This is a genomic window from Clavibacter sp. CT19, from assembly GCF_027858075.1.
Classification (GTDB): Bacteria; Actinomycetota; Actinomycetes; order Actinomycetales; family Microbacteriaceae; genus Clavibacter; species Clavibacter tessellarius_A.
The window spans coordinates 114420-226219 of sequence record NZ_JAQHYR010000004.1; the positions used below are offsets into that span (position 1 = coordinate 114420).

The 111800-nt window shown below is 71.8% G+C and carries 114 protein-coding genes and 1 pseudogene (2 of these 115 cut by a window edge); 48 read left to right on the plus strand and 67 right to left on the minus strand.

Annotated elements, in window-relative coordinates:
* Nucleotides 1-1478, plus strand: the 3' portion of a protein-coding gene (locus PED38_RS06385) for a hypothetical protein (protein ID WP_063072685.1). 292 nt of this gene lie to the left of the window's left edge; 1478 of the gene's 1770 nt are visible here — the last part of the coding sequence; its start codon lies off the left edge, out of view; its stop codon occupies nucleotides 1476-1478.
* Between the two features lie 26 nt (nucleotides 1479-1504).
* Nucleotides 1505-2563 (plus strand): AI-2E family transporter, encoded by a 1059-nt coding sequence (locus tag PED38_RS06390; RefSeq protein ID WP_063072684.1) that lies wholly within the window; start codon nucleotides 1505-1507, stop codon nucleotides 2561-2563.
* A gap of 12 nt (nucleotides 2564-2575) precedes the next feature.
* Here PED38_RS06390 and PED38_RS06395 read toward each other — a convergent pair whose 3' ends face one another.
* From PED38_RS06395 to PED38_RS06445, 11 genes are all read right to left on the minus strand, one after another.
* The gene (locus PED38_RS06395; RefSeq protein WP_063072683.1) at nucleotides 2576-3307 is read right to left on the minus strand and encodes an alpha/beta hydrolase; all 732 of its coding nucleotides are present in this window, start codon (nucleotides 3305-3307) and stop codon (nucleotides 2576-2578) included.
* Complete coding sequence (locus PED38_RS06400) at nucleotides 3304-3600, minus strand: hypothetical protein (RefSeq protein ID WP_063072682.1); 297 nt, start codon at nucleotides 3598-3600, stop codon at nucleotides 3304-3306. The genes PED38_RS06395 and PED38_RS06400 overlap by 4 nt, the downstream gene beginning before the upstream one ends.
* Before the next feature lie 34 nt (nucleotides 3601-3634).
* Nucleotides 3635-5365, minus strand: coding sequence for a cation:proton antiporter (locus PED38_RS06405; RefSeq protein ID WP_270980378.1), 1731 nt, complete (start codon nucleotides 5363-5365; stop codon nucleotides 3635-3637).
* 68 nt (nucleotides 5366-5433) lie between these two features.
* Nucleotides 5434-6153, minus strand: a complete 720-nt coding sequence (locus PED38_RS06410) for a hypothetical protein (protein ID WP_063072680.1) — start codon at nucleotides 6151-6153, stop codon at nucleotides 5434-5436.
* A gap of 103 nt (nucleotides 6154-6256) precedes the next feature.
* Complete coding sequence (locus PED38_RS06415; protein ID WP_270980380.1) at nucleotides 6257-6802, minus strand: DivIVA domain-containing protein; 546 nt, start codon at nucleotides 6800-6802, stop codon at nucleotides 6257-6259.
* A 10-nt stretch (nucleotides 6803-6812) separates the two neighbouring features.
* On the minus strand, nucleotides 6813-7853 hold the full coding sequence (locus PED38_RS06420) for a phosphatidate cytidylyltransferase (protein ID WP_270980381.1): 1041 nt from the start codon (nucleotides 7851-7853) through the stop codon (nucleotides 6813-6815).
* Nucleotides 7854-8372, minus strand: coding sequence for a ribosome recycling factor (gene frr / locus PED38_RS06425; RefSeq protein ID WP_270980534.1), 519 nt, complete (start codon nucleotides 8370-8372; stop codon nucleotides 7854-7856). It abuts the gene before it with no gap.
* A gap of 148 nt (nucleotides 8373-8520) precedes the next feature.
* A complete protein-coding gene (gene pyrH, locus PED38_RS06430) occupies nucleotides 8521-9237 on the minus strand; it encodes a UMP kinase (RefSeq protein WP_270980382.1) in 717 nt (238 codons plus the stop codon).
* Between the two features lie 155 nt (nucleotides 9238-9392).
* Nucleotides 9393-10220, minus strand: a complete 828-nt coding sequence (tsf, locus tag PED38_RS06435; RefSeq protein WP_063072780.1) for a translation elongation factor Ts — start codon at nucleotides 10218-10220, stop codon at nucleotides 9393-9395.
* Between the two features lie 110 nt (nucleotides 10221-10330).
* Entirely contained in the window at nucleotides 10331-11293 is a 963-nt protein-coding gene (gene rpsB / locus PED38_RS06440) for a 30S ribosomal protein S2 (protein ID WP_063072676.1), read from the minus strand.
* Nucleotides 11294-11519: 226 nt separating this feature from the next.
* On the minus strand, nucleotides 11520-12977 hold the full coding sequence (locus PED38_RS06445; protein WP_063072675.1) for a sugar porter family MFS transporter: 1458 nt from the start codon (nucleotides 12975-12977) through the stop codon (nucleotides 11520-11522).
* A 705-nt stretch (nucleotides 12978-13682) separates the two neighbouring features.
* On the opposite strand from PED38_RS06445, the gene PED38_RS06450 reads away from it, so the two are divergent.
* The gene (locus tag PED38_RS06450; RefSeq protein ID WP_270980386.1) at nucleotides 13683-14078 is read left to right on the plus strand and encodes a murein hydrolase activator EnvC family protein; all 396 of its coding nucleotides are present in this window, start codon (nucleotides 13683-13685) and stop codon (nucleotides 14076-14078) included.
* 170 nt (nucleotides 14079-14248) lie between these two features.
* Here PED38_RS06450 and PED38_RS06455 read toward each other — a convergent pair whose 3' ends face one another.
* The 9 genes from PED38_RS06455 to PED38_RS06495 all read right to left on the minus strand — a co-directional run bounded on the left by PED38_RS06455 (nucleotide 14249) and on the right by PED38_RS06495 (nucleotide 21715).
* A complete protein-coding gene (locus PED38_RS06455; RefSeq protein WP_063072673.1) occupies nucleotides 14249-15178 on the minus strand; it encodes a tyrosine recombinase XerC in 930 nt (309 codons plus the stop codon).
* A gap of 88 nt (nucleotides 15179-15266) precedes the next feature.
* Nucleotides 15267-16658: a DNA-processing protein DprA gene (gene dprA / locus PED38_RS06460; RefSeq protein ID WP_442870655.1), complete on the minus strand. Its 1392-nt coding sequence runs from the start codon at nucleotides 16656-16658 to the stop codon at nucleotides 15267-15269.
* Between the two features lie 119 nt (nucleotides 16659-16777).
* Nucleotides 16778-18325 carry a YifB family Mg chelatase-like AAA ATPase gene (locus tag PED38_RS06465; protein WP_270980388.1) on the minus strand — a complete coding sequence of 516 codons (1548 nt, stop codon included), beginning with the start codon at nucleotides 18323-18325 and terminating at the stop codon, nucleotides 16778-16780.
* Nucleotides 18325-18681 (minus strand): YraN family protein, encoded by a 357-nt coding sequence (locus PED38_RS06470; protein WP_063072671.1) that lies wholly within the window; start codon nucleotides 18679-18681, stop codon nucleotides 18325-18327. Before PED38_RS06470 ends, PED38_RS06465 begins: the two co-directional genes overlap by 1 nt.
* A 107-nt stretch (nucleotides 18682-18788) precedes the next feature.
* Entirely contained in the window at nucleotides 18789-19112 is a 324-nt protein-coding gene (locus PED38_RS06475) for a DUF2469 domain-containing protein (RefSeq protein WP_063072670.1), read from the minus strand.
* A gap of 115 nt (nucleotides 19113-19227) precedes the next feature.
* Nucleotides 19228-19887: a ribonuclease HII gene (locus PED38_RS06480; protein ID WP_063072669.1), complete on the minus strand. Its 660-nt coding sequence runs from the start codon at nucleotides 19885-19887 to the stop codon at nucleotides 19228-19230.
* The gene (gene lepB / locus PED38_RS06485) at nucleotides 19887-20639 is read right to left on the minus strand and encodes a signal peptidase I (RefSeq protein ID WP_063072668.1); all 753 of its coding nucleotides are present in this window, start codon (nucleotides 20637-20639) and stop codon (nucleotides 19887-19889) included. The genes PED38_RS06480 and lepB overlap by 1 nt, the downstream gene beginning before the upstream one ends.
* A gap of 66 nt (nucleotides 20640-20705) precedes the next feature.
* Nucleotides 20706-21050: a 50S ribosomal protein L19 gene (rplS, locus tag PED38_RS06490; protein ID WP_063072667.1), complete on the minus strand. Its 345-nt coding sequence runs from the start codon at nucleotides 21048-21050 to the stop codon at nucleotides 20706-20708.
* Between the two features lie 173 nt (nucleotides 21051-21223).
* Nucleotides 21224-21715, minus strand: coding sequence for a hypothetical protein (locus PED38_RS06495; protein ID WP_270980389.1), 492 nt, complete (start codon nucleotides 21713-21715; stop codon nucleotides 21224-21226).
* A gap of 70 nt (nucleotides 21716-21785) precedes the next feature.
* Here PED38_RS06495 and map point away from each other — a divergent pair, with 70 nt between their 5' ends.
* Nucleotides 21786-22553 (plus strand): type I methionyl aminopeptidase, encoded by a 768-nt coding sequence (gene map / locus PED38_RS06500; RefSeq protein WP_270980390.1) that lies wholly within the window; start codon nucleotides 21786-21788, stop codon nucleotides 22551-22553.
* Between the two features lie 15 nt (nucleotides 22554-22568).
* Here map and trmD read toward each other — a convergent pair whose 3' ends face one another.
* Genes trmD through rpsP form a run of 4 tightly spaced genes read right to left on the minus strand, consistent with a single transcriptional unit; the run spans nucleotide 22569 to nucleotide 24574 of the window.
* Nucleotides 22569-23255 carry a tRNA (guanosine(37)-N1)-methyltransferase TrmD gene (trmD, locus tag PED38_RS06505; protein ID WP_063072664.1) on the minus strand — a complete coding sequence of 229 codons (687 nt, stop codon included), beginning with the start codon at nucleotides 23253-23255 and terminating at the stop codon, nucleotides 22569-22571.
* 1 nt (nucleotide 23256) lies between these two features.
* Nucleotides 23257-23943 (minus strand): ribosome maturation factor RimM, encoded by a 687-nt coding sequence (gene rimM / locus PED38_RS06510; protein WP_107490213.1) that lies wholly within the window; start codon nucleotides 23941-23943, stop codon nucleotides 23257-23259.
* Nucleotides 23921-24157, minus strand: coding sequence for an RNA-binding protein (locus PED38_RS06515; RefSeq protein ID WP_012038054.1), 237 nt, complete (start codon nucleotides 24155-24157; stop codon nucleotides 23921-23923). The genes rimM and PED38_RS06515 overlap by 23 nt, the downstream gene beginning before the upstream one ends.
* 3 nt (nucleotides 24158-24160) lie before the next feature.
* Nucleotides 24161-24574, minus strand: coding sequence for a 30S ribosomal protein S16 (gene rpsP / locus PED38_RS06520; protein ID WP_063072662.1), 414 nt, complete (start codon nucleotides 24572-24574; stop codon nucleotides 24161-24163).
* A gap of 271 nt (nucleotides 24575-24845) precedes the next feature.
* On the opposite strand from rpsP, the gene PED38_RS06525 reads away from it, so the two are divergent.
* Nucleotides 24846-25979, plus strand: coding sequence for a glutamate--cysteine ligase (locus PED38_RS06525; protein WP_063072661.1), 1134 nt, complete (start codon nucleotides 24846-24848; stop codon nucleotides 25977-25979).
* A 19-nt stretch (nucleotides 25980-25998) separates the two neighbouring features.
* On the plus strand, nucleotides 25999-27192 hold the full coding sequence (locus PED38_RS06530; RefSeq protein ID WP_063072660.1) for a MarP family serine protease: 1194 nt from the start codon (nucleotides 25999-26001) through the stop codon (nucleotides 27190-27192).
* A gap of 28 nt (nucleotides 27193-27220) precedes the next feature.
* Here PED38_RS06530 and PED38_RS06535 read toward each other — a convergent pair whose 3' ends face one another.
* From PED38_RS06535 to PED38_RS06550, 4 genes are all read right to left on the minus strand, one after another.
* Nucleotides 27221-27598, minus strand: coding sequence for a VOC family protein (locus tag PED38_RS06535; RefSeq protein WP_270980394.1), 378 nt, complete (start codon nucleotides 27596-27598; stop codon nucleotides 27221-27223).
* Nucleotides 27599-27743: 145 nt separating this feature from the next.
* On the minus strand, nucleotides 27744-29315 hold the full coding sequence (gene ffh / locus PED38_RS06540; protein WP_270980396.1) for a signal recognition particle protein: 1572 nt from the start codon (nucleotides 29313-29315) through the stop codon (nucleotides 27744-27746).
* Between the two features lie 38 nt (nucleotides 29316-29353).
* Nucleotides 29354-30229, minus strand: a complete 876-nt coding sequence (ftsY, locus tag PED38_RS06545) for a signal recognition particle-docking protein FtsY (RefSeq protein ID WP_063072657.1) — start codon at nucleotides 30227-30229, stop codon at nucleotides 29354-29356.
* Nucleotides 30230-30249: 20 nt separating this feature from the next.
* The gene (locus PED38_RS06550) at nucleotides 30250-34020 is read right to left on the minus strand and encodes an AAA family ATPase (RefSeq protein WP_270980397.1); all 3771 of its coding nucleotides are present in this window, start codon (nucleotides 34018-34020) and stop codon (nucleotides 30250-30252) included.
* 172 nt (nucleotides 34021-34192) lie between these two features.
* Here PED38_RS06550 and PED38_RS06555 point away from each other — a divergent pair, with 172 nt between their 5' ends.
* From PED38_RS06555 to PED38_RS06575, 5 genes are all read left to right on the plus strand, one after another.
* Nucleotides 34193-35311, plus strand: a complete 1119-nt coding sequence (locus tag PED38_RS06555) for a GNAT family N-acetyltransferase (RefSeq protein ID WP_270980398.1) — start codon at nucleotides 34193-34195, stop codon at nucleotides 35309-35311.
* Between the two features lie 231 nt (nucleotides 35312-35542).
* Entirely contained in the window at nucleotides 35543-35923 is a 381-nt protein-coding gene (locus tag PED38_RS06560) for an immunity 22 family protein (RefSeq protein ID WP_270980401.1), read from the plus strand.
* 361 nt (nucleotides 35924-36284) lie between these two features.
* Entirely contained in the window at nucleotides 36285-37196 is a 912-nt protein-coding gene (locus tag PED38_RS06565; RefSeq protein ID WP_270980405.1) for a hypothetical protein, read from the plus strand.
* A gap of 19 nt (nucleotides 37197-37215) precedes the next feature.
* Nucleotides 37216-37971 carry a hypothetical protein gene (locus tag PED38_RS06570; protein ID WP_270980406.1) on the plus strand — a complete coding sequence of 252 codons (756 nt, stop codon included), beginning with the start codon at nucleotides 37216-37218 and terminating at the stop codon, nucleotides 37969-37971.
* Nucleotides 37968-38540 (plus strand): hypothetical protein, encoded by a 573-nt coding sequence (locus PED38_RS06575; protein WP_270980408.1) that lies wholly within the window; start codon nucleotides 37968-37970, stop codon nucleotides 38538-38540. Before PED38_RS06570 ends, PED38_RS06575 begins: the two co-directional genes overlap by 4 nt.
* A 156-nt stretch (nucleotides 38541-38696) precedes the next feature.
* Here PED38_RS06575 and PED38_RS06580 read toward each other — a convergent pair whose 3' ends face one another.
* Nucleotides 38697-39167 carry an SUKH-4 family immunity protein gene (locus PED38_RS06580; RefSeq protein ID WP_270980409.1) on the minus strand — a complete coding sequence of 157 codons (471 nt, stop codon included), beginning with the start codon at nucleotides 39165-39167 and terminating at the stop codon, nucleotides 38697-38699.
* Between the two features lie 277 nt (nucleotides 39168-39444).
* Between PED38_RS06580 and PED38_RS06585 the strand changes: the two genes are divergently transcribed.
* Nucleotides 39445-39834 carry a hypothetical protein gene (locus tag PED38_RS06585; RefSeq protein WP_270980410.1) on the plus strand — a complete coding sequence of 130 codons (390 nt, stop codon included), beginning with the start codon at nucleotides 39445-39447 and terminating at the stop codon, nucleotides 39832-39834.
* Between the two features lie 215 nt (nucleotides 39835-40049).
* On the opposite strand, the gene PED38_RS06590 is transcribed toward PED38_RS06585, so the two are convergent.
* Entirely contained in the window at nucleotides 40050-40331 is a 282-nt protein-coding gene (locus tag PED38_RS06590; protein WP_270980411.1) for a hypothetical protein, read from the minus strand.
* Nucleotides 40332-40744: 413 nt separating this feature from the next.
* On the opposite strand from PED38_RS06590, the gene PED38_RS06595 reads away from it, so the two are divergent.
* Entirely contained in the window at nucleotides 40745-41245 is a 501-nt protein-coding gene (locus tag PED38_RS06595; RefSeq protein ID WP_270980412.1) for an SMI1/KNR4 family protein, read from the plus strand.
* A 243-nt stretch (nucleotides 41246-41488) separates the two neighbouring features.
* On the opposite strand, the gene PED38_RS06600 is transcribed toward PED38_RS06595, so the two are convergent.
* From PED38_RS06600 to PED38_RS06610, 3 genes are all read right to left on the minus strand, one after another.
* The gene (locus tag PED38_RS06600; protein ID WP_270980413.1) at nucleotides 41489-42322 is read right to left on the minus strand and encodes a hypothetical protein; all 834 of its coding nucleotides are present in this window, start codon (nucleotides 42320-42322) and stop codon (nucleotides 41489-41491) included.
* Nucleotides 42319-42756 carry a hypothetical protein gene (locus PED38_RS06605; RefSeq protein WP_270980414.1) on the minus strand — a complete coding sequence of 146 codons (438 nt, stop codon included), beginning with the start codon at nucleotides 42754-42756 and terminating at the stop codon, nucleotides 42319-42321. The genes PED38_RS06600 and PED38_RS06605 overlap by 4 nt, the downstream gene beginning before the upstream one ends.
* A gap of 73 nt (nucleotides 42757-42829) precedes the next feature.
* Nucleotides 42830-43183, minus strand: a complete 354-nt coding sequence (locus tag PED38_RS06610; RefSeq protein WP_270980416.1) for a hypothetical protein — start codon at nucleotides 43181-43183, stop codon at nucleotides 42830-42832.
* Nucleotides 43184-43781: 598 nt separating this feature from the next.
* Between PED38_RS06610 and PED38_RS06615 the strand changes: the two genes are divergently transcribed.
* Complete coding sequence (locus PED38_RS06615; RefSeq protein WP_270980418.1) at nucleotides 43782-44813, plus strand: PhzF family phenazine biosynthesis protein; 1032 nt, start codon at nucleotides 43782-43784, stop codon at nucleotides 44811-44813.
* 93 nt (nucleotides 44814-44906) lie between these two features.
* Here PED38_RS06615 and PED38_RS06620 read toward each other — a convergent pair whose 3' ends face one another.
* Both PED38_RS06620 and PED38_RS06625 read right to left on the minus strand, forming a co-directional pair.
* On the minus strand, nucleotides 44907-45494 hold the full coding sequence (locus PED38_RS06620) for a hypothetical protein (protein ID WP_270980420.1): 588 nt from the start codon (nucleotides 45492-45494) through the stop codon (nucleotides 44907-44909).
* Nucleotides 45495-45708: 214 nt separating this feature from the next.
* Nucleotides 45709-46470, minus strand: coding sequence for a DUF1266 domain-containing protein (locus PED38_RS06625; protein ID WP_270980421.1), 762 nt, complete (start codon nucleotides 46468-46470; stop codon nucleotides 45709-45711).
* A gap of 508 nt (nucleotides 46471-46978) precedes the next feature.
* On the opposite strand from PED38_RS06625, the gene PED38_RS06630 reads away from it, so the two are divergent.
* Nucleotides 46979-47596 carry a pentapeptide repeat-containing protein gene (locus PED38_RS06630; RefSeq protein WP_270980422.1) on the plus strand — a complete coding sequence of 206 codons (618 nt, stop codon included), beginning with the start codon at nucleotides 46979-46981 and terminating at the stop codon, nucleotides 47594-47596.
* Nucleotides 47597-47700: 104 nt separating this feature from the next.
* On the opposite strand, the gene PED38_RS06635 is transcribed toward PED38_RS06630, so the two are convergent.
* The gene (locus PED38_RS06635) at nucleotides 47701-48549 is read right to left on the minus strand and encodes a hypothetical protein (RefSeq protein WP_270980424.1); all 849 of its coding nucleotides are present in this window, start codon (nucleotides 48547-48549) and stop codon (nucleotides 47701-47703) included.
* Nucleotides 48550-48836: 287 nt separating this feature from the next.
* Complete coding sequence (locus PED38_RS06640; protein ID WP_270980426.1) at nucleotides 48837-50213, minus strand: hypothetical protein; 1377 nt, start codon at nucleotides 50211-50213, stop codon at nucleotides 48837-48839.
* Between the two features lie 441 nt (nucleotides 50214-50654).
* Between PED38_RS06640 and PED38_RS06645 the strand changes: the two genes are divergently transcribed.
* From PED38_RS06645 to PED38_RS06695, 11 genes are all read left to right on the plus strand, one after another.
* Nucleotides 50655-51050 (plus strand): hypothetical protein, encoded by a 396-nt coding sequence (locus PED38_RS06645; protein WP_270980427.1) that lies wholly within the window; start codon nucleotides 50655-50657, stop codon nucleotides 51048-51050.
* Between the two features lie 112 nt (nucleotides 51051-51162).
* Nucleotides 51163-51663: a hypothetical protein gene (locus PED38_RS06650; protein WP_270980430.1), complete on the plus strand. Its 501-nt coding sequence runs from the start codon at nucleotides 51163-51165 to the stop codon at nucleotides 51661-51663.
* Nucleotides 51664-51837: 174 nt separating this feature from the next.
* On the plus strand, nucleotides 51838-52197 hold the full coding sequence (locus tag PED38_RS06655) for a DUF7716 domain-containing protein (RefSeq protein ID WP_270980431.1): 360 nt from the start codon (nucleotides 51838-51840) through the stop codon (nucleotides 52195-52197).
* Between the two features lie 181 nt (nucleotides 52198-52378).
* The gene (locus PED38_RS06660) at nucleotides 52379-52921 is read left to right on the plus strand and encodes a hypothetical protein (RefSeq protein ID WP_270980433.1); all 543 of its coding nucleotides are present in this window, start codon (nucleotides 52379-52381) and stop codon (nucleotides 52919-52921) included.
* An 89-nt stretch (nucleotides 52922-53010) separates the two neighbouring features.
* Nucleotides 53011-53559: a hypothetical protein gene (locus PED38_RS06665; protein WP_270980435.1), complete on the plus strand. Its 549-nt coding sequence runs from the start codon at nucleotides 53011-53013 to the stop codon at nucleotides 53557-53559.
* Between the two features lie 107 nt (nucleotides 53560-53666).
* Entirely contained in the window at nucleotides 53667-54293 is a 627-nt protein-coding gene (locus tag PED38_RS06670) for a hypothetical protein (protein ID WP_270980437.1), read from the plus strand.
* A 249-nt stretch (nucleotides 54294-54542) separates the two neighbouring features.
* Nucleotides 54543-55118, plus strand: coding sequence for an SUKH-4 family immunity protein (locus tag PED38_RS06675; protein ID WP_270980439.1), 576 nt, complete (start codon nucleotides 54543-54545; stop codon nucleotides 55116-55118).
* A 74-nt stretch (nucleotides 55119-55192) separates the two neighbouring features.
* Nucleotides 55193-55609 (plus strand): SMI1/KNR4 family protein, encoded by a 417-nt coding sequence (locus tag PED38_RS06680; RefSeq protein WP_270980441.1) that lies wholly within the window; start codon nucleotides 55193-55195, stop codon nucleotides 55607-55609.
* On the plus strand, nucleotides 55606-55974 hold the full coding sequence (locus tag PED38_RS06685; protein WP_270980442.1) for an immunity 22 family protein: 369 nt from the start codon (nucleotides 55606-55608) through the stop codon (nucleotides 55972-55974). Before PED38_RS06680 ends, PED38_RS06685 begins: the two co-directional genes overlap by 4 nt.
* A 163-nt stretch (nucleotides 55975-56137) precedes the next feature.
* Complete coding sequence (locus PED38_RS06690) at nucleotides 56138-56716, plus strand: hypothetical protein (protein ID WP_270980443.1); 579 nt, start codon at nucleotides 56138-56140, stop codon at nucleotides 56714-56716.
* 108 nt (nucleotides 56717-56824) lie between these two features.
* Nucleotides 56825-57403: a hypothetical protein gene (locus PED38_RS06695; RefSeq protein ID WP_270980444.1), complete on the plus strand. Its 579-nt coding sequence runs from the start codon at nucleotides 56825-56827 to the stop codon at nucleotides 57401-57403.
* Between the two features lie 196 nt (nucleotides 57404-57599).
* On the opposite strand, the gene PED38_RS06700 is transcribed toward PED38_RS06695, so the two are convergent.
* Nucleotides 57600-58745, minus strand: a complete 1146-nt coding sequence (locus tag PED38_RS06700; protein ID WP_270980445.1) for a DUF4303 domain-containing protein — start codon at nucleotides 58743-58745, stop codon at nucleotides 57600-57602.
* 392 nt (nucleotides 58746-59137) lie between these two features.
* On the opposite strand from PED38_RS06700, the gene PED38_RS06705 reads away from it, so the two are divergent.
* The 8 genes from PED38_RS06705 to PED38_RS06740 all read left to right on the plus strand — a co-directional run bounded on the left by PED38_RS06705 (nucleotide 59138) and on the right by PED38_RS06740 (nucleotide 65073).
* Entirely contained in the window at nucleotides 59138-59662 is a 525-nt protein-coding gene (locus tag PED38_RS06705) for a biotin transporter BioY (RefSeq protein ID WP_270980447.1), read from the plus strand.
* Complete coding sequence (gene bioB, locus PED38_RS06710) at nucleotides 59659-60720, plus strand: biotin synthase BioB (RefSeq protein ID WP_270980449.1); 1062 nt, start codon at nucleotides 59659-59661, stop codon at nucleotides 60718-60720. Before PED38_RS06705 ends, bioB begins: the two co-directional genes overlap by 4 nt.
* 105 nt (nucleotides 60721-60825) lie before the next feature.
* Complete coding sequence (locus PED38_RS06715; RefSeq protein WP_270980451.1) at nucleotides 60826-61416, plus strand: TetR/AcrR family transcriptional regulator; 591 nt, start codon at nucleotides 60826-60828, stop codon at nucleotides 61414-61416.
* Nucleotide 61417: 1 nt separating this feature from the next.
* The gene (locus PED38_RS06720) at nucleotides 61418-62059 is read left to right on the plus strand and encodes a zinc ribbon domain-containing protein (RefSeq protein WP_270980452.1); all 642 of its coding nucleotides are present in this window, start codon (nucleotides 61418-61420) and stop codon (nucleotides 62057-62059) included.
* Between the two features lie 250 nt (nucleotides 62060-62309).
* Nucleotides 62310-62786 (plus strand): DUF4870 domain-containing protein, encoded by a 477-nt coding sequence (locus PED38_RS06725; RefSeq protein ID WP_333720439.1) that lies wholly within the window; start codon nucleotides 62310-62312, stop codon nucleotides 62784-62786.
* A gap of 222 nt (nucleotides 62787-63008) precedes the next feature.
* Complete coding sequence (locus PED38_RS06730; RefSeq protein ID WP_270980454.1) at nucleotides 63009-63728, plus strand: pentapeptide repeat-containing protein; 720 nt, start codon at nucleotides 63009-63011, stop codon at nucleotides 63726-63728.
* 229 nt (nucleotides 63729-63957) lie between these two features.
* Nucleotides 63958-64602 carry a hypothetical protein gene (locus PED38_RS06735; RefSeq protein ID WP_270980456.1) on the plus strand — a complete coding sequence of 215 codons (645 nt, stop codon included), beginning with the start codon at nucleotides 63958-63960 and terminating at the stop codon, nucleotides 64600-64602.
* A 21-nt stretch (nucleotides 64603-64623) separates the two neighbouring features.
* Complete coding sequence (locus PED38_RS06740; RefSeq protein WP_270980458.1) at nucleotides 64624-65073, plus strand: SMI1/KNR4 family protein; 450 nt, start codon at nucleotides 64624-64626, stop codon at nucleotides 65071-65073.
* Between the two features lie 68 nt (nucleotides 65074-65141).
* Here the strand turns inward: PED38_RS06740 and mutM are convergent, their stop codons facing one another.
* The 9 genes and pseudogenes from mutM to PED38_RS06785 form a co-directional block, all read right to left on the minus strand.
* Nucleotides 65142-66077: a bifunctional DNA-formamidopyrimidine glycosylase/DNA-(apurinic or apyrimidinic site) lyase gene (gene mutM / locus PED38_RS06745; protein WP_270980459.1), complete on the minus strand. Its 936-nt coding sequence runs from the start codon at nucleotides 66075-66077 to the stop codon at nucleotides 65142-65144.
* A 6-nt stretch (nucleotides 66078-66083) separates the two neighbouring features.
* Nucleotides 66084-66801 (minus strand): annotated as a pseudogene (gene rnc, locus PED38_RS06750) (ribonuclease III).
* Nucleotides 66802-66826: 25 nt separating this feature from the next.
* Entirely contained in the window at nucleotides 66827-67030 is a 204-nt protein-coding gene (gene rpmF / locus PED38_RS06755) for a 50S ribosomal protein L32 (RefSeq protein ID WP_012038043.1), read from the minus strand.
* Nucleotides 67031-67032: 2 nt separating this feature from the next.
* On the minus strand, nucleotides 67033-67605 hold the full coding sequence (locus tag PED38_RS06760; RefSeq protein ID WP_270980461.1) for a YceD family protein: 573 nt from the start codon (nucleotides 67603-67605) through the stop codon (nucleotides 67033-67035).
* Nucleotides 67606-67624: 19 nt separating this feature from the next.
* Nucleotides 67625-68116 (minus strand): pantetheine-phosphate adenylyltransferase, encoded by a 492-nt coding sequence (coaD, locus tag PED38_RS06765; RefSeq protein ID WP_063072651.1) that lies wholly within the window; start codon nucleotides 68114-68116, stop codon nucleotides 67625-67627.
* A gap of 26 nt (nucleotides 68117-68142) precedes the next feature.
* A complete protein-coding gene (locus PED38_RS06770; protein WP_270980463.1) occupies nucleotides 68143-70326 on the minus strand; it encodes an ATP-dependent DNA helicase RecG in 2184 nt (727 codons plus the stop codon).
* A complete protein-coding gene (locus PED38_RS06775) occupies nucleotides 70323-72803 on the minus strand; it encodes a transglutaminase TgpA family protein (protein WP_270980464.1) in 2481 nt (826 codons plus the stop codon). Before PED38_RS06775 ends, PED38_RS06770 begins: the two co-directional genes overlap by 4 nt.
* Entirely contained in the window at nucleotides 72800-74122 is a 1323-nt protein-coding gene (locus tag PED38_RS06780) for a DUF58 domain-containing protein (protein WP_254654462.1), read from the minus strand. The genes PED38_RS06775 and PED38_RS06780 overlap by 4 nt, the downstream gene beginning before the upstream one ends.
* A gap of 4 nt (nucleotides 74123-74126) precedes the next feature.
* Complete coding sequence (locus tag PED38_RS06785) at nucleotides 74127-75101, minus strand: AAA family ATPase (protein ID WP_270980537.1); 975 nt, start codon at nucleotides 75099-75101, stop codon at nucleotides 74127-74129.
* Nucleotides 75102-75384: 283 nt separating this feature from the next.
* Here PED38_RS06785 and rsmD point away from each other — a divergent pair, with 283 nt between their 5' ends.
* Nucleotides 75385-75957: a 16S rRNA (guanine(966)-N(2))-methyltransferase RsmD gene (gene rsmD, locus PED38_RS06790; protein WP_063070746.1), complete on the plus strand. Its 573-nt coding sequence runs from the start codon at nucleotides 75385-75387 to the stop codon at nucleotides 75955-75957.
* Here the strand turns inward: rsmD and PED38_RS06795 are convergent.
* Nucleotides 75954-77036, minus strand: coding sequence for a thiamine-phosphate kinase (locus PED38_RS06795; protein WP_270980468.1), 1083 nt, complete (start codon nucleotides 77034-77036; stop codon nucleotides 75954-75956). The two genes, rsmD and PED38_RS06795, sit on opposite strands and share 4 nt — an antisense overlap.
* A gap of 24 nt (nucleotides 77037-77060) precedes the next feature.
* Here PED38_RS06795 and PED38_RS06800 point away from each other — a divergent pair, with 24 nt between their 5' ends.
* Complete coding sequence (locus tag PED38_RS06800) at nucleotides 77061-77570, plus strand: DUF3515 domain-containing protein (RefSeq protein WP_063070744.1); 510 nt, start codon at nucleotides 77061-77063, stop codon at nucleotides 77568-77570.
* On the opposite strand, the gene PED38_RS06805 is transcribed toward PED38_RS06800, so the two are convergent.
* The 9 genes from PED38_RS06805 to PED38_RS06845 all read right to left on the minus strand — a co-directional run bounded on the left by PED38_RS06805 (nucleotide 77527) and on the right by PED38_RS06845 (nucleotide 87039).
* Nucleotides 77527-78471: a glycosyltransferase family 2 protein gene (locus tag PED38_RS06805; RefSeq protein WP_081234838.1), complete on the minus strand. Its 945-nt coding sequence runs from the start codon at nucleotides 78469-78471 to the stop codon at nucleotides 77527-77529. The genes PED38_RS06800 and PED38_RS06805 overlap by 44 nt on opposite strands.
* Before the next feature lie 105 nt (nucleotides 78472-78576).
* A complete protein-coding gene (locus PED38_RS06810; RefSeq protein WP_063070743.1) occupies nucleotides 78577-79686 on the minus strand; it encodes a D-alanine--D-alanine ligase family protein in 1110 nt (369 codons plus the stop codon).
* Nucleotides 79687-79688: 2 nt separating this feature from the next.
* Nucleotides 79689-80786, minus strand: coding sequence for an NAD(P)H-dependent glycerol-3-phosphate dehydrogenase (locus tag PED38_RS06815; protein ID WP_270980470.1), 1098 nt, complete (start codon nucleotides 80784-80786; stop codon nucleotides 79689-79691).
* Entirely contained in the window at nucleotides 80779-81516 is a 738-nt protein-coding gene (locus PED38_RS06820) for a lysophospholipid acyltransferase family protein (RefSeq protein ID WP_270980472.1), read from the minus strand. Before PED38_RS06820 ends, PED38_RS06815 begins: the two co-directional genes overlap by 8 nt.
* A gap of 126 nt (nucleotides 81517-81642) precedes the next feature.
* The gene (gene murA / locus PED38_RS06825; protein WP_063070740.1) at nucleotides 81643-83013 is read right to left on the minus strand and encodes a UDP-N-acetylglucosamine 1-carboxyvinyltransferase; all 1371 of its coding nucleotides are present in this window, start codon (nucleotides 83011-83013) and stop codon (nucleotides 81643-81645) included.
* Nucleotides 83014-83628: a 3-isopropylmalate dehydratase small subunit gene (leuD, locus tag PED38_RS06830; protein ID WP_063070739.1), complete on the minus strand. Its 615-nt coding sequence runs from the start codon at nucleotides 83626-83628 to the stop codon at nucleotides 83014-83016.
* Between the two features lie 3 nt (nucleotides 83629-83631).
* Nucleotides 83632-85101, minus strand: coding sequence for a 3-isopropylmalate dehydratase large subunit (leuC, locus tag PED38_RS06835; RefSeq protein WP_270980475.1), 1470 nt, complete (start codon nucleotides 85099-85101; stop codon nucleotides 83632-83634).
* A 79-nt stretch (nucleotides 85102-85180) separates the two neighbouring features.
* Nucleotides 85181-86002 carry a PP2C family protein-serine/threonine phosphatase gene (locus PED38_RS06840; protein WP_063070737.1) on the minus strand — a complete coding sequence of 274 codons (822 nt, stop codon included), beginning with the start codon at nucleotides 86000-86002 and terminating at the stop codon, nucleotides 85181-85183.
* Nucleotides 85999-87039 carry a TerC family protein gene (locus PED38_RS06845; RefSeq protein ID WP_081234836.1) on the minus strand — a complete coding sequence of 347 codons (1041 nt, stop codon included), beginning with the start codon at nucleotides 87037-87039 and terminating at the stop codon, nucleotides 85999-86001. The genes PED38_RS06840 and PED38_RS06845 overlap by 4 nt, the downstream gene beginning before the upstream one ends.
* Nucleotides 87040-87177: 138 nt before the next feature.
* On the opposite strand from PED38_RS06845, the gene PED38_RS06850 reads away from it, so the two are divergent.
* Nucleotides 87178-87876 (plus strand): TetR/AcrR family transcriptional regulator, encoded by a 699-nt coding sequence (locus tag PED38_RS06850; RefSeq protein ID WP_254654461.1) that lies wholly within the window; start codon nucleotides 87178-87180, stop codon nucleotides 87874-87876.
* Between the two features lie 38 nt (nucleotides 87877-87914).
* Here PED38_RS06850 and PED38_RS06855 read toward each other — a convergent pair whose 3' ends face one another.
* Nucleotides 87915-88712, minus strand: coding sequence for an SDR family NAD(P)-dependent oxidoreductase (locus tag PED38_RS06855; RefSeq protein ID WP_063070735.1), 798 nt, complete (start codon nucleotides 88710-88712; stop codon nucleotides 87915-87917).
* A gap of 137 nt (nucleotides 88713-88849) precedes the next feature.
* Between PED38_RS06855 and PED38_RS06860 the strand changes: the two genes are divergently transcribed.
* The 6 genes from PED38_RS06860 to PED38_RS06885 all read left to right on the plus strand — a co-directional run bounded on the left by PED38_RS06860 (nucleotide 88850) and on the right by PED38_RS06885 (nucleotide 95510).
* Nucleotides 88850-90220, plus strand: coding sequence for a bifunctional o-acetylhomoserine/o-acetylserine sulfhydrylase (locus PED38_RS06860; protein ID WP_270980481.1), 1371 nt, complete (start codon nucleotides 88850-88852; stop codon nucleotides 90218-90220).
* Between the two features lie 41 nt (nucleotides 90221-90261).
* Entirely contained in the window at nucleotides 90262-91473 is a 1212-nt protein-coding gene (gene metX, locus PED38_RS06865; RefSeq protein WP_063070733.1) for a homoserine O-acetyltransferase MetX, read from the plus strand.
* Nucleotides 91474-91596: 123 nt separating this feature from the next.
* Entirely contained in the window at nucleotides 91597-92277 is a 681-nt protein-coding gene (locus tag PED38_RS06870) for a response regulator transcription factor (protein WP_063070732.1), read from the plus strand.
* A 165-nt stretch (nucleotides 92278-92442) separates the two neighbouring features.
* Nucleotides 92443-93597, plus strand: a complete 1155-nt coding sequence (locus PED38_RS06875) for a sensor histidine kinase (RefSeq protein WP_270980484.1) — start codon at nucleotides 92443-92445, stop codon at nucleotides 93595-93597.
* A complete protein-coding gene (locus PED38_RS06880; protein ID WP_063070730.1) occupies nucleotides 93594-94826 on the plus strand; it encodes a hypothetical protein in 1233 nt (410 codons plus the stop codon). The genes PED38_RS06875 and PED38_RS06880 overlap by 4 nt, the downstream gene beginning before the upstream one ends.
* Nucleotides 94827-94853: 27 nt before the next feature.
* Nucleotides 94854-95510: a response regulator transcription factor gene (locus PED38_RS06885; RefSeq protein ID WP_081234834.1), complete on the plus strand. Its 657-nt coding sequence runs from the start codon at nucleotides 94854-94856 to the stop codon at nucleotides 95508-95510.
* Nucleotides 95511-95537: 27 nt separating this feature from the next.
* Here PED38_RS06885 and PED38_RS06890 read toward each other — a convergent pair whose 3' ends face one another.
* On the minus strand, nucleotides 95538-96818 hold the full coding sequence (locus tag PED38_RS06890) for an MFS transporter (RefSeq protein ID WP_063070729.1): 1281 nt from the start codon (nucleotides 96816-96818) through the stop codon (nucleotides 95538-95540).
* A 49-nt stretch (nucleotides 96819-96867) separates the two neighbouring features.
* On the minus strand, nucleotides 96868-97185 hold the full coding sequence (locus PED38_RS06895; RefSeq protein WP_270980486.1) for a thiamine-binding protein: 318 nt from the start codon (nucleotides 97183-97185) through the stop codon (nucleotides 96868-96870).
* Nucleotides 97186-97392: 207 nt separating this feature from the next.
* Between PED38_RS06895 and PED38_RS06900 the strand changes: the two genes are divergently transcribed.
* Nucleotides 97393-98076 (plus strand): YceI family protein, encoded by a 684-nt coding sequence (locus tag PED38_RS06900; protein WP_063070727.1) that lies wholly within the window; start codon nucleotides 97393-97395, stop codon nucleotides 98074-98076.
* On the opposite strand, the gene PED38_RS06905 is transcribed toward PED38_RS06900, so the two are convergent.
* Entirely contained in the window at nucleotides 98073-98954 is an 882-nt protein-coding gene (locus PED38_RS06905; RefSeq protein ID WP_414146343.1) for an ADP-dependent NAD(P)H-hydrate dehydratase, read from the minus strand. The two genes, PED38_RS06900 and PED38_RS06905, sit on opposite strands and share 4 nt — an antisense overlap.
* A 137-nt stretch (nucleotides 98955-99091) precedes the next feature.
* Here PED38_RS06905 and PED38_RS06910 point away from each other — a divergent pair, with 137 nt between their 5' ends.
* The gene (locus PED38_RS06910) at nucleotides 99092-100171 is read left to right on the plus strand and encodes an NADH:flavin oxidoreductase/NADH oxidase (RefSeq protein ID WP_270980489.1); all 1080 of its coding nucleotides are present in this window, start codon (nucleotides 99092-99094) and stop codon (nucleotides 100169-100171) included.
* A gap of 66 nt (nucleotides 100172-100237) precedes the next feature.
* Here PED38_RS06910 and PED38_RS06915 read toward each other — a convergent pair whose 3' ends face one another.
* The 3 genes from PED38_RS06915 to PED38_RS06925 all read right to left on the minus strand — a co-directional run bounded on the left by PED38_RS06915 (nucleotide 100238) and on the right by PED38_RS06925 (nucleotide 104257).
* Nucleotides 100238-101281, minus strand: coding sequence for a hemolysin family protein (locus tag PED38_RS06915; protein WP_063070724.1), 1044 nt, complete (start codon nucleotides 101279-101281; stop codon nucleotides 100238-100240).
* Nucleotides 101274-102704 carry a hemolysin family protein gene (locus tag PED38_RS06920; protein ID WP_270980490.1) on the minus strand — a complete coding sequence of 477 codons (1431 nt, stop codon included), beginning with the start codon at nucleotides 102702-102704 and terminating at the stop codon, nucleotides 101274-101276. The genes PED38_RS06915 and PED38_RS06920 overlap by 8 nt, the downstream gene beginning before the upstream one ends.
* Nucleotides 102705-102817: 113 nt before the next feature.
* Nucleotides 102818-104257 (minus strand): GuaB1 family IMP dehydrogenase-related protein, encoded by a 1440-nt coding sequence (locus tag PED38_RS06925; RefSeq protein WP_270980492.1) that lies wholly within the window; start codon nucleotides 104255-104257, stop codon nucleotides 102818-102820.
* A 196-nt stretch (nucleotides 104258-104453) separates the two neighbouring features.
* Between PED38_RS06925 and PED38_RS06930 the strand changes: the two genes are divergently transcribed.
* Nucleotides 104454-108272, plus strand: coding sequence for a multifunctional oxoglutarate decarboxylase/oxoglutarate dehydrogenase thiamine pyrophosphate-binding subunit/dihydrolipoyllysine-residue succinyltransferase subunit (locus PED38_RS06930; protein WP_270980494.1), 3819 nt, complete (start codon nucleotides 104454-104456; stop codon nucleotides 108270-108272).
* Nucleotides 108273-108375: 103 nt separating this feature from the next.
* Here PED38_RS06930 and PED38_RS06935 read toward each other — a convergent pair whose 3' ends face one another.
* From PED38_RS06935 to PED38_RS06945, 3 genes are read right to left on the minus strand one after another with little or no spacing between them, the layout of a single operon-like run.
* Complete coding sequence (locus tag PED38_RS06935; RefSeq protein WP_270980496.1) at nucleotides 108376-108816, minus strand: GNAT family N-acetyltransferase; 441 nt, start codon at nucleotides 108814-108816, stop codon at nucleotides 108376-108378.
* Nucleotides 108817-108851: 35 nt separating this feature from the next.
* Entirely contained in the window at nucleotides 108852-109094 is a 243-nt protein-coding gene (rsrA, locus tag PED38_RS06940) for a mycothiol system anti-sigma-R factor (RefSeq protein ID WP_012299392.1), read from the minus strand.
* Nucleotides 109091-109849 carry a sigma-70 family RNA polymerase sigma factor gene (locus tag PED38_RS06945; RefSeq protein ID WP_270980499.1) on the minus strand — a complete coding sequence of 253 codons (759 nt, stop codon included), beginning with the start codon at nucleotides 109847-109849 and terminating at the stop codon, nucleotides 109091-109093. Before PED38_RS06945 ends, rsrA begins: the two co-directional genes overlap by 4 nt.
* A 130-nt stretch (nucleotides 109850-109979) precedes the next feature.
* On the opposite strand from PED38_RS06945, the gene aroA reads away from it, so the two are divergent.
* Nucleotides 109980-111434, plus strand: a complete 1455-nt coding sequence (aroA, locus tag PED38_RS06950) for a 3-phosphoshikimate 1-carboxyvinyltransferase (RefSeq protein ID WP_270980501.1) — start codon at nucleotides 109980-109982, stop codon at nucleotides 111432-111434.
* Nucleotides 111431-111800: the 5' portion of a ribosome small subunit-dependent GTPase A gene (gene rsgA / locus PED38_RS06955; protein WP_270980503.1), read on the plus strand. 695 nt of this gene lie beyond the right edge of the window; only the first 370 of its 1065 coding nucleotides appear in the window; it begins with the start codon at nucleotides 111431-111433; its stop codon lies beyond the right edge, outside the window. Before aroA ends, rsgA begins: the two co-directional genes overlap by 4 nt.

Consider the following 111800-nt stretch of genomic DNA (forward strand, 5'->3'; position numbering starts at 1 on the left):
GCCTCCGCCGCGCCACCCAGGAGGAGACCGACGCGCAGCGCGCCGAGGCCGAGGCCACCGCGCGCCACCTCGTGGACTCCGCCCGGGCGCAGGCCGAGCAGATCGTCGACGCCGCCCGGCGCGAGGCCGACGACCTCCGGGAGCGCGCGGACGACCGCGCCGAGGGCCTCCGCAGCGACGCGGAGCGCGAGGCCGCCGCCCTCCTCCTCCGCACGCGCACCGAGGTCGCGGACCTCCGCGGCACGGCCGAGCGCGAGACGGATTCCCTGCGCGCCGAGGTCGCGCGCGAGGTCGCCGAGCTCCGGGCCCGGGTCGACCGCGAGACCGACGAGGCCCGCCGGGATGCCGCCGACCTCGCCCGCGACAACGCCCTGGCCCGCGGCGCCCTCGAGCGCGAGCTCGCCGATGCCCGCGCCCGCCACGACGAGTCCGTCGCCGAGGAGCGCGCCGACCTCGACCGCGAGATCCGCGAGGTCGAGGAGCGCCTCGGGCTCGATGCCGAGACGCAGCGCATCGCCCTCGCCCAGCTCGACGAGCAGACCCGCGCCGACCTCGACCGCGAGGTCGAGCAGGTGCGCACCGACCGGGATCGGGAGCTGCAGGCGTCCCGCGAGGACTTCGACCGCCGGATGCAGGCGGAGCGCACCGCGTTCGACCGAGACGTCGAGGAGACCCGCGCCTCGCTCGAGCGCGAGATCGCCGAGACACGCGAGGCGCTCGACCTCGAGGTCGCCACCGCCCGCGCCGAGCTCGCCCGCGATGTCGACGAGGCCCGCACCGACCTGGCCCGCGACATCGCGGCGGGCACCGAGGCGCTCGCCCGGGAGACCCGGGCCACGCGGGAGCAGCTGGAGCTCGAGGCGGTCACCGCGCGCACGGCCCTCGAGCGGGAGATCGCCGAGGCCGAGGCGCTGGAGGCCGACCGTCGCGAGGCCGAGCGGCTCCGGCTGGAGCGCGAGGCCGCTGAGACGCGCCGGATCCTCGCCGCCGAGGCCGACGAGGCGCGACTGGCCCTCAGCCGCGAGATCGAGCAGGGGCACCTCGACCTCGACGCCGAGATCACCGCCCGGCGCGACCACGACGCGCGCGACGCCGCCGAGCGCCAACGGGATGCCGCCGAACGCACCGCCGCGTACCTGGGCGAGGCCGAGGCGCGCCTGCAGGAGGTGACGGCGCTGCTCGCCTCCACCCGTCAGGAGGCGGAGGAGCTCGCGGTCGAGAGCCGCGAGTCCGCCCGCACGGTGCGCGAGGAGGCCGACCACGACGCCCGTGCGGCCATCGCCGACGCGGAGCGCCGCGCCCGCGAGACCCTGGCCGACGCCGAGCGCCGCGCCCGCGAGACGGTGGCCGACGCGGAGGAGCGCCTCGACCGCATTAGGATCGAGCGCGAGGCGGTGGCCGCGTACCTCGAGAACGTCCGCGGCGTGCTGACCCAGGCGGATGACGCGTCCTCCGACGATTCCCGCACCGTGCGCTGAGCGCCCGCCGACTCGGAGGTCCCGACGTGAAGATCCACAACCCCTACCGGCTCGGCCTCCTGGCCGGCCTCGGCGTCCTCACCGCCCTCGTCATCGGCGGCGCGCTCGTCTCGCTCGGCAGCGTCCTCACGTACGTCGGCACCGCCATCTTCCTGGCGCTCGGCATCGACCCGCTCGTGACCTTCCTCGAGCGCAAGGGGGTGCCGCGCCCCGTCGCCATCCTCGTGATCTTCCTCGTGCTCCTCGGCTCCCTGGCCGGGGTCCTCCTCGCCGTGATCCCCGTGGTCGTGAACCAGGCGAGCGCGCTCGTCACGCAGATCGTCGAGTACGCCCAGAGCGTGAGCGGCGACCAGTTCATCGCGAACCTGCAGTCGTTCGTGCCCCGCGAGGTCTTCGACGTGCAGAGCGGCGCCGACCAGCTCATCACCTACCTGTCGAACGCGTCCAACGTCGCGACCATCACGGGCAACGTCATCAACGTCGCCTTCACCATCGGCAACTTCCTCTTCGGCACGGTCATCATCCTGATCCTCACGATGTACTTCACGGCCTCGCTCAACTCCTTCAAGAGCGGCCTCTACAAGCTGGTGCCGGCGACGCGGCGCGCGCGCTTCGCCGACATCGCCGAGCAGATCACCCAGTCGGTCGGCCGCTACGTCACGGGCCAGGTGGGGCTCGCGCTCTGCAACGGCGTGCTGAGCTTCATCTACCTGAGCATCGTGGGCGCGGCGCTCCCCGCCGTGTGGGCGTTCATCGCGTTCCTCTTCTCGCTGCTGCCGCTCGTGGGCACCATCACCGGCTCCACGCTCATCGTGCTCGGCCAGGTCGTGCTGCTGCCGGAGTCGACGAACACCTGGATCGCGGTGGCGGTCTACTACCTCGTCTACATGCAGATCGAGGCGTACGTCCTCAGCCCGAACATCATGAACCGCGCGGTCAAGGTGCCCGGTGTGGTGGTGGTGATCGCCGCGATCACGGGCGGCACGCTGCTCGGCGTGCTGGGGGCCCTCATCGCGGTGCCGGTCGCCGCCGCGGTGCTGCTCATCATCCGGCAGGTCGCCGTGCCGCTCCAGAACGAGCGCTGACGCCCGTCCGGCTCAGGCCGGAGGCCACTCCGTCGGGAGCGGCAGCGCGGCCGGGTTCACGGTCCGCACGATCTCGGTGAGCACGCGGGACACCTGCGACTCCCCCACCCACAGGTGCTTGGCGCCGTCGACCGCGATGAGCTCCGCCTCGGGCACGGACGCGAACCTCCGGCGTGCCTCGTCCGGCTGCAGGAAGTCGTCGTGCTCGGGCACCAGGATCACGAGCCGGCGGGGGTCGCCGTGCCAGGCGGCGACCTCCTCGGCGCTCGCCCGGTGCAGCGGGGGCGAGAGCAGCGCCGCGCCCTCGACGGGGTGCGCGCGTCCGTGCCGCAGCGCGATCTCGGTGCCGAACGACCAGCCGACGATCCACGGCGCCGGGAGCCCGCGCTCGGCGACGAGGTCCATGGCGGCGGCCAGGTCGTGGCGCTCCCCCTCGCCGCCGTCGAAGGCGCCCTCGCTGGTCCCGCGGGCGGACGTCGTGCCCCGCGTGTTGAAGCGCAGCACGGCGAGGTCGGCGAGGGCGGGGAGGCGCAGCGCCGCCTTGCGCAGCACGTGCGAGTCCATGAACCCGCCCGCGGTCGGCAGCGGATGCAGCGTCACGAGGGTGGCCACGGGATCCCGGTCGGCCGGCAGCGCCAGCTCCCCCACGAGGCGCAGGCCGTCGGCGGTGACGAGCTCCACGTCCTCGCGCCGGGCGGGCAGCTCGGTGGAGCTCGTGATGGGGCGGGGGGCGGTGTCCGTCATGAGACCTTCCAGCAGTGGGAGTGCCAGTGCCGGCGGGCGGCGAGGTCGCTCTCCTCGCCCATCATCCCGTCGGCGCGCCACGCGACGACGTGCGCGTGGCCCGGCTCGATGTCGAGCAGGCATCCGGGGCAGCGGTACACCTTGAGCGCGCGGGCGGCGGAGACGGGCTGCACGTTCCAGACGCGTCCGCGCCGGGTCTCCGTGTGCTGCGAGCCGCTGAGGAGGCGCGTCAGCACGTCCTCGTCCTCGTCCCCCGGGCGGCGTCTCCCCCGGGGTCGATTGCTGCGCGGCATGATCCGATCCTAGGCCGCGCGCCGCGCCGTCCCGTCAGCCGGTGTCGCCCTGCCGGCCGAGGCGCGCCTCCTCGTGGTCCAGCATCCGCTGGGCGCGCGCGAGGACCCGCGAGGGGTGCCGTCCCGTGCCGCGCGCCTCCAGCAGCGCCTGGCGCTCGGCGTCGAGGACGTGGCGGCGGAGCAGGAGGTAGGTCGCGCGAGGGGTGAGCGGCGCGTCGTCGTCGGCCGCCATCGCCTCGGCGCGCTCGCTCGCCCACTCCGCGCGCAGAGCCGTGTCGCGGCGCACGCGCTCCACCACCTGGGGGTCGACCTCCTGGCCGTGCGGCAGGGTCCGCGCGCCCTCGTCGAGCGCGCGGATGCCCGCGTCGGCGAGCTCCGACACCAACTCCGCGAGGTCGCGCTCGTCCTCCACCTGGTCGCTCCCCCGGATCCCGCTCAGGCGGATGACCGCGGGGAGCGTCCCGCCGTTCACGAGCAGGGACACGATCGCGACCGTGAAGGCGATCAGCACCAGCTGCGCCCGGTACGGGGTCCCGTTCGGCAGCGACTGCGCCGCCGCCAGCGTCACCACGCCCCGCATGCCGGCCCAGCCGAGCACGAGGCCGCCGCGCCAGCCGAGACCCTGCGAGCGGAGCGCCTCGATGTCCGCCCGGCGGCGTCGGAGGATCCGCGCGGCCCGGCGCTCCCGACGGCTGGGCCGGTCGTCGCCGCGCGCGCGGCGGAGGCGATCGAGCCAGCGCCCGACGCGTCGCGCCCGTTCCGCGGCGCGCTGCTCGTGACGACGCAGGCCCAGCAGCAGCGGCACGAGGAAGGCGAAGCGGATGAGGGTCAGCACCGCGAGGGTGAGGAGCCCGTAGAGGATCGCCGTGTCGACTCCGAGGTCGGCCTCGTGCACCTCGTCGAGGATGTCCCGGAGCTCCAGCCCCATCACGAGGAACACCCCGTTCTCGAGCAGGAACAACGCGGTCCGCCAGTTGAGCCGCTCGTTGATCCGCGACTGCGCCGACAGCGTGGAGGCGCTCCGGTGCCCCGACCAGATGCCCGCGGCGACGACCGCGAGCACCCCGGACGCCCCGATCTCCTCGGCGGGGATGAACGCCACGAACGGCACCGCGAAGGAGATGGCCGTGTCGAGCACGGGGTCGTCGAGGCGACGTCGGATCTCGGTCGTGAGGGCGCCGACGGCGATGCCGATGGCCAGGGCGCCCACCGCGGAGAGGAGGAAGCCGCCGGCGGCCTGCCACAGGTCGACCGAGGCGCCCACGGCGGCGATCGACGTCCGCAGCAGCACCAGGGCGGTCGCGTCGTTGACGAGGCCCTCGCCCTCCAGCACCGTCACGAGGCGCGGCGGCAGTCCGAGACGCCGGGCGATGCTCGTCGCGGCCACGGCGTCCGGCGGGCTCACCACCGCCCCGAGGGCCAGCGCGCCCGCGAACGACAGGTCCGGGAACAGCGCGTAGAGCAGGAGGCCGATGCCCGCGGCCGACACCAGCACGAGGACGACGGAGAGGCTGACGATCGTGCGGAGGTTGCGTCGCAGGTCCACGAGCGGCACCGTCACCGCGGCGCCGTACAGCAGCGGCGGGAGGACGCCCGCGAGGATCAGCTCGGGCGGCACCTCCACGGGAGGAACCCCCGGGAGGAAGGAGACGCCGACGCCCACCAGCACGAGCACGAGCGGCGTCGCCACGCGGATCCGTCGGGCGAGGAGGGTGACGGCGACCAGGGTCGCGATCCCGGCGACGCCGAGAGCCGCGTAGTCCATGCTCCGAGGCTAGTCCGACGGGCGGACGACGGACGCCCGTCCGGATCGGGATCCGGACGGGCGTCGGGTCAGTACCAGTTCTTCAGGACGCTGTGCGCCTTGGCGCCGCACGGGGTGCCGTAGCGCGAGTCGATGTAGCCGAGGCCCCAGGTGATCTGCGTTGCGGGGTTGGTCTGCCAGTCGGCGCCGGCGGACGCCATCTTGCTGCCGGGCAGCGCCTGCGGGATGCCGTACGCGCCGCTCGGGTTGTACGCGTTGGTGCGCCAGCCGGACTCCTTGTTCCACAGGTAGTCGAGGCACGCGAACTGGTCGTCGCCCATGCCCTGCGACGCGAGGATGCTGCGGGCGATGCCGCGCGCGCTGCCGGGATCCGGGACGGCCACCGGTCCGCCGGAGGACGGGGACCCGCCGGACGCCTTGGCACCGGTACCCGATCCCGAGCCGGTCGACGGAGCGGGAGCGACGACGGGCGGGGGCGGTGGCGGCGGCGGGGCGACGGACTGGAAGCCCGGCTCGATCTCGACCGTCGTCTCCGCGGACGCCACGGTGAGCGTCTGGGCGTCGGCCCGGGCGAGCTGGGCGACCGTGGCCTGGTACTCCTGGTACTGCGGGTTCGCGACCGCGCCCGACGTGGGATCCACGACGTTGACCAGCATGAACGCGGCGGCCGCGCCGAAGGCGATGGTGGGGGCCGCCACACGGGAGAACGCCGATCGGCGTCGGCGGACGGGCCTCGGAGCGGCGGTGAGCGGCTGGCGAGGGGCGAGGTCGTGCGCGTGTCTACCCATAACTCCGCTCGACTTTACCCATCCGTTACCTCGATGGCGAGTCGAGAGCCGGATCGGGGGCGTCCTGCCAGGCGCGGATGCGGTGGAGGAACCGTGGGTCGCCTCAGCGGACGGCGTTCATCACGTCGACCACCGCGTCGAGGAGCAGGTCCACCTGCGCCTCGCGATAGCCGCCGCGACACGGGTGGAAGGCCACCGTGCGCACGTCGTCGACGCTCATGGGCTTCGTGCCGCGGAAGTACTTGGCGACGCGGTCCGCGAAGCGGTCGACCTCGCGGCGGTCGTACCCGGTCGTGAGGAGCCCCGCCCGGTCGAAGCGCTCCCCCGCCGGACGGCTGACCCGGTCGAGGATTTCCTGCGCCGCCCGTCGCGCCTCCGCGTTCCAGGCGTCCGCGCCGACGCGGGCCACCGTGCGGTCGCGCTCGCGCACCGCGAAGGCGTCCTCCAGGCGCTCGAGCACGCGGTCGACCGCGGCGGCCGAGTAGCCGCCACGGCGCATGTCGAAGGACACGCGGCGGATGGTCTCCGAGGTGAGGGAGCGGTCGGCCTCGTCGTCGTAGCAGCGGCGCGCGTCCTGCAGGAAGGCGTCGACCTGCGCGGGGTCGTAGCCGCGCTCGCGGCGCCCGGCGGTCGGGAAGGTGGTGGTCATCCGGGACATCCTACGAGGGAACGCCCTGGACGATGAGGAACAGCGCGTAGGCCACGGCGGCGGACGGGAGGATCGAGTCGAGCCGGTCGAGGAACCCGCCGTGGCCCGGCAGCCAGGAGCTGATGTCCTTCACGCCGAGGTCCCGCTTCATCAGCGACTCGGCGAGGTCGCCCATCGTCGCGGTCACGACGATGACGAGGCCCATGACCACGCCGAACCACCACGGCTGGTGGATCATGAACTCGGCGACGAGGACGCCGGCCAGGACCGCCGCGACCGCCGCACCCGCGAACCCCTCCCACGTCTTCTTCGGGCTGATCGTCGGGGCCATGGGGTGCTTGCCGAAGTTGAGGCCCGCCGCGTATGCGCCCGTGTCGCAGCAGACCACGAGGATGAGGAACGCCAGCGTCCACCACTCGCCGCCGTCCTCGGCCGTGAGCAGGACGGCGAACGACCCGAGGAGGCCGACGTAGGCGAGCAGGAAGAGGCTCGAGCCGATGTCGCCCGCGAGCGCCCGGGAGGACGTGCGTCGGGCCGGTACCGCCTGCTCGACGACGCGCCACAGGGCGAGGCCGGCCATGGTGCCGAGCAAGCCGAGCCACTGCCCGTCGGGCCGCCAGAGGTAGGTGAGCGGCAGGTAGGCGACCACCGCCACCACGGACCCGACGCGCGGCACGCGCCGACCGGCCTGACGGAGGGCCGTCGCCAGCTCGTACGCCGTGAACGCGATGAGCGCCATGGCGATCAGGACGAACAGCTCCTTCACCACGACGAGGCTGACGAGCACGACCCCGCCGAGCAGCAGGCCCACGGACACGGCGAACAGCAGGTTGCGTCCGGTGCGCGCGTTGATGCGGTCGTTCGTCGCCTCCAGCGAGGCGCGGGTCGCCCGCACCTGGGCGGTGAGGTCGGCACGCGTCGCCTGCACCTGCGCCTCGAAGTCCGCGCGGGTCACGCGGCCGCGGTGCCGCCGGATCCGCGGAGCGCCGCCGGGCCCCGTCGCGGGCGGGACGACGGGCGCCCGCTCGGCGGGATCGTCGGGGCTGTCCACCTAGACCTCGAGGAGTTCGGTCTCTTTGCGCTTCAGCGCGTCGTCGACCTGGTCGGTGTGCGTCTTGGTGAGGGCCTCGAGCTCCTTCTCACCACGGGACACCTCGTCGTCGCCGACCTCGCCCTTGAGCGCGTCCAGCTCGTCCTTGGAGCGGCGGCGGATGTTGCGGACGCTCACGCGCCCCTCCTCGGCCTTGCCGCGGACGATCTTGACGAACTCCTTGCGGCGGTCCTCCGTGAGCTCAGGGAGCGTGAGGCGGACCATCTCGCCGTCGTTGCCGACGGTGGCGCTGAGGTTGGGGACGTTCACGAGCGCCTTCTCGATCTCCCTGAGCGCCGTCTTGTCGTAGGGCGTGACGATGAGCGTCCGCGCCTCCGGGTTGTTCATGCTGGCGAGCTGGCCGAGCGGCGTGGGGCTGCCGTAGTACTCGACGAGGACCTTCTGGAAGAGGGCGGGGTTGGCGCGGCCCGTGCGGACGGATCCGAAGTCCTCCTTCACCGACTCGACGGCCTTGCCCATCCGGTCTCGGGCATCTGCGAGGACTTCGGCGACGGTCACGGGATCTCCTTCGGTAGCGCGGACGCGGCAGGCGCCCGATCGATCTTAACGCGGATGGGGAGGCCATCCCGCCCGGCGCGGCCGCGGGGCCGGCGGGCGGACGACCTCGTCAGTTGGAGACGATGGTGCCGATGCGCTCGCCCCGGATGGCGCGCGTGACGTTGCCGCCGGGCTCCATGCCGAAGACCACCATCTTCATGTCGTTGTCCATGCAGAGGGAGAACGCGGTCGAGTCGACGACCTTGAGCCCCTGCTGGAGCGCGTCCTGGTAGGTGAGCGTGTCGAGGAGCGTGGCGGACGGATCCGTGCGCGGGTCCCCCGTGTAGACGCCGTCGACGCCGTTCTTGGCGACGAGCACCTCGACGGCCTGGATCTCCAGCGCGCGCTGGGCGGCGACCGTGTCGGTGGAGAAGTACGGCAGACCCGCTCCGGCGCCGAAGATGACGATGCGGCCCTTCTCGAGGTGGCGCTCCGCGCGACGCGGGATGTAGGGCTCGGCGACCTGGGTCATCGAGATGGCGGACTGCACGCGCGTCGCCGCACCGGCCTGCTCGAGGAAGTCCTGGAGGGCGAGGGCGTTCATCACGGTGCCGAGCATGCCCATGTAGTCGGCGCGGCCTCGGTCCATGCCCCGCTGCGAGAGCTGCGCGCCGCGGAAGAAGTTGCCGCCGCCGACGACGATGGCGACCTCGACGGCCTCTGCCGCCTCCGCGATCTCGCGCGCCAGGGCGCTCACGACGTCCGGGTCGACGCCCATCTGGCCGCCGCCGAAGGACTCCCCCGAGAGCTTGAGGAGGACGCGGCGCCTGGTGGTCTGATCGGTCATGGTGCTGTTCCCGTCCCTCGGTCGGAGCCGCATCAGGCCCCGGTCCAATCTACTGTGGCGCCAGGGTGGGGACGACGGCGGATCACGCCGCCGTCCGGGCCCGGGCATGGCGAAGGGAGCCCGGGTCGCGATGACCCGGGCTCCCCGTGGTGGTGCTACGCGCCGACCTTGAAGCGGGCGAAGCCCGTGATCGTGAGGCCCGCGGCCTCGACGACCTTCTTGACCGACTGCTTGTTGTCCTTCGCGTAGTCCTGCTCGAGGAGCGCGACCTGCTTGAAGAAGCCGGTGAGGCGACCCTCGATGATCTTCGGCAGGGCGGCCTCGGGCTTGCCCTCGTTGCGGGAGATCTCGGTGACGATCGCGCGCTCGGCCTCGACCTTGTCCGCCGGGACGTCCTCGCGGGCGAGGTACTCCGGGTCGGCGAACGCGATGTGCTGCGCGATGCTGCGGGCCGTCTCGGCGTCGGTGCCCGAGTAGTCGACGACGACGCCGACCTGGGGCGGGAGGTCCTTCGACGTGCGGTGGAGGTAGACCTCCTGGTGCTCGCCGGCGAGGCGGACCACGCGGCGGAGCGCGATCTTCTCGCCGAGGATGGCGGCCTGGTCGCTGATGAGCTGGTCGACGGTCTGCTCGCCGGCGGGGGCCTGCAGGGCCTCCTCGACGGTGGACGCGCCGGCCGCGACGACCGCGGCGAGGACGGACTCGGACAGCGCGATGAACTTGTCGTTCTTCGCGACGAAGTCGGTCTCGCACGCGAGCTCGATGAGGGTGGCGGCGCCGCCCTCCTCGGATGCGGCGACGAGGCCCTCGGCGGTGGAGCGGTCGCCGCGCTTCGCGTTGCCCTTCTGGCCCTTGAGGCGCAGGATCTCGATGGCCTTCTCGATGTCGCCGTCGGCCTCGACCAGCGCGTTCTTGCTGTCCATCATGCCGGCGCCGAGGCGGTCGCGCAGCTCCTTGACGTCAGCGGCAGTGAAGTTCGCCATGCTCATGGACTCCTTCTGTAGGTGATGATCCGGGGGTGTCCCGGTGGTGAGTGCCCGACGGGCGGGCGCGGTTCCCCGCGCCCGCCCGTCGGGATGGTGCGTGTGGCGGACTACTCGGAGACAGGGACCGTCGTGGAGGGCGCTGCCTCGGCCTCGGTCGCCTCGGCCTCGATCTTCGCCTCGGTGGCGTCGTCGGACTCGGGGGCGTGCACGGGGGCGGGGACCTCGTCCTCGGACTTCGCCTCGTTCTTGGCGGAGACCTCGGCGTCGACGTCGTTCTCCTCGACGGGCAGCTCGGCCTTGGCGGCGTCGCCCTGCTCGAGCAGCTCGCGCTCCCAATCGGCCAGCGGCTCGGCGGGCGCGGAGCCCTCGGCGTCGGGCTTCTGGTGGCGCTGGATGAGGCCCTCGGCGGCGGCGTCGGCGATGATGCGCGTCAGCAGCGCGACGGAGCGGATCGCGTCGTCGTTGCCCGGGATCGGGTACTGGACCTCGTCCGGGTCGCAGTTGGTGTCGAGGATGCCGATGACGGGGATGCCGAGCTTGCGCGCCTCGTCGATCGCGAGGTGCTCCTTCTTGGTGTCCACGACCCACATCGCCGACGGCGTCTTGGTCAGGTTGCGGATTCCGCCGAGGCTCTTCTCCAGCTTGTCGCGCTCGCGACGCTGGATGAGGAGCTCCTTCTTGGTGAAGCCGCGCGTCGTGTCGTCGAAGTCGACGAGGTCGAGCTCCTTGAGGCGGTTGAGGCGCTTGTGCACGGTCTGGAAGTTGGTCAGCAGACCACCCAGCCAGCGCTGGTTGACGTAGGGCTGGCCGACGCGCTGCGCCTGCTCGGCGATGGACTCCTGCGCCTGCTTCTTGGTGCCGACGAAGAGGATGGTGCCGCCGTGGGCGACGGTCTCCTTGACGAAGTCGTAGGCCTTGTCGATGAGGGCCAGCGACTGCTGGAGGTCGATGATGTAGATGCCGGAGCGCTCGGTGAAGATGAAGCGCTTCATCTTCGGGTTCCAGCGCGTCTTCGGGTGACCGAAGTGGACGCCGCAGTCGAGCAGCTGGCGGATGGTGACGACGGCCATGGCCGTACTCCTGTTCCGGCGCGCGCTCGCGCGGCGCGCCTCGTCGGTTCGCTCGGCGGTCGGGACGACCGCTGATCCTGGTGCCCGGCGCGCATCCGCTCCTCGAGCGACAGGGATCATCGCCGGGAGGAGACCGAGTGGATGCGGAGGCCTGATGGGCACGCGTAGTCACCCGACCTGGATCGGGTGCTGGTCGATGGTACCACCCGCGGAGCGGTCCGCCGGGTCAGCGGCGCGCGGCGTCCTTGCGCTTCTTGGGCTTGTCGACGAAGAGCGTCTCGGCCTCCTCGAGCGACATGCCGTTGGTCTCCGGGATCTTCATGAGCACGAAGACGAACGAGAGGGCGGCGAACGCCGCGTACATGCCGTAGGTGAAGGGCAGCGAGAACGCGGAGAGCGCCGGGAACGAGACGGTGATGACGAAGTTGGCGATCCACTGGGCCATCGCGGCGACGCCGAGCGCCTTCGCGCGGATGCGGTTCGGGAAGATCTCGCCGAGCAGCACCCAGACGAGCGGGCCCCACGAGGCGCCGAAGCCGATGACGAAGACGTTGGCCGCGATGATCGCGATGACGCCGAAGGGCTGCGGCAGCGCCACCTCGCCGTCGACGGTCGCGGACTGGCTGAAGCAGACGGCCATGACGGCGAGGGACACGGCCATGGCGAGCGAGCCGGTCAGGAGGATCGGTCGGCGGCCGATGCGGTCGACCAGGGCGATGGCGATGAAGGTGACGGCGACGTTGGTGACGGCCGTGATGACCGAGGTGGTGAGCGACTGGGACTCGTCGAAGCCGACGGCCTGCCAGAGCGTCGTGGAGTAGTAGAAGATCACGTTGATGCCGACGAACTGCTGGAACACGGACAGGATGATGCCGATCCAGACGATGCCCTGCAGGCCGAACTTCCGTCCGCGGAGCGTGCCGGTGCGCTTGGCGACGCGGTCCTCCTCGATCTGGCGCTCGAGGTCGCGGCTGGCGCGGTCGATGTCCTCCTGCTTCCAGACGCTCGCGAGGATCGCCTGGGCCTCGTCCTTGCGGCCCTTCTCCACGAGGAAGCGGGGCGACTCGGGGAGGCGGAAGGCGAGGAAGCCGTAGACGATGGCGGGGATGGCGCAGACGAGGAGCATCCAGCGCCAGGCCTCCAGGCCGAGCCAGAAGCCCTCGGACGCGCCTCCCGCGGCCCCGGCGAAGACGGCGTCGGAGAGCAGGGCGGTGAAGATGCCGAGCGTGATCGCGAGCTGCTGGAGCGACGCGAGCCGGCCGCGGAGGAGCTTCGGAGAGATCTCCGCGATGTACGCGGGGGCGACGACCGACGCGATGCCGATGCCCAGTCCGCCGATGACGCGCCAGATGGTGAGGTCCCAGACGCTGAACGCGAGACCGGAGCCGAACGCGCTGATGAAGAAGAAGAACGCGCCCGCGATCATGGTCCAGCGCCGTCCGAAGCGGTCCGCGATGCGACCCGCGAGGTAGGCGCCGAGCGCGCAGCCGAGCAGGGCGCTCGCGACGGCGAGTCCGATGAGCGTCTCGCTCAGCGCGAACCGGCCCTGGATCGCGGAGACCGCGCCGTTGATGACCGAGGAGTCGAACCCGAAGAGGAAGCCCCCCACCGCGGCGGAGACCGCCAACCCGATCGCGCGTCGCTGGAGCTTCTTCTCATCCCGGGGGGTCGTCGTCTCGTTCACAACGGACCACTCTGCCACTTCTCCGCGGTGCGGGTCGCCCGGCGACGCCCGTGCTAGCGGGCCCGCATCCTGGACCGCGTGACGTCGGCGCGCGCGGCGTCGACGAGCGGGAGGCGGGAGCGGATGCGGGCACAGGCGGGACGGGCGAGGGCGCGAGGGGCGGACCGGGCGGGACGGGTGAGAGTGCGAGGGGCGGACCGGGCGGGACGGGCGGGATCGGCGGGGGCGGAAGCGTCGGGGCATCGGGTGGCGCTGGCAGAGGGTGCCGGCGGCGCGTGGCGGGGACGGAGGGGGACGGTCCGAGCGGCCCGCGTCGTGGTCGCCGCCCTCACGACGGCATGCGCCCTCGCCGTGGGGCCTACCTGCCCGAGCGAGACGGCGGTGGCGCTCGGGGCCGTCCCGCGATCGCACGCGATGCGCGCGATCGGCGCGGAGCGGTGGACGACGCCGACCGCAGGCGCGGCCTCAAGTGCGGCCGTAGCCGTTGGTGCGGCCTCATGCGCGGCCGTAGCCGTTGGTGCGGCCTCATGCGCGGCCGTAGCCGTTGGTGCGGCCTCATGCGCGGCCGTAGCCGTAGCCGCGGATGACGGCAGCGCGGGTCGCGGGTCCGGTGCCGAGGGTGCCGACGGCGCATCCGCGTCGTCCGCGTCGTCCGCGTCGTCCGCGTCGTCCGCGTCGTCCGTGGCGCCCCGGTGGCGGTGGCCGGTGCGCCCTCCGCACACGGTCACGCGCCCCTTCTCGCCGCCGGCCACCGCGTACGGCCCCGGTCATCGCGGCGTCGACATCGCCGCGGATCCGGGCGCCGAGGTCCTGGCGCCCGCCGACGGCACGGTGTCGTTCGCGGGCGTCGTCGTCGATCGACCCGTCGTCAGCATCCGTCACGCGGACGGGCTCGTGTCCTCGGTGGAGCCCGTCGTCCCGACCGTCTCCGCCGGGGAGCGCGTGTCGGTCGGGCAGGTCATCGGGACCGTGGCCGCCGCGCCCCGGCACGAGCCCGACGGCGGCGTGCACCTCGGGGCCCGGCTCCACGGCGAGTACGTGGATCCGGCTCTGCTCCTCGCGTCGCTCCGCCACGCGGTGCTGCTGCCGCTGGACCCCTGAAGCGTCCGGCCCGTGCATCGGCGCGCACGGACCAGGCGACCGCGACGGCCCGGTGGCCCGCGGCGACGGACGCCGCCGGACGGGCGCGTCGCGCGCGAGCGCTCCCCGCTCCGGCATCCGACGCGGGCACGCGTGCGTCCACGCGCTGCCGCAGACGCGCCCGCCGCGTCTCAGGCGCGCGGGTGCGCACCCGCGTAGCTGCGGCGCAGCCGGTCGACGGAGACATGCGTGTAGATCTGCGTGGTCCCGAGGCTGGCGTGCCCGAGCATCTCCTGCACGGTGCGCAGGTCCGCCCCGCCGTCCAGGAGGTGGGTGGCCGCCGTGTGCCGGAGCGCGTGCGGCCCCTGCGGCCCCGAGCCGGGGATGCCCTCGAGCAGCGACGCGACGAGCCCGTAGACGGCGCGCGGACCGAGACGCCCTCCGCGGGCGCCGAGCATGAGGGCGCTGCCGGTCCGCGGGGTGACGAGATGGGGTCGGCCGCGCGTGACGTAGGCGTCCAGCGCCTCGGCAGCGGGCACGCCGAACGGCACGACGCGCTCGCGGTCGCCCTTCCCGACGACGCGAGCGGTCAAGCGCGACGGATCGATGTCGCCGAGGTCGAGGCCGATGAGCTCGGACACGCGGAGCGCCGAGGCGTACAGCAGCTCGACGACGGCCAGGTCACGCAGGGCAGCCGGCTCGTCCTCCGCGGCGCGCGCGGCGAGTCCGTCGAGGAGGGCGGACATCTGCTCGCGGGCGAGGACGCGCGGGAGATGCGTCCCGGCGCGGGGGGCCTTCAGCCGCGCCGCGGGATCGGCGTCGATCCGCCCCTCCCGCAGGAGCCATGCGCAGAATCCCCGGACGGCCGCGGAGCGTCGTGCGAGGGTGGCGGGGGCGAGCCGCGCCTGGGATCCGCGCCACATCCAGTCCCTCAGCAGCTCGAGATCGAGATCGGCGGCGGCGGTGACGCCCTGGCTGGCCGCATGCGCGGCCAGGTCCTGGAGGTCAGACGCGTAGGACCGCACGGTGTTCGCCGAGCTGCCCCGCTCCAGCCGGAGCGCGACGCCGAAGCCGTCGATGTCCCGCTCGAGGGGGGTGCGACCGGTCCGAGGCGTCTCCATGCCCGAAGGCTACGGTCTCCTCCCCCGCACGCCGACGCTCCGCGCCGGACGAGGGGCGTCGCCCGTCCGCATCCGGCGCGGTCCCGAGTCATCGCGAGGACGGACGACGGACCCAACCCCCGTCCGGACGCGCGACGTGGCCCTCGAGCTCGAGCCGTCCGAGGACGGACGACGTCTCCGCGATGCCCAGACCCGCCTGGGAGGCGACCTCGGAGGTCTCCCGCGCTCGCCGGGTGCTCAACGCGTCGAGGACGCGTGTCACCCGCGGGTCGGCCACGGCGTCCGCGCTCGACGTCCGAGCGCGCCCCGCCTCGTCCGGAGACGGCCCGGACGGACGCGGGGCCGGCGCGTGCGACGGGAACGTCCGGGGCCCGGCAGCGGCTCCCGCAGGATGCCGCGTGACGTCATCGGGTCTCGACGCGCGGACGACGCCCGCGTCCTCCCACGCGCCTCCCCTGTCGGCCGGGACGAGCTCCATCGCATCCTCCGCCGAGGTGATGCACACGGCTCCGGACTCGCGGATCAGCCGGTGGCAGCCGGACGAGGAGACGCTCGTGACGGGTCCGGGCACGGCTCCCAGCGGTCGCTCCAGCGCCAGCGCGTGGTTGGCCGTGTTGAGCGATCCGCTGCGGGCCCCCGCCTCCACGACCACCGTGGCGGCACTGACGGCGGCGATCAGCCGATTGCGCAACAGGAACCTCCAGCGAGTGGGCGAGGCGCCGCAGGGCAGCTCGGACACGAGCGCCCCGTCCCGGCGCATCCGGCCGAAGAGCTCCGTGTGCCCCGCCGGGTACAGGCGATCGACGCCCCCCGCGAGGAAGGCGACGGTCCTGCCTCCGGATGCGACGGCCGCTCGGTGAGCGACGCCGTCGATGCCGTAGGCCCCGCCCGACACGATCTCCATGCCGCGGTCGACGAGCCCGCTGGCGAGCTCGGCGGTGACGTGCTCGCCGTACCCGGTGGCGGCACGGGCGCCGACGACCGCGACGGATCTCGGGAGGGCGGCCAGAGCCCGCTCCTCGCCGGTCCACCAGAGGACGAGCGGGGCATGCGGCCCGAGGTCGTCCGCGCCGTCGGGCCACGCCGGGTCCCCGGGCACGAGCACCCGAGCGCCGACGGCGCGGGCCGCGTGCAGCCTGGCCATCGCCTCGGTGCGCACGACACGCGGCCTCCACCGCTCGAGCGCGGCGCGCACCTCGTCGACGAGCGCATCGCGGCCGTCGGCCTCGAGGACGAGTCCGGCGTCGACCATGCGACCCACGACCCCGTCCGCGGACCGCACGTCGACCACGGCAGCGAGGGCGCCCGCCGCCCCGAGGACCCCGACGACCGCACCGGCGACGCGGTCACCCGGCTCCGCGATCCCGGACCAGGTGCAGCGCGCCACGATCTCGGGCGCATCGTCTCCGTCGCCGACGCCGTCGGTGGGGGCGGTCGGCCGGAGGGCCGCCACGAGCTCCCGCGCCTCCGCCGCGGACATCCCGAGCCGCGCGACCGTCCGAGCCCGTGCATCGCCGGGTGCGGGCGCGCGCTCGAGGCCCGCGAGGGGTTCGGTGCGCTCGCCGTCCGGCGCGGCGCCCACGTCCACGCCGCCGTCGGTCACGATGCGCCCCGCAGGAGGAGGGCGCGCCCGAGGTGGTCGGCATCGGGGCGCGGGGCGCCGTCGAGGTCGGCCAGCGTCCACCCGATGCGGAGCACGCGGTCGTAGCCGCGCATGGTGATGAGCCCGCGGTCGAGGGCGCGGTCGAGCGAGGCGGTGGCCCCGCGGCCGAGGCCCGCCTCCCGCCGGAGCCAGGGCCCGGACGCGTGGGCGTTGAGCCGCCACGGCGTCCCGGACCAGCGCTCGGCGGCGGCAGCGCGGGCGACGGCGACGCGGGCACGGCCGGACTCCGTGGTCGTGCGAGGAGCCCCGTCGGCGGCTCGGTGGACGGCGCTCGTGACCCGGCGCACGGTGAGCCGGATGTCCATGCGGTCCATGAGCGGTCCCGACAGGCGGGCGAGGTACCGGCGGCGGGCCTGCGGCGGGCACGTGCAGTCGGCGCCGGGCACGCCGAACGACCCGCACGGGCACGGGTTCGCGGCCATGACCAGCTGGAAGCGGCCGGGGAAGTGGGCGACGCCGTTGGCCCGGTGGATGCTCACGACCCCCGACTCCAGCGGCTGCCGCAGGCAGTCCAGCACCGCCCCCGAGAACTCCGGCGCCTCGTCGAGGAACAGCACTCCCCCGCTGGCCCGGACGGCGGCTCCGGGTCGGATGCGGCCGCTGCCGCCGCCGACCAGGCCGGAGGCGCTCGCCGTGTGGTGCGGTGCCTCCAGCGGCGGACGCACGGGCAGCTCCGGGCCGAGCTGGTCGCCGCACAGGGAGCGGACGCAGCCGACCTCGAGCGCCGCCTCCTCGTCGAGGTCGGGCAGGAGACCGGGCAGCCGCTGGGCGAGCATCGTCTTGCCCGCGCCAGGTGGCCCGAGCAGGAACATGTGGTGGCCACCGGCCGCCGCGACGACGAGCGCGTCCACGGCCTCCTCGTTGCCCACCACGTCCCCGAGGCACGGCCTCGGATCGGCCGTCCCCGGCTGGACGGCGGCCGATGCCGGCGGGCCGTGGACGACATCGCCGGCGTCCGGCTCCGGTTCCAGCTCCGCGCCATGGTGGATGGCCGCCTCGCGCAGGCCGGACACGGCGACCACCCGCATGTCCGGCACGAGCGAGGCCTCGTCGGCGTGGCACCGCGGCACCATGACCCGCCGGCATCCCGCCCGACGGGCCGCGAGCACCGCGGGGAGCACGCCGTGCGTGGGACGCAGCCGCCCGTCGAGCCCCAGCTCGCCCAGGTGCACCGTGCCAGCGACGGACTCGGCCGACACGGATCCGCCGGCGGCCAGGACCGCCAGGGCGATGGCGAGGTCGAAGCCCGAGCCGTGCTTGGGCAGGACGGCCGGCGAGAGGTTGACGGTGACGCGTCGGACCGGGAACTCGCATCCGGCGTTCCCCGTGGCCGCCCGGACGCGCTCCCGCGCCTGGCTGAGCGCGGCGTCCGGCAGCCCGATGAGGACGAAGCCGGGCAGCTGGCTCGTGATGTCCGCCTCGACGTCGACGAGCGACCCGTCGAGGCCGGAGAGGGCGACGGCCAGCGTGCGTCCGACGGCCATCAGCAGGCGCTCCGCACGACATCGACGGTCGGCTCCGCGCCGGGAGGCCACATCACCCCCACCACGTCGATGCGGACCGGGCCGCGATGATCGGGATGCTCCTGGCACCACAGCCCGGCGAGCACGCGGAGCCGCGCGGCCTTGACGCGCGTCACGGCCTCCAGAGGATGCCCGTATCCGAGGCCCGCGCGGGTCTTCACCTCCACGAGCACCGTGGTGCCCGCGTGGCGCATGACGAGGTCGATCTCCCCCTCGCGGCACCGCCAGTTGCGCTCGACGAGGGTGTACCCCCGTTCGATCAGATGCCGTGCGGCGAGCTCCTCGCCGCGTCGTCCCAGGTCCTGCGTGCGTGTCATGGGCACCTCCGCGAAGAGGATGCGCGATGCGCGCGGAGACGGACGTGGTCCGGGACGGGATGGTGCCGGATGGGCGGAGCCCCCGCCTGGGGAGGGAGCGACGCGCCCTACTCGTCGATGGCGAGCTCCTTGGGGAGCTCGAACTCCTTCGCCGACAGCTCCTCGACGTTGACGTCCTTGAAGGTGAGCACGCGGACGGACTTCACGAACCGGTCGGAGCGGTACACGTCCCACACCCACACGTCGGTCATGGTGAGCTCGAAGTAGAAGTCGTGCTCCGTGTCGCGTCGCACGAGATCGACCTCGTTGGCGAGGTAGAAGCGCCGCTCGGTCTCGACCACGTACGTGAACTGGGACACGATGTCCCGGTACTCCCGGTAGAGCGCGAGCTCCACCTCGCGGTCGTAGTCCTCGAACTCGTCGTCATCCATGGTCCGTCGATCCTAACCGCCCCCGCGGCCACCGTCGTCCGGCCGGGGCCGACGCCGGGCCCGCGCCGCATGACACGCGACCCGTGCGCCGCATCCGCTCCTGAGGGGACGGGGCTCAGACGCCCGGGGCCGCCAGCACGCCCGTGAGCCAGGTGCGCCGGTGGATCGGCGACGCCCCGCTCGCCCGGATCGCGTCCAGGTGCGCCGGGCTGCCGTAGCCCTTGTTGCCGGCCCAGCCGTACTCGGGCGACTCATCGTGCCATGCGGCCATCAGGCGATCGCGGTGGACCTTCGCGAGCACGGACGCCGCCGAGACGGAGGCGCAGTCGCGGTCCGCCTTGACGCGCAGCCGCACCGGCACCGGATGCGCGAGGGCGGGCGTCAGCCAGTCGTGCGACCCGTCGAGGAGGACGACGCTGTCGAGGAGGGGCACGCCGAGGTGGTGCAGCTCGACGAGCGCGCGGCGCCCGGCGAGGCCCAGGCACGCCGTGATGCCGAGCGAATCGACCTCCTCCGCCGATGCCATGCCGACGGCGGAGTGCCGCACCCAGGCGGAGACGAGGGGGTGCAGGGCCTCGCGGCGCTTCTCGCTGAGCATCTTCGAGTCGCGCAGGCCCACCGGGAACGCGCCGGCGTCGTAGCCGACGGCCGCCATGCCCACCGCGACGGGGCCGGCCAGGGCCCCGCGCCCGACCTCGTCGCAGCCGATCACGAGCGCCGATCCCGCGCGGAGCAGCTCGCGCTCGAGGTCGAGGGTCGGATCCGCGACCGGCATCAGCCGGCGGGGACCGCGTCCGGCACGTCGCCGAACGTCTCGGGGTGGTCGCCCAGGATCGTCCAGCGGTCGATGGGCCACGTGATCACGAACGCGCGGCCGACGACGTGGTCGATGGGCACGAACCCCCTCGTCGGCCCCTCCTGGTTGTAGCGGGAGTCCGAGGAGTTGCCGCGGTTGTCCCCCATGACCCAGAGCGAGTCCGCCGGGACGGTGACGTCGAAGTCCACGTCGGATGCCCGTGTGACGCCCGGGACGAGCTTGATGTAGGGCTCGTCCAGCGGGACGTCGTTCACGCTCATCTGACCGAGGGAGTTGCAGCAGAAGACGTGGTCTCCCGGCAGGCCGATGAGGCGCTTGATGAGGTGGTCGTTGCTGTCGGACGCGGACAGCCCCACCGTCGTGAGTGCCCAGTCGACCGCGGCGGCGATCGGCGGCTTGTCGACCTGGGGTGAGGGCGTGAGCCACCCGCCCGGATCACGGAACACGACGACGTCGCCCCGTTGCAGCGGCATGAGGCGCGGGGTGAGCTGGTTGACGACGATGCGGTCGTTGATCTGCAGCGTGTCCTCCATCGATGCGGAGGGGATGTAGAACGACCGGATCAGGAACGCCTTGATCAGGACCGATACGAGGAGGGCCACCACGAAGATGACGAGGACGTCCCGGAGGAACGTCTTCCATCCTCGGGACCCGCTGCCGCTGTGCCTGCCCGAGGACCTGGTGTCCGCGGGCGTCGTGCTATCTGTCATTTAACCGCCTGAGCTCCCGGCAAGTGTAGATGCCGGGAGCTCGGTCGGAGGACAGGTGGGGATGCGCTAGGAGCGCTTCTCCTTGATCTTCGCCTTCTTGCCGCGCAGGTCGCGCAGGAAGTAGAGCTTGGCGCGACGCACGTCGCCGCGCGTCACGACCTCGATGTGGTCGATGACCGGGGAGTGCACCGGGAAGGTGCGCTCGACGCCGACCTGGAAGCTGACCTTGCGGACGCAGAACGTCTCGCGGACGCCCTCGCCCTGACGGCCGATGACGATGCCCTGGAACACCTGGATGCGCGAGCGGCTGCCCTCGACGATGTTGACGTGGACCTTGACGGTGTCGCCGGCGCGGAAGTCGGGGATGTCCGACCGCAGCGACGCCTGGTCGACGGAATCGAGGATGTGCATGGTGTACCGCTCTCTGCAACCGCCACGGGTCGACTGCGCATCAATGTCTGGAAGGGGAACGGCCCGCACGAGTGGCCGACTCCCCCGTGGCAGGGTCGGCGGCAGGCACGATCGCTCATTCTGCCACCTCGGGCGCGTCGAAAGCAAAGCGCCGGGCCGAAGGGGGGCGCGGATCAGTCGAGGCGGATGGTGCGGCCCGCGTCCGGCCCCTCGGCGGCCTTCCACTCCGGCGGACGCGGCTGGGCGTCGCGCTCGATCGTGGAGAGGACGTCCTGCATGCGCTGCCGGGTCTCCACGAGCAGCTGGCGGACGGCCAGGACGAGGAGCGCGACGACCGAGAGCACCGCCAGGACGGCGCACCAGGTGCTCACGAGGGAGTAGGTGCCCGTGCCGATGACCGCGACGGTGGTCACGCCCAGCGCGACCGCGTCGAGGGCGGACAGGGCCCGCGACTCGCGCACCGACCGGCGGGCGCGCACCAGCCCGAGGCCCGCGACGAGCGCGACGCCGAGGGCCCCGGCCGCGATGATCACGAGGAGCAGCTCCCAGCCGCCGGAGCCGAAGGCGGCCCAGCCCACCAGGAGCCACGCCGGGAGCACGACGACGGCGAGGGGCTGCCAACGGTGCAGCGCGCGACGGAGGGCGAGGGCCGGGGACTGCTGCATGACCCCATGGTAGGAGCGGAACCTGGGCGGTGCGGAGGCTCCGCGGAGCCCCTCGCGTAGGATCGACCGGGTGATCGAACTGCGAACGCCCGCCGAGATGGACCAGATGCGACCCGCCGGGGAGTTCGTGGCGAAGGTGCTCACGACCCTCGCCGCCCAGGCGGACGTGGGGGTCAACCTGCTCGACCTCGACCGCGCGGCGCACCGCATGATCCGCGAGCGCGGCGCCGAGTCCTGCTACATCGACTACCACCCGTCCTTCGGCGCGAGCCCCTTCGGGAAGGTGCTCTGCACCTCCGTGAACGACGGCGTGCTGCACGGCCTCCCCCACGACTACCGGCTGCAGGACGGCGACCTCCTGAGCCTCGACTTCGCCGCGTCGGTGGACGGCTGGGTCAGCGACTCGGCGGTCAGCATCATCGTCGGCACCCCGCGACCGGAGGACGTGCGTCTCATCGAGGTCACGACGGCCGCGCTCGACGCGGGCATACGCGCCGCGCAGCCCGGGGGCCGCACCGGCGACATCTCCGCGGCCATCGGCGCCGTCGCGACCGAGGCGGGCTACTCCGTCAACACCGACTTCGGCGGCCACGGCGTCGGCCGCACCATGCACGGCGACCCGCACATCGCGAACCAGGGCCGTCCGAACCGCGGCGTGCCGCTGCGCCCCGGCCTCGTCATCGCCATCGAGCCGTGGTTCCTGCAGAGCACCGACAAGATCCGCACGGACGAGGACGGGTGGACGCTCCGGAGCGTCGACGGCTCCCGTGGCGCGCACATGGAGCACACGGTCGCCATCACGGAGGACGGCCCGCTCATCCTCACCGCGCGCTCCTAGCGAGCGACGCGGCCGTCAGTCGGGCAGCAGGTCCGGACGGACCCGGCGCGTGCGCTCGAGCTGCTGCTCGCGCCGCCAGGAGGCGATGGCGCCGTGGTTGCCGCTGCGCAGGACCTCGGGCACGGCGAGGCCGCGCCACTCGGGCGGCTTCGTGTAGCTGGGGTGCTCGAGCAGACCGTCGGAGTGGCTCTCCTCGACGAGGCTCGCGGGGTTGCCGACGACGCCCGGCACCAGTCGCCCGATGGCCTCGATCATCGCCATCACCGCGACCTCGCCGCCGTTCAGCACGTAGTCGCCGAGGCTCACGAGCCGCACGCGGGCGCGGGTCGCGGTGTGGTCCACCACGCGCTGGTCGATGCCCTCGTACCGGCCGCAGCCGAAGGCGAGGTGCGGCTCGGCGGAGAGCTCCTGCGCCATCGCCTGCGTGAAGACGTCGCCCGCGGGCGACGGGAAGATGACGACGGGATCCGTGTCGTCGGCGAGGACCTCGTCGATCGCCTCGCCCCACGGCTCGGGGCGCATGACCATGCCGGCGCCGCCGCCGTACGGGGTGTCGTCGACGGTGCGGTGCCGGTCGTGCGTGAAGGAGCGGAGGTCGTGCAGGCGCAGGTCGATGAGGCCGGACTGCCGAGCACGGCCGAGGAGGGAGATGTCGAGCACCCCGAAGAACTCCGGGAAGATCGAGACGATGTCGATCCGCATGTCAGCGGGCGTCGTCGGCCTCGGACGCGGGATCCGCGCCGGGTTCGGATCCGCCCTGCCCGGCCGCGGGAGCGTCGCTCGCGGAGGCATTGGACGCGGGCGCGTCGGACGCAGGCTCCGGAGCCTCGGCGACGTCCTCGAAGAGCCCGAGCGGCGGCGTGACCACCAGGGTGCCGGCCTCGACGTCGACCGAGGGCACGATGGCCTGGACGAAGGGGACGAGGACCGTGCCGGAGGGCGTGTCGACGTGCAGCAGGTCCTGCGCCGGGAAGTGGTCGACGAGCGAGACGGTGCCGACCTCGACGCCGTCGCGGAGGACCTTCAGCCCCACCAGCTGGTGGTCGTACCAGGCGTCGGGCTCGGCGGGCTCGTCGGCGGGGGGCGTCATCCAGAGGATGGCCTTCGCGAGCGACTCGGCGGCCGTGCGGTCGGCGACGCCCTCGAAGAAGCCGACGGGGTGGCTGTTGTACCAGCGCAGCTCGGTGAGCGTGAGGGTGCGGCCGTGCCAGGGCGAGGACTCCGGGACCTGCAGGCTGAACTCGGCGCCGGGGACGAAGCGCTTGGCGGGATCGTCGGTGAACAGCTCGAGCTTCACGGCGCCCTTGAGCCCGTGCGCCTTGGTGAGCCGACCCACGCGGAACGCCGCGGGGTCCCGGCCCTCGACCTCAGGAATCGGTGTCCACCACATCGACGCGGACGCGCTGGCCGTCGGCGAGAGCCGACACCAGGGTCCGAAGGGCCTTCGCGGTGCGACCCGCGCGGCCGATGACCCGGCCGAGGTCCTCGGGGTGCACGCGCACCTCGAGGACCTCGCCGCGGGGGGATCCCTTGCTCGTCACGGAGACGTCGTCCGGGTGCTCGACGATGCCCTTGACCAGATGAGCGAGCGCGGGAGCGAGCATGGGCTAGGCCTGCTCCTCGGTCGCCTCGGCAGGGGCCTCGACGGCCTCCGGCGCGGGGGCGGCCTTCTCGGTCTTGGGCTTGAGGACCGGCTTCTTCTTCTCGTCGGCGACGTAGGCGGGCTTCGCCTCGCGGGTGCGGACGGTGGAGACCGCGTCCTTGTCGCCCTTGAAGCGACCCCAGTCGCCCGTGAGCTTGAGGAGGGCCTCGACCTGCTCGGTGGGCTGGGCGCCCACGGAGAGCCAGTACTGCGCCCGCTCCGACTGGACCTCGATGAACGAGGGCTCCTCGGTGGGGTGGTACTTGCCGATCTCCTCGATGACGCGGCCGTCGCGCTTGGTGCGCGAGTCGGCGACGACGATGCGGTAATACGGCGCGCGGATCTTGCCCAGGCGCTTCAGACGGATCTTGACAGCCACAATTCTCCTGAATTTCTTTGTGTGGGGTGAACTGACGGCCGTGAGCGTGGGGGCACACTCGGCATAGGTTCGATGGGGTCTCGCGGCGCCTGATTAGAGGGTCGGACGATCGCGGACTCGACAGATCATTATGGCAGACGCCGGCCGTCGCCAATACCCCGTCCCCGGCGCGCCGCACGGCGCCACCGCCCGGCTGCCCCGGAGGGTGCGTGGCATGATCGGACGACACCCGGCGCATGCGCCCCGAGACCCCGTGGACGGCAGGACCCGCATGCAGATCGACTTCGCCCGGCAGCCGCCCTCCCGCGTCGGGATCGAGTGGGAGCTCGCGTGCGTCGACCGCGGCTCCGGGGAGCTCGCGGGGGCCGCGCCCGAGATCCTCCGCTCGTTCCCGCATGACGACGCGCATCCGCACGTGACCGGGGAGTTCCTCACCAACACGGTCGAGGTCGTGAGCGCGCCGCACGCCCGGGTCGGCGACGCGGTGGACGACCTCGCCCGCCTCATCGAGCGCGTGGTGGACGTCGCCGACCCGCTCGGCATCGACCTGATGTGCGCCGGCACCCATCCCTTCAGCGCCTGGCCGGACCAGGACGTGACGCCCGACAACGAGCGGTACGCCACCCTCCTCGACCGCACCAGGTGGTGGGGTCGGCAGATGATGATCTGGGGCGTGCACGTGCACGTCGGCATCGACGACGCGTCCAAGGCGCTCCCCATCCTCAACGCGCTGCTCGTGCACCTCCCCCGGTTCCAGGCGCTCAGCGCGTCGAGCCCCTACTGGTCGGGGCAGGAGACGGGGTACGCGTCCAACCGCGCGCTCATGTTCCAGCAGCTGCCGACCGCGGGGCTGCCGCCGGACCTGACGACCTGGGCCGATTACGAGCGGCTCGTGGGCGACATGACGCACGTGGGCGTCATCGACCACCACAGCGAGCTGCGGTGGGACATCCGGCCGGCGCCGAAGTGGGGCACCCTCGAGACGCGCGTGTTCGACGGCGTGTCCACGCTGCGGGAGATCGCGTCGCTGGCCGCCCTCGTGCAGTGCCTCGTGCACGACATGTCCGCCGCGCTCGACCGCGGCGAGGAGCTGCCGCGGATGCAGCCGTGGTTCGTGCGCGAGAACAAGTGGCGCGCGGCGCGGTACGGGATGGACGCCATCGTGATCCAGGACGCGGCGGGCGACGAGGCCCTCGTCGGCGACGACACGCGGGCCCTCGTGGAGCGCCTCTCCCCCGTGGCCGAGGAGCTCGGCTGCGCGGCCGAGCTCGGCGGGATCCTCGACATCGTCGACGGCGGCGCGAGCTACCAGCGGCAGCTGCGCGTCGCGGAGGAGAACGACGGGGCGCTCGCCCCGGTGGTGACGCACCTCGTGGAGGAGCTGCGCTCAGGACTCGGTCGGTGACCCGGGGCAGACTGTCGAGGTGAGCCCCGCCGTCGACATCGTCATCCTCGTCGTCGCGGTCGTGGCCGCCCTCGCCGGCTGGCGTCGCGGGGCCATCGTCACCGTCGCCGGGTTGGCCGGGATCGTGCTGGGCGTGCTGCTGGCGCTCGCCATCACGCCCGCGTTCCTCGCGCTGCTCGACCGGTTCGGCGTGGCCACGGGGATCATGCGGACCGTCGCCGCCGCGCTGCTGATGCTCGTGACGACCTCGCTCGTGAGCGGGATCCTCGCCCAGGTCGCCAGCGTCCTCACGCGCCTGCTGCGTCCCCGCGGCGCGGCGCAGGGCCTCGACCGCGGGGTCGGCGCGGTCGCCGGCCTCGCCGCGTGGGCGGTGTCGGTGTGGTTCATCGGCGGCTTCCTCGGATCCAGCGGCGTGATCCCGGCCGTGCAGCTCGCGTCCTCCTCGCGCATCCTCGCGACCCTCGACCGCGTCAGCCCGATCTCCAGCGGCTCCGCGCTCTCCGCGCTCGACGACGCGCTGCACGACGTGGGCTACCCGCGCGTCTTCGCGAACGGCCAGGAGTCGATCGCCGACACGGCGGCGCCCGACGCCGACGTGCCCGACGCGGTGCGGCGGTCCGCTGGCAGCGTCGTGAAGATCCTCTCCTCGGCGCCCGCGTGCGGCACGTCGTCGTCCGGCAGCGGCTGGGTCGTGCAGGACGGGCGCGTGGTCACCAACGCGCACGTCGTGACCGGGTCCGACGAGGTCTACGTGCAGCCGGGCGGCACGGGAGAGCTGCTGCGGGCCCGGCTGGTCGTGTTCGACCCGGCCCGCGACGTCGCCGTCCTCGCGGTGCCGGGGCTCACCGCCGCACCCCTCGCGCTCGGCGACGAGCTCGGCCCGTCCGACGAGGCCGTGGTCGCGGGGTATCCCGGCGGCGGGCCGTACCAGGCCACCGGTGCGCGCGTCCGCGAAGTGGTGCAGGCGCTCGGCACGGACATCCAGCACGAGCAGCCGGTGACGCGCGAGATCTACTCCGTGCGCGGCACCGTCCGCCCGGGCGACTCGGGCGGCGCCCTGTTCGACGTGCAGGGCCGTGTGGTCGGCCTGGTGTTCGCGACCTCGACCGTCGACTCCCAGACGGGCTACGCGATGACGCTCGACGAGATCGCGCCCGTGCTGCAGCAGGCCGGCGCCACGGCGCCCGTCGACTCGGGCCGCTGCTCCGTCTGATCCGGCTGCGCGGCCCGACCGCGACGCCTCACGCCGCGACCACCGACAGCACGTTGCCGGCCGGATCGTGGAACCACGCGATGTCGGGGCCGTGCCCGCGCATGATGCCGCGGGCGTCCGTCGGCATCCCCTCGTCGATCGCGGTGACGATGCCGCGGTCGTTCAGCACGACCACCGCCGCCTCCACGTCCTCCACCGCGAGGTTCAGGACGGTGAACGCGGCGGGGACGTGGTCCGGCTTGGGATAGACGAGGACGTGCGCGCCGGATCCGGGGAGCACGAGCCGGAGCATGCCCATCTCGGGCACCTCCTCGACCTCGAGGCCGAGCGTGCCGCGGTAGAAGGCGAGCGCGGCGGGGACGTCGTCCACGCTGAAGCCGCTGAAGGCGGCGACGGGTGCGAACACGTGGGGCTCCTGACGCGCGGGCCGCGACGGACGGCCGCGACGCTGACCCCACCGTGGCACGCCGCGCCCCGCGCGTCGAGGGCGTGCGACGACGGCGCCCTCCCCGTGGGGAGGACGCCGTCGAGGGCGGTGCGGGTCGACCGGGTCAGCGGCCGAGGAACTTCTGCAGCGAGGCGAGCTCCTCCTCGCTCGGGGCGCCCTTCGCGCCGCCCTTCGCCGCCCCGGCCAGGCCGAAGCCGGAACCCGCGGGAGCCGTCGGGCCCCCGATCCGCTGGCCGGACGCGAGCGCCGCGTTCTCCTGCGCGCGCTTGGCGGGATTGCCTGACTTCGAGCCCTTCTTCTTCTGCTGCACGGGCTTCCGGCTCGAGTGCGCGCCGGGCATCGGGCCCATGCCGGGGATCTGCGGCATGCCGCCGCGGGCGACCGTGCGCATCATCTTCGAGGCCTGCTCGAAGCGCTCCACGAGCCCGTTGACGTCGGTGACGGTCATGCCGGATCCGCGCGCGATGCGGAGGCGACGCGAGCCGTTGAGGAGCTTCGGGTTCTGGCGCTCCGCCTTGGTCATCGACTGGATGATCGCCTCGGTGCGGACGATCTCCTTCTCGTCGAAGTTCTCGAGCTGCTCCTTCATGGCGCCCATGCCGGGGAGCATGCCCATCATCTTCTTGATGGAGCCCTTGCCGCGCAGCTGCTGCATCTGCTTGAGGAAGTCGTCGAGCGTGAAGCTGTCGTTCGCGAGCTTCGCGGCGACCTCCATGGCCTCCTCCTCGTCGAAGGCCTGCTGGGCCTGCTCGATGAGGGTGAGGATGTCGCCGAGGTCGAGGATGCGGCTCGCCATGCGGTCGGGGTGGAAGGGCTCGAAGTCGTCGAGGCCCTCGCCCGTGGACGCGAACATGATGGGGCGGCCGGTGACGGAGGCGACCGACAGGGCCGCGCCGCCGCGTGCGTCGCCGTCGAGCTTGGAGAGCACGACGCCCGTGAAGTCGACGCCGTCCTGGAAGGCCTTCGCGGTCGCGACCGCGTCCTGGCCGATCATGGCGTCGATGACGAAGAGGACCTCGTCGGGGTCGGTGGCCTTGCGGATGTCCGCGGCCTGCTTCATGAGCTCCTGGTCGACGCCGAGGCGGCCGGCCGTGTCGATGATGACGACGCTGTACTGCTTGTCGACGGCGTGCTTCATCGCGTCCTTGGCGACGCGCACCGGGTTGCCGCGGCCGTTGCCGGGCTCGGGCGCGAAGACGGGGACGCCGGCCTGCTCGCCGACGACCTGCAGCTGCTGGACGGCGTTGGGGCGCTGGAGGTCGGCCGCCACCAGCATGGGCGTGTGGCCGTCCTTGGCGAGCCACTTGCCGAGCTTGCCGGCGAGGGTCGTCTTGCCCGCGCCCTGGAGCCCGGCGAGCATGATGACCGTCGGCGGGCGCTTGGCGAACTGGATGCGACGCTGCTCGCCGCCGAGGATCGCGACGAGCTCCTCGTTGACGATCTGCACGACCTGCTGGGCCGGGTTCAGCGCCTGGCTGACCTCGCCGCCCAGGGCGCGCTCGCGGACGGACGCGGTGAAGGCCTTGACGACATCGAGCGCGACGTCGGCCTCGAGGAGCGCGCGGCGGATCTCGCGGACGGTGCCGTCGACGTCGGCGGCGCTGAGCTTGCCCTTGCCGCGCAGGTTCTTGAAGGTCTCGGCGAGGCGGTCCGAGAGTGTTCCGAAGGTAGCCATGGTGGGTCCAGCTTAACCGGCGCCGGCCGGGCGCCGGGTCAGCCGACCAGGTTCTGCGCGAACACGTGCGGCGTGAACCCCGTGAGGTCGCCGATGCCCTCGCCCTGGCCGATGAGCTTGATCGGGATGCCCGTGCGCTCCTGCACGTTGAGGATGAAGCCGCCCTTGGCGGATCCGTCGAGCTTCGTGATGACGAGCCCCGTGACGCCGCCGTGCTCGATGAAGGCCTGCGCCTGCGCGAGCCCGTTCTGGCCGGTCGTCGCGTCGAGCACGAGGAGCACCTCGGCGATGGGCGACTGCTTCTCCACGACGCGGCGGATCTTCGACAGCTCGTCCATGAGGCCGCCCTTGGTGTGCAGGCGGCCGGCGGTGTCGATGATCACCATCTCGGTGCCCGTGCGCATCGCGTGCTCGACGGTCTGGAAGGCGACGCTCGCGGGATCCTGCCCCGGCTGCTGGGGACGCACGATCTCCACGCCCGCGCGCTCCGCCCAGGTGGCGAGCTGGTCGACGGCCGCGGCGCGGAACGTGTCGGCCGCGCCGACCACGACCGTGCGGCCGTAGTTGCGCAGGAACTTGGCGAACTTGCCGATGGTGGTGGTCTTGCCGACGCCGTTGACGCCGACGACGAGGATCACGGCGGGCCGGGCGCTGAGCTTCAGCGTGGGGTCGTGCTTCGCGAGCCGCTCCTCGATGCTCTCGCGGAGCATGCGCTGGAGGTCGCGCGGGTCGGTCGTACGGTAGCGCTCGACCTTCTGGCGGAGGTCGTCGATGGTGGCCTCGGTGACGTCGGGGCCGAAGTCCGCGGTGATGAGGGCGGTCTCGAGGTCGTCCCACGTGGTCTCGTCGATCGTCGGCTTCGCGAACATGCCGCGGAGCGCGCCGGAGAGGGACCAGGGGGTGCGGGCTGCCATGTGCCCAGCGTAGCCGCGGGTCAGGAGGCGGCCGGCGCCTCCGCGGCGTCGACGTCGGCGGGGTCCGCGTCGACAGCCGCGGCGTCTGCGGATGCGGCGGCCGGCGTCGTCGGACGCGCCTCGCGGCTCACGCGCTGGCCGACGACCGCGCTGACGCCGTCCTGCCGCATCGAGACGCCGTAGAGCGCGTCGGCGATCTCCATGGTGCGCTTCTGGTGCGTGATCACGATGAGCTGCGACGTGTCGCGGAGCTGCTCGAGGATCGTGAGCAGGCGGCCGAGGTTCGCGTCGTCGAGCGCCGCCTCCACCTCGTCCATGATGTAGAACGGGCTCGGCCGGGCCGTGAAAATCGCGATGAGCAGGGCCACGGCCGCCAGCGACCGCTCGCCGCCGGACAGCAGCGACAGCCGCTCGATGCGCTTGCCTGCCGGACGCACGCTGACCTCGATGCCGGTGGTGAGGAGGTCCTCCGGGTCGGTGAGGTGGATGCTGCCGGTGCCGCCCGGGAAGAGGATCGGGAAGACGCGGTCGAACGCCTGGCGCGTGTCCTCGAAGGCGGCGGCGAACACGCCCTGCATCGTGCGGTCGATGTCGTCGATGATCGTGAGCAGGTCCTTGCGCGTCGCCGTGAGGTCGGCGAGCTGGTCGGTGAGGAAGAGGTGGCGCTGTTCGAGCGCGGCGAACTCCTCGAGGGCGAGCGGGTTGACGCGGCCGAGCTGGGCGAGCGTCCGCTCCGCCTGCTGCAGGCGCGCGCGCTGCTCCTCGCGGTCGAAGGGGCGGGTGGGGACGGGATCCGCGGCGTCGTCCTCGTCGTCGTCGCTCGTGGCGGCGTCGTCGGCCGCGTCGGCCGCATCCCCCGGGGCGCCGTCGCCCTGGACGGACTCGGCGCCCACGGCGGACTCGGCGGACTCGGGACCCTCGTCGTCCGCGGGCTCCTCCGCCGACCGCGGACGCTGACGCGGCGGGAGCGGCGCCTCCTCGGGCACGGGCACGTCCGGCCCGTACTCGGCGACGAGCACCTCCTCCCCCAGGCCGAGCTCGCTCGCGGCGCGCTCCAGCAGCTGGGAGACCTGCAGGCGCTTCTCGTAGATCTGCAGCTCGAGGCCGTGCACGTCCTCGGTGATCCCGTGCAGGCGCTCCCGCAGCTCGGCCTCCTCGCGGCGGAGGGCGGCGAGCTCGGCGTTGCGGCCGGCGCGGGACTCCTCCGCGCGGGCGAGCACCAGCCGCGCCTCGGCCGTGCTCCGGTCGGCGGCGCGGACCACGGCAGGCAGCGCGTCGGCGACCGACGCGGCACGGGCGATCTGGCGGCGTCGGATCACCTGTCGGCGCGCGGCCTCCTCCGCGGCGGCACGCTCGGCGGCCAGGCGGCGCTCGAGCGCGACCGTGCGCTCCTGCTCCGCCCGCACGCGCTCGCGCGCGGTCTCGACCTGGAGGCGCGCCTCGATCTCCGCCTCGCGCGCGGCCTCCCACTCGGCGACGAGGGCGTCGCGGCCGCTCGCGTCGAGCACGGGTCGGGGGCGGGAACGGGCCTCGTCGAGCGCGCGACGGGCGGCGTCGTTCGCGGCGACGGCTTCGTCGACGGACGCGCTCGCCAGGTCGAGGCCGCGCTGCACGCGCGCGAGCTCGGCCGCGGCGGACTCGGCCTGGGCGCGCGACCTGCTGAGGCGCTCGGCGTGGGCGGCGAGGCGCGCGTCGGCCTCGCGGAGGCCGCCGAGCGCCGTGGCCGCGCGCTCCCGGGCGGCGCGGAGGCGCTCCCTGCCGGCCGCGAGGTCCACCTGGAGGTCGTCGATGCGGGCACGGACGCCCGTGAGCGTCGACGCGGCGGCCTCCCGCGCGGCGACGAGCTCGAGCTTGGAGCGCGTGGCGCCGGATCCGCCGCGCAGCACATGCGCGGAGAGCACCTCGCCCGCGCGGGTGATGGCGGTGGCGGGTGCGTCCGGCCCGTCGAGGAGGGCGACCGCCTGCGCGAGGTCCTCCACGATGACGACGCCCGCGAGGATCCGACGGACGCCGTCGGGCGCGTCGACCACCGAGGATGCGGGTACCGGGGCGCCGTCGGACGCGGCGGGCGGGCCGTCCGCCGCCGCGCCGGTTCCCGCGACCACCACCTCGACGCGGCCCAGGTCGTCGTCCACCGCGCGGCGGAGCGCCGCCACGGCGTCCTCGTGCGTGTCGGCGAGCACCGCGTCGGCGAGCGTGCCGAGGGCGGCGGCGACCGCGGCCTCGAAGCCCGGGTGCACGTGCACGTGCTCCGCGAGGAGACCCCGGATGCCGGAGAGACCCGCGGCGACGAGGTCGCTGGATCCGTCGCGCTGGTCGAGCGCGCTGGCGAGGGCCTGCTCGCGGGCGGCCAGGGCGTCGCGCTCGCGCTCCCTCGCGTGCAGCTCCTCGCGCACGGCCTCGATGGCCGACTCCTCGGTGGCGACGTCGGCCTGCGCGTCCTCGTAGGCGCGCGTCAGCTCGGATCCGCCCTGCTCGTCGGCCTCCCCCTCCGCCTCGCCGCGCTCCCGCTCCGCCTCGGCCGCGGCGAGCCGGGCCCGCGCCGCGTCGAGCGCGTTCTGCTGCCGGAGCACCTCGCCGCGCACGGCCGCGAGCCGGGAGCCCGCGGTCTCGGCGCGACCCGTGAGGCCCGCGATCTCGAGGTCGTGCCGGGAGACGAGCGCGCTCTGCGCCTGGATCTCCTCGTCGAGCGCGTCGAGCGCCTGACGCGACGCGGCGGTCGCCTGGCGCGCGGACGCCCAGCCCGCCTCCGCCTCGGCGATGAGCGCGACCAGCCGCTCGGCCTCGTCGCGGGACTCCTGCACCTGCGCGGGCGTGGTGCCGGTCGCGGCCTCGGGGGCGTCGTCGGCGGATCCGAGGAGCGCGAGCCGCTGCTGCGCGAGGGAGAGCAGGTTCCGCAGGCGCTCCTGCACCTGCTCCAGCGCGAAGGCCGTGCGGCGGGCGCCGTCGACCTCGTCGCCCTCCTGCTCCTCGACGATGCGCTCGGACCGCAGCACCGCCCGGTCGAGCTTCTCCTGCAGCACCATGCGCTCGGTCGTGCGCTCCTCCTCCGTGCGGGTGTGCTCGGCGAGCGCGCGGCGGAGGCCCACGACCTCGTCGGCCACGAGCCGGGCGCGCGCGTCGCGCACGACCGCGGCGACGGTCTGCGCCTGCCGTGCGACCTCCGCCTGCCGCCCGAGGGGCTTCAGCTGGCGGCGGATCTCCCCCGCCAGGTCGTTCAGCCGCGTGAGGTTCGCCTGCATGCCCTCGAGCTTGCGGAGGGTGCGCTCCTTGCGGCGGCGGTGCTTGAGGATCCCCGCGGCCTCCTCGATGAAGCCGCGCCGCTCCTCGGGGGTCGCGCGCAGGACGTTGTCGAGCCGGCCCTGGCCGACGATGACGTGCATCTCCCGGCCGAGCCCGGAGTCGCTCAGCAGCTCCTGCACGTCGAGCAGGCGGCAGGACGTGCCGTTGATCGCGTACTCGCTGCCGCCGTTGCGGAAGAGCGTGCGGCGGATCGCGACCTCGGTGTAGTCGATGGGGAGCGCGCCGTCGGCGTTGTCGATCGTGAGCGTGACCTCCGCGCGACCGAGCGGCCCGCGCGTGGACGTGCCGGCGAAGATGACGTCCTCCATCTTGCCGCCGCGGAGGGTCTTGGCGCCCTGCTCCCCCATCACCCAGGCGAGGGCGTCGACGACGTTCGACTTGCCGGATCCGTTCGGGCCGACGACGCAGGTCACGCCCGTCTCGAACTGGAACGTGGTCGGCTGCGCGAACGACTTGAACCCCTTGAGGGTCAGGCTCTTCAGGTGCACGCCCGTCGCCCTCCTCGCGTCATGGTCTGGATCACGGTACCGGACGCCCGGGCCCGGGCCCGGAGCCGGAGCCGCGCGTGACGGGTCGGCGCCGCGGGTCCGCGCGACGCGCGCCGATAGCGTGGGGCCCGCGGGCCGTCGACGGCCGCGCACGCCGACGAGGGAGCCGACCATGCCGCACGACCCCGCCGCCCGGCCTGCCGTCGTCGAGGAGGTCCGCCCGCCGTCGGCCCCCGGCGCCGCCGGCTGGGACGACTTCGTGGCGCTCACCGACGTCGTGAACCGGGCGCAGTCGCACGACCTCGGGCACGACGTGTTCGTCTGGCTCCCGCAGGAGCTCATCGCCGACTACGCCGACGTCGCGCACGTGGGGAAGCGCCTGTTCGCGGCGCGCGTCGACGGCCGCATCGTGGGGCGCGGGCTCCTCAGCACCTGGCTGAACGACCCCGCCACCTCCGACGTCGCCGTGTCCGTGCTCCCCGAGCACCGGGGGCGCGGGATCGGGCGGGCGCTCCGGGAGCGCGTGGAGCGGATCGCGCTCGACGACGGCTGCCGCACCCTCACCGGCTTCACGATGCACCGCGCCGAGCCCGTCGGCACCCCGATCCCGTCGCCGACCGGGATCGGCGCGGTCGGTGCGGACGACCCCGCGGCGCGCTTCGTCGTGGCTGCCGGGTACCGGCTCGGACAGACTGCGCGCACGAGCTCGCTCGACACCCGGGCCGCAGCCCCGACGCTCGCCGTGCACCTCGCGGACGCGCGTCGCGCCGCGGGCGACGCCTACCGGGTCGTCTCCTGGGTCGACGCGACCCCCGAGCACCTCCTCGACGACCTCGCCGTGCTGCACACGCGCATGTCAACCGACACCCCGCAGGGCGACCTCCCGCAGGCCGAGGACCCGTGGGACGCCGCGCGTCTCCGCGAGGCCGAGGCCCGCCGCGCGTCCTCCGGCCGCACGGGCCTCACCACGGCGGTCGAGCACGTGGCGACGGGACGCCTCGTGGGCTTTACGGAGATCGCCGTCTCCCCCAGCGGCCGGCGCTCCGACGGCCACGAGTACACCTACCAGCAGGACACGCTCGTGCTCGCCGAGCACCGCGGCCACCGCCTCGGCATGCTCCTCAAGGTCGAGAACCTGCTGCTCCTCGCGCGCGAAGCGCCCGGGGCGGACCGCGTCGTCACCTGGAACGCCGACGAGAACCGGCCGATGCTCGCGGTGAACGAGGCGCTCGGCTTCCGACACGTGGGCACGAGCGGGAGCTGGCTGCGCGAGGTCGGGCAGGAGCGCTGACCGTGGACCGCGCCCGGCTCGACATGATCTCGGCTGGGGCTTCGTGTCGTGAGCGGAGGTCGTGCTGGGCGTCGGGCATGGGCTCCGGCCACGCGAGCCACCGCGGTCTCCATGTCGGTGCCACGCCGTCACCACGAGTGGAGAACGGAATCGCGTCGCGGAGATATAGCCTCGTGAGCCCGGTCGATGTGTTCGTACGGAGAGGCCCGGCCGGCTTGGGAGGAGATGATCGTGGGCCCTGACCCTGAGCTGGTGTCCGTCTGGGCGGGGCACTTCGGAAGCGAGGAGGAATTCTTCTCCCATGTCGAGATGCAGTACGAGGGTGATTCGGTCAGCAGCGAGTTCATCTCCCGATCGGGTGTGCCCTGGTACGACGAGGACTTCGCCGAGGGCATCTACCTCGAGGGGTGCCGTGATGTCGGGTCCGCCCTCGGTGGACTGTCCTGGGGGGCGTCATTCGGGCATGCTCTGGTTCCCGCCATCGATCTGCACGGATTTAATTCGGTGTACGTCGTGTACGACCTCGAGGGCTCTCCCGGTGCTGGCACCACCGACGCTCCGTTGACTTACATCGGTGCATACGAGTACAGCAAGTCGGCATCTCCGACGTGAGAGGAGAGCCCGAGACCGCATGCGACGAGAGGAGCCGCGTCCCCCGCTGGCGTCTCGACACCAGGACGACACCCTGGATGCATGGTCGACCGCGGCGCACGAACGGCGGGCCGCTCCCCAGGGGTGCATGCGCGGTTCGTCCGCATCGACCGCCCGCTGCAGCACGGACCGCGCCACCGTCCTGACGCATCGCGACGATACGCGTCAGAACGACGCAAGCGGTTCATCCGCGGCTCGGATCTGCTCGGGCTCCGCCTGTTCCTGCGTCCCGATCGGAGCGACCTCGACGTCGAAATGGCTCAGAGTCGGGACGCGGACGCGAGCAGTCGCTCCGCCGCGCCCGCCTGGTACTTTGCGTGACGTGTACACCACCTCGGAGCATCACGGCGAGGCGCCCGACCCCGCGCAGATCGTCGATGTCGACGAGCTCGTGTGGCACGACCCCGCGTCGACCACCCTCGACATCGCGCGTACCTCGGTGGCCCGTCTCACCATCAGCGGCATCCATGCGCCGCTGACCCTGCGGATGCCGACGGACCTGAAGCAGATCTCACTCGCCGGTGAACTCGGTTCGGTGCTCGTGGACGGTGCACCGCGGTCCGTCGACCTGGTCCAGCTCTGGGGCGACGTCAGTGCCGGGCTTCCCGAGTGGTGCCTCGACGCGGAGCACCTCGAGATCAGCGATACGGCATCACTCGATCTGATGCCTCTGACCCGGGCGGTCAGGCTGCGCGAACTCACCGTGCGGAACGTGCCCGGTCGCATCTCGGGCTGCTCAGCTGTGGCGGCGCCACCGAAGCTCGGGCGAATCAATTTCATGTGCTGCTACGACATCGAGACGACGACCCTTCCGGCACACCATCAAATCCCGAACCTGACATGGATGTCCTTCGACGGCGTCAGCGCCGCCGACGCGCGGGTCCTCAGGTCTCGTGTCGAGGGCTTCTGGAACGGCCATGTGCGTCATGCTCGATCCCCTCGATGGCTCGCCGAACACATCGATGATCCGTTCCGGACATGGAGCGACGAGGACCCTGAGCTCGGGTGCCGGGCAACCGCATCATGGAACCGGACTCGCTCCAGGCTCGCTGTCGCGACGTCGCCCCAGGTCAAGGAAGCCGTTCTCCGAGATCTCATCCGTGCCCTCGACGGGCTGTCCCGCGAGTACCTGTTCGACACCCTGCGACGAGAGCAAGCAGGCGAAGCGGTGCGCACGCTCGTGGAAGCGAACCTGGGCGAGACGCACCCCCTCAGTGAATGGACTCCCGAATGACGCGCGAGCGCCGGGGCACGTGAGCATCCCGGAGATGGGCAAGTATTTCTTGGACTCGCCCGTGGGGCGGTTGCAGGTCGCCGAAGCCGATGATGGGTCGCGCTTCGCCCAGGGCAGGCACAGCGGTTTCGAGGATGCGCCCTTCATCTCCATCAAGTTGACAGAGGAGGGCTCGCTGTCGACGAGCGTCGATTTCGTCAGGAGCCGGATCCTCGGCCTCGAGCGGTTCGCTCTTCTCGCGTCCGCGCACCTGGCGGACGCACTCGGCGGCGGCCCACCGGCGAAGGCCAAGCGTCTGGTCTGGGGTGAGGAGCTCACGTTCTGGGGAGGGTCCGACTGGTCGATCCTCTTCTCCGAGGGCCTGTTCGACATATGCGAGCCCTACGGGGTCATGGTGGACTTCACATCGGATGAGGTGGTCGGCTTCGTCGACCTCTCCTCGGCGGAGGAGATCCGAGGACATGGTGCGGGATCCTGCGCGCGGCAGTCGCCATCCCTGCGCGCGCATCGCGACCCGGAGGCTCCCGCAGGAGACGGAGCGAGCGCTGGCCGGCGTCCTGGCGACCGTCGCGCACCGAGCACGCGGAGGAGATCGGACGCCCTCTCCGCCACGACGACGTCCGACAGCACCCATCGATCACGGAGAAAAGGGCCCATGAGCACACTTCACGCGAAGACGACCGACGACGAGATGCTCGACCAGCACGGCACTCACCGGTGCGTCCCCCGGGACGCGGTCGCCAGCGGCGGTATCGCGAAGGCGACCACCTCATGAGGATCCCCGAGCGCTTCTTCGAGATCATCCCCAACGGGCGAGGTGAGTCGCGCGTGGGCGGAGCGATGCCTGCCGTCCTCGCCTCGGATGCGGAGTTCGCAGATGGCAGATACTTCTTCATGACGCTTTCCTGCACGGACTTCCCGGTGCTCGGTTCCCGCGATGTCTCGATATTCCTCGATGAGACGTTCGCGCCCTTCGACGAAGAGACCGGTTATCCCGAGATCCGCGTCTACTGCGCTCGCCACCTCCCTAGCGGACCGGATCCGACCGGGCGCGGGGTCATGCGCGACATCCGTCGAGGGTCGCTCTCGCTTATCGAGAGAGGCGACGAACCCTGCTTCGTCAAGTTCGGCGGCCAGCCGATGCTGTTGCAGGTGGATGACAGGTACGAGCGACCGGTGAAGGAGGCGGGATACGCTTTCCTGTTCCAGGTGGATGAGAGCGGATTCCCTGATGGCTTCGTGGAGGGCGATTATCCTCTCGGATACGGCGCATTGTATGTCTACGCGACCTTCGACGCGCATGGGCAGGTCAGCGAGGTCGTCCCGGGATTCAGCCAGTTCTAGGCGGAGGCTACCGAGAGCCGATCATGCGGGCGAGCAGGGAAGGGGCGACTCCCCGATGTGCGCGCTCGGATCGGGTGCGCGGCGCGTCGGCATCAGGTCCGGGAGGCACTCGTGAGCCTGGGGTAGAGGACGCCTCGAAGCCGCCACATCCGCGACTCAGATCTGTTCGTCCTCCGCCTGCTCCAGCGTGCCGGTCCACCACCCATCGACGCCCAAAGCATCGCGGTCCGCGGCCTCGCACCGCTTCCGGAGCCGCTCGTAGCGTCGCTCATGCGACACCGCCGGCGTTCGCGGAGCCGCGGGCTTCAGCGCGCCGGCGCGCATCAGGGCCAGACGCTCCGCCATCTGCGCCGCTGTCCTCACGACGGGACCAGACGTCGGCGGCCCGTCGCGCACGTACTCGTCGAACGCCTCGAGGAACTCCTCGAGCGCCTCGCGGTCGCGGTTCAGGGGGACGACCTCCCCCGTCGCACGATCGACGACGACGACTCGTCCGTCGGCACGCTCCATGACGGAGAACTCGTCGCCGTGGATGCGGCCGATCACCCTCGAGCCGTCTCCATGAGGCTCTTCGCGGCCGGCGCCGTCGGGTGCGAACAGTTCGAAGCCGAGGGGGTAGTCCGTCATGAACGCACTATACGTCGCTGACCCCGTCACCCTCGGATCCCCCTCCACCACCGAGCATGCGTCACGGACGAGCTACCCGCGGCTGGATCACGCACGACCCGCTTCGGTAGACGGACACGGCTGTGACGTGACGCTGATGACGATGGATGCACCCGAACGCAGCGCTGCCGAGTCCTGATCGAGGGGAATTCCGACAGCGTATCCCCCGTCCTCCGCTCGAGCGGAGCGCGCACGGTCCATGAGTGGCGCATACGTAGCACCCGCAGAGGAGGACACGATGATGGAGGTGATGGAAGAGGTACGTCGCGGCGCTCGGGCCGAGACGCGCGAGTCCCGCGCGGAGGACGTCCAGCAGTGCACCGTCGCCCTCGAGAAGCTGAACGGCCGTGACCGGACCATGACGTCATTTCATTCTGGCGATATCGTGATCGTGATCGGTGGCGGAGACGGCGACTACATCGCTTACGTGGAGACACCGCGGACAATACTGAATGTCGTGAACGGTGCCGCGGACGAAGACGACACGATCGACGTCACCGTCGGCGGGCAGGCATGTGAATTTCCGGCCTCTTATGTGACCGAGTTCGCCCAGGTGGTCGCCGTTCTCCAGGAACAGCTGTTCGGGATGGAGGACGAGGATGTCGAGTACGAGGTCGTCGTGAAGTAGCCGGGGACGCTACGAGGCAGATCCTTCCACTGAGTCGCTGCCTCGTATGCCCTGGCACATGCACGAGCGTGCCGTTCGCCCTCGCACCGCGTAGAGGGATGCGGAGCCCCTCCCGTCGCCTCCCCACCTAGCCCGGGTCCAATGGAGCAGCCGAGCAGAGTGGGACCGCTAGCCGACCCTCCGCACGCGTGGCGGACGCGCCGTCATCTCCTCCCTCAGGCGAGAACTTCGCGTGCTCGCATCAGTTCGTGGTCGAGCAGGTCATCCACGTCGCCCAAGCGCTCGGCCATGGCGACTGCTTCGATCAACAGAGGACGGGCGGAGGGACGATCTCCCTGGGTGGTGAGCATGTCGCCGAGGATCACCAACGCTCGTAACCGGACGACCGAGTCAGCGTCGTCTGCGTCGACCAGCCGACGCAAGGTGTCCACTGCGGCCGCGTGATCGCCGCGGTCAGCCTGCATCAGAGCCTTCCGCACCGCCATCTCACCGTTCATGGAGGTGAGCGTACGGGAAGGATGTGCGACGGGACGCGAACGGCATCCGGAGCGACCGATCAGAACCCTGCTGTGCATCATCGCCGACTACGGCTCGTCCGCGCCAGCGTACGCGACGGCGAGTGCGGTGGCCGGCCAGGCGGCCGATGTGCCCCCCCCCTCGACTCGCCCGCACGGCCGCAGGCGTCGATCCGGTCTGCGTCCGAAGACCGAAGACCGCTGACCGCTGACCGCTGACCGCTGACCGGTGACCGGTGACCGGTGACGATCGTGTCCCCACCGAAGCGGACTCAGGTGGAAGCGCTGCGCCTCGCGCTGCACGCCATCCGCAAGCGGCGCGAACCATTCCGGCGCGGCGTGCTGCCGGGGCTCGGTACCGAAGCCTCCGGGCGACCATCGCTATCGTGCTCCCGATGAGACTTCTCGACGTGATGACCGAGGCTCGACTTCACAGCGCCTGCGTCGTGCTGCCACCGACGTCGCTACCTCACGTGCGTGACCGCATGGAGACCCTGCCTGCCGACCTCATGACCTTCTACCGCTCGTGCGGCGGCGCGACGCTGTTCACAGGACAGGCTGGCGAGGTGCAGGTACTCCCGCCCGAGCAAGTGGTGCCGGCGAATCCCGTCATCGCCGGCGATCCTGGATGGGACGATCCGACGAGCCGGAGCGCCTATCTGGTCGCTCGCACGTCCTCCGGGGAGTTCATCACCGTGGATCTATCCGTCGACCGTGCAGGTCGTGTGCTGGACAGCTTCTACGAGCTCCACGGCGTCGTCGACAGTTGGCCCGTGATCGCACCGTCCTTCGAGGCGTTCCTGAGCAGCGTCTGGCAGACACGAGGCGACCACCTCTACTGGGCTCCCCCGAGCGGCACCCTACGGCCGCACTTCCCGGACGCATATGCGGAGTGACGATCCCATGCGGCCGACCGCAGCTCGATCCGCGTCAGTCGCACATCTCAATTGACAATCTCCATCTGGAGCGCTGCTCGATGCGCATATCTTCGGCTGTGCACGGAAATCTCTGTTCGGGGAGAAGAGACCAGCGCCATCGTCCAGTGCCGCGCGGATCCTGTTGACCCACAGACATCTACTCGCATACCTGCCGATTTCACCGCGCGAGCTCGGCGCGGTGCGCGAGGGCACCGCGCCGGTTCAGCTGGTGGCCCCGATCACCGTGTCGAGCGTCGACACCTTCTCCTCGATCTCCGGGAGACCGATCTTCCCGCAACCCACGAGGATCAGACGCCTCAGGGCGGCGAGCTCGTTGACGGCCGCGATTCCCGTGATGTTCTTGCAGTACTGGATGTCCAGGTTCTCGAGCCGCTGGAGAGTCGCCAGTTCGGATACGTCACCGAGACCGGTCAGGTTCTTCAGACGCAACGACTCCAGCTGCCCGAGCACTCCGATGCCCGTCAACCCTTTCAATGTGCGCCCACCGTGGAGTCCCAGTCGCCGAAGACCCACCGGTTCGAGGAGCGCGAACACCCGCTCGTCGATGGGCACGTTGAGGAGATTCAACTCCTCCAGCGGTAGCGCGAGTGCTCGCCGCACGTCATCGAACGACCTCTGCGGGTAGATGGTGAGGCTCCGCAGCTCCGGGAAGCTGACGATGGAGAAGCGGAGCGGCCCCTCCGCCATTAACGCGGTCAGATTCGGCAGGCGCACGTCCGGCCACGTCACAGGCCGCCTCCCCGTGAGGATGGACAGCTCCCGCAGACCCTCGGGCAGATCGCCCTCCCGCAACCGGGTGACCACATCGGACGACACATCACCCGGCCCGATGCTCAGCTCCCGCAGACCCGCCATCGCGGCCACGATCTCCGGCAGACGATCGATGCGCGCCCCGTGCGGCGACCACAGATGCGCGTCACGGACCTGAGTCAGCTGGTCGACATCGAAGGGCTGGTCGTAGAACACCAGGTCCACGTCATCCCCCAGGAACGCGTCGCGGTGCGAACTGTGCAGAAGTACGGTTCTTCGGCTCATCGCCCGCGGCCTCGTGCGTCCGGGCGGGCGCTCTCGGGCGTGCAATCCGTGCGCCAGCCGATCCCCTCACATGCCTCGCGAAGATCGCTCATGAACTGCTCCGCATTCACCTCGCTGAACTCGTACCTACTCAAGCTCTCACTGAGATAGGTGAGGAATCCGCAACTGATCGCGGCCCTCCGCTCGTCCTCAGATGCATGCTGCAACACCTCTTCGTCGAAGTACAGATCGATGTAGAGCACCCTCTCGCTCTTCACGTACCTCCGCATCGCCTTCCGCCGGTGCGGCCCCGGCAAGCATCGGAACACCACGAAGATGTCCAGATCCACATGCGCGTGCTTCTCCTCCAGAGCGGGGAAGACGGACTCGATCTCATTCGAGATCTCATAGACGTTCGTGCGTCCGCTCGTATCAGACGATCTCCCGAGCCTCATCGCGATCTCACCTCCTGCGCACCCTTGGGAATACCGCGGTCAGAACCCTTGCGACACGGCAGGTCGTCCGCACTCACGCATCACCGAAGAGTTCCCAACGGGAGACGTCGAGGTGGCCGCTCTGGAGATCGCCCATGGCCGCCAGCGCTTCATCGCGCGTCAGCGCGTACCGGCGGGGGCAATCGATATCTTGACCGCCTACTGTCAGGTCGATGGTGTCGTCCTCGTCATGATCGTCATCCTCGGCGACACTCAGGGCGTTCGCGATACGCAGGCCGTTCTCGGCCGATGCGGTGACCATGAAGCGGTCGGGGCCACCCCCGATGAGCACTTGCCACGGGCCGACATCGTGGCCGACTTCCGTGCAGGCGCGCCCATCTAGGTCTTCGATCCCCCAAGAAAGAGCGTTGTCCACGATGTCCTCCATTCAGCGAAACGGTCCGCCGCGCGCGGCAACTGACCCCGAGCAGGCAGATCGCCTATGGAGCCACATCCTAGGTGAACAGCGTTCAGGTGGGGTAGCCCTACGTCCGAGACCCGCGACCAGAGGCTGCCCACGAGACGCCCTCTCCCCGTCGAGGTGAGCGCCCGCACAGGCATCGCCGCCTTCGTCGGCATCGTCGCCGTCCTCGGCGTGGCGGACGACCTCACCGAGATGCGAGCTGATGCCGCCACGGCACAGACGACGCGGATCCTGCGCGCTGGGACGGCCCTCGGCCCTGGCGGGGGCTCGCGACACCGGTCGTCGTCGGCCGCGTCCCGATCGGCTTTCCGTCCATCGCTGGCGGCCGTGAGGGCATGGGCGTGTTCCTCGGGCGCTCTGCCTGCCGCCCGTGCCGAATCCTGACCTTCTCCGCGTCCGTGACCGACTCGACAGCGGCCCGACCGGCGGCGCCTAGGGCGACGTCGTGGACGGCTGCTGGACGAACCGACACGGCGATCTCGCGGCTGATCGGCTCACCGCAGGCGCCACCGTGAGGTGTCGGCATCGTGACGCGGATATCCGACGACACGATGATGGCGCTGTGCCAGCGCAGCAGCACCTGCGTTGCACGAGCAGCGACCCGGTGGCAGCATCGACGAAGCCATGTGCCGCGAATCGAGCGACCGCCTACGTTCTCGAAGCGCCAGACCCGCACGCCGGGCACTCCGGGCACTCCGCCCAAGGACCAGACCACGAGGGACGTTCATTGTCAGACATGCTCGACATCGCACGAGAGCGGGACTTCCGACAGGTGGACGTGTTCGGCGCGACCGCAGGCACGGGCAATCCGGTGGCGGTGGTCCTCGATGCCGACGGTCTCGACGAGGCCACGATGCGCCGTTTCTCAGCCTGGACGAACCTCTCCGAGTGCACCTTCGTCCTCCCGCCCACGGCCCCGGGTGCCGACTACCGTGTCCGGATCTTCAGCCTCGACCTCGAGCTGCCCTTCGCCGGCCACCCCACCCTCGGCACCGTCCGCGCCTGGCTCGACGGGGGCAACACCCCGAGCGTCCCGGGTCGCGTCACGCAGGAGTGCATGGCGGGTCTCGTTCCCATCCGGATGGAAGAAGACACCCTGGCCTTCGTCGCTCCCCCGCGCACGCGCTCCGGATGCGTCGACCCCGCCCTGCTCGCGGCTATCTCCAGGATCCTCGGCATCAGCACGCGCGACGTCGTCGCTGCGGAATGGCTCGACAACGGGCCCGGATGGGTGGGCGTCCTGCTCGCCGACGCCGACGCCGTGCTCGCTCTCGGCCCCGATGCTGCGGCAGAACCCGGGAGGTGGGACATCGGGGTCCTCGGCCTTCGAGATCCCTCGAAGGGCGCCGCACTCGAGGTACGTGCATTCTTCACCGACGGCAGCGAGCCTCTCCGCGAAGACCCCGTCACGGGCAGCCTCAACGCCGCGGCCGCCGAGTGGCTGATCGCTACGGGTCGCCTTGCAGCGCCGTACACAGCAGCACAGGGCACCGCCATGGGTCGGCACGGCCTCGTCCACATCGAACAGGACCAGGACGGACTCTGGGTCGGAGGCCGTGCCGACGTCCTCATCGCGGGCACCGTCATCCTCTAGCTGATGTCCACCGAGAGCATGTAGGCGCGATCGGGGGCGGCGGGATCTGCTCGAGCACCGTGGCGCTGGGCGAGGAGAGGCCGCTCTGGCTGCCTACGTGATCTTCTCGATGACGTGGTTGGCGGCCAGCGGATGGACGCTGGTGACCGACTCGATCGCCGCTCGGAGCGCCTCGAGATCGCGACCGTAGTAGTAGAGGTACGTCCACGCTGGTCCGGCCCACGAAGAGTGCCTTTCGGCGTCCTCGGGAAGCGCTGCGTCGATCCGGTCGACCAGGTCCTGGGTCGAGTTCTGGTCGTAGACCTCGTCAGGCAGAGTCGTGCCGTCGAGAGCCAGCGACAGCCCGTGCCACGTGCCGAAGCGGATCGGCTCACCGTCACCCAGGCGCGCCCACGATCCCGTGGGGGCACCGAGGAACTCGAGGATGTCGATGACGCGTCGTGTCGTTTCCTCGGGGTCGCCGGAGAGTCGGACCTCGGAATCGCAGGACAGCGGTCCTCGTTCCGGATCGAATTCGGTACCGCCGCCGATCACCTCGCTGCCCGGGGCGTACTTCGCGAGGAGGTGATCCAGGGGGTCCTCGAAGATGTCGCCTCGGTGCTGGGGCTGCAGCCGCGAGTTGAGATGCACGTTGAGCACGACGGGAGCTTTCGTGCGGCGAGCGCCGAATGGGTTGAACATGGATCTTCCTGCCTGTTTCGAATATGGGTTCAGAGCACGCGTCGCAGAGCCTGAAGGAATGTCTGGATCTCATTGGCGATGTCCTCATGACCGACCGCGACGATCACCACCCCCGCGATCGTGGCTCCGAGCAGCACGAGCAACGGCCACGTGCGGAGGACGAGCGGTCGATGCGTGGCCGATCGTGAGAGCCGTGATCGCGGGCGCATCCGCGCTACCAGGCGGCCGTCTGCCAGGGTGAGTCCTCGCGCGTGATCAGGTCGTCTCGCGCGAGGGTGAACCTGCTCAACTCCTGGTCCACCGGGTTCTTCACGTCCTTCGCTGACCAGAACGCCCTCCCCGTCACGAAGGCGTCGCCGAACTCCTGCCACGACTGATGGTGCTCCCGGGAGATGGTGACGAAGTGGGTCAACAGGCCGAAGGCCTCGGTTTCCGTGGTGAACCCGGCGTCGACGGCGAGTCGCGACAGCTGGACGGCGCGCGCGCAGTCCCAGGCGGCGATCGACGCAGGCAGCGGAGTCGGCAGCTCGGCACGCCCGCCGCTCACGGTCGAACGGAGCCACCCCTGGAAGAAGAGCGCGGCCTGTCCTCCGTCGAACCCCTGGCGTTCCGCCTCGGCCACGCCCTCGGCCTGGATGGCATTCGCTGCCTTGGGCCATGCGCGCTCGGCGATCGCCCTGTCGACGAGCGGCGTGACGATCGGGTACAGGGATCGGTGCCCGCTCTCGCGCAGCCATCCCATCGTGTCGAGGTAGGAGTCGTGATCGATCACGTTCCACGCGCGCGCCAGGAGCTTCGCCGTGGTGGCCTGGTCGGCTTCCATCGTGAGGGCGTTGATCGGCAGGCCCCCCTCCCTGGCGTAGATGTGCCCCATGGCGATGGCACGCCGCTCGTCTGCATCCAGCTCACGAGAGCTGTCGGAGGTGATGAATCCAGGGCCGTCAAGGAATTTCTTGAATGCGGAAAAGAGTCCCATTCTGCGCTTTCTCGGTCGTGACAGATACGCGACCGGGTAGCCGCGTGGAGGCGAAATTAGCAGAAGCAGAATTGCGGGGTCAACGCATGACGAAACGTGAAGCCGGAGCCGCGACGCTCATCGATCCCTGGATCCCACGCGCACCTCGAGCCCGCTGATGACCGTCTCGAAGGCTGGACGCCGACGTTCGGGCGAGGAGCGCAGGCGCCGGCCGGTCGACGCCGCGCGGACCTCGAGCCTGCTGATGACGTCAGAGATGACGCGCCTCGGAGTCGCCAGGATCAGAGAGTTTCCTCATGCCTCGGGCAAGCGCGGGGACAGCAGAACGACATGGGACACACGCGGGAGGACGACTTTCCTTGCGATCGCGAGCGCTCCCGGTGCCGACGTAGCATCCTTGGCACGGGATCTGGTCACCGCACACGCAGGTCCCACGACCAGAAACCAAGAGAGGCCGCCGTCGATGACACGACGAGATCTACGCGCCAGATGGACGCCCGAGGCCGGGATGGCCGTCAACAAGGCCATTCGCCATGCGTCTCGGACCCTCGCCACCATGCCCGAGTCGCCCTTCGGCTTCACCGACAGCGGCAAGGCCGACTTCCGTGGACTCGCTGTCTTCGAATCGATCAGGTACCTGACGGTGGAGGATACGGACATGTCGTATTCCACCTTCAAGGATGGAGCGTCATTGAGCCAGTCCGAGTTCTCGCGCTGCGTCTTCGACGGGATGGACCTGCGAGGCACGATCGTGACGCGGCGCTTCGAGGCGACCAGCTTCGTGGGTGCCAAGCTGAACGGCATCCGTCCGGGCGAGGTTTACATCGACTGCGACTTCACGGACGCTTCGATGGACAAGGCCGTGGCGATGGGCTCGAAGTTCGTGCGTTGCGACTTCTCTCAGGTCAAGATGACCGGTGCGATCTTCTACCACTGCACGTTCGACGAGTGCCGGTTCGACGGGGCGAAACTGGACTACGCCTCCTTCGGGGGAAGCGATGTCCTCGGAGAGGTCGATGCTGCTGTGTTCGAGGGCTGCCTGGTGGACAAGATGAAGATCAACGGCGAAGAGGTCGTGGGCGTCGAATTCGACATCGATGGATATCTGCGAAATCACAGGGCATGAGCGATCGCCGATCGAGGAGAGCGCGGGATTCGCCGACGGCGACCGCGGCAGACGCGGACGGTCGGGCGAGGCACGCAGGCGCCACGCACCCCGGTATCGCGGCCTCAGCAGCGGTACACGCCGAGCAGCCGCAGGGGCGTGAGCCCGGGCGGCTCGGGCAGGTCGCGGGCGTCGAGGTCGTAGAGGAGGACCGCCGCGTCGTCATCGGGCCGTCGAGCGAGGACGTTCGCCACAGCATCGGCGAAGGCGCCCTCCGGCAGGTTCATGGAGGTGGTGCCGTCTGTCCGTCGCAACCAGACCGTCGATGACCGGTCCTTCTCGTACCAGGTCAGTCCCGTGGCCTGCATGAAGGCGCTCCCTTCAGGCCCTCGCTGGGGGCGCTCGAGCGACACGTGATCGTGAAAGCGCTTCTCGTCGCCGAATCGACCGGTCCAGATCGACACCAGGCCCGGGGTCCGACGGGTCCCGTCCCATGCGAGTCGCAGGTCGAGGTCCGCCGTCCGTCGAATCGGTCCGCCCGTCGGAGCGAGGGTGACCGTCATGGTGAGGTCGGCCACCTCGTCTCCGCCGCAGGACAGGAGGCGGACCGCGTACCACCCGTCAGGCACGTCGAGCACGAACAAGGACTCCACGGGGTTCCATGCGAGGAGGGACGCCATCTTCATCATGACGACGCGGTTCCCCACGACCTCCAGCGGCCCCGCAGGAGCGACGACCTCGTCCGCGCCCGGATCGAACCGGAACCTGATCCGGCAATGACAGGCCTCATCCACGGTCACGGGGATGATGACGCCGCGATCGGCCGCGTCGTCGCCCGTGACGTCGGCCGCGAGACGACCCCAGAGATCGTCGCCCACGGCGGGGGCGAGCTCACGCTCCACCACCGCCGGCGACATCAGGGCGAACCCGCCGAGCTCGCTGAAGTGCACACCCACGTCCCGGAGACCCGTCATGGTCGACCCCGCGGGCGTCGATCCCTGATGCGGGTCCCCGGCGACCACTCTCCGCCTCCCATAGAGCCCCCTTCTCGTTCGAATCCGATCACCTTGCCATCCTGGAACGCGTAGCGCCCCACGCAGGTGGCGGCTCCACATTCGACGGGTGGGTGCTCCGCGAGGCGCACCACGATGTCGCGGCTCGCATCACGTCGACGCGCACGGCGAGGGCCTCGCAGCGCGGGTCGCGCGGTGGGGTCGCGCGTCGGGGAAGCCGGTCCACGATCGTGGGGCTGGCGGCCGTCTCAGTCGCGGAAGTGCCACTCGCTCAACGTGCGCAGTTCCTTCGCCGGCCCCCAGCTGCCGTCGTCCGGCCGGGGTCCGTCGCCCTGGGGAGCCGCGACGCCCTGGGCGATGCGGCGGATCCACGGGGTGCTCTCCAGCGAGTGCACCCAGGTCGCAGCGCGGCCCCGCGAGCGTGGTCGAACCCACGAAGAGACGTCGCGTGCTGCGGGCATCTCGGCATGGACGCCGTCGAGGAACTCGGCGTGCGCGTACGGCCGCTGGCGTTCGTCGCTGACCTCGTGGACGTAGACAGCCACCCAGCGCCAGGGCTCGAGGCGGATCGCCCACACGTCCCCTGCTGCGGCGGGGCCTTCGCCCACGGAGGCGGCGACCTTCCGCTGCGTCGGCGCGAGCGTCCGCACCCGCGCCGCGAGACCGCCGTCGATCGTGTCCTTCGCCGCGGGCCGCGGTGACGGCCGAGGGGCGTCGAGGTCGACGACCGGGATCCCGAGCGTGCCGAACAGCTCCTCGAAGACCTCGACGCGCACGCCGTGGGATCCGACGCCCGTGTCCCACCAGGCGAGCGGCGACTGCACCTCGACGCGCACGGTCGGGCGCTGATCGCGTTCTCGGTAGGTCGTGAAGCGCTCGGCGAGGCCCGGGCGGTCCGGCGGGGCGAGCACCCCGACGAGGGCGAGGTCCTCGAGGACGCTGGCCGCAGTCCGCGGGCCCCGGAGGATCCGCGCCGACGAGACGGCCTTCGCGGCGGCCGCGTAGCGCACCTTCGCGGGGAGCGTGCGGAGCACCGCGAGGATCGCACCGAGCGCCCACCGGTCGTGCTCCGTCGGCTCGGGTCGCGCGTCACCGAGGCTCTCCAGCACGAGCGCGTACCCGACGGGATCGCCGTCGAGAGGCGTGCCCTCGGTCAGCCGGAACGCCCACTCCTGGATGAGCTGCACCGGCTGATCCTGGAAGCCGCACACCTCGCAGGGCGTCGGGGACTCGTCGCCCCAGGGGGTGTGCGGATGCTCCGGCACGACCTCGGCGAGCAGCGCCCCGGGCAGCGCGCTCCGCCACGCGGCGGGAGCGGATCCGAGCCCGGCGACGAAGGCCGCGGCCGCGGCGCTCCTGGTCCAGCTGCCGGCCCGTTCGCGCAGGAGGCGGAGCGCGGTGTCGTGTTCCATGCGGGCGGCGGCGTCGGGATCGAGACCCGCGTCGGCGAGGGCAGCTCGAGAGCCCGCGTATTCGGGCGACGCGGGCAGCTGCCACCAGGAGGTGCCGCGATCCGCGTCCCAGGCGAACCGACCGGCCTTCTGCAGCACCTTCCAATGAGCGAGGACCTCGCGCGTTACGGGATCGTGCGTGGCGGGGATGGACCAGGGGTCGGCGACTCTCACGGGTCTCGACGCTAGCCGACCGTGGCGATCCGACGCGCGGGATCAGCGGTGTCGGCGGAGCTCGGCGCGGTGGATGACGGCGCTGCCGACCGCGATCACGACCGTGACGATCGGGACGAAGCCCGGCACGAGGACCTGCCGACCCGACGGGCGCCCGTCAGCCGCAGCTTCGCAGCATCGTCATCCTCGAAGCTGCGCCCGCCGACCCGTCCGATGGAGCCGGGACGCGGGATGGGCAGCGCGGGGCCGACCTCGAGAGTGCGCCGAGGGTCGCACATTCCGTGCGAGCACGGCGTGAAGAGGGATGACCAGGCCAGGCCTCGCGCCACGACTTCAACCCGAGAAGAGGGCCCTATCACCGCCCTCTGCCGATCCCCCGCCGTCGAGACGGCCCTTGATGCCCTTCCCTAAGATGTCGCCGACCGAGAAGGCGGGCCGATCATGGACGTGACGATCAGGTCGGCGGTGCACGGCGGTACGCCGAATGGCCTGGATCCGGTCGCGATCCGGCGGGCGTTGCGGCGGGCACTCGGACCCGTGTCCATCGATGGCGTGACGGAGCTCGACCTGTTCCTCCGCGTGGGCGGACCGCTGAAGTCAGCCGAGGGCCACGGTGGCATCCACGGCGCGCGGTACTTCGCGAAGGCGGAGCGTTTCATGGCGAACCTCGTCGTGCCGCTGTCCGACATCGCGGCGCTCGGGAGCGCTGACGCCGTGGGACACCTGCTCCTCGTCCTGGCCGAGCGCGTCGCCGCTCGAGTCGCTCCTGACGATCCCCGGGCGCGTGACGAGCTTCGAGCGGCGATGATCTCGGTCGCTCACGAGCTCTCATCGTGACCGTCGGGGGCGGAGCGCTGCTAGCGTGCTGACCCACGACGCGCACCCCGAGATTGCGCACATGTTCGACCAGGCCGAGCACCCGCCCTCAGCGATGGGCATGTAGGAGACGATGGACGACGCACAGAAGATCGAGTTCTATGCAGCGCTTCGCGCTCTGGACCGCATGGTGGGCCATCTGCATTCGCACGGCATCAGTGTCGATGCGAACATGTCCGGCGCTCTCGACTCGTGGTGGGACGAGCTGAGGCGCGACACGCGAACGACGACGCTCGACGAGGTGGACGAACAGATCGAGCATCTGGTGGTCGATGAGCAAGACGCCTCGACGCAGCAGATCTGCTACAACTTCTTCCTCTACGTCTTATCGGACGTGATCATCTCTCTCAGAGAAGAACTGGATTTCTCCCAGGTCTTCGCATCCGTGGAGGAATGCTGCTTCTATCAAGCAGGTGAATCCATGCTCGAATCAAACGTGAGGGCAATCGTCCCGGTCGAAGCCGAGATCGCCGAGCTGCAGGCACATCCTGATCACGTGAATGAGATGCTCGCTCAAGGGAGGGACAGGACGTACGCCGCGGCCGTCGGGGATTGGACGACCGTCGACAGATGACCCGGTTCGCGGCATCGATCCGCGGTCCTCGAGATCACGCGGTCACGCGGTCGCGGCATGCCGATGCAGCACGGGCGCGTCGCCATCCCGTGCACACATGGCCGACATGGTGACCCGTCGGCGATCACGTCTTCCCCCGATGCGGCAGCGACGACGGAGATGCAGTAGGAATGCATGCTGAACACAGGACAGGCCGGGAACACGACCCTGGCAGACATCGTCACGCTCGCGTTGGGCTTGGACACGGGGAGCGATGAGGTGCGTGACGGATTTCCGTGCATCTACTCCAGGCTCGATCCCGAGACACTGGAGGGCACGCTGGAGTGCATGCTCGAACGATACCCGGTGGTGGTAGACGACAGGGAGGTCTACCCGGAGCCCGTGGTCGAAGGCGGTCACGGTCTGATCTACTACGGTCAACAATTCATCGACGTCATCGACGCGGCACGGTCACAGCTCGATGGCGAGAGCGTGGAACCCTTCATCCAAGCGCTGAATCACTATCGCGACAACGATGACTTCATGGACTTCTGAGTGATCGGGGTCGGCTCGCATGCACCTCGACCCGTTGGCCCGGTGACGCACCGAACCCAGGAAACCACACGCCGGCGGCCCCGCATGCACCAGCGCTCACATCATCGTACCGAGGACCCTCGCCCCCTTAGGGCGGACTCCGATACAGTACAGTCCTCATGGATCTATAGGAGGCACAGCCATGGAGCTGGAGGTTCTCGGAACTTCATCTTCCACGCCCGATCGAGACGACTTGGAATCGATCGTGCTTCCCGGAGACCATGGGCTTCCTGGATCGTTCAAGCGCTTCGCCGCCCAATTCGGCTATGGACGCATGTGCGGCCTGCTGATCATGTACTCGTCCGAGCCTTCTCATCCCGACTCCGTCATCCATCAGGGCGCGAGGGTGAAGGGCTTCATCGATCAGGCCCTGCACGAGGACTACCTCGAATTCGATCCTGATGGCGATGAGGCGCTGGCGGCGAGGTTGTACCCGTTCGCGGGCAGCGAGAACGGCGAGTACTTCGCATGGGATGTGCGTGCCGGCTGCGGCGACGAGTACGAGATCTACGTCATCGCGTCGAGGATGGCGGGCATCACGCACGCGGCGCACGATCTCGGCGATCTTCTCGACAAGATGACCTCCATGTCGATCAAGGAGATCATGGGGCCAGGATACGAGCCGTTGCCGCCGACGTTCGAAGCCCTGTCGACCGAGCGCCACGCGCTGGAGCGCCGCGCGTGAGCGGCCCAGCGCCCTTCAACCTCTGGAGTGTGCGTTGAATAGGGTGTTCCCACGGTCAGCGTCCGCCATCGCACCGAGCGGAGATGCCGATGACGATCGCTGACGGGTTCGACCCGCGCATGCTGGATGCTCTCGCTGAGCTGAAGGCCACCTTCCCTCGGCGAGCGAGGGAGACCAAGAGACTCCTGCTCCAGAGCGGGATGTCGGAAGAGTCGATCGATGCAGCGCTCACGATCACGACGGGCCAGCCGAGCAAGGAGATCTTCAACGAGCTTCCCATATTGGATGGCACGTGGCGGCCGCTCACCCCGATGCTGAGGGCGCGCTACTCGTTCGCGTCGTCCATCCGGGATATGACGTGGACATTCCCGTCTCTCAAGGAATCGCGTGCCATCATCTCCCGCCGCACGTTCTCGCAGGCCGTGGCCGCACATGAAGGGCACTGGGAGGGGTCTGCGCCCGCGCAGTTCGACAGAGGGAGGTTGTCCCTCTGCGCGTTCGCGAGCTTGGCGGACGGCGATCTGGCCTATCTGGTGTGGGGCGAGGAGCAAGAGCCCGAGGTATGGGCCTACTTCGGGCAGAGCGAGACGCGACATGAGTCGATGCTCCACTTCGTCGAGTGTCTATGCTCCACGTGATGTCCTGCCCCCCCCCGACCACGCGGCACCGACCGAGGTGCGGATGACGGCCCAGGAGCCGAGAGGCAGAGGGCCGGTAGAGCAACGGAAGATCAGGAGATGATGCGATGCAGAACGTGAGCAACCCGAGATGGTCGGTCGTCTCCTATGACTGCAGGAGTCCCAAGATGCGGGTCTCCGCGGAGCCCTCTCTCTACGTCGACCTGGAACGTCGCGAGCTCGAATGGGATCAGGATCCGCGCCATGACCGGGACCTGCGCCCTGTCTCTGATCTGACGTTCGCACCTGATCTCAGCGGCGTGGATTTCACCTCCTCCTGCGGGGGCGAGGCCGCGAGGTTCCAGGTCAGGAGCTCGCATCCCATAGACAGGGTCGTCTACGAGATGATCAAGGAGACCCTGGCCATGCCCGGAACGGCGACGACCGGCGTCGGCGATACCTTCGAGTTCTCATTCGAGAAGGGCGAGTTCGTCTCCCTCAATCTGATGCGCATATCGAGGGATGGGGTGGTCGGGAAGTCGATCAGGGTCGTGGCGAAGGATGGGGTCGCGTTCATGGTGATCCCGAGCCCCTGGAAGCGGATGGACCTCACGAGCGCCGTGATCGCCGAAGGTCGCGTCAGCCTCGCTTCTCACGATGACTTGTTCAACTACGATCTCCTCCTGCCCGACGGCATCTCGCGCTTCTTCCCGAGGGTGTTCTCCTTCATCCCGGGGGCGGTCGGCTCCATCTGAATGTCCGACCCGGACCATGGCTACCACCTGCGCCACCGGGTGGTCGAGGTGGCGATCGACTGTCCACGCCAGGGCGATGCCCTGCCGGTCCTCACCGTCTCTCGTCACCACGCGCTTCTCCGACGATGGACAGCAGGAGCGGCGACTCGTATCATGTGACATCGCTCGACCGGTGCGCCTCGGCCACCCGGAGCGAGGCAGATGAGGGCCGCGACGGCTGAGCGGCTCCACGACCACGAGGATCGATCAGTGAAGCTGGATGACGCGCTACTGGCCCAGCACGGCCGTTCGCCGGGGGTCGAGGATCTCTTGGGGAAGGAGCTTCCTGAATTCGATCGCGCCGACCCTCGTTTCGGTTTTGTGTTCATGGGGCCGGAGAGGAGCACCGCGGGGAGGAGGGACTTCCTCGCCTTCGCGGAGGTCGTGGACGAAGGCGCCGACCGGATCGGGCTCGACGTGTCGACCGGCGAGGTCCGCGCGTTCTCCCTCGATTCGGGCAGGACCGCGTATGTGAACGACTCGGTCTCGAGCCTCCTCTTTTTCCTGGATCACATGATCGCGTTCGCGATCATCGTGGATGAGCTCGATCCCGATCCTCCGCCGATGACCCTCACGGTCGAGGAGTCGCAGAGGCTCGTGGAGAGATTCGAGCGCGGTGAGCTGCGACCCAGGGTCGACCGTTCCAAGACGAAGGAGAACCAGGCCATCCTCAAGCGCGAGTTGCGCGCGCTACGGGCATTGCTTCGTGAACGGGACGCCAAGGCCCTTCGAGGAAGTGCGTGGTGGGGTCGGGTTATCGACGAGTTCTCCGACGTCCTCGTCTGAGATCAGCGGCTCGCGCGCCCACCCCGTCGCATGCGCGGCGACAGCATCCACTACAGGATTCATCGGAGGTCTTCATGAGCATCATCGACCTCGCCGAGAGGTTCTTCCAAGAACCCGGCAACGAGATCTTCTGTGGAAGCCCGGCTCGAGATGGCGAGATCAGGCGCGCGGAGGCGTCACTGGGGGTCCGATTCGACCCCGACTACGTGCGATTCATCACGGCCTTCGGCGGGTTGTACGTCGGCGTGTCGATCTACGGGTTCCACAACTCCACCATGCTCGAGGCTCTCGATGTCGCGTCGTTGACGAAGAGATACCGCGACGACGGGTGGCCGGGCTCTGAGGACTCATATGTGATCTCCTTTGACATGTCCGGCAACCCGATCATGATCGGGGAGGATGCCCACGTGTTCACCTACGACCACGACTCCGGCGGATACCGAGAGCTGGCGGAGAGCTTCTCGGCATTCGTCGCAGGAGCCCTTCGATGACGAACGACAAGACCGTGCACGTGTGGCTCGGCGTCTACCCGGGGAACGACGGCGAATGGGAGAGGTACTTCGACCTCGACGCATACGGAGCCGAATGCGGATTCTGCAAAGACACCCGGAAGGAGTGGTTCGACTTCGACAAGTTCTCCGCCTACAACAGGGGTGATCCTGCCCCTGTCGACGAGGTCATGGTCGAGGTGCCGTACTCCGAGCAGTTCGAGGACGAGCTCCTGAGCGCGTGCGGAGCTCTCGGGATCACCCGTGCCAGCCATTGCTTCAGCATGATCGATTTCGACGGCGCGGTCGCTGTCGGTTCCGAGTACAACGGCCTGACGTTCGTCGGTGCCTTCGGATTCTCTGCATGATGTTGACACGAGGAGCTCGATTCCTCGCAACATGGCGGCGCGGAACAGATGTGGAGCGCATGTCGCGAGGTTCGGCGCTCACCGGCGATGACCCATCGGCGCAGATCGATCGTGATGGTGGACCGTCGGTGATGCGAGATTCCCTGAGGGGTGGATGGTGACGATGGATTCCGAGTTGGATCGCCTGGGAGGCCTGCTGCTGCTGGGGGGAGAACGTCTCGCGGTCGTTGAGGACAGTGAGGTCCAGAGGATGTCCGCGGAACACCAGGTCGAGTTCACGGAAGGTCACGTCGACCTCCTGCTCAGATACGGCTGCTGCTCCTTTGCGAGAGAGATCTTCGTGAGATTCGAGAGCCCCGAGGCCGCTCATGTCCATGACCCCGCCCTCGGCATTCTTAACTACACGCGAGAGGGGTGCGGACTGTCCCACTTCTATGGGACGGGCGCTCCGGTGGATACCCTCGACATGGAGTGGGCGATAGACACCTATCGTACGCGGATGCCTCACGGCTCCCTTCCTGTCGCGGCTGATGGGAGCGGCGGTCAGATATGCTTCGTCGCCGATCCCTCACGAAGGCGTGGGTTCTACTGGTGGGACCATGAGAATCAATGGGATGAGGAAGACTACGTGGTCGACGTCGGTCAGGAGATGCCCGAGGCCGTGAAGTATCAGAACCTCTACTTCATCGCCGAGGACTTTGAGGGGCTCCCGAAGAGGGCGGAGGTGTTGCCTGATGTGTGAGCTGCTGGGCGATCGGCTGCGGATGACGACATGCACGTGCTCGGCTTCGCGTGACCCCTTCGGCCGGGTCCGCGTCGAGCCTGGACGACTGGCCGGAGAGGATGCGCTGTGACCTATTACTCACTCCTCACCGCGAAGTTCGATGAACTCGCGACCGTCGACTTCTCCGGGAAATGGAGTCGACTCGTCGAACACTTCGTGTTCGGTGGTGATGGTAGGTTCCTCGAATTCGTCGAGCTCCGTGCTCGAGCCCAGTCCGGGTACACGGGCTCAGATCTCGAGGAGATCGACTACGTCGCGTCCACTTCTTCGGTCCCCATCTTCTCCAAGCGTTTCGTCGACCTGATCGGCCAGACGCTGGAGGACGAGTTGGTCTTCCACCCCTGCGTGATCGAATGCGAAGGGAGGGACTATGAGTTCTTCGCGGCACGGACGCTCCTGCGACTGGATCTCGTCGACGCGGCTCGCTCCTCGAGCCGCCCATTGCCAGATGGAAGTATCTCGCTGACGAAACTCGCGTATCTCGACGAATCGCGAACCGACTTCCACATCGCCCGGGACAGGAGCGAGGTCTTCGGTGTCGTCGTCACGGACGCGATGAGATCGTTGTGCGAGGCGCATGATCTGAAGATCGACTTCCTCCCGAAGGCGCCTCCCGGCCCATGGATTCGCGGCGGCCGGCCGTGATGTCCGCATTCGAGGTGGGCAGCGAGAGCACGGGGTTGCGACCCGGCGCAGAGCATCTGCACCCCGTGTCCCGGGTGCCGTCCTCGTCGCCGCCGACACCGGCGGACGGGATGGCGCGCCCCAGGGGATGTGCCGCGTCGTCACCCAGCGACGCGGTCGCGGGAAGACGCGCGAAGCGCATCTCGACCCCATAGCGTCATGCGCGCGCGTCGGTGCCCGCCAGCCAGCCGAGGAGGTCGTCGGTGACGAACACGCCCTCCTCGGCGACATCCGCTGCCAGGGCACCCAGATCGACGCGGAACACCTCGGCACCGAGGCGGCCCGTCGCCGCCCGGAAGTCCGCCCCGGTCGCGCGCATCAGGTAGCCGTTCCCGCCGCTGTCGTCGCCGACGAGCACCCATCCGGGCGCGTAGAGCTCGACCTCGTAGGTGGCGTTGCGTTCGCCGATGTCGTCGGGTCCGTAGATGTGGGTGCCGTCGTCCCCGAGGACGCCGGGTGCGCAACGCCACAGATCCGCCATCGCCGGTGTGGGCGCGGAGCGCAGCACCTCATCGGACACCGACGGCGGCACGGAGCTCTCCGCGAAGACGGGGCCTTCCGCAGCCTCGGCGAACCACGCGTCCCGCAGGGGCCCTGGGGGGTTGAGGCGCCGCACGAAGCCGACGTCAGACGGGTCGGGCGGCATCGTACCGACCAGCAACAGGACACGGGCGCGATCCTCGTCGACGCCGAAGACGCCTCGCGTGTCGAGAATCCGCAGAGCCTCCTCGAGAGTCGCCAGCCGTACATCGAATTCGATGTCCCCCGGGGCGTCGTCCATCTCGGCCAGCATGCCGCGGGCATCCCATGCGGGCGCGATGGCCGCGAAGTGCTCGTCCCCGGCGACCGCGAACTCCGAGGCCGCCAGGTCCCAGAGATCGGCCCCGCCGCCCGTCACGCACAGGTACGGGCGCAGGGCCTCCCCGCTCGTCACGAGCGCGACGACGCACCATCCTTCGCGGATCGTCGCCGGCAGTTCGGCGAGAGCACGCTCGGCGGCGTCGGCCACGATCACCGCCAGCTCCGCATCTGGTACCGGCCGAGTGGGCGGCGGCTCGGCAGCGGGAGCGAGAGCGTCCTCCAGCTCATCGGTCGAGATCGCCGTCCCCAGCCCGACCGAGGCTCCCACGGGGAGGAGATGCACGTCGTGGGCGAACGGCTCGATGAGGGCCAGCACCTCCCGGATGCGGGAGCGAGCGAGCGCGACCGGTTCATCGATGAGCGGAGCACCCGCGTCGACCCGGCGAGCGATCTCGGACGCCCCGATCCCGATCAGATGGTGCAGCCGCATGATCACGGCCACCGGTGGGCGTTCCGTGAGGCACACCACTACGCGCGCATCTTCGTTCCTGTCATCCGCTCGTGGCACGCGCATACGCTCTCATGCGGCGCGTACTCCGACAACGCCACCACGCGAGAGGTCTCAGGGTCGGAGATGACTTCTCGAAACGCACGATCCACCCCCGTCCCGTCGAGACCGGCTCGGCGCCCGGCGTCTCGCACCCGGCCGCCGGACGAATCCAGCGAGCCATGAAGCCCCGGCCGCGCTTTCGTCGGCTTCGAGCTCTGCTATCGTCCTGAACACTGTTCATTGAACACCGTTTAGGAGGAGCGTTGGCTCTCGCTGTCGCACCGCAGGCCAGGCGGTACCTGGCCGATACCATCCGAGGATCCCGAATCAGGGATGCCGTGCTCGTGACACTGGGGACCGCGTTCATCGTCGTGTCGGCCACGATCACCATCCCCCTCCCGTTCACGCCGGTGCCCATCACGATGTCGACCTTCGCGGTGCTGGCGACCGGCGCCGCGCTGGGATCCTCGCGGGGTGCGATGAGCGCCGTGCTGTACCTGGCGCTCGGTGCGGGAGGAGCCCCGGTGTTCTCCTCCGGCCAGTCGGGGATCGCGTTCCCGACCTTCGGCTACATCGTCGGATTCGTCGCCGCAGCCCTCATCGTGGGTCAGCTCGCGCGACGCCGGGCGGATCGGAAGGTGGGGACGACGCTGCTCCTCGGCGCGCTCGGCACGATCGTCATCTACGCCTTCGGCGTGCCGTGGCTCGCCGTGTCCCTGCACGTCGACCTCGGGCGCGCGCTCCTGCTCGGGGTCGTCCCGTTCCTGATCGGCGACACCGTGAAGGTACTGGCCTTGAGCGCCCTCCTCCCGACCGCATGGAGGGCCGTCCAGCGGGTGAGCCCGGATCCCGCCGGCGGCGACGCGTGAGCGAAGTCCACGACCTGGTCGACACCGTGCTCGACGGCGGCACGATCACCGTCGACGACGCCATCCGGGTCCTCGCGACGCCGGACGACGAGGTCCTCGATCTCGTCGCAGCGGTCGCGCGGATCCGCAGACGACACTTCGGCAACCGGGTGAAGCTGAACTACCTGGTGAACCTCAAGTCCGGACTGTGCCCGGAGAACTGCGGCTACTGCTCCCAAGCCCTCGGATCCACCGCGCCCATCCTGAAGTACTCCTGGCTCACGACGGACGAGGCGGTCGAGCAGGCGGAGCTCGGCATCACGGGTGGGGCGGCTCGCGTCTGCCTGGTCGCCAGCGGACGCGGACCGTCTCACCGCGACATCGACCGGGTGGCGGACATCGCCTCCCGCGTGAAGGGCCGGCGACCGAGCGTGGAGGTCTGCGCGTGCCTCGGGCTCCTCCGCGGCGGCCAGGCCGAACGCCTCGCCGCCGCAGGAGTCGACGCCTACAACCACAACATCAACACCGCAGAGTCATTCCACGACGAGATCGTGCAGACCCACACCTACGCCGATCGCATCGACACCATCACGGCGGTGCAGCGTGCGGGCGTCTCCCCTTGCAGCGGCCTGATCGTCGGCCTCGGCGAGGCCGACCGCCAGGTGATCGAGGCTCTCGGCGCGCTCCGCGACCTCGGAGCCGAGTCCGTCCCCATCAACTTCCTCGTCCCGTTCGATGGCACACCGATGGCCGGTCGATGGACGCTGACCCCGCTGCGGTGTCTCACGATCGTGGCGCTGGCCCGACTGATGTGCCCGGACGCGGAGATCCGGCTGGCCGGCGGACGAGAGCTCCACCTGGGCTCGCTCCAGGGCCTGGCGCTCCATGTCGCGAACTCGATGTTCCTGGGCGACTACCTGACCGCAGAAGGACAGACGGCCGCGGCGGACCACACCCTCATCCGCGAGAACGGGTTCGTCGTCGCGGGAGCCGGAGACGGGAGCGAGATCGCCGGGAGCCCTCAGCCGCCGCGCCCTCGCCGACGGGGCGCAGGTACGGCTCTCGACGCCAATGCCTGACCTCGGCCGGACATCGTGCGCGCTGCCGTCGGGATGTTGACACGCCCCCGCTGCTCGGCCATCCTGTTATCGCTCGATAACCGGTGAGCGGCGGAGAGGTGCACCATGTCGGAGCGGAGCGTCCCCGCCCGCAACGACGAACTGCTCGCCGCGTCGATGCGCGCCTTCGCTGCTCGGGGCTACTTCGGCACCACCACCGCGCAGGTCGCCGAGCAGATGGGCGTATCGCAGCCGTACGTCATCCAGGCCTACGGGTCGAAACGGCTGCTCTTCATACGGACACACGCACACGCGGGGGAGATGATCATCGACACGTTCCGGACCGCGCCCGTTCGAGGGTTCGATCCTCAGCGCCTCGGAGCCGCCTACCGGGAGCTCGTGCTCTCGAAGCCGGAAGCCGTGCTGGTCCACGCGCACGGGTTCTCCGCCGCCACAGCCGAACCCGAGATCGGGCGCGAATCACGCCGCCTGTTCGGAGAGGTCTATCGCACGCTGTGCGACAAGGGCGGCTCCGATGACGAGGTGGCGTCCTTCATCGGCCGCGGCATGCTCATCAACAACCTGATGCTGATGGAAGCCGCCCGGTTCGCGGACGAACACGCATTCCGCGGTCTCGTCGAGACCATCCTCCGCATCCCCTCCCCCGGCACCGACCGCCCTCCCCTTCCCGACCCCGCCCTTCCTCACCAGGAGTGAGATGACCACGCACATCCCGTTCACCGACAACGTCACCGACCTGTCCAACCAGGACGGCTACCAATTCGAGTTCCGCTGCGAGCGCTGCGGCAACGGCTTCCGATCCGCATTCCGCCGCGACCCGCGTGCGACAGGACAGAAGCTCGCCCGGGGCTTGAGCGGACTCATCGGCGGCCCCATCGCTCAGGTCGGGTACGTGGCCGACCGGCTCCTGGACCGGGGAACCAACTCACCCGCCAAGGACCAGGCCCTGCAATCAGCGACCGCTGAGATCGCGCCCCGCTTCCACCAATGCCGCGGGTGCGGCGACTGGGTCTGCGGCGACGGCTGCTGGAACACCGATGTCGGACAGTGCGTCCGTTGCTCGCCCGTCATCGTGGAACAGCTGGCTCAGCTCCAGGCAGAGGCCCGCCGCACCCAGATGCAGCAGCGACTCGAGACCGTCGACCTCGTCGGGGACATGTCGCTCGCGCAGCAGGCGCATCCGGCATGTCCGTCATGCGGTGCGCAGGCACGTGGCGGGAAGTTCTGCACCGAGTGCGGCGGCTCCCTCGGGATGACCCGCCCCTGCGGCGCCTGCGGCGCGGACCTGACGAGAAGCGCTCGATTCTGCGCCGAGTGCGGAACCGCGTCCGTGTCATGAGCGGGTCGGCCGGGAGACCCGGGCCGACGACCGATCCCGGGGCTCGGACCCGACCAGCCTCGGCACGTGGCCGCTCCGATGCGGACTCACCGCGTCACACCTGACGCAGCCGACGCCAGACAATAGCCCGTCCACGAGCACCACGTCGCCGGATGCACCCAGATCCTCCTACCCCCCACCCACGCCTGCGCCGATTCCCACGAGGACCCACCGGCCAGGAACCACGAAGAGAACGATTGGAGTCACGCGAATGACCGATGCACCCCCCACTCCCCCGCAGGATGACCGCCCCACCACAGGTCACGACCAGACGCCCCCTCCGGGCGCGTCCGAGAATCCCGGCACGGCAGGAACACCCGGAGCTGGAAACCCGTACAGCAGCAGCCATCCGACACCTCCGCTGCGTCCCGATGAGGAGAAGCTCTGGGCGACCCTGATCCACATCGGCGGCGTCCTCTTCGGCTTCGTGATTCCCCTCGTCGGCTATCTCGTCCTGCGCGAGCGAGGCCCGTTCATCAAGGAGCACACGCGACGCGCGCTGAACTTCCACCTGACGATGCTGATCGCCTACGTCGTCGGCTTGGTCCTGTCGGTCGTCGGCATCGGGCTGCTGATCGTGTTCGCGATCTGGGTCGTCACGATCGTCTTCGCGATCATGGCCGCCGTCGCGGCGAACCAGGGCCGCCCGTACAAGTACCCGCTCTCGATCGAGCTGATCAAGAACTAGGTGTCGCTGGTGGCTGTCGGGTCCGCCTGTGCTGATCCGACAGCCACCGCCGTCATCCCGCCCATGACGCTAGGGACGCTCCTGCTCGCGGCGAATGAGGGGGCACGAGCGAAGCTCATGGACAGTCGAAGCCTCAGCGCGGTATGAGCCGCGTTCCCAGGATGGAGTCGATTCATGAAACGGTCGGAGATGACTGCACTGCGTCGTAGATGGACATCCGCGATGATCGACGATCTGCGGCATCAGCTTGCAGTCAAGGGACGTCGGCCCGCGAGGAACGCCCACGAGCTCGTCTCTGCGTGGCCGGATACACCGGAGGGCATGACCGATCTGCGCGGGATCGAGGTCGGCGCCGAAGTCCTGGCCCTCGTCTACCTCACCGTCACGCGCGTAGACCTCAGCTTCTCTCGCGGTGATTCGAGGTGCTCCCAGTCGGAGATCTACGACAGTCGGTTCGACGCCGTCAAGCTCACCGGTCAGCCGCGCTTCAACCGCAGGTTCGAGCGCTGCAGCTTCCGCGGCGCCGACCTGACTCGCCTCGCGGTGGGGCCTCACGTCATCGACTGCGACTTCACCGATGCCCGGGCCCCTCGACTCGAGTCCGCTCCCAACACGGTTTTCGAGCGGTGCCGCTTCGACGGTGCGGATCTCCGAGGAGCGGTCTTCCGGCACACTACCTTCACCGACTGCTCGTTCGTGGGGGCGAAGTTCTCGGAGGCGACCGTCTTCGACCGTTGCTCGCTACAGCGGACAGCACTCGATTCTGGAGATGCACGGCTCACCCGCGTGATGCGAGACGGCGTCTCGCTTCCCGATCAGTGGCCGGGCGAGGCTGAGTGGAATGCGACGGAGGAGAGGTACCTCGACCGGTACCGCCGCGCATTCCTCGCCGGAGATGCCGAGACGATGCCGCTTGATCCGTACGATCCGGATCTGGAGTAGAGGTGGCGAGGCTGAGACCGATGATCGCGCCGGCCGTGGAGCAGGGCGTCGGAGAGGAGACACGCTTAGAATCCACTCGCCCCCCGGAAACCTCGGTGGTCGGGTGGGACGAAGGCGCGGTGTCCTCCCCGCCTCGGCGGAATCCGATGGTCCGCGGCCTGGTGCTCGGGACCCGGGTCGTCGCTCGAGGTGGGAGTCGGCGCGTGACACGGCGCACAGGACTCAGGGCATGGTGCTGAAGGTCGGGCCGATCCGCTCCGCGAGCGAGGCCCGGATGGCGCGCGGTGCCGATGTCATCAGCGTGCGACTGTCCGACAAGGGACACCCGGACGCGGCGCGTGCGATCACGACGACGACCTACGTGGAGATCAGAGCGTCGACGGATGCGGAGATCTCGATGCAGGTCGACCCGCTGTCCGTCGACCGTGATCTGGTCGATCGTCTCGCGCCGGACTACCTCGAATTCCCTCCGGCCGACCCGGAGAAGACCGACCTGCTGCGCCGCGAACTCGCCTCGATGGCGCCACTCGGAGTGCCGTGGATCTGCACGGGCATGTGGTTCGGGCGAGACGACCTCTGGCTCCTCGACCACAAGGCCCACCTGAGTCGGCTCGTCGAGGCAGGAGCCCGATTCATCCAGATCGAGATGGACTCGCTGATCGCCCCTGATCACCGCATCGACCCGGGCGATGCGGAACGCATGGAGGATCTGGTCGCGCGCTTCCCCGTCCTCGTCACCGATGGGTTCACGACGTCTCTGCCCATCTCGCCCGCGGGGGCAGCCGGCGTCTACCTCGAACTCGGTGAGGGCGGGGCGAGACCGATGACGTTCCCCTTCTCGACCGCAGTCCGGCTGATGCGGACTCGTCGATGACGCGCCCGAGTAGGAGTCCACGTGTTCGATGAGGCCGCGCTGCGGAGGATCGCCGCTTGCGCTTCCGTAATCCGGCACGGACCACCTGTGGATCCCGCATGGGTAGCCGCCGCGGAGGAGGCGATCGGCTTCCCGCTTCCCGAGTCCTACAAGTGGTGGTTGACGGAGTTCGGGGACACCTCCATTGCTGGACAGGACATGCTGACGCTCGCGCCACCGGAGTTCCGTGACGATGCCGACCAGGACCTCATCTACGTACGGAAGCTGGATCTGAGGAACGGCGTCACACCCGTAGATCGGTTGCACTTCTTCGTGCCCAGCCCGGAGGAGTCGTTCGCGTTCGATCTGGCCGGCTACGACCGGGGCGAGTACCCGGTGATCCGAGAGGACGCGCTGGGCGGTGGTGATCACGTCTACGCCGGGACCTTCGCCGAGTTCATGGAGAGGCGGACGGCGGAATACGACGAGTAGACCGGAATGACACATGCGCGTCCGAGCGACGTCCTGTCGTACGCGCGCTGCGGAGTGGCGAATCCGGCTCAGGCGGCGGCCGCGCCCGGATCCGGCAGCACCTGGCAGTGCGGGCACAGGTGCGAGCCGCGGTTCATGAACGCCTCGCGCACGATCGGCGTGCCGCAGCGCGGGCACGGCTTGCCCTGCTGTCCGTAGGCGTTGAGGGAGTGCGAGAAGTAGCCCGAGGCGCCGTTCACGTTGACGTACTGCGCGTCGAAGCTCGTGCCGCCCTCGGCCAGCGCCCGGGCGAGCACGTGCCGCACCTCCGCGAGCAGCTTCAGCGCGCGGCCGCGGCCGAGCTGATCCGTGGGGTGCGCGTAGTGGATCCGCGCGGCCCAGAGAGCCTCGTCCGCGTAGATGTTGCCGATGCCGCTCACGAGCGTCTGGTCGAGCAGCGCGCGCTTGATCCCCGTGCGCCGCCGGGCGAGGCGGTCGAGCAGCAGCTCGTCGTCGAACGCCGGGTCGAGGGGATCGCGCGCGATGTGGGCCACCTGCGTCGGCACGACGGCGAGGGCAGATCCGCGGCCGCCGGCGTGCCTGTCGGGCGTGGGGACGAGGCGGTCGACCGCCATGGAGCCGAAGATCCGCTGGTCCACGAACGCGACCACGAGCTCGCCGTGCGCCGGATGCTCGATGCCCAGGCGGATCCGCAGCAACCCGTCGGGGTCGGAGCCGGGCTCGCGGAGCAGCACCTGCCCGCTCATGCCGAGATGCGTGACAAGCGCGCGGGGCCCGGTCGCGTCGCGTGCGGCGTCGGGCTCGAGCGGCAGCCAGAGGAACTTGCCGCGGCGGACGGCGGACGAGATGACGCGGCCCACGAGCAGGTCGACGAACGCGCCCTCGAGCGGGTCGTGCCGCTTGAGGGACCGGGCGTCGAGGATCTCGACGCCGGTGATGCGCGCACCGGTCACGGCGGGCTCGAGGCCGGCGCGGACGACCTCGACCTCGGGGAGCTCGGGCACCGCGGGTCAGGCCGTGGTGCGCGCCTCGAGGCGCGTCCACGCCTCGAGCGCGGCCGTCATCTCGGCCTGCTTCTTGCTGGATCCCTCGCCCGTGGTGCGGACGGCCGAGCCCACCGTGACGACGGCGTGGAAGCGCTTGCTGTGGTCGGGACCGCTGTCGCTCACGTCGTAGACGGGGGCAGGCAGGCCCTGGCGTGCGGCGCTCTCCTGGAGCGCGGTCTTCGGATCCATGGCGGCGCCGAAGCGCGCCGGGTCCTCGAGGAGCGGCGCGATGAGGCGCAGCACGAGGCCGGTCGCGGCCTCCCCCCCCGGCGTCGAGGTACGCGGCGCCGATGATGGCCTCGACCGTGTCGGCGAGGATCGACGACTTGGCGCGGCCGCCCGTGAGCTCCTCGCCGCGGCCGAGCAGGAGGTGCTCGCCGAGCCCGATGCGGGTGGCGACCTCCGCGAGGGCCACGCTGGAGACGAGGCTGGCGCGCCGCTTGGCGAGCTCGCCCTCGTCGAGGTCGGGGTTCTCGAGGTAGAGCATGACCGTGACGGCCTGCCCGAGGATGGAGTCGCCGAGGAACTCGAGGCGCTCGTTGTGCGGGATGCCGCCGTGCTCGTACGCGTACGAGCGGTGGGTGAGCGCGAGCTCGAGGAGCTCGGGGCTCACGTCCACGGCGAGGAGGCGCCGGAGCGCGTCGCGGTCGCCGTGGACGTGGGATCCCGGGGTGTCGGTCATGTCCGACGGACCGTGCGGGTCGCGACTAGACGTCGGCGACCTTGCGGCCCTTGTACTCCATGTACAGGGGCGTGCCGGCGGCGTCCTCGACCACGCGCGCGCGGTGGGGCATGGAGTAGACGACCTTGCCGTTCTCGATGGTCTTGACGAGCGTGGGAGCCTCGGCCTTCCACTGCGAGCGACGCGCGCGCGTGTTGGATCGGGACATCTTTCTCTTGGGAACAGCCATGGCTAACTCTCATCTCTCTGCGTTTCGGTGTCGGCGTCTTCACGCGCCGCACCGCTGTCTTCGGAAGCTCGGAAGCCGGACAGGGCTGCCCAGCGCTGGTCTATCACGGGCTCCGGGTCGGAGTCCGCGAGGACCAGGCTGATGCCGGGACCCAGATCGAGATCGAGGTCCTCGCCCGGCACTTCGGGCTGGAACGGCAGTGAAAGGACCACCGCATCCCGGATGACCGGCTCCAGGTCCACGTGCTCGTCCTGGACCTGGTAGTCGAAAGCTTCATCAAGAGAGTACGCGAACATCTCCGCGAAATCGACCTGGACACGCTCCTGCATGTCGGCGAGGGTGCGCGCGGACTGCCCGTCGGCCACCGTGTCGACGTCGCCGGTGACCAGGATCCCGTCGTGGAGGGACTCCAGCCGGACGCTCACCTGCATCTCGCGGCCCGCGGGGACGGCGATGAGGCCCTCCCCCATGCGCTCCGGCAGGGTGATGGTCAGCTCGAGCTCGCGCATCTCACCGGGGCGGTGCACGATGTCGTGGACGTTGACCGTGAATGGGGTCTTCTGGAACCGGGACACCCGTAGATCCTACGGGGCGTCAGCCATCCCGTCGGACGGCGAGGGCCTCGGCGACGGCGGCGGGGACGTAGGGCGACACGTCGCCGCCGAGCGCCTCCACCTGCCGCACGAGCGAGCTGGAGACGTGCGCGTGCCCCGGATCCGGCAGCAGCAGCACGGTCTCGACGCCCGCCAGGTCGCGGTTGACGAGCGCCATGGGCGTCTCGTAGGTCACGTCGAGCTGCGAGCGGACGCCCTTCACGAGCACGGTCGCCCCGACCTGCCGGCAGTAGTCGACGAGGAGGCCCGCGCCCCAGGAGTCGACGCGGACGGTCGCGGGCAGGCCGGCGTCGCGGATCACGCGCTCGATGAGCTGCACGCGCTCCGCGAGCGGCAGCATCGGGGTCTTGCCGGGGTTGTGCACGACCAGGACGACGAGCTCGTCGTAGAGGCCGGCGGCGCGGCGGATCACGTCGAGGTGGCCGAGCGTGACGGGGTCGAACGATCCGGGGACGACGGCGATCCGCTGCATCCCGCCAGCCTAGGGCCGGGGCGGGGTCAGTTCTTGTCGAGGAAGGCGCGCTCCTCGTCGTCGAGCCGGCGGGCCAGCGCGCGGGCGAGCGCCGGATGCCCCGCGAGGTCGGGCGACGCCTCGAGCACGTCGTGCGCGTGCTCGCGCGCGGACTCGATGAGGTCGCCGTCCTGCGCGACCCGCAGCAGCCGGAGCGACGAGCGGCCGCCCGACTGGTTCGTGCCGAGCACGTTGCCCTCGCGGCGGAGCTCGAGGTCGACGCGCGCCAGCTCGAAGCCGTCGAGGGTCGCGGCGACGGCGTCGACGCGCTCGCGGGCGACCGTCTCGGGCTCCGCGTGCGTGACCATGAGGCAGAGGCCGGGCACGCCGCCGCGACCGACCCGGCCGCGCAGCTGGTGCAGCTGGGAGACGCCGAAGCGGTCGGCGTCGAGGATGACCATGGTGGAGGCGTTGGGCACGTCGACGCCGACCTCGATGACGGTGGTGGCCACGACGAGGTCGATCTCGCCCGCGGAGAACGCGCGCATGACGCGGTCCTTCTCCTCCCCCGACATGCGGCCGTGCAGCACCGCGCGGCGGACGGACCCGAGGCGCGGGTGCGCCGCGAGCAGCGCATCGACCTCGGTGACCGTGGCGAGCGCGGGCCGGGTCGGCGCGTCATCGGCGCCCTCGGCCGCGTCCTCGTCCTCCGCGTCCGGATCCTGCGGGTCGATCGCCGGGCACACCACGAACGCCTGGCGCCCCTCCTGGATCTCCTCGGCCGTGCGCTCCCAGACCCGCTCGATCCAGCCCGGGTGCTCGTGCAGCGGCACGACGAAGGACGCGATGGGCTGGCGCCCGCTCGGCAGCTCGGCGATGGTCGAGACGTCGAGGTCGCCGAACACCGTCATGGCGACCGTGCGCGGGATGGGCGTGGCCGTGAGCACGAGCACGTGCGGCGGGGTGCCGCCCTTCCGGCGGAGCGCCTCGCGCTGGTCGACGCCGAAGCGGTGCTGCTCGTCGACCACGACGAGGCCGAGGTCGAGGAACTCGACGCGGTCGCCGAGGAGCGCGTGGGTGCCGACGACGATGCGCGCCTGGCCGCTGACGATGCGCAGGAGCGCGCGCTTCCGCTCGGCGGTGGACAGCTGGCCGGTGAGGAGCGTGGGCATGAGCTCCGCCGCGAGATCCGGCCCGAGCGACGCCGTGAGCGAGCGGAGGTGCTGGCTCGCGAGCACCTCGGTGGGCGCGAGCAGCGCGGACTGGCCGCCCGAGTCGGCGACCGCGAGCATCGCCCGGAGCGCGACGAGCGTCTTGCCGGAGCCGACCTCGCCCTGCACGAGCCGGTTCATGGGCCAGGTGCGCGCCATGTCCGTCGCGATCTCCTGGCCGACGAGCCGCTGGTCGCCCGTGAGCTCGAAGGGCAGCTGCGCGTCGAGGCGGTCGAGGTGGCCGCCGGGCGTCGGGATCCTCGGGGTGGCGGGCAGCGCGCGCGCCGCCTGCCGCCGCTGCAGCAGGGCGGTCTGCAGCACGAAGGCCTCCTGGAAGCGGAGCGCATCGCGGCCGCGCTTCCAGTCGACGTCCTTCTCGGGACGGTGCACGCCCTCGAGCGCCTCGCGGTGCGGGAGGAGGCCGCGCGCGGCCCGCACGTCGGCCGGGACCGGGTCGTCCAGGTCGTCGACCGCGTCGAGCGCGAGCGCCACCGACTTCGCGACCTGCCAGCTCGCCATGGACGCGGTGGCCGGGTAGATGGGGATGGGCATCTCGGCCCAGCGGCGGGCGGCAGCATCCGGCTCGCCGCCCGAGAGCTCGGGGCCCTCGTGGGCGTCGAACAGCTCGTAGTCCGGATGGGCGAGCTGGAGCGCGCCGCGGTAGTCGCTGACCTTGCCCGCGAAGATCCCGCGGACGCCGGGCACCAGGTCCTTGGCGCGCCACGCCTGGTTGAAGAAGGTGAGGGTGAGGAAGCCGCGGCCGTCGGTGATGCGCACCTCGAGGATGCTGCCGCGCCGCGCGCGCATGGGCCGCTCCCGCACCTCGCGCACCTCGGCGACGATGGTGGCCTGCTGGTCGACCGGCAGCTCGGCCAAGGCGGTGAGCTCGCCGCGGCGGGCGTAGCGGCGCGGCAGGTGCTCGAGGAGGTCGGCGACCGTGCGCAGCCCGAACGCCTTCTGCAGCACGCCGGCGGTGCGGCCGCCCACGACGCCCGCGAGCGCGGCGTCGGATCCGGTCATCCCCCGAGTGTACGAGGAGCGTCCGACGCCCGGGATGCGGGGGCGCCGTCGTCCTCGGCCTCCCCGCGTGGACGACGGCGGACGAGCGAGCGGGGCGCGACCACGGCGAGCAGCCGGTCGACCCTGCCCGCGCGGGCGCCGAGTGCCGCGCCGAGCACGAGGAGCGCATCGGCCAGCGCGGCGCCCGTCGCGGCGTCGACCGGAGCGTCGGCCCGGGCGAACCGCTCGCGCTCGCGTGCGCCCACGAGCACCGCGACCGGATCCCGGAGGGCGGGGTCGTCGCCCGCGAGCCGCCGGCCGAGCTCGCGCGGCGACTCGGTGTCGGGCACCCGGATCCCCAGGTCGACGGCCCGGTCCTCCGCCTCGTGCCAGGCGGTGCCGGCGGGGGCGTCCCCTGCCGCGAGGGCGCGGAGGCGGCCGGCGCGGCGGGAGCGGCGGAGCAGCGCGGGGGACGCGAGGAGCGCGAGCACGAGCACGACGAGGGCCGCGACGCCGATCGCGCCCCACGGGATCCGGTCGGCGCCCGGGCCGGCGGCCCCCGGGGCGGCGGACGCCGTGGGCGCGGGCGCGGTGGTGGGCGCGGCCTCGGCCGACGGCGTCGGCGCGGCGGAGGGGGTCGGCGCGGCGGTCGGGGCGGCGGAGGGCTGCGCGTACGGCGCGGCCTGCCCGCGGCCGGGGGTCGGCTCGAAGGGGATCCAGCCGATGCCCGCGAAGTACAGCTCCGGCCACGAGTGCAGGTCGTGCGAGCCGACGCGGTAGGTGATGAGGTCGCCGTCGCGGCCGACCTGCGAGCCCGGGAGGTAGCCCACGGCCACGCGCGACGGGATGCCGGCCTCGCGCGCCATGATCGCCATGGCCGACGCGAAGTGCACGCAGTACCCCGCGCGCACCCGCAGGAACTCGCCGACGACGTCGACGCCGCTGCCGTCGTAGCCCTGCTGGACGGGCGCCTCCTCGGAGTAGCGGAACCGGCCGTCCGTGAAGAACCGCTGGAGCGCGAGGGCCTTGTCGTAGGGGTCGTCGATCCCGGCGAGCACGTCGGCCGTCGTGGTGCCCACCACGGCCGGCGTCCCGTCCGGGATCTGCAGGAACGGCGACAGGTCGCCCGCGGTCGCCGGCGGTGCGGCCCTCAGCTGCTCGGCGGACGGACGGGGGAGCTCGGAGCGCACGGTGTAGCTCTGGTCGCGGCTGTCGGAGTCGGACGAGCGGATCGCGAGGCCCTGCTCCGACCACCGCCACGTGCCCTCGAGACCGGCGACGCTGCGCGGGGCGTACGGCGCGGGCAGCCAGGCGCTCGAGGAGCCCTCGACCTGCACGCGCGCCTCGACGTCCTCGACGGGCACGTCGCGGCCGGCGCCCAGGTCGGGCCCGATCGCGTCGACCGTGTTCTCCTCGGGCGGCCGGAGCGGCGACGGCGCCCATTCCTCGCCCTCGAAGCGGGACAGCGTGGTGACCTTGAAGTAGAGGGGCGTCGACGACCCGGTCGAGTAGCGGAGCGCGTCGACGTCGACCGGGCGGCGGAGGTCGTCGCCGAGGTCGAGGATCGGGTTGACGACGCGGGAGCCGCTGGCTCCCGCTCCGGAGGCGGTGGGGAACGTGGCGCTCGTGAGCCCGGGGACGATCGCGGGGGCGACCAACGCGACGACGACGGCGCCGGCCGCGAGCGCGCCCGCGGAGACGAGGGTCGCGCGCGCGGCGCCCGGGCTCCCGCGGCCGGATCCGCGGTCGCCCGACGACGCCCGCCCGCCCGGCAGGTCGCTCCCGCGGTCGCGCGCATCGGCCGCGAGCACCGCGAACCACGCCAGCGCCGTGACGGCGAAGGACGCGACCGAGAACTCGCCGACGAGGATCGCGCCCGGCACGGACACGAGCACGAGCAGCGGCAGGCCCGTGACGGCGGGCATGCGGAGCACCGACGCGAGCACGTCGAGCAGGACGGCGAGAGCCCCGATCGACGCGACGGCCACGAAGACGATGGACGCGAGCGGCGGCACGGGCGCGGAGCGGCGGTAGATCTCCTCCCCCGCCTGCTCCCCCACGGCCACGAGCGTCCGCACGGTCTCCGGGGTCGGCAGCACGCCGAGGATCGCCGTGCGTCCCGCGAACACGAGCGTGACGAGGAGCACGAGCACGACGAGCGCGCCGCCCGAGGCGAGGATCCGCGGCGCGCCCGCGGCGCGGAGCAGCGCGGCGGATCCGAGGACCGCCGCCACGACGACCGCGCAGAGCAGGAACCAGGGACCGGTCTCGATGAGCAGGTGGAGGCTCGCGGCGGCGGCCAGGAGCGCGACCGCGAGGGCGGCCGTGAGCGGCCAGCGGGCGGCGGCGCGGCCGCGGGGACGGGGCGGACGGCCATCGCGCCCGGGCATGCCGGACGCGCCCGCGCCGCGTCCCCCGCGCCGTTCGCCCGGCAGGGGCCGCGGCTCGACGGTCCAGCGCTCGCGGCCGCCGAGTCCGACGGAGCCGAGGTCGGTCATCGGGCCATCTCCTCGGAGCGCGCGGCGTGCCAGGCGTCCGCGGGTCGGATGCCCTCGCCGAGGACCACGGTGGTCCAGCCGGACTCGCGGAGTATGCGGAGGGCCTCCCGGTCGTCGCGTCCGTCGACGCGGCCGGGATGCGCGAGGAACGCGACGGCGGGACGGCAGGTGGATCCGAGCCCGGCGAGGCGCCGGGCCTCGGCCTCGTCGAGGTGGCCGAGCACCGCGTGCAGGGGGACGGCCCGGCGGCTGCGGCGGAGGTCGGACAGCAGCTCCTGCACGGCGTCGCGGTCGGGGTCGGGATCGGTCGGGCGCACCTCGGCGAGGCGGAGCAGCAGGTCGGCCTCGCTCGCGGGCTCGGCGCCGCGGCCCGGGGCGGGGGCGTCGGAGGCGCCCGCGGTCTCGAGGAGCTGCACCGCGTATCCGCCGCGCTGGAGGTGCACGGCGACGCTCGCGGCGAAGGACACCGCGCGCTCGAACGCGCGGTCGCCCTCGTCGTCGTCGTCCGCGTACCGGGGGAAGGCGGACGCGCGGGTGTCGAGGAGCACGAGCGAGCGCGGGCTCGACCGCTGCTCCTCCTGTCGCACCATGAGCTCGCCGTGGCGGGCGGTGGCGCGCCAGTGCACGCGGCGGAGCGGATCCCCCGCCCGGTACTCGCGCGTGCCGAGGTCGTCCTCGCCGCCGTCCGCCCGGCGCTGGACGCGCTCGGACTCGCCCTCCGACGACACCTGGCCGGAGGGCTCCGCCTCGAGGTCGGCGATGCGCGGCGTCACGACGAGCCGCGAGGTGCCGCCGGCGACGTGGCGCAGCAGCATGAGGCGGAACGGGTCGTTCTCCTCGACCGCGAGCGGCCCCACCTCGTGCACGCCGCGGCGCTCGGGCGTCAGGTCGTAGCGGAGGACCGGCCGGACGGCGGCGCGCCGTGATCCCCGGGCGAGCCCCCGAAGGGACGGCAGCGCCGCGGGCGGGGTCGCTCCCTCCACGCCGGGCACGACGTCCAGCACCTGCGCCGGCGGCGTCGCGAAGGGGCCCGTGCTCGACACGGACACGGTGACGGTCGTCGCGGTGCCGGACTCGACGACGTCCGAGGAGAAGGAGCGCTCGACGTGCAGCCGGATGCGCGCGACCACGAGCCAGGCGGCCGCGAGCAGCGGCAGCGCGAGCACCGCGGCGCCGATGAAGACGAACTCGCGCCGCCCCGCGAGGAACGCGCCCGCGAACGCCGCGACGCCCGCGGCGAGCAGGGCGATGCCCCGGAGGGTCGGATGCGGGACGGCCTCGATGCCGACCCTCCGCATCAGGCGCGCGAGGGGCCGCACGACGTCAGCGCGCCCGGCCCGCGGCGCTCAGCGGCACGGACGTGGTGGCGACGATCCGCTCGAGGATCTCGACCACGGCCGCCTGCCCGCTGCCGCGCCGGCCGAGCGCCCGGCCCGTGGCGACGAGCCGGTGCCCGAGCACCGGCGCGGCCAGCGCATCGATGTCGTCGGGCAGCACGAAGTCGCGGCCGTCGAGCGCGGCGCGGGTCTTCGCGGCGCGGATGAGCTGGAGCGTGGCGCGGGGGCTCGCGCCCAGGCGGATGTCCTCGTGACCGCGGGTGGCCTGCACGATCGCCACCGCGTAGCGCGAGACGGGATCGGACACGTAGACCCCGCGGGCCGCGTGCATCATCGCGTCGAGCTCGTCGGCGTCGACCACGGGCCGCAGCTCGTCGAGCGGGCTCACCGTGTCGCGGTCGCGGAGCATCGCCAGCTCGGCGTCGGCGTCGGGGTAGCCCATCGAGATCCGGGCCATGAAGCGGTCGCGCTGCGCCTCGGGGAGCGCGTACGTGCCCTCCATCTCGACCGGGTTCTGCGTGGCGACGACCGTGAACGGCTGCTGGAGCCCGTGCGTGACGCCGTCGACCGTGACCTGCCCCTCCTCCATGCACTCGAGGAGCGCGGACTGCGTCTTGGGACTCGCGCGGTTGATCTCGTCGCCGATGACGATGTTCGCGAACACGGCGCCCGGCTGGAACTCGAAGCGGTGGTCGGCCTGGCTGTACACGGAGACGCCCGTGACGTCCGAGGGGAGCAGGTCGGGCGTGAACTGGATCCGGTTGACGGTGCAGTCGACGCTCCGCGCCAGCGCCTTGGCGAGCATGGTCTTCCCGACCCCGGGCACGTCCTCGATGAGGAGGTGGCCGCCGGAGAGGAACACGGTGAGGGCCATGCGGGTGGCGTCCTGCTTGCCGGACATGACGGCGTCGATGTTGCCGAGGATGAGGTCGGCGAGCCGGCGCACCTCCGTCAGCGGCATGGCCCGGGACCCGCGTGAGGCGGGGGCGTGGGCCCCCGTCCGCGGGGCGGGGTGGATGCGCGCGGGCGCGACGCCCGGATCGCCGTGCAGGGGAACGGACTCGGACTCGGGGCTCGTCACGCGGATCCTCCAGCGTCGTGGGCGTCTTGCGAGCATACGTCAGCTCCCCCCGCGCGTCCGGGGAGCGGCCGTGAGCGGCTGGACGCGGCCGCGGACGGGTAGCGTGGACGCCCGTGGACCCCGCCCCGATCCCTGCCGCTCCGCGTCCCGCCGGACGCACGTCGTGACCCGCATCGTCGCCGGGTTCGCCGGCTCCCTCGTGCTCCGGGTCCCGAGGACCGGCACGCGCCCCACGAGCGACCGGGTGCGCGAGGCCCTCTTCTCCGGTCTCGAGGCCCGCGACGCGCTCGACGGCGCACGGGTCCTGGACCTCTACGCCGGATCCGGCGCCCTCGGCCTCGAGGCCGCGAGCCGCGGGGCGCGCGAGGTGGTGCTGGTGGAGCGCGCCACCCCGGCCGCGTCCGTGTGCCGGTCGAACGCGCGCATCCTCGAGGGCGCGGCGCCGCGCGGAGCCGAACTGGCCATCCGCGTCGCCGCCCAGAGCGTGCACGCCTTCCTCCTCGGCGACCGCGGCACCTACGACGTCGCGTTCCTGGATCCGCCGTACGAGGTGGGCGACGCGGAGCTCGCCGAGGAGCTGGCCGCCCTCGCGCCGCGGCTCGCCGACGACGCGGTCGTCATGGTGGAGCGGAGCGCCCGATCGGCGGAGCCCGCGTGGCCCGTCGGAATCGCGCTCGACCGACGCCGGGCCTACGGCGACACCGTCGTGTGGTGGGCCGCGGCGGATCGGGGCTAGCGCGCGCCGTCCCAGTCGGCGTACGGGTCCCAGCCGCCGCGCGGGGTCCGCGGGCCCTCGTACGGAGCGCCGTCGACCGTGACCGACGGACCCCGGGCGCCCGCCTCCCGCACGACGCCGACGACCCGGAACGACCCGGGGATCGGGGCGCCCGCGGGGAAGGCGGCGACGAGTCCGTGGTCCTCGCCGCCCGTGAGGACGAGGTCGAGGGCCAGGGACGGGAGAGCAGGATGCGCGTCCGCGACGCGCCGGACGTCGGCGGCGAGGGCCGCGGTCGCGAGGTCGATGGCCACGCCGCTCGCGCGCGCCATCCGGGCGAGGTCGAGGAGCGGCCCGTCGGAGACGTCGAGCATCGCCGTGGCCCCGGCGCGGGCCGCCTCCACCCCGGCGGCGATGGGCGCGACCGGCGAGAGCTGCGCCTCGACCGCGTCGGGATGCGCGGACCGGAGCGCCCGCGCGAGGTCAGCGTCGGGGACCGGTTCGCCGCCCGCATCGGCCCGGCGCGCGTGGTCGAACAGCAGCCGGACGCCGGCGGCGGCCATGCCGAGCGTGCCCGCCACGGCGATCACGTCCCCGGGGCGCGCGCCGGAGCGCAGCACCGGGGCGCGGCCCTCGAGGTCGCCCGTCGCGGTGACCGTGATGACGAGCGCGTCCGACACGGAGAGGTCGCCGCCGACCACGCCGCAGCCGGGCGCCTGGGCGCGGCAGCCGTCGCGCAGCCCGTCGGCCAGCGCCTCGAGGTCCCGCACGGGCGTGTCGGCGGGCGCGGCGATCGCGACGAGGAGGGCGGTCGGTCGGGCGCCCATCGCGGCGACGTCGGCGAGGTTGGAGGCGGCGGCGCGCATCCCGAGGTCGTGCGGCGTCGACCACGCCAGGCGGAAGTCGGGCCCCTCGACCATCATGTCGGTCGTGATGACGAACCGGCCGTCGGGCGCCCGCACGACGGCGCAGTCGTCACCCGGCCCGGCGTCGGCGGCGTCGGCGTCCGGCAGGCGGGGCAGGATCCGCGCGAGGGTCGCGAGCTCCCCCGCGCTGCCCAGGGTCGCGTCGTCGGGCCGGGGCGTCTCAGGAGTCGTCACGGGTGCCACGGTAGCCTGACCCCGATGACTCCCCGCCGCCCCGCCCGCGCCGTGCGCGCCGCCGCAGCCGCCGTCGCCGCGTGCGGCCTCGCCGTCCTCCTCGCCGGCTGCACCCCCACCGTCTCGCTCGAGCCCGCGGCCGACGCGGCGGATCCGCTCTGCGCCGACGTGGTCGTGCACCTGCCCGCCGAGCTCGGCTCCGCTCCGCTCCGCGAGACCGACGCCCAGGGCACGGGAGCGTGGGGCGATCCGCAGAGCACGGTGATCCTGCGCTGCGGCGTGACGCCGCCCGGGCCCACGACCGACGCCTGCATCAGCTACGACGACGTCGACTGGGTGGAGGACGACACCAGGGCGCCGAACATCCGCTACACGACCTACGGGCGCACGCCCGCCGTGGAGGTCGTCATCGACTCCACGCAGGCGAGCTACACGGCCCTCACGGACCTGAGCCGGGTCGTCGGCGCCATCCCGCAGACGAACCGCTGCGTCAGCGCGCAGGACCTCGGCGTGGCACCGCCGCCCGGGAGCTGACCGGCGCCTCGAGCGCATCCGGCCCGTGCCCCCGGCGCGCGGCCACGACCAGCCGGCCCGCGCGCCACCATCGCAGCCACGGCAGCTCGCGCGGCCAGTGCGTCGTGAGCGACGCCATGCCCCGGCTCATCCGCAGCGGCAGTGTCGACGGGCGCGTCAGCGGACGCATGCTGATCCCCATGCCCAGGCGCGGGTCGAGCACGATCCGCCGCTCGGGCCCCAGGTGCACCGAGAGGTCGATGTCGTCGTGCAGGTGCGTCCCCGCGCGGTGCACCTCGTGGCGCACCTCGCGCCAGGCGTCGGCGCGGAGGGCGAAGTTGGATCCGAACAGCGGCGGGTGCCCGAGCGCGAGCGTCACCGAGGCGAAGTAGGCGCCGAGGTAGGCGACGGCCGCGACGCCGCGGAGCGCGCGCGGGCCGTCGAGGAAGCGCGCGGCGCCCGTGACGGCGGCGATGTCGGGACGCGCGGCGAGCACGTCGCCGAGCCGCTCGATCCAGTCCGCGGGCGGTACGCAGTCGGCGTCGAGCCGCGCGATGACCTCGTGCCGCGCCGCGTCGTAGCCGGTCGACGCGGCCGCCGGGATCCCGACCACGGGCTCGTGGACGACGCGCGCGCCGCCCGCGCGGGCGACCTCCGCGCTGTCGTCGCGGGAGGCGTTGTCCACGACCACGACCTCGTCCGGCGCGACCGTCTGGCCGGCGAGGGCCCGGAGGCAGGCCCGCAGGTGCCCGGCGTCGTCGCGGACGGGGATGACGACGGAGACCGTCGGCCGCCGGACGGTCGGGGTCTCGCCCACCGGCCGCGAGCCTTCGCCGCGGAGACGGGCCGCCGGGCGCACCGCGAACCCGATCCGGGCGTCGGGGTGGAGGCGGGGCCGGGCGACGGATCGTCCTACGAGCATGCGTCGAGCCTAGGCTCTCCCCGTCGCGGCGACCGGCGGTCGGCGTCGGTCGCCTGCCTCGACGGCCTGCCCCGCGGATGCCCGCCGCGGCCCCGGAGAGCCGCCTCAGGTGCGCCGTCCCTCCGCCTCCCAGGCGAGCGCCACGTCGAGCAGCTCCGAGATGAGGTCGGGGTACGCGACGCCCGACGCGCCCCAGCAGGCGGGGAACATCGAGATGGGCGTGAAGCCGGGCATCGTGTTGATCTCGTTGAGCACGAACCCCTCGGCCGTCAGGAAGAAGTCCACGCGCGCGAGGCCGCGGGCGCCGACGGCGCGGAAGGCGCGGATCGACAGCTCCTGCATGTCGGCGAGCTGATCCGCGGTCACGTCCGCCGGGCACACCAGCTGGATGCCGTCGGCGCCCAGGTACTTCGCCTCGAAGTCGTAGAAGTCGCGGCCGGAGACGACGATCTCGCCCGCGACGGACGCGCGCGGCAGCGTGCCGGGCCCGCCGTCGAGGATCGCGCACTCCACCTCGCGTCCGACGAGGCCGGCCTCGACGAGCACGCGGTCGTCCTCCCGGAACGCGGTCGCGAGGGCGGCGTCGAGCTCCCCCGGCTCCGCCACGCGGCTCACGCCGACGCTCGATCCGGCGCGCGCCGGCTTCACGAACGCGGGCAGGGCGAGCTCCGCCGCCCGGGCGCGGACGGCGTCGGGGTCGGCCTCCCAGTCGCGTCGCGTCACGGTGGTCCACGGCGCCACGGCGATTCCGGCGTCGCGCAGCACCGTCTTCGCGAAGTGCTTGTCCATCCCGAGCGCCGAGGCCAGCACGCCCGAGCCGACGTACGGGAGGCCGGCGAGCTCGAGCATCCCCTGCACCGTCCCGTCCTCGCCCTGGGTGCCGTGGAGGATGGGGAACACGACGTCGACGCGGCCGAGCGAGCGCTCGGGGCCGTCCGCGTCCCGCACGTGCAGCTCGCGCGACGACGCGTCCTCCGGCCAGCGCACGCGCGTGCCGTTGTCGGCGACCTCGGGCAGGGCCTCGGCGTCGAGCGCGAGGGCGGACGCGTCGTCCGCCTGCAGCGTCATGGCGCCGCGGCGGGTGACGCCCACCGGGATCACCTCGAAGCGCTCCCGGTCGAGCGCGCCGAGGACCCCGCTCGCCGTCGCGCAGCTGATGGAGTGCTCGCTGGACGTCCCGCCGAACAGCAGGACGACGCGGATGCGGTCGGCCATGGTCATTCCCCCTGCGGAGTGTCGTCGTCGGTCGTGAGGTGCGGGGCGATGTCGCGCGGCGAGAGCGTGCCCGCGAGCACCTGCGACACCTGCTCGACGATGGGCATCACCACGCCGCGCTGGCGGGCGAGCTCGAGCACGGGCGCCACGGAGGAGAGCCCCTCGGCGGTCTGCTGCATGCGCGACACGACGTCGCCGAAGCTGTAGCCCTGGCCGAGCAGACGGCCGGCCGTGTTGTTGCGGGACAGCGACGACTCGCACGTGGCGATGAGGTCGCCGAGCCCCGCGAGGCCCGCGAGGGTCTCGGCCCGGGCGCCGTAGGCCACGGAGAACGCGGTCATCTCGGCGAGGCCGCGGGTGATGATCGACGCCTTCGTGTTCTCGCCGTACCCCACGCCGTCGACGATCCCGACCGCCACCGCGATGAGGTTCTTGAGCACGCCGCCGAACTCGGTCCCGATCACGTCGGTGTTCACGAACGACCGGAAGTAGGGGTTGCGGGCGATCTTGGCGATGCGCTCCGCCGTGGCCGGATCCGCCGACGACACGACCGCGGCGGTCGGCTGCTCGCGCGCGATCTCGAGCGCCAGGTTCGGGCCCGACGCCACGGCGATGCGCGCGGCACCGAGCCCCAGCGTCTCCGCGATGACCTCGCTCATGCGCAGGCCCGTGCCCTTCTCCACGCCCTTCATGAGGCTGACGACGACGGCGTCCGCCGGGATCAGCTCCCGGGCCGCCTCGAGGTTCTGGCGCAGCGTCTGGCTGGGGACCGAGACGAACACGTCCGTGGCGCCGTCGAGCACCCGCTCCAGGGAGGCGTCCGCCGTGAGCCGGCGCGGGAGGTTCACGCCCGGCAGGTAGTCGCTGTTGCGCTGCGCCTCGGAGATCTCCCGGGCGAGCTCGGGGCGGCGTGCCCACATGAGCACGTCGCTGCCGCCGTCGGCCATGACCTTGGCGAAGGTCGTGCCCCAGCTGCCGGCGCCGAGGACGACGACCTTGCGGCGCTCCCCCGGGCCTGCCGTCGCGTCGACGGGCGTCGATGCGGACGCGCTCGGGACGGTGGATCCTGCAAGTCGGGGGCTCGCGGTCGCGTCACTCAAATCGGCCGGTCTCCTTCTGGTTGTTCGAGCGGGGGTCCCAGCGCTCGGTGGGGGCGGTCTCGCCGCGGAGCTCCTCGAGGAGCTCCGTGATGGCGGCCATGACGACCGCGGTCGCCTCGGTCAGGGTCGCGGAGTCGAGGCTCCGGTCGCGGAAGCGGGAGAGGTCGACCGGCTCGCCGACGGCCACGTGGATGGTCGAGCGCGGGAACAGGCGCACGCGCTTCGAGTAGCGGCCCATGAGCTGCTGCGTGCCCCAGTGCGCCATCGGGACCACGGGGATCCCGGCCTGCAGCGCGAGCCGCACGGCGCCGGTCTTGCCCCGCATGGGCCAGAGGTCGGGGTCGCGCGTGAGCGTGCCCTCCGGATACACGACGACGATGCGGCCGTCGCGCGCCAGGTCCTTCGCGGCGGTGAGGGCCTCGCCGCCGCGGACGCCGCCGTCGCGCTGCACCGGGATCTGCCCCGAGCGGCGGAGGAACCAGCCGACCACCGGGACGTCGAACAGCGACGCCTTCGCGAGGAACCGCGGCAGCCGCCCGAGCTTCCACGCCACGGCCCCCATGACCACCGGGTCGATCTCGCTGTAGTGGTTGGGCGCCAGCACGTACGAGCCCGTTCGCGGGAGCCGCTCGGGGTGCCGGATCTCGAACCGGACGGCCGTGTTCAGCACCGGCAGCACGAGGGCGGCCAGCACCCAGAAGATCGACGGTAGGGCCTTCTCGTTCGCCATGGGTGCTCCGGTCGGGTCGCGGTCGTCGTCGGGCGCCCGCCGGGTGCGGTCCACCCGGCGGATGGCCGGGCGCGTCCCTGCGGACGGGCCCGGCCGGCGGGGCGGCGCGGGGCGCCGCCGGCGAGGCTAGCCCTCGTAGGAGAAGTCCGCGCCGAGCTGGCGCAGCTTCCCGATGAAGTCCTCGTAGCCGCGGGAGATGATCCCCACGTTGCTGACGGTGGACCGGCCCTCGGCCGTCAGCGCGGCGATGAGGTGGCTGAAGCCGCCGCGCAGGTCCGGCACGGTGATGTCCGCGCCGTGCAGGTGCGTCGGCCCCGTGATGACCGCGGCCTGCTCGAAGTCGCGCCGCGCCACGCGGCGCTCGTGGCCCTCGAGGCCCTCCTTGTGGACGACGATGTCCGCGCCCATCTCGTTGAGCGCGTCCGTGAAGCCGAAGCGGTTCTCGTACACGGTCTCGTGGATGATCGAGACGCCGGGCGCCTGCGTGAGCGCCACGACGAGCGGCTGCTGCCAGTCCGTCATGAAGCCCGGGTGCACGTCGGTCTCGATGACCACGGGCTTGAGGTCGCCGCCCGGGTGGTAGAACCGGATGCCGTCCTCCTCGATGTCGAACGCGCCGCCCACCTTCCGGAACACGTTGAGGAACGTCATCATCTCGGCCTGGCGGACACCGCCGACGAAGATGTCGCCGCCGGTCGCGAGCGCGGCGGAGGCCCAGCTCGCGGCCTCGTTGCGGTCGAAGAGCGCGCGGTGCGTGTAGCCCTCGAGGCGGTCGACGCCCTCGATGAGGATCACGCGGTTCGGCTCCACGGAGATGATCGCGCCCATCTTCTGCAGGATCGCGATGAGGTCCATGATCTCCGGCTCGATGGCCGCGTTCTTCAGCTCCGTGACGCCCTTCGCGCGGACGCCCGTGAGGAGCACCTGCTCGGTCGCGCCCACGCTCGGGTAGGGCAGCTCGACGTTCGCGCCCTTCAGCCCGTCCGGCGCCGTGAGGCGGATGCCGCTCGGGAGCTTCTCGACGACGGCGCCGAACGCGCGCAGCGCGTCCAGGTGGAAGTCGATGGGGCGGTCGCCGATGCGGCAGCCGCCGAGGTCGGGGATGAACGCCTCGCCGAGGCGGTGCAGCAGCGGGCCGCAGAAGAGGATCGGGATCCGCGAGCTGCCGGCGTGCGCGTCGATGTCCGCCATGTGGGCGCTCTCGACGTCCTTCGGGTCGAGGATGAGGTCGCCCTCCTGCTCGCCCTTGCGGAGCGTCACGCCGTGCACCTCGAGGAGCCCGGAGACGACGCGGACGTCGCTGATGTCGGGAACCGAGCGCAGCAGGCTGGGGCTCTCGCCGAGGAGGGAGGCGACCATGGCCTTGGTGGCCAGGTTCTTCGCCCCGCGGACCTCGATGCGGCCACGCAGCGGGATCCCGCCGTTGATGACGATGGAGTCGGACAGGAGGCCCACCCGCTCCCCCGCCTTCTTGGCGTCGCTGACTAGTGAGTTCATTCAGTTCTCCAGAGCTGCCGGCCGGGCCGGCAAGGTGCGCGGGCGCCATGCGGCCCGTTCGTGTTCGAAGGTGGTGATGGCGTCCTCATCCCGGAGGGTGAGGGCGATGTCGTCGAGCCCCTCGAGGAGCCGCCACCGAGTGTATTCGTCGATCTCGAAGGGGACCGTCAGGCCGGGTGCCGTGGCGACCCGCTCGATGAGATCGACGGTGAGGTCGAGCCCGGGCTCCGCGTCCATCGCGGTCCACAGCCTCTCGACGTCGTCCTCGCTCACGATGCCCGTGAGGAGGCCCTGCTTCCCGGAGTTGCCCCGGAAGATGTCGCCGAACCTCGGGCTGAGCACGGCGCGGAAGCCGTAGTCGCGCAGCGCCCACACGGCGTGCTCGCGGGACGAGCCCGTGCCGAAGTCCGGACCGGCGACGAGGACGGTGGCGCCCTCGTAGACCGGCTGGTTGATGAAGAAGCCGGGGTCCTTGCGCCACTGGAAGAACAGCGCGTCCTCGAACCCGGTCTTGGTGACCCGCTTGAGGAACTGGGACGGGACGATCTGGTCGGTGTCGACGTTGGACTGCCTGAGCGGGACGGCGGTGCCGGTGACGCGGGTGATGGGCTCCACGGCTCAGGCCCCCTGTCCGACGGCGGCGGCCATGCGCACCGTGGACGCGTCGACGACGCCGTCCTCCTGCAGGTCCCACGGGCTCGACAGCGTGCCGCGGATGGCGGTGGCCGCGGCCACGAGCGGCGACACGAGGTGCGTGCGACCGCCCTTGCCCTGGCGGCCCTCGAAGTTGCGGTTGCTGGTGGAGGCGCAGCGCTCCCCCGGCGCGAGCTGGTCCGGGTTCATGCCGAGGCACATCGAGCAGCCCGCGAAGCGCCACTCGGCACCGAAGTCGATGAAGACCTCGTCGATGCCCTCGGCCTCGGCCTCGAGCCGGACGCGCGCGCTGCCGGGGACGACCATCACGCGGACGCCCTCGGCCTTGGTGCGGCCGCGCACGATCTCGGCGGCGGCGCGCAGGTCCTCCACCCGGCTGTTGGTGCAGGAGCCGATGAACACGGTGTCGACCCGGATGTCCTTCATGGGCGTGCCGGGGGCGAGGTCCATGTAGGCGAGGGCGCGCTCGGCGGCGGCGCGCTCGTTCGGGTCGGCGACGGCGGCGGGATCCGGCACGGGCTCGCTCAGCGAGACGCCCTGGCCGGGGTTCGTGCCCCACGTCACGAAGGGCTCGAGCGCGTCGGCGTCGAGGTGGACCTCGGCGTCGAACACCGCGTCGTCGTCGGTGGCGAGCGTCTCCCAGTAGGCGACGGCCTCGTCCCAGTCGGCGCCCGTCGGGGCGTGCGGCCGACCGCGGAGGTAGTCGTACGTGGTCTGGTCGGGAGCGATCATGCCCGCGCGCGCGCCGGCCTCGATCGACATGTTGCAGATCGTCATGCGGCCCTCCATGGAGAGCGAGCGGATGGCGCTGCCGCGGTACTCGAGCACGTGGCCCTGGCCCCCGCCCGTGCCGATCCGCGCGATGACCGCGAGGATGATGTCCTTGGCCGTGACACCCGGGCGCAGGGTGCCCTCCACGGTGACCGCCATGGTCTTGAACGGCTGGAGCGGCAGCGTCTGCGTCGCCAGGACGTGCTCGACCTCGCTCGTGCCGATGCCGAAGGCCATGGCGCCGAACGCGCCGTGGGTGGACGTGTGCGAGTCGCCGCAGACGACCGTGATGCCGGGCATCGTCAGGCCCAGCTGCGGGCCGACCACGTGGACGATGCCCTGCTCGATGTCGCCGAGGGAGTGCAGGCGGATCCCGAACTCCTCGGCGTTGGCGCGGAGGGCGTGGATCTGCGTGCGGCTCGTGAGGTCGGCGATGGGCCGGTCGATGCCGACCGTCGGCGTGTTGTGGTCCTCGGTGGCGATGGTGAGGTCCGGGCGGCGCACGGGGCGGCCGGCGAGGCGGAGGCCGTCGAAGGCCTGGGCGCTGGTGACCTCGTGCACGAGATGGAGGTCGATGTAGAGGAGGTCGGGGGTGCCGTCCTCCCCCGCGGCGACCAGGTGGTCGGCCCACACCTTCTCGGCCAGGGTCTTCGCAGTCCGCACGCGGCTCTCCTCATGGCAGGGGCGCGAGGGTGCCCTCGCGCATCATGGGAGTCTAACGCCGGGTGCCCGCGGCTATTCCTCAGGTGCGGGGCGCGCCCGCGGACGCGTCGGCCTCCGGCTGCTCGTCGGACGCCGCCTCGATCACGACGACCGTGACGTTGTCCCGGCCCCCGGACGCCAGGGCCTGCGCCACCAGCGCATCGGCGGCGCGGTCCACGCCGCCGCCGTCCTCGTGCGCGAGGCGCAGGACCGCGTCGATGGCGTCGTCGTCGAGCTCCTTGGTGAGCCCGTCCGAGCAGATGAGGAAGACCTGGTGCGCGGCGACCGGCAGCAGCCACTCGTCCGCGGCGACCTCGTCGTGCGAGCCCACGGCCCGCGTGATGAGGTTCCGCACCGGGCTGCGCTCGGCCTCCGCGCGCGTCATGCGCCCCTGGTCGACGAGCTCCTGCACGGCGGAGTGGTCGACGGTGACCTGCTGCAGGCGCCCGTCCGTCCACGCGTAGACGCGCGAGTCGCCGACGTTGAAGACCATCCAGAGGGGCTCGCCGTCATCGGCGCGCACGAGGGCGATGCCGGCGAGCGTGGTGCCCGCCACCGTGCCCGGCGGGTCGTCGCCCGTGATGAGGTCGCCGATCGCCTCGTTGGAGGCCTCGACGGCCTCCACGATGAGGTCGCGCGTCACGGGCTGCTCGCCCGTCAGCCCGCCGAAGGTCTCGACGAGCGTGGCGCTCGCCCGGTCGCCGAACGCGTGGCCGCCCATGCCGTCGGCCACGAGCCACACCGGCGGATCCGCCAGCAGGCCGTCCTCGTTGACGGCGCGGACGCTGCCCACGTCGGTGCGGGCGGCCCAGGAGACGTCGATCCTGCGGCCGCCGATCGCGATGCTGCGGGCGTCGGTCACCGGTCGGACCGGTCGTCGTCGGCGCGATCGACCGGCGCGGCACCGGCGTCGGGGCCGGTGACGGGCGTGCCGTCGGCGCGCATCCTGATGAGGCTCGCGACCGTCGCGACGAGCATGGAGGCGAGGATCACCACGAGGCTCACCACGGTCGGGATCTCGGGCGCCCACTCGATCCCCCGGCCGCCGTTGACGAACGGCAGGGTGTTCTCGTGCATCGCGTGCAGCACGAGCTTGACGCCGATGAAGAAGAGGATGAACGCGATCCCGTACTTGAGGTACACGAGCCGGTCGAGCAGCCCGCCGAGCAGGAAGTAGAGCTGGCGGAGGCCCATGAGGGCGAAGATGTTCGCGGTGAACACGATGAACGGCGACTCCGTGATGCCGAAGATGGCCGGGATCGAGTCGAGCGCGAAGATCAGGTCCGTCGTGCCGATCGAGACGAACACGATCACCATCGGCGTGAGCACCTTGCGGCCGTCGACGACGGTGCGCACCTTGGAGCCGTCGAAGTCGGGCGCGATCTTCAGACGTCGGCGGAGGAAGCGGATGAACAGCGAGTCCTCGCTGTCCTCGTCCTCGTCGCCGACGGCCTGCTTCACAGCCGTGTAGAGCAGGAACGCGCCGAAGATGTAGAAGATCCAGCTGTAGCTCTCGATGAGCTCGGCGCCCAGCAGGATGAAGACGCCGCGCAGCACGAGCGCGATGATGATGCCCACCATCAGCACCTCCTGCTGGTACTTCCGGGGCACGCTGAACCGCCCCATGATGATGACGAAGACGAAGAGGTTGTCGATGCTGAGGCTGTACTCGGTGAGCCAGCCCGCCACGAACTGGCCCGCGTGCTCGGGTCCGCCGACGACGAGCATGATGACCGCGAACACGAGCGCGAGCCCCACGTAGAACGCGACCCAGAGGGCCGACTCCTTCGTGGACGGCACGTGCGGGCGCCGGTACACGATGAGCAGGTCGGCGACGAGGACGACGACCAGGATCGTCAGCGAGACGATCTCGAACAGGGGCGGGAGGACCAGGGGCACGCGGACGCCTTCTTCAGCGGGAGGGAGGGGGAGGCGGCACGAGGACGCCTCGACGAAACTACAGGTCGCCCGACGGGTTGTTCACAATTCCCTCATGCGGGGCATCCGGCCAGCGGCCCCGCACTACGTTGATGGACCATGACACGAGACGCACGCCCCATGGCCGTCCTGGCGAACGAGCTCGATGCCCGCGACCGCGCCGACGACGCCGCCACCCCGAGGCGCCGGGGGCCGCGCACCTCCGGCGACGCGCGCGCCAGCATCATCGACGCGGCCCGCATGCTGTTCATCGAGTCGGGCGCCGACCGCGTCAGCGCCCGCCGCATCGCCGCCACGGCCGGCGTCGACCCCAGCCTCGTCCGCTACTACTTCGGCTCGCTGGAGGCGCTCCTCGAGGAGGCGCTGCGCCCCTCGGACGACCTGGTCGCCCCGTACCTCCGCCTCCGCGAGCTGCCCGTCGAGGAGCGCGGCGCCGCCCTCGTCGACGCGGCTCTGCACACGTGGGAGCACCCGGTGGGGTCCACGATCATGCGCTGGGTCACCGTCACCTCGGACCACGACAGCGGCGCGTACCGCCGCTTCGTCGAGGCCGCCCCGCAGCACTGGACCAACGCGCTGCCCGAGGGCACGCCCCCCGAGGAGGCGGACATCCGCAACTCCCTTGTCGGCGCGGCGCTCGGCGGCATCGCCATCACGCGCTACATCTGGCGCAGCGAGCCCATCGCGAGCATGCCCCGCGAGATGGTCGTCGCCCTGCACGGACCCGTCGTGCAGGGGTTCCTGACGGGGCCCCTCCCGGACCTGCCGGCCGCCGACGCCACGCAGCCCGCCGCCTGACCGGACGGGCCGAGGCGGCCCGGGACCGGCGCTGCGGTTCAGGGGCGGTCGGTCAGCTCCTCGCGCACGGCCAGCGGCTTCCGCACGAGCTTGTGCGGGGCGGCCTGCGCGACGGGCTTGAGGGTGAGCAGGTCGACGTTCACGTGCGGCGGCAGCTCCACCGCGTGGACGATGGCCTCGGCCACGTCCTCCGCCGTGAGCGGGCCGGGCACGCCGTCGTAGACGGCGTCGGCCCGGGCCCGGTCCCCGCCGAAGCGCACGAGGGAGAACTCCTCGGTGCGCACCTGGCCGGGCGCGATCTCGATCACGCGGATCGGCTCGCCCGCGAGCTCCAGGCGCAGCACGCCGAGCATCGCGTGCACCGCGGCCTTCGCGGCGTTGTACCCGCCGCCGCCCTCGTAGGGAACGTGCGCGGCGATCGAGCTGACCGTCACCACGTCGGCGCTGCCGCCCGCCGGCACGCCCGCGCGCAGCAGCGGCAGCAGCGCGCTCGTCACACGCTGCACGGCGAGCACGTTGATCTCGTACATCCAGGCCCAGTCCGCGGCGGATCCGCCCTCGACCGAGTCGGTGCCGACCGCTCCCCCGGCGTTGTTGACGAGCGCGTGCACGTCCCCCGTCTCGCGGAGGTGGTCGCGCAGGGAGTCGACGTCGGCCTGCACGGTGAGGTCGGCGACCGCGTAGGAGGCGCCGGTCTCCTCGGCGAGCGCCCGCAGGCGGTCCTCGCGGCGGGCGACGCCGACGACGTCCCATCCGCGGCTCCGGAACAGGCGGACGGTGGCGGCGCCGATGCCCGAGCTCGCACCCGTGACGACGACCCTCTTGGCTGTGGACATGACCCCAGCGTAGGGAACGCGCGGACCCGGAGGGTTACGCCCCGCGACGCCTCGCGTTGACCCGGCCGCGACGCCCTTCCTAGTGTCGGCGTGCGCCCGACCGCGGCGCGCACCGACAGGGGAAGGACGGGCCCGACATGAGCGACCACGACGAGGACCGAGCGGCCGGCTGGCGCTTCGAGACGCAGCAGATCCACGCGGGGGCGGCGCCGGATCCGGTCACGCACGCACGCGCCACGCCGATCTACCAGACCACGTCCTACGTGTTCGACGACGCGCAGCACGCGCAGGACCTCTTCGCGCTGGCGCAGCCCGGGAACATCTACACGCGCATCATGAACCCGACGCAGGCCGTGGTCGAGGAGCGCGTCGCCGCCCTCGAGGGCGGCACGGCGGCGCTCCTGGTGGCGTCCGGGCAGTCGGCGTCGACGTTCGCGGTGCTCAACATCGCCGAGGCGGGCGACCACATCGTCTCCAGCTCCTCCATCTACGGCGGCACCTACAACCTCTTCAAGTACACGCTCGCGAAGCTCGGGATCGAGACGACGTTCGTCGAGGACCAGGACGACCCCGAGGCTTGGTCACGCGCGGTGCGGCCGAACACCAAGCTCTTCTTCGCGGAGACCATCGGCAACCCGCGCATCAACATCCTCGACATCCGGAGCGTCGCCGACCGGGCGCACGAGGCCGGCGTCCCGCTCATCGTGGACAACACGATCGCGACGCCCTACCTCATCCGCCCGTTCGAGCACGGCGCGGACGTCGTGGTGCACTCGGCGACCAAGTTCCTCGGCGGCCACGGCACCGTGATCGGCGGCCTCGTCGTGGACGGCGGGCGCTTCCCGTGGTCCGAGCACGCGGAGCGCTTCCCGGGGCTCACGACGCCCGACGCCTCCTACCACGGCGTCACGTACGCGGACGCCGTGGGCGACGGGATCGCCTACGTCACCAAGGCGCGCGTGCAGCTGCTCCGCGACCTGGGCGCCTCGATCGCGCCGGCGAGCGCCTGGCAGCTCATCCAGGGCGTCGAGACCCTGAGCCTGCGGATCGAGCGGCACGTGCAGAACGCCCAGGCCGTCGCGGAGTGGCTCGAGGCGCACGAGGACGTCGCGGCGGTGTACTACGCCGGCCTGCCGTCGAGCCCGTGGCGGGCGGCGGCCGACCGCTACGCCCCGCGCGGCGTCGGCGCCGTGCTCTCGTTCGAGCTCAAGGGCGGCGTGGACGCCGGGCGTGCGCTCGTGGACTCGCTTCAGCTGTTCAGCCACCTGGCGAACATCGGCGACGTGCGGAGCCTCGTGATCCACCCCGCGTCGACCACGCACGCCCAGCTGACGCCCGAGCAGCAGCTCACCGCCGGCGTCACCCCGGGGCTGGTGCGGCTGTCCGTCGGGCTCGAGAGCATCGACGACATCCTCGACGACCTCGGGAGCGGCCTGCGGGCGGCGCGGGCCGTCAAGGAGGCCGCGATCGGAGCGGCGTCCGCGGACGCCGCGGCGCACGGGGCGTAACACTCCGCGCGCGCGTCGCCCGCGGTGCTTCACTGGTCGGGATGGACTGGCAGACACCCGAGGACACCGTCCCGTCGAGCCTGGTGACGGACGCGCAGATCCGCTCCCTGATCGGCCGGCCGCCCGCATCCGGGGCGTGGCGCGAGGGCGACCCCGTCGCCGACCGGCTCTTCGCGTCGATCGGCGACGTGGAGCTCGAGGTGGGCGGGCGGGTGCCCTCCGTCCGCGTCGCGTACGAGACCTTCGGCGAGCGGGACGCGGACGGGCGGAACGCCGTCCTCGTCCTCCACGCGCTCACGGGGGACAGCCACCTGCGCGGTCCCGCCGGCCCCGGGCAGCCGACCGGCGGGTGGTGGTCCGGCATCGTCGGGCCCGGGCTCGCGATCGACACCGACCGCTGGTTCGTCGTCGCCCCCAACATGCTCGGGGGCTGCCAGGGCACGACGGGTCCGGCCTCGCTCGCGCCCGACGGCGCGGAGTGGGGCGACCGGTTCCCCTTCATCACCATCCGCGACCAGGTCGCCGTGCAGGCGGCGTTGGCGGACGCGCTCGGGATCGACGTGTGGGCGGCGGTCGTCGGCGGGTCCATGGGCGGCATGCAGGCGCTCGAGTGGGGGGTCGGCCACCCCGACCGGATGCGGCGGCTCGCGGTGCTCGCGGCCCCGGCCCTCGCGAGCGCCGACCAGATCGCGCTCAACTCCGTCCAAGCCGAGGCGATCCGGATGGATCCCGCCTACCGGGACGGCGACTACTTCGACGCGGCCGACGGCGACGGGCCACACCGCGGACTCGCCCTCGCCCGCCGCATGGCGCTCCTCAACTACCGGAGCCCCGACGAGCTCAACCAGCGCTTCGCGCGGTCGTGGCAGAGCGGCATCAGCCCCCTGGGCGATGCCGGACGGTACGCGGTCGAGTCGTACCTCGACTTCCACGGCAACAAGTTCACGCGACGCTTCGACGCGACGAGCTACATCCGCCTCATCGACGCCATGAGCTCGCACGACGTCGGCCGGGGACGAGACGGCATCCCTGCCGCGCTCGCCCGGGTCCGCGCCGCCACGCTCGTGCTCGGGATCGACAGCGACCGGCTCTTCCCCGTGGACGACCAGCGGCTCATCGCCCGACACGTCCCGGGCTCGATCGACGGCGGCGAGGTGGTGGTGATCTCCTCCGACTACGGGCACGACGGCTTCCTCATCGAGGGTGAGGCCGTGGGCCGAGAGCTCGCCCGGCTCCTGGCTACGGAGGCCTAGGAGCAGCGCCCCAGTCCGGGGGTGAGTTCGGCGTGCGCCGTCGCCGCGCGACATCATGCGTTCCTATGCTTCCCCTGGGAGCACGCCGCCGCCTCCGGGCGCCGGCGCACGAGGGGAGCACCGATGAGCCGACGGCCGCCGCACGCGACGGGTCAGGGCCACCGGGTCCGCGTGGCCCTCGTGGACGACCACGTCCTGCTGCTCGACGGGCTGAGCGCGCGCCTGTCCCGGCCGCGCACGGGGGTCGACGTCGTGGCGACGTCGCCCACCTGGAGCGGGCTGATCCGCGACGAGCGCTTCCCCGACGCCTTCGACGTCGTGGTCCTCGACCTCGCCCTCCGGGACGACGTGCCGGTGGCGCAGAAGATCCGCACGCTCACGGGCGCCGGCCTCAGCTCCGTGCTGCTCAGCACGCATGCCGACGCGTCGACCATCCACGGGGCCATGCGGGCGGGCGCCGCAGCCGTCGTGCCCAAGGCCGAGTCGTCGGAGGAGCTGATCGCGACCATCCACGCGGCCGCAGACGGCACGCCGCGCCAGACCACGCTCGTGCAGCGCGCGATGCAGGACTTCCACGCCGCGGAGGACCCGCGCCTCGGCCAGCAGGAGCAGCGCGCGCTCGTGCTCTACGCGGGCGGGCGCTCGATCCGCGACGTCGCGGAGGCGATGAGCACGACCGAGGAGACCGTCAAGTCGTACATCAAGCGCGGCCGCCGGAAGTACCTGCACGCGGGCACCGACCTCGGCACCAAGGTGCTGCTGCGCCGTCACGCCATCCGCCACGGCTGGATCTCCCCGGAGTAGCCGGATCCGCGTGGTCGCCCGAGGCCGGCGGGCCACCGAGGGTAGGGCATGTGGATGATCAGCGCGCGCGAGACCCGGACGTGACAAGTGCTTCGTGCACGCGCCTAGGATCGAGGCACACCCAGCGCGCGCCTCCGGCGGCGTCGCACTCCGAGCGGGGACCCGATGGATCGCATGAAGCGCGAGCGCGAGCGCCTGCTGCAGAGGACGGCGCGCGTCTACGGCCTGTGCTTCACGGCCGTCGCCGCCGCCTGCATCCTGCTGCCGGGCGAGCTGTCGCTGCCCGTCGAGGCCGCGAGCCTCGCCCTCCTGGCCGTCCTCGCCCTCGCGCAGTGGCGCCTCGGCGTCGACGCGGGCCGCCGGTGGATGGTGGCGGTCGTGGTCGCGGGCATCGCCGCGATGGTCGTCGCGCAGCTCGGCGGACGGAGCGCCTCGTCGCTCACCGCGCTCACCCACGTCTCCGCCGGTTCTGTCGGCTCCCTCGCCCTCCTCGAGACCATGAAGCGCGGGCGGCTCCGCATCGTCGTGGCCGCGTTCGCCCTCACCAGCACCGCGGCCGTCGGCTCGTCCTGGGGCACCCCGGCGTTCCCGTACGTCGTCCTCGTGCACGTGTTCGGCTGGCTGCTCGTCGCGATCCTCGGCTACTGGCTCAGCGTGGCGATCCGTCGGGTCGGCCGGCGCATCACCGACGTCGGCCGCGCCCACCGGGCCGAGCGGTTGGCCAGCGAGCTCGAGGCCCAGCGCCGCCAGGGCGCGCGCCTGCTGCACGACACCGTGCTCGCGACCCTCACGCTCCTCGCCCACTCGGGCGTCGGCGTCACCCCGCAGGCCATGCGCCAGCAGGCGGCGGACGACGCGCGGCTCCTCCGGCAGCTCCGGCTGGGCGCCAATCCGACGCCGCAGGCCTCCGGCGGCTACACGCTGGAGCCCGTGGAGCAGTCGGTGCTCGGGAACACGCTCGAGTCGGTCAAGCAGCGGTTCGGCCGGATGGGCCTCGAGGTCAGCTGGCACGGGACCGGCCAGGTGCTGCTGCCGAGCGACATCCTCGACGCCTTCCTGCTCTCCCTCGCCGAGTGCCTGGAGAACGTCCGCCGGCACGCGGGCGTCACCGAGGCGCACGTGACCATCACCGACGACGACACGACCGTGCGGGCCATGGTCACCGACGCGGGCGTGGGCTTCGACCTCTCGCACGTGGATCCGGCGAAGCTCGGCTTCAAGGAGTCCGTCGTCGCGCGGCTCAAGGACGTCGGCGGGAACGCGCGGCTGTTCTCGTCGCCCGGATCCGGCACGACCGTCGTGCTGGAGGTGCCCAGGTGAGCCGCACCGACCGGTCCGCGCCGGCCCGCACCAGCCGCCGCATCCGGCTGCCGGAGGGGACGCCGGCGCAGCCCACGTCCATCGGCCTCGGCTACCTGGGAGCGGGGTCCGCGGTCGTGTGCGCCATCGCGCTGGGCTACGGGCTCGTGCGGTTCGCGCTCGAGTACCGCACGCTCCCGGCGCCGGGCCTCGCCGCGACGGCCTGGATCCTCCTGGTCGCGCTCCTCGTCGCGTCCGTCGTCGCCGTGCGGGCGCTCCGCGACAGGATGCCCGGCCCGCTCATGGCCGTCTTCGTCGCCGGGCTCGGCATCGTCGTCGCCCTCGACCTGGTGGCCGTGTGGCCCCTGGGCGACGTGATGCAGCACGCCACCGCGGGCGTCGCGGCCGGCGCGGCCCTGCTCACGACCGTGACCTACCGCCCGGCCCGGGAGGTCCTCGTGGTCGACGCGGCCCTCGGTGCCGTGCTCCTCCTCGTCTTCCTGGTGTCGGATCCCGTGCGGCCCGGTGATCTCGCGCCCGAGATCTCGGCCATCGCCCGGGCCGTGGTCCCCGCCGCGTTCGGCGTCGCCGTCGTCCGCGGCTTCCGTCGCGTCGTGGAGATGGAGCTCGACCGCGTGCTCGTGCAGAGCACCGTCTCCGCGCCGCGCTACGCGGTGGGCATGCTCGCGTCCGAGGAGCTCGCGCGACTGGACCTCGCCGCCGAGCAGCTGCTCGAGGGCGTGGCGACGGGCGACGAGCCGCTGCCCCTGTCGCCGCTGGCCGCGTCGACCGCCGCCTCGCTCGCCACCGAGCTGCGCCTGCACCTCATCGAGGGGCGCCGCGAGACGTGGCTGCACCACGCGATCACGGAGTCGGAGTTCCTCGGACCGGACGTGACCCTCAGCGACCCGAACGCGCTCGCGGGCCTCCTCGACCGCCGCCAGCGCGACGGCCTCCTCTCCGCCGTGTGGCTCCTGCTCACCTCGACGGAGCGGCGCAACGGCGTGCCCGGCGTCTCGGTGCAGCTCGCGCTCGGGCCCCTGCGCGGTCGGCCAGCGGGCGAGCAGCCGGTGCCGCTGCGCCGCGCGATCGTGCCGATCGCCATCACGACCACGGGTCTCCCCCGGACCCGACTCGATCCCTCGACGTGGGATGCTATCGACAAGGTCGGCGCGCACACGGACACCACCCGCGGTGCGAGCCTCCTCATCACGATCGACTGCGTCGTGGACGACCCCGCCGACCGGTGAGGGCCCCGCACAAGGACCGGAGAGCACGTGCCAGCTGAGAACCGACCGATCACCCTCGCCATCGTGGACGACCACAAGATGCTGCTCGGGGCGCTGACCGAGTGGATCCGCAACGCCGCCTCCGACATCGAGATGGTCGCCGCCGTGTCCACCTGGCCGGAGCTGCTCACCCACCCGCGCTTCCCCGTCGACGTGGTCCTCCTCGACCTCGACCTCAAGGACAACCTGCCCATCTCGCTCAAGCTCTCGATGCTGAAGACCACGGGCGTGCCCACCGTGCTCATGAGCACGTACTCGGAGCCCAACGTGGTGCGCGAGGCGCTCGCGTCGGGTGCGCTCGGCTACCTCGTGAAGAGCGAGGACGCGAGCATGATCGTCGACGCCATCCGCCTCGCGGCCGACGGGCAGTCCTACATCTCGAGCGAGCTCGACCTCGCGATCAACAGCACCGACGTGGGCGGCGTGCCCAAGCTCAGCGCGCAGGAGCGCCGGGTCATGGCCCTCTACGGCGGCGGCGAGCCGGTCAAGTCGGTGGCCTACAGCCTGGGCATCTCCGAGGAGACGGCGAAGTCGTACCTCAAGCGGATCCGCGAGAAGTACCGCGTCGCGGGCTTCGACGTGGGCACGAAGGTGGCCCTGCGGAAGCGCGCCATCCAGGACGGCATCCTGCTCCAGGGCGAGTAGCCCGGGCGCCGGGCCCCGGAGGCGCGGTCAGCCCCCGATGCCGATGGGCTGGGTCGAGGGACGCGACCCGTCGACCGGCCCGCGCGCCCCGCGACGCCGGCGGTCGAGCCCGAAGCTCGCCAGCGCGATGCCGAGGCCCGCGACGCTCAGCCCGACGCCCACCAGCGCCGGCGAGGTGTAGCCGAGGCCGGCCCCCACCGTCACGCCGCCGAGCGCCGCGCCGACGGCGTTCCCCGTGTTGAGCGCGGAGTGGTTCAGCGCCGCGGCGATGGACTGCGAGTCGTGCGCCACGTCCATCAGCCGGATCTGGATCCCGGGCGACAGCGCCGCGGCCGACCCGCCGATGAGGAACAGGAACGCGAAGAGCCCGACCGGGTTCGAGGCGGTGAGCACCAGCCCCACGAGCGAGGCGATCAGCAGGCCGAACAGCGACAGCAGCGACGCCCGGACGTCGCGATCCGCCCACCAGCCGCCGACGAGGTTGCCCGTCGTCATGCCGAGCCCCACCACCACCAGCGCGAGCGGCACCGACCACTCCGGCAGGCCGGTCACCTCGGTGACCATGGGCGACACGAAGGTGTAGACGGCGAAGAACCCGCCGAAGCCGATGGCGCCGATGAGGAGCGCGAGCCACACCTGCATGCGGGTGAAGGCGCGCAGCTCCCGGCGGAGCGTGGCATCCGGGTTGCCGTCCTGCGCGGGCACGGCGAGGAAGACGGCGAGGAAGGTGGCGGCGAAGATCGCGGCGACCACGAGGTACGCGATGCGCCACGTGGCGTTCTGCCCGATCCAGGTGACGATGGGCACCCCGATGACGTTCGCGATGGTGAGCCCGGCCAGGACGAACGCGACGCCGCGGGCCCGCTTGCCCTCCCCCATCAGCTGCGCGGCCACGAGCGACGCGATGCCGAAGTACGCGCCGTGCGGCAGGCCCGCGATGAAGCGGGCGAGGACCACGAGGCCGAAGCTCGGCAGGATCGCGCTGAGGACCGTACCCAGCGTGAACGCGAGCAGCAGCCAGAGGAGGAGCTTCCGCCGCGGCGCACGGGCCGACGCGGCGGCGATGGTCGGCGCTCCCACGACCACCCCGAGGGCGTAGGCGCTGATGAGCGTGCCGGCCTGCGCGTTCGCGGCCTCCGTGGAGCGCGCGGCCACCTCCGGCAGCAGGTCGGCGGCGAGCTGCGGCAGCAGCCCCATCGCGACGAACTCGGTGGTCCCGATGGCGAACCCGCCCATCGCGAGGGCGAGCAGGGCGATGCGGACGCGGGCCGGCGACAGCGTCGCCCGCCCGGAGGTGGGGGGATTCACCCGACGAGCCTAACGGCGGCTCCGACGACGGAGGCGACCGCCCGGCGCGTCAGGCCCCGGTGCCGCGGGCCTCGAGCGCGGACTCGAGCCGCTCCAGCTTGCCCGTCAGCTCGCCCGCGTAGCCGGGCCGGATGTCCGCCTTGAGCACGAGCGAGACGCGCGTCCCGAAGGGCGCGACGGCCTCGGTGGCTCGCCTGACGACGTCGAAGCACTCGTCCCACTCGCCCTCGATCGTGGTGAACATCGAGTCGGTGCGGTTCGGCAGCCCGGAGGCGCGGATCACCTCGACGGCGGCGGCCACGGCGTCGTGGACGGACGCGTCGGGCGCGTCGCCCCCGCTGGGAGCGACGGAGAAGGCGACGAGCATGGGGACCCCCGGGGATCGACGGGCGGCGGTGCTCCGGGCGGGCGCCCGGCCGGCGGCCGGCTGTGCGCCCAGGCTACCGAGCGCGCGGCTCCTGTGGACGGTCGCCGACGCGCGTCCGCGCCTGCCGCGACACTCGTCGAGTACTTGAGAGTTCACATACCGGGCGATCCCGTGCGGCCGCCCGCATCGCACCAGGAGGAGCACGCCATGGAGAAGAAGACGAAGATCATCATCGGGGTGGCGGGCGGCGCGATCGTCGTCGTCGGCGCGTTCGCGGCGTTCGGCGGCCCCCTCTACGCGCAGCTCGCCGGCACGCCCGACGCGCCGCCGTCGCTCTCCGCCAACGCGGCATCCGGCCAGGCGCTCACGAACCTGTCCGGCGACTGGTCCGTGGGCGGCGACTCCTACGCCGGCTACCGGGTGAACGAGGTCCTGAACGGCACGCCCGTCACCGTGAACGGCCGCACGAAGGGCGTCACGGGCGACATCACGGTGACCGGGCAGCAGGTCACCGCCGGCACCATCCAGGTGGACGTGACGACCATGGCGACGGACGCGGCGCCGCGCGATGCGTACTTCCAGGGCGAGGCGATGAAGACGTCGGAGTTCCCGACGGCCACCTTCACGCTCACGCAGCCGATCACGACCGACGGCGTCGAGGCGGGCGTCCCCGCCACGTACGACGTGACCGGCGACCTGACGCTGCACGGTGTCACCAAGCCCGTCACCGCGAAGATGCAGGCCGCCTTCACCGAGGGGTCCGGCCAGATCACGGGCTCCATCCCCATCACGTTCCAGGACTTCGGCGTCCAGGCGCCGAGCCTCGGCTTCGTCACGGTCGAGGACCACGGGTCCGTCGAGTTCTCGCTCGACGTCGCGCCGAAGGCCTAGTCGGAGGCGGATCCCGCCACCAGGTCCCGCACGGCCCTCGGCATCGCCTCGGCGACGTCGAGGGCCGTGATCGGTCCGCCACCGGACGCGCGCTCCCCCGCCCGGCCGTGCAGCCACGCGGCGGCGGCGGCCACCGCGGCGAGCTCGGCGAGCGGATCGGCGGCGTCCGCCACGCGCGTCGACGCCCCGGCCAGCAGGGCCCCGAGCACGCCGCCCAGCACGTCGCCGGACCCCGCCGTCGCGAGCCACGGCGTGCCCGCGCGCACGGCGATGCGCGCCGCCCCGCCGACGACGAGCGTGGTCGCGCCCTTCAGCAGCACGCACACCCCGAGCTCGCGCGCCGCGCGCTCGGCCCACGCGGGCGCGTCCGCGGCGATGTCCTCGGCCGACGCGCGGATGCCCGCCCCCGCCAGCAGCCGCGACAGCTCGCGGAAGTGCGGGGTCACGACGACCGGACCGGTCGCGCGGTCCACGAGGTCGAGCGCGCCCGCGTCGACGAGCGCCGGCAGGCCCTGCGCGAGCGCCGCTGCGAGCGCCGCGGTCGTCTCGTCGTCCCGATGGGCGGCGTCCATGCCGGATCCCACCAGCCACGCCTGCACGCGGCCGTCGGCCGTGACGACCTCGGGGCGTCGCGCGAGGACCGAGGCGGAGGCGCCCGCGGGGCCGAGGTACCGGATCATGCCGACGCCCGTGCGCGCGGCGGCCTCCACGCCGAGGACCGCGGCGCCCGGGTAGCGGTCGGACCCCGTGCGCACGCCCAGGACGCCGCGCGTGTACTTGTCGTCGTCGTCCCGCGGGAGGCGGATCTCCCGCCGGGTGCGCTCCTCGTCCTGCCGGATCCAGCCCTCGGGCACCTGGTCGTCGCGCGCGTCGCTCATCCCCTCACGATAGGCGGGAGGGAATGCGACGACCGCGCCGGGCCTTGGGTCCATGAGGCCGCCGTCGCCCTCCGCCCGTCCCCGCGCGCCGCGCCTCCCACCCGGATCCGCGCCGCCGCCCGCCTGGAAGGATCCCCATGACCACGTCCCCGCTCTTCGAGCCGATCACCGTCCGCGGCGTCACCGCCCGCAACCGCATCTGGGTCGCGCCCATGTGCCAGTACAGCATCGACGCGCGCGACGGCGTCCCGGGCGCGTGGCACCTCGCGCACCTCGGCTCGTTCGCCCGGGGCGGCGCCGGCCTCGTGATGGCGGAGGCGACGGGCGTCAGCCCCGAGGCGCGCATCACGCCCGAGGACACCGGCATCTGGGACGACACGCAGCGCGACGCGTGGAGGCCAATCGTCGACTTCATCCACGGGATGGGCGCCGTCGCCGCGATCCAGCTCGCGCACGCCGGCCGCAAGGCATCCACGTACTCGTTCTCGGGCCGCGGCACGATGCCCGCCGAGGAGGGCGGCTGGGAGACGGTCGCCCCGTCGGCCGAGCCGTTCCCCGGCTACGGCACGCCCGTCGCGCTCGACGCCGCGGGGATCCGGAAGGTCGTCGACGACTTCGCCGCGGCCGCGCGCCGCTCCGTGGACGCCGGCTTCGACGTGCTCGAGCTCCACGCGGCGCACGGGTACCTCCTGCACCAGTTCCTCTCGCCGCTCAGCAACCACCGCGAGGACGAGTTCGGCGGCAGCCTCGAGAACCGGGCGCGCCTGCTGCTCCAGGTGATCGACGCCGTGCGCGCCGAGGTCCCCGACGCGCCGCTGCTGGTGCGCTTCTCCGCCACCGACTGGGCGGGCGACGCCGGCTGGGACGAGGCGCAGACCGCGACCGTCGCCGGCTGGGCGGCCGAGCACGGAGCGGACTTCTTCGACATCTCCACGGGCGGCAACACCACGGGCGTCACCATCCCCGTCGCCCCCGGCTACCAGGTGCCCTTCGCCGAGTACGTGAAGGAGCACGCGAAGGTCGCCCTCAACGCCGTGGGCCTCATCACGGAGCCCGCGCAGGCCGAGGCGGTCGTCGCCGAGGGCCGCGCGGACGCCGTGATGCTCGGCCGCGAGATGCTGCGCGACCCGCACTTCGCGCTCCGCGCCGCGCACGAGCTCGGCGTCGAGATCGACTACTGGCCCAAGCAGTACGACCGCGCCCGCTGGGCGGCCTGACCTCCCCGCGCCGACCACGACGGCCCGGCACCCGCGAGGGGTGCCGGGCCGTCGTCGTGCACGGGGTCAGACCCGCCGGGTGGCGTCCTGCACCTCGCCGACGAGCTCCTCGATGATGTCCTCGAGGAACAGCACGCCCGTCGTCTCGCCCGCCTCCGTGAAGGCGCGCGCGAGGTGGGCTCCGGACCGGCGCATCATCGCGAGCGCGTCCTCGAGCTCGGTGCCCTCGAAGACGGAGACGAGCTGGCGGATCCGCTTGGCCGGCACCGGGCGGACGAACTCGTCGGCCTCGTCGAGGTCGATCACGTCCTTCAGGTGCAGGTAGCCGGACGGTTCACCGGCCTCGTCCACCAGCACGTAGCGCGAGAAGCCGTGCCGCGCGACGGCGCGCTCCACGTCGGAGGGCGACGCGGTCTCGGGCAGGCTGACGAGCGCGCCGAGCGGGATCGCGATGTCCTCGACCTTCTTGCCCGTGAACTCGAACGCCGCGGTGAGCGCGCCCGTGCGGTCCTCCAGCAGCCCCTCGCGCGTCGACTGGTCGACGATGCCCTGCACCTCGTCCAGCGTGAAGGCGCTCGCGGCCTCGTCCTTCGGCTCCACCCGGAACGCGCGCAGCACGGCGTTCGAGATGGCGTTGAGGGCCACGATGAGCGGCTTCACCACGCGGGCGATGCCCACGAGCGGCGGCGCGAGCAGCAGCGCCGCCCGGTCGGGCACCGAGAACGAGATGTTCTTCGGCACCATCTCGCCGAGCACGACGTGCAGGAACGACACCAGGAGCAGCGCGATGACGAACGCGATCGTCGAGATCGCCTCCTCGGGCAGCCCGGTCGCGTGCAGCGGGATCTCGAGCAGGTGGTGGATCGCCGGCTCGGACACGTTGAGGATCAGCAGCGAGCACACGGTGATGCCGAGCTGCGTCGTCGCGAGCATGAGCGTCGCGTGCTCCATGGCGTAGAGCGTGACGCGCGCGGCGCGGCTGCCCTCCTCCGCCCGCGGCTCGATCTGCGACCGCTTCGCGGAGATGACCGCGAACTCGGCGCCGACGAAGAACGCGTTGACGGCGAGCAGCACGACGAGCGCGATGATCCCCCCGGCGTACTCACCCACGGGACGGCTCCTTCCTGCTGGCGGCGCGATCCGCGACGGCCTGGCGGCCCGCCTCGCGATCGGCCTGGCGGCCCGCCTGCCTGTCGGCCTGGCGCTCGGCGCGGGTGGTGCCCACCGCGGTGGCGACGGGCTCGGGCGACGGGGTGAAGCGGATGCGGTCGATGCGCCGGCCGTCGAGCCGCTCGACCCGGAGGATCCCCGTCTCGAGCTGCAGCTCGTCGCCCACGACGGGCAGGCGGCCGAGCTCGCTCATGACGAAGCCGGCGGCCGTCTCGTAGGGGCCCTCCTCGGGGATCCGGAGCCCGGTGCGCTCGAGGAGCTCGTCGGGCCGCAGCATGCCGGGGAACGTCAGCGAGTCGCGCGAGCGGACGACGCCGGCGCGCGTGCGGTCGTGCTCGTCGGCGAGCTCGCCGACCAGCTCCTCCACCAGGTCCTCGAGCGTCGCGACGCCGGCGGTGCCGCCGTACTCGTCCACCACGACGGCCATCTGGAAGCCGCGGCCGCGCAGCTCGCCGAGCAGGTCGTCGAGCTTCATGGTCTCGGGCACGCGGATCGCCTCGGACTGCAGCGCCGTGACGGGCACCTGGGCCCGCTTCTCCCGCGGCACGGCCACGGCCTGCTTCACGTGCACGAGGCCGATGACGTCGTCCACGCCGTCGTCGGTGACCGGGAAGCGGGAGTAGCCCGTGGTCATGGCCAGCTCGATCACGGTCTGCGCGCTGTCGGTGCGCTCGACCGACTTCACGCGGAGCCGCGGCGTCATGACGTCGGACGCCGTGAGGTCGGCGAAGCGCAGCGTGCGGCTGAGGAGCATCGCCGTGTCGTCCTCGAGGAGGCCGGCGAGCGCCGAGCGCCGCACGAGCGAGGACAGCTCCTCGGCGCTCCGGGCGCCCGACAGCTCCTCCTTCGGCTCGATGCCGACGAGGCGCAGGATGCCGTTCGCGCTGTCGTTGAGCAGCAGCACGGCGGGCTTGAAGACCGTGGTGAACAGGGTCTGGAACGGGATGACGAGCTTGGCCGTCTCGCGCGGCAGGGCCAGGGCGAAGTTCTTGGGCACCAGCTCGCCGATGATCATCGACAGGAGCGTCGCGACGACGAGCGCCACCACGGTCGACACCGGCGGCACGAGCCCCTCGGCGAGGCCCGCGGACGTGAGCGGACCGGCGAGCAGCAGGCTGAGTGCCGGCTCCATCGTGTATCCGGTGAGGAGCGTGGTCAGGGTGATGCCGAGCTGGGCGCTCGAGAGGTGCGTGGAGGTGATTCGGAGGGCGCGGATGGGCGGGCCGAGCCGCTTCTCGCCGCGCTCCTGGCGCTTCTCGAGGTCGGAGCGGTCGAGGTTGACGAGCGCGAACTCGCTGGCCACGAAGAGGCCGGTGCCGAGGGTGAGGAGCAGGCCGACGGCGAGGAGGAGCCATTCATGCACCGGAGCGGCTCCCGGGCACCGGGCGCGCGGCCGGCCTCAGGTCGTGGGCGGCGCGGGGCGGGGGTCTATGAGCAGGAGGGGGGTCGTCCATCGTCCGTCGAGCATACCGGGGCTCACCAGCCGACCGGCAGGGGCTTGCCCTCCTCGTAGCCCGCCGCGGACTGGATCCCGACGGTGGCGCGCTCGGCGAACTCGGCCCGCGTGCGCGCCCCGGCGTAGGTGAACGCGCTGCGGACCCCGGAGGTGATGGTGTCGAGCAGGTCCTCGAGCCCGGGACGGAGCGGGTCGATGCGGATGCGGCTCGTCGAGATCCCCTCCGCGAACAGCGTGCGCCGGGCGAGCTCGAACGCCTCGCGGCGGCCGAAGCGCTCCTGCACGGCGCGGGTGGACGCCATGCCCCAGCTCTCCTTGGCCAGGCCGCCGTCCTCGTCGACGAGCAGGCGGCCGGGCGACTCGACGGTGCCCGCGAACCACGATCCGATCATCACGCTCGCGGCGCCCGCGGCCAACGCGAGGGCAACGTCGCGCGGGTACCGCACGCCCCCGTCCGCCCAGACGAGCGCGCCGGCGGCCCGCGCGGCCTCCGCCGTGTCGAGCACGGCGGAGAACTGCGGGCGGCCGACGGCGGTCATCATGCGCGTGGTGCACATGGCGCCGGGGCCGACGCCGACCTTGACGATGTCCGCTCCCGCCTCGACCAGGTCGCGCGCGCCGCCCGCGGTCACGACGTTGCCGGCGACGAGCGGCACCGCGGGATCGAGCGCCCGCACGGCGCGGACCGCGCGGAGCATCGCCTCCTGGTGCCCGTGGGCGGTGTCGAGCACGATGACGTCCACCCCGGCGGCGAGGAGCGCGCGGGCCCGGCCGACCGGATCGCCGTTGACCCCGACGGCGGCCCCCACGGCGAGGCGGCCGTGTCCGTCGACGGCGGGCGCGTAGACGGTGGAGCGGAGGGCGCTGCGACGGCTCAGCGTGCCGACGAGGCGGCCGTGCGCGAGGACGGGCGCGAAGTCGATGCCGGCCGCGTGCATCAGCTCGAACGCGGCGCGGCCCGTGGGCACGTCGTCGGCGTCCAGGGAGGCGAGCGCGCCGTGCGGGAGGTCGGCGAGGCGCGTGCCGTCCGGGACCCCGGCGAGCTGGGTCCCCTCGAGGCAGCCGACCATCTCCCCGTCGGCGTCCCGCAGCACGATCCCGTGGCCGGCGATGGGCGGCAGCAGCTCCCGCGCCTGCCCGGCCGTCGCGTCCGGCGGCAGCTCGAGCGGCGAGTCGTACGCGACCGGCTGGTCCTTCACCCGGCGGATGGCCGCGTCGAGCTCCTGCGGGCGCAGGTCCTGCGGGAGGATCCCGATGCCGCCGCGCCGCGCGAGCACGGCCGCCAGCCGCGGGCCGGTGACCGAGCCCATGTTGCTGGCGACGACCGGGATGGTGCACGGGGTGCCGTCGCCCGGCGCGAGGTCCACGTCCATGCGGCTGCCGACGTCCGACCGTCCGGGGCTCAGGAACACGTCCGAGTACGTCAGGTCGTGGGCGGGAGCCTCTCCGGTGAACCTCATGCCCCGACGCTAACCCGGGCTCCGCGTCCGCACCAGGGCACCCCTCCGGATGGATCGGGCGCGCGCGACGCGCCGCTCCGCCGACGACCCCTCCGGCCCCACCGGCGGAAGGTTTAGGCTGGGTCATCGTGGACGCGCGGCGAGCGAACGACCGCGCGAGGCAGACGACCAACAGCAAGAGAGCGGGCGATCAACTGTGTCGAGCCAGGTGACTGGTACGGGGACCGATGACGGTTCCACGGGCGACTTCGGAGCCAACGAGTGGCTCGTCGACGAGATGTACGAGAGGTACGTGGTCGACAAGGACGCGGTGGACCGCAGCTGGTGGCCGATCCTGGAGAACTACCACGCGACCGTGATCGAGGGCCGCGAGGCCACGCCCGCGACCGGCGACCAGACCGCCGAGCCGCAGATCCCGGAGTCGGACCAGACGTCCGCGCCCGCCGCGACCAACACGGGCGCCCCGGCCGCGACGCCGTCCCCCGCCTCCGCCGGCCAGCCCGACGCGCAGGCGCAGCAGCCCGCGACCGGGTCCCAGCCCGCGGCGCGCACCACGAGCATCGCGCCCAAGCAGCAGCCGATCCCGGCCCAGGCCCCCGCGAAGGCGCCGGCCAAGAAGGGCGCCGAGCCCACCCCGCCCGGCGAGGACGAGGTGTCCCCGCTCCGCGGCATGGCGAAGAGCCTCGCGACCAACATGGACGCGTCGCTCACCATCCCCACCGCGACGAGCGTGCGCACCATCCCGGCGAAGCTGATGATCGACAACCGCATCGTCATCAACAACCACCTCAAGCGCGCCCGCGGCGGCAAGGTCTCCTTCACGCACCTCATCGGCTGGGCGCTCATCCAGGCGCTCAAGGAGTTCCCGAGCCAGAACGTGCACTACGACGAGGTCGACGGCAAGCCCAGCGTCGTCTCCCCCGCGCACATCAACCTCGGCATCGCCATCGACATGCCGAAGCCCGACGGGACCCGCGCGCTCCTCGTGCCGAGCATCAAGGAAGCCGAGGGCATGACCTTCGGCGAGTTCCTCACCGCCTACGAGGACCTCGTGAAGAAGGCGCGCGGCAACAAGCTCGCCGCGGGCGACTTCGCCGGCACCACCATCTCCCTCACGAACCCCGGCGGCATCGGCACCGTGCACTCGGTCCCCCGCCTCATGAAGGGCCAGGGCGCCATCATCGGCGCCGGCGCGCTGGAGTACCCGGCCGAGTTCCAGGGCGCGAGCCCGAAGACGCTCGTCGAGCTCGGCATCGGCAAGACCATCACGCTCACGAGCACGTACGACCACCGCGTGATCCAGGGCGCGGGCTCCGGCGAGTTCCTGAAGATCGTGCATGAGCGCCTCATCGGCCAGCACGGCTTCTACGAGGACATCTTCGCGGCGCTGCGCATCCCCTACGACCCCATCCAGTGGGCCACGGACATCAACGTCGACCTCTCGGAGCGCGTCTCCAAGACCGGCCGCGTGCAGGAGCTCATCAACGCGTACCGCGTCCGCGGCCACCTCATGGCGGACATCGACCCGCTCGAGTACCAGCAGCGCACGCACCCCGACCTCGAGATCACGAACCACGGCCTCACCTTCTGGGACCTCGACCGGGAGTTCGTCACGGGCGGGTTCGGCGGACGCCGGCAGGCGCTCCTGCGCGACATCCTCGGCATCCTGCGCGACTCGTACTGCCGCACCATCGGCATCGAGTACATGCACATCCAGCAGCCGGACGAGCGCGAGTGGATCCAGGGCAAGGTCGAGCAGCCCTACGCGAAGCCCACGCACGACGAGCAGATGCGCATCCTCTCCAAGCTCAACGAGTCGGAGGCCTTCGAGACGTTCCTGCAGACCAAGTACGTCGGGCAGAAGCGCTTCTCCCTCGAGGGCGGCGAGTCCACCATCTCGCTGCTCGACACGCTCCTCCAGGGCGCGGCCGACCACGGCCTCGATGAGGTCGCCATAGGCATGGCCCACCGCGGCCGCCTCAACGTCCTCACCAACATCGCCGGCAAGAGCTACGGCCAGATCTTCCGCGAGTTCGAGGGCACGCAGGACCCGCGCACGGTGCAGGGGTCCGGCGACGTCAAGTACCACCTCGGCACCGAGGGCACCTTCCGCGGCGTCCACGGCGAGGAGATGCCGGTGTACCTCGCGGCGAACCCGTCGCACCTCGAGGCCGTGAACGGCGTGCTCGAGGGCATCGTCCGCGCGAAGCAGGACCGGAAGCCCATCGGCTCGTTCTCGGTGCTGCCGATCCTCGTGCACGGCGACGCGTCCATGGCCGGTCAGGGCGTCGTGTTCGAGACGCTGCAGCTGTCGCAGCTGCGGGCGTACCGCACGGGCGGCACGGTCCACATCGTGATCAACAACCAGGTCGGCTTCACGACGCCGCCGTCGGAGTCCCGCTCGTCGGTGTACTCGACCGACGTGGCCAAGAGCATCCAGGCCCCGATCTTCCACGTGAACGGCGACGACCCGGAGGCCGTGGCCCGCGTCGCGCACCTCGCGTTCGAGTTCCGCCAGGAGTTCAAGAAGGACGTCGTCATCGACCTCGTCTGCTACCGCCGTCGCGGCCACAACGAGGGCGACGACCCGTCCATGACGCAGCCCCTCATGTACAACCTCATCGAGGCCAAGCGCTCGGTGCGGAAGCTGTACACGGAGGCGCTCGTCGGCCGCGGCGACATCACGCAGGACGAGTACGACGCGGCGCAGAAGGACTTCCAGGACCGCCTGGAGCGCGCCTTCGCCGAGACGCACGCCGCGCAGACCTCGTCGATCCCCGTCCAGACGGACGACGTGGGCGCGGTCTCCGATCTCGAGCGTCCCGACTCCCAGCAGGACGACGGCCACGGCGAGCCCGAGACCACGGGCGTCTCGGAGTCGGTCGTGCACGCCGTCGGCGACGCGCACGACAACCCGCCGCAGGGCTTCTCCGTGCACCCGAAGCTGCAGGCGCTCATGCGCAAGCGCCTCGAGATGAGCCGCAGCGGATCCATCGACTGGGCCTTCGGCGAGCTCCTCGCCATCGGCTCGCTGCTGCTGGAGAACACGCCCGTCCGCCTCGCCGGGCAGGACTCCCGCCGCGGCACGTTCGTCCAGCGCCACGCGGTGCTGCACGATCGCGACAACGGCCAGGAGTGGCTGCCCCTCGCGAACCTCAGCGACCGCCAGGCGCGGTTCTGGATCTACGACACGCTGCTCAGCGAGTACGCCGCGATGGGCTTCGAGTACGGCTACTCCGTGGAGCGGCCCGACGCCCTCGTGCTGTGGGAGGCCCAGTTCGGCGACTTCGCGAACGGCGCGCAGACCATCATCGACGAGTTCATCTCGTCCGCCGAGCAGAAGTGGGGCCAGCGCTCGAGCGTCGTGCTGCTGCTGCCGCACGGCTACGAGGGCCAGGGGCCGGACCACTCGTCCGCGCGCATCGAGCGCTTCCTCCAGCTCTGCGCGGAGCAGAACATGACGGTCGCGCGCCCCTCGACCCCGGCGTCGTACTTCCACCTGCTGCGTCGCCAGGCGTACTCGCGGCCGCGCCGCCCGCTCGTGGTCTTCACGCCGAAGGCCATGCTGCGGCTGCGCGGTGCGACGAGCGACGTCGAGGCCTTCACCTCGGGCCGCTTCGAGCCGGTGATCGACGACGTGCGCATCGAGGACCGCGGCGCCGTCCGGCGCGTGCTCCTGCACTCGGGGAAGGTCCACTACGACCTGCTCGGCGAGCTGGAGAAGCGCCAGGACACGTCCATCGCCCTCGTGCGCCTGGAGCAGTACTACCCGTTCCCCGAGGAGCAGGTGCGCCGCGTCGTCGAGTCGTACCCGGACGCCGAGGTGGTCTGGGTGCAGGACGAGCCGGAGAACCAGGGTGCCTGGCCGTTCGTCCACGTGGAGCTCAGCCGGGTCCTCCCCGACCGCGCCGTGCGCGTCGTGTCGCGTCCGGCGGCCGCATCGCCCGCCGCCGGCTCGAGCAAGCGCCACGCCACGGAGCAGACCGACCTGATCGCGCGCGCGACCGCGGAGTGATCCACCGGGGCGCATGCCCTGGGACGACGAGAGGCCCGATCCCCCTGGGATCGGGCCTCTCCTCGTCGATGGTCCGTGGCGGGCGCGAGCCCGCGTGGCCGGATCAGCCGAGCTTCGAGTAGCGGATGCCGGACGCGTGATAGCCGCGCCGGGCGTAGAACCGCGTGACGTTGTCGCGCGCGGCGGCGCTGGTGGCGAGGAAGCGCGAGGCGCCGTGCTCGCGCGCCCAGGCCTCGTAGTGGCGGATGAGGTCGGAGCCGATGCCGCCGGCCTGCCGCCCCTCGCGGACCACCAGGATGATGAGCTGCGCGATCGGCTCGTCGTCGGCGAGGCCCCACATGAGGTGGCCGCCCGCGAGACCGGCGATCTCGCCGGCGTCGTCCCGGACGACCCAGGTCTCGTGGCCCGCCGCCGCGGTCATGCGCGACAGGCGGGCTGCCACCCGCTCCTCGTCCACCTCGTAGTCGAGCAGCCGCAGAAGCTCGACGATGACGGTCAGGTCGGAGGGGGACGGCATCCCGAGGGACTGGATCGCGTTGGTCACATGCCGAGATTACCGGCCGCGCGCGACCGCTCCGGTCAGTGGGTCGCCTGGATCGCGCGCAGCTTCTCCATCACCTGCGTGCGGAGGTCCTCCGGGGCCGCCTCGGTGCAGGCGCGGCGCACGGTGTCGCGCAGGACGACGCCCACGCGGTGCTCGCGCGCGCAGTCGGCGCAGTTCGCCATGTGCTCGCGGATGTCCGCGGCGTCCGCCTTGTCGAGCTCGTGGTGCAGGTACTCCTCGAGATCCTTCTTGGCCTTGTCGCAGCCGCAGTCGCTCATTTGGTCGCTCCAGTGAGGTGCGCGGTGGAGATGCCCCGCTCGCGCGCGTAGTCGGAAAGGAGGCCCCGCAGCATCCGGCGGCCGCGGTGCAGGCGGCTCATGACGGTGCCCACGGGGGTCTTCATGATGTCGGCGATCTCCTGGTAGGAGAAGCCCTCGACGTCCGCGAAGTAGACCGCCATGCGGAAGTCCTCCGGGATGGACTGCAGCGCGTCCTTGACGGTGCTGTCCGGGAGGTGGTCGATGGCCTCCGCCTCGGCGGAGCGCGTGGTGGTGGCGGTGGCGGAGGTGGCCCCGCCCAGCTGCCAGTCCTCGAGCTCGTCGATGGTGCCGCTGTAGGGATCCCGCTGCTTCTTGCGGTAGTTGTTGATGAAGGTGTTCGTGAGGATCCGGTACAGCCAGGCCTTGAGGTTCGTGCCCTGCTTGAACTGGTGGAAGGCGGTGTAGGCCTTCACGAACGTCTCCTGCACGAGGTCCTGCGCGTCGGCGGGATTGCGCGTCATTCGGAGGCCCGCGGCGTACAGCTGGTCGATGAACGGGAGCGCCTGCTCCTCGAAGAGCTCGCGATTGTCGCCGGGCTGGGCCGCGCGCGGCTCCTCCGCCTCGGCCCGCTCGGCCTCCTGCTGGTCGGCCGCCTCCTCGGTGGAGTGCACGACGGCCTCCACGAGCTCGGCGGGCGCGGTCGATGCGGCGGGCGCGACGCCCTCCGCGGTCTCGGCCGGCGCGTCGTGACTGGTGTTCCTCGAATTGGCCATCAAGGCAGATTCTACGGCGCGCACGAGCTCGGCGGACGGGGCCGCCGGTGCTGTCCTCGTGATCACGGGTGTTCCTTCCCGGCCCGGGATCCGGGCCTGCCGGACGCGTGCCCGGTACTCTGGTGAACCCATGGAGATCTTCAGGTATTCCGGTCCGACCTTCAGCCCGTACGACGACGACCGGACCCACCAGCCGGTCCCCGAGGACGACGGGCCGTGGGCCGCGCCCGTCGCGGACGGCCCGCTCGACGCCATCGTGCCGCTGCCGGGTTCCAAGAGCCTCACGAACCGGGAGCTCGTGCTCTCCGCCCTCGCGGATGCGCCCTCCCTCCTCCGCGCGCCGCTGCACTCGCGGGACACGCGGCTCATGATCGAGGCCCTGCGCGCGCTCGGCGCCGGCATCGAGGAGGTCGAGGGGGACGGCGCGTTCGGACCCGACCTCCGGATCACGCCGGCAGAGCTCGCGGGCGGCGTCACGATCGAGTGCGGCCTCGCCGGCACCGTGATGCGCTTCCTGCCGCCCGTCGCCGCGCTCGCGCTCGGACCCGTCTCGTTCGACGGCGACCCGAGCGCCCGCCGCCGGCCCATGTCGGGCACGATCGAGGCGCTGCGGGCCCTCGGCATCGACGTGAACGACGACGGCCGCCGCGCACTCCCCTTCAGCCTCTACGGCACCGGCGAGGTGCCGGGCGGCGAGATCGGCATCGACGCGTCCGCCTCCAGCCAGTTCGTCTCCGGTCTCCTCCTGGCGGCGCCGCGCTTCACCGACGGCCTGCGGCTCCGGCACACGGGCCGGACGCTGCCGAGCATGCCGCACATCGAGATGACGATCCGCACGCTCGCCGAGCGCGGCGTGGTCGTCGAGAGTCCGGAGCCGGGACTCTGGGTGGTGCCGCCGTCGGCCATCGCCGGCCGCGACGTGTCCATCGAGCCCGACCTGTCCAACGCCGCGCCCTTCCTCGTCGCGGCGCTCGTCGCCGGCGGACGCGTCACGGTCCCCGGCTGGCCCTCGGCAACCACGCAGGTCGGCGCCGACCTCATCGAGCTGCTGCCGCGCTTCGGCGCCACCGTCACGCGCGAGGGCGGCGCGCTCGTCGTCGACGGCGGGCCGGGCCTCGCCGCGGGCGGCAGCATCCCGGGCGTCGACCTCGACCTCAGCCGCGGCGGCGAGCTCGCCCCCGCCCTGGTCGCGCTCGCGGCGCTGGCGGACGGACCCAGCCGGATCACCGGCATCGGCCACCTCCGCGGGCACGAGACCGACCGCCTCGCGGCGCTGGCGGCGGAGATCACCCGGCTCGGCGGATCCGTCACGGAGCTCGAGGACGGCCTCGCCATCGAGCCGGCGCCGCTGCACGGCGGCCTCTGGCACGCGTACGAGGACCACCGCATGGCCACGGCGGGGGCGATCATCGGACTCGCGGTGCCGGGCGTCGAGATCGACGACATCGGCACGACCGCCAAGACGCTCCCCCAGTTCCCCGAGCTGTGGCTCGGCGCGCTGCTCGGCCGCGGCCCGCGCGTGGTCGTCGATCCGCTGGCGCTCGGCGGCATGACCGGCCCGGGCGGCCTCGGCGGGATCCTGTGAGCTGGCTCGCGGATCCCGAGCAGGACGACGGCGTCTGGGACGCCTACGACGAGTCCTCGGTGCGCGTGCGGCCGAACCCCAAGGGCAACAAGCCGCGCAGCAAGCAGCGGCCGGGCCACACGGACGCCGTCGAGGGCCGCGTCCTCACGGTCGACCGCGGCCGCTTCGGGGTGCTCGTGGGCGAGGACACCCCGGACGAGCACACCCTGACCGCCACCCGCGCCCGCGAGCTCGGCAAGAAGGCCGTGGTCACCAACGACCGCGTCGACATCGTGGGCGACACCTCGGGCGACGAGGGCAGCCTGTCGCGCATCGTCCGCATCGCCCCGCGCCGCACGCTGCTGCGCCGCAGCGCCGACGACTCCG

What these genes read in the sequence shown, in the direction of transcription:
- PED38_RS06855 (WP_063070735.1), bottom strand. Translation starts at nt 88,712, where the DNA reads ATGTCCACAGCCAAGAGGGTCGTCGTCACGGGTGCGAGCTCGGGCATC.
- PED38_RS06715 (WP_270980451.1), top strand. Translation starts at nt 60,826, where the DNA reads ATGTCGGAGCGGAGCGTCCCCGCCCGCAACGACGAACTGCTCGCCGCG.
- dprA (WP_442870655.1), bottom strand. Translation starts at nt 16,658, where the DNA reads ATGTCCGCGGCGGAGGCGCGGGAGCTCGTGGCGGCCCTCCGGCCGACC.
- pyrH (WP_270980382.1), bottom strand. Translation starts at nt 9,237, where the DNA reads ATGACCGATCAGACCACCAGGCGCCGCGTCCTCCTCAAGCTCTCGGGG.
- rpsB (WP_063072676.1), bottom strand. Translation starts at nt 11,293, where the DNA reads ATGGCCGTCGTCACCATCCGCCAGCTGCTCGACTGCGGCGTCCACTTC.
- PED38_RS06850 (WP_254654461.1), top strand. Translation starts at nt 87,178, where the DNA reads ATGACACGAGACGCACGCCCCATGGCCGTCCTGGCGAACGAGCTCGAT.
- rpmF (WP_012038043.1), bottom strand. Translation starts at nt 67,030, where the DNA reads ATGGCTGTTCCCAAGAGAAAGATGTCCCGATCCAACACGCGCGCGCGT.
- aroA (WP_270980501.1), top strand. Translation starts at nt 109,980, where the DNA reads ATGGAGATCTTCAGGTATTCCGGTCCGACCTTCAGCCCGTACGACGAC.
- PED38_RS06625 (WP_270980421.1), bottom strand. Translation starts at nt 46,470, where the DNA reads ATGGGACTCTTTTCCGCATTCAAGAAATTCCTTGACGGCCCTGGATTC.
- PED38_RS06410 (WP_063072680.1), bottom strand. Translation starts at nt 6,153, where the DNA reads ATGGGTAGACACGCGCACGACCTCGCCCCTCGCCAGCCGCTCACCGCC.
- PED38_RS06805 (WP_081234838.1), bottom strand. Translation starts at nt 78,471, where the DNA reads ATGCTCGTAGGACGATCCGTCGCCCGGCCCCGCCTCCACCCCGACGCC.
- PED38_RS06860 (WP_270980481.1), top strand. Translation starts at nt 88,850, where the DNA reads ATGAGCGACCACGACGAGGACCGAGCGGCCGGCTGGCGCTTCGAGACG.
- PED38_RS06665 (WP_270980435.1), top strand. Translation starts at nt 53,011, where the DNA reads ATGACGATCGCTGACGGGTTCGACCCGCGCATGCTGGATGCTCTCGCT.
- PED38_RS06525 (WP_063072661.1), top strand. Translation starts at nt 24,846, where the DNA reads ATGCAGATCGACTTCGCCCGGCAGCCGCCCTCCCGCGTCGGGATCGAG.
- tsf (WP_063072780.1), bottom strand. Translation starts at nt 10,220, where the DNA reads ATGGCGAACTTCACTGCCGCTGACGTCAAGGAGCTGCGCGACCGCCTC.
- PED38_RS06820 (WP_270980472.1), bottom strand. Translation starts at nt 81,516, where the DNA reads ATGGCGAACGAGAAGGCCCTACCGTCGATCTTCTGGGTGCTGGCCGCC.
- PED38_RS06910 (WP_270980489.1), top strand. Translation starts at nt 99,092, where the DNA reads ATGACCACGTCCCCGCTCTTCGAGCCGATCACCGTCCGCGGCGTCACC.
- PED38_RS06595 (WP_270980412.1), top strand. Translation starts at nt 40,745, where the DNA reads ATGAGACTTCTCGACGTGATGACCGAGGCTCGACTTCACAGCGCCTGC.
- PED38_RS06905 (WP_414146343.1), bottom strand. Translation starts at nt 98,954, where the DNA reads ATGAGCGACGCGCGCGACGACCAGGTGCCCGAGGGCTGGATCCGGCAG.
- PED38_RS06620 (WP_270980420.1), bottom strand. Translation starts at nt 45,494, where the DNA reads ATGTTCAACCCATTCGGCGCTCGCCGCACGAAAGCTCCCGTCGTGCTC.
- PED38_RS06515 (WP_012038054.1), bottom strand. Translation starts at nt 24,157, where the DNA reads ATGCTCGCTCCCGCGCTCGCTCATCTGGTCAAGGGCATCGTCGAGCAC.
- PED38_RS06720 (WP_270980452.1), top strand. Translation starts at nt 61,418, where the DNA reads ATGACCACGCACATCCCGTTCACCGACAACGTCACCGACCTGTCCAAC.
- PED38_RS06735 (WP_270980456.1), top strand. Translation starts at nt 63,958, where the DNA reads ATGGTGCTGAAGGTCGGGCCGATCCGCTCCGCGAGCGAGGCCCGGATG.
- PED38_RS06670 (WP_270980437.1), top strand. Translation starts at nt 53,667, where the DNA reads ATGCAGAACGTGAGCAACCCGAGATGGTCGGTCGTCTCCTATGACTGC.
- PED38_RS06465 (WP_270980388.1), bottom strand. Translation starts at nt 18,325, where the DNA reads ATGGCCGTCGGACGCACGCTGGCCGTCGCCCTCTCCGGCCTCGACGGG.
- PED38_RS06575 (WP_270980408.1), top strand. Translation starts at nt 37,968, where the DNA reads ATGAGGATCCCCGAGCGCTTCTTCGAGATCATCCCCAACGGGCGAGGT.
- PED38_RS06925 (WP_270980492.1), bottom strand. Translation starts at nt 104,257, where the DNA reads ATGAGGTTCACCGGAGAGGCTCCCGCCCACGACCTGACGTACTCGGAC.
- frr (WP_270980534.1), bottom strand. Translation starts at nt 8,372, where the DNA reads ATGGGCAAGGCCGTCGAGTCGGTGAAGGAGGACTTCGGATCCGTCCGC.
- PED38_RS06585 (WP_270980410.1), top strand. Translation starts at nt 39,445, where the DNA reads ATGATGGAGGTGATGGAAGAGGTACGTCGCGGCGCTCGGGCCGAGACG.
- PED38_RS06590 (WP_270980411.1), bottom strand. Translation starts at nt 40,331, where the DNA reads ATGAACGGTGAGATGGCGGTGCGGAAGGCTCTGATGCAGGCTGACCGC.
- rsrA (WP_012299392.1), bottom strand. Translation starts at nt 109,094, where the DNA reads ATGAGCGACTGCGGCTGCGACAAGGCCAAGAAGGATCTCGAGGAGTAC.
- PED38_RS06685 (WP_270980442.1), top strand. Translation starts at nt 55,606, where the DNA reads ATGACGAACGACAAGACCGTGCACGTGTGGCTCGGCGTCTACCCGGGG.
- PED38_RS06455 (WP_063072673.1), bottom strand. Translation starts at nt 15,178, where the DNA reads ATGGAGACGCCTCGGACCGGTCGCACCCCCCTCGAGCGGGACATCGAC.
- PED38_RS06475 (WP_063072670.1), bottom strand. Translation starts at nt 19,112, where the DNA reads ATGGATGACGACGAGTTCGAGGACTACGACCGCGAGGTGGAGCTCGCG.
- PED38_RS06680 (WP_270980441.1), top strand. Translation starts at nt 55,193, where the DNA reads ATGAGCATCATCGACCTCGCCGAGAGGTTCTTCCAAGAACCCGGCAAC.
- PED38_RS06785 (WP_270980537.1), bottom strand. Translation starts at nt 75,101, where the DNA reads ATGCCGCTGACGGAGGTGCGCCGGCTCGCCGACCTCATCCTCGGCAAC.
- PED38_RS06810 (WP_063070743.1), bottom strand. Translation starts at nt 79,686, where the DNA reads ATGGCCGACCGCATCCGCGTCGTCCTGCTGTTCGGCGGGACGTCCAGC.
- PED38_RS06770 (WP_270980463.1), bottom strand. Translation starts at nt 70,326, where the DNA reads ATGACCGGATCCGACGCCGCGCTCGCGGGCGTCGTGGGCGGCCGCACC.
- PED38_RS06655 (WP_270980431.1), top strand. Translation starts at nt 51,838, where the DNA reads ATGCTGAACACAGGACAGGCCGGGAACACGACCCTGGCAGACATCGTC.
- lepB (WP_063072668.1), bottom strand. Translation starts at nt 20,639, where the DNA reads ATGACAGATAGCACGACGCCCGCGGACACCAGGTCCTCGGGCAGGCAC.
- metX (WP_063070733.1), top strand. Translation starts at nt 90,262, where the DNA reads ATGGACTGGCAGACACCCGAGGACACCGTCCCGTCGAGCCTGGTGACG.
- PED38_RS06945 (WP_270980499.1), bottom strand. Translation starts at nt 109,849, where the DNA reads ATGGCCAATTCGAGGAACACCAGTCACGACGCGCCGGCCGAGACCGCG.
- PED38_RS06605 (WP_270980414.1), bottom strand. Translation starts at nt 42,756, where the DNA reads ATGAGGCTCGGGAGATCGTCTGATACGAGCGGACGCACGAACGTCTAT.
- PED38_RS06730 (WP_270980454.1), top strand. Translation starts at nt 63,009, where the DNA reads ATGATCGACGATCTGCGGCATCAGCTTGCAGTCAAGGGACGTCGGCCC.
- PED38_RS06395 (WP_063072683.1), bottom strand. Translation starts at nt 3,307, where the DNA reads ATGACGGACACCGCCCCCCGCCCCATCACGAGCTCCACCGAGCTGCCC.
- murA (WP_063070740.1), bottom strand. Translation starts at nt 83,013, where the DNA reads ATGAACTCACTAGTCAGCGACGCCAAGAAGGCGGGGGAGCGGGTGGGC.
- PED38_RS06480 (WP_063072669.1), bottom strand. Translation starts at nt 19,887, where the DNA reads ATGCCGGTCGCGGATCCGACCCTCGACCTCGAGCGCGAGCTGCTCCGC.
- rplS (WP_063072667.1), bottom strand. Translation starts at nt 21,050, where the DNA reads ATGCACATCCTCGATTCCGTCGACCAGGCGTCGCTGCGGTCGGACATC.
- PED38_RS06635 (WP_270980424.1), bottom strand. Translation starts at nt 48,549, where the DNA reads ATGACGGGTCTCCGGGACGTGGGTGTGCACTTCAGCGAGCTCGGCGGG.
- PED38_RS06580 (WP_270980409.1), bottom strand. Translation starts at nt 39,167, where the DNA reads ATGACGGACTACCCCCTCGGCTTCGAACTGTTCGCACCCGACGGCGCC.
- PED38_RS06870 (WP_063070732.1), top strand. Translation starts at nt 91,597, where the DNA reads ATGAGCCGACGGCCGCCGCACGCGACGGGTCAGGGCCACCGGGTCCGC.
- coaD (WP_063072651.1), bottom strand. Translation starts at nt 68,116, where the DNA reads ATGCAGCGGATCGCCGTCGTCCCCGGATCGTTCGACCCCGTCACGCTC.
- PED38_RS06470 (WP_063072671.1), bottom strand. Translation starts at nt 18,681, where the DNA reads ATGACACGCACGCAGGACCTGGGACGACGCGGCGAGGAGCTCGCCGCA.
- PED38_RS06400 (WP_063072682.1), bottom strand. Translation starts at nt 3,600, where the DNA reads ATGCCGCGCAGCAATCGACCCCGGGGGAGACGCCGCCCGGGGGACGAG.
- PED38_RS06895 (WP_270980486.1), bottom strand. Translation starts at nt 97,185, where the DNA reads ATGCTCGTCGCCTTCTCCGTCGCTCCCAGCGGGGGCGACGCGCCCGAC.
- PED38_RS06405 (WP_270980378.1), bottom strand. Translation starts at nt 5,365, where the DNA reads ATGGACTACGCGGCTCTCGGCGTCGCCGGGATCGCGACCCTGGTCGCC.
- PED38_RS06495 (WP_270980389.1), bottom strand. Translation starts at nt 21,715, where the DNA reads ATGCAGCAGTCCCCGGCCCTCGCCCTCCGTCGCGCGCTGCACCGTTGG.
- PED38_RS06775 (WP_270980464.1), bottom strand. Translation starts at nt 72,803, where the DNA reads ATGACCGACCTCGGCTCCGTCGGACTCGGCGGCCGCGAGCGCTGGACC.
- PED38_RS06600 (WP_270980413.1), bottom strand. Translation starts at nt 42,322, where the DNA reads ATGAGCCGAAGAACCGTACTTCTGCACAGTTCGCACCGCGACGCGTTC.
- PED38_RS06875 (WP_270980484.1), top strand. Translation starts at nt 92,443, where the DNA reads ATGGATCGCATGAAGCGCGAGCGCGAGCGCCTGCTGCAGAGGACGGCG.
- PED38_RS06630 (WP_270980422.1), top strand. Translation starts at nt 46,979, where the DNA reads ATGGCCGTCAACAAGGCCATTCGCCATGCGTCTCGGACCCTCGCCACC.
- PED38_RS06555 (WP_270980398.1), top strand. Translation starts at nt 34,193, where the DNA reads ATGCCGCACGACCCCGCCGCCCGGCCTGCCGTCGTCGAGGAGGTCCGC.
- PED38_RS06415 (WP_270980380.1), bottom strand. Translation starts at nt 6,802, where the DNA reads ATGACCACCACCTTCCCGACCGCCGGGCGCCGCGAGCGCGGCTACGAC.
- PED38_RS06650 (WP_270980430.1), top strand. Translation starts at nt 51,163, where the DNA reads ATGGACGACGCACAGAAGATCGAGTTCTATGCAGCGCTTCGCGCTCTG.
- rimM (WP_107490213.1), bottom strand. Translation starts at nt 23,943, where the DNA reads ATGTGGTGGACACCGATTCCTGAGGTCGAGGGCCGGGACCCCGCGGCG.
- PED38_RS06725 (WP_333720439.1), top strand. Translation starts at nt 62,310, where the DNA reads ATGACCGATGCACCCCCCACTCCCCCGCAGGATGACCGCCCCACCACA.
- PED38_RS06610 (WP_270980416.1), bottom strand. Translation starts at nt 43,183, where the DNA reads ATGGAGGACATCGTGGACAACGCTCTTTCTTGGGGGATCGAAGACCTA.
- ftsY (WP_063072657.1), bottom strand. Translation starts at nt 30,229, where the DNA reads ATGGCAGCCCGCACCCCCTGGTCCCTCTCCGGCGCGCTCCGCGGCATG.
- PED38_RS06800 (WP_063070744.1), top strand. Translation starts at nt 77,061, where the DNA reads ATGACTCCCCGCCGCCCCGCCCGCGCCGTGCGCGCCGCCGCAGCCGCC.
- PED38_RS06690 (WP_270980443.1), top strand. Translation starts at nt 56,138, where the DNA reads ATGGATTCCGAGTTGGATCGCCTGGGAGGCCTGCTGCTGCTGGGGGGA.
- PED38_RS06900 (WP_063070727.1), top strand. Translation starts at nt 97,393, where the DNA reads ATGGAGAAGAAGACGAAGATCATCATCGGGGTGGCGGGCGGCGCGATC.
- trmD (WP_063072664.1), bottom strand. Translation starts at nt 23,255, where the DNA reads ATGCGGATCGACATCGTCTCGATCTTCCCGGAGTTCTTCGGGGTGCTC.
- PED38_RS06660 (WP_270980433.1), top strand. Translation starts at nt 52,379, where the DNA reads ATGGAGCTGGAGGTTCTCGGAACTTCATCTTCCACGCCCGATCGAGAC.
- PED38_RS06645 (WP_270980427.1), top strand. Translation starts at nt 50,655, where the DNA reads ATGGACGTGACGATCAGGTCGGCGGTGCACGGCGGTACGCCGAATGGC.
- ffh (WP_270980396.1), bottom strand. Translation starts at nt 29,315, where the DNA reads ATGGCTACCTTCGGAACACTCTCGGACCGCCTCGCCGAGACCTTCAAG.